Raw genomic sequence first — 115343 nt, forward strand, 5'->3', positions numbered from 1 at the left:
CGACAGGACGAGCAACACCGGATAGCGTGTGTCGTCGTCATGGATGCTTTGACCGTCGAGCCAGGCGCGGACCAGGCTCCGGCAGACCGGCACCGCCCGCTTCACCGCCGGCAGACGAAATACCACGCAGTGCACGGAACGCCAGCAGTCGGCGGGAATCAAGGCGCCCCTTTCCCGGGGCCAGTTCGCGATATGCCGGGCGGTCACCATAACTTCGGCCGCATGCGTTGTGGTGGGTAACATGACTACCCCTTTCGTACGTGCCTCATGGACCCCGATGCCGCTTTCGCCTCATGAAACACGGCCAGCGCCATCGCCTCGATCTGCCCTGGCGGCGGCCTTCGCAGTGCGCCGCGTCGCCTCCGGTGCGTACCGGGCCGCTTTCTGACCTCGCTCTTTCCTGATAATTCAAGCATTCGGAAGTCCACCCGGGAAGGCGCGCGGCGCGGCATCGGGAGCGGGGCGGGGATATGGCGACGCGAAATAATATCACCATAAAAAAACGGTTGCGCATTACCGGTAATGGAATTTCCGGTAATGCGCCGAGGGGTGCCGGAGTCCGGGCGCCAAGAATCTACCAGAAATCACGGCGGTTCGGAATTGCGGCATCCGTTTGCGTGAAATGAGGAAAGCGGGGAGAGAGGTGAGGTGGGGAGGGAGGTGAGTGATTTCGGGGTTACGTGGTTGCGCGGCTTCGTGGCTTGTCAGCTTCGTGGCTTGTCGGCTTCGTGGCTTGTTGGCTTCGTGGCTTCGTGGGTTTTCTTGTACGGCCCGGGGTGTGGGTGGAGACAGGAGCGGACGCCCCGGCCCCAGCCCCGGACGCCCCGGCCCCGGCCGGCCCCAGCCCCCAGCCCCCGGCCGCCCACACACCGACGCCCGGCAGGCCGTCATGCGGCCCGCCGGGCGTCGGCGGTCTCCGATGGCCCACGGGGCCCGGGCTAGTTCGCCGTCAGTTCCAGGCCCAGATGCCCGGCGATACCGGCGGCGAGGGCGGCGAGGGTCGGGTGTTCCCAGACGAAGTTTCTCGGCAGGGAGAGGCCGAAGGAGCGGTCGATGCGTACGCGCAGCTCCATGGCCAGGAGGGAGTCGAATCCCAGCGATTTCAGCGGGGTCTGCGGGTCGAGGGAACTCTCCCCCAGCCGCAGCACGTCCCGGACGTGGCCCGCCAGATGCTCCTCCAGCGCGGCTCTCCTGGCCAGGCCGGGAGGCAGGGCGGCAAGCCGGGTCCGCATGTCCTCGGTCTCCTCGGGCGGCGGGGTCAGGCCCGCCGGTTCCTGGCCTGACACCCCGCTGAAGAACGGGAGATGGCGGCCGGCGGGCGGAACCCAGGTGTCCGGCGGGCCGGGGATCACCCCGGTCTGCACCCAGCGGCGGGCCAGCAGCGTCTGCAGGGCCGCCAGGCCGTGGTCCGTGGGAATGGTGCGGTAGCCGCGGCGGCTGAAGTCGGTGGCGACACCGATCTCGCCCCACGGGCCCCAGTTGACCGCCACGGTGGGCAGCCCCTGTGCGGAGCGCCAGGCCGCGAACCCGTCGAGCCAGGAGTTGGCCGCCGCGTAGGAGCCCTGGCCGGGGTTGCCCAGCAGGGAGGCCATCGAGGAGAACGCCGCGAACCAGTCCAACGGGTGGTCCCGGGTCGCGTGGTGGAGATGCCAGGCGCCGACGACCTTCGGCATCCAGACCCGTTCCAGCTGGTCGTCGGCCACGTTGGTGATCACCGCGTCGTCCAGCACCATGGCGCAGTGCACCACCCCGCGCAGCCGGAACCCCTCGGTCACGGCCGTGGCGACCAGCCGCCGGGCGACATCCGGATCGGCGATGTCGCCCAGGACCACCGATACCTTGGCGGTCCTGCCGATCGCCGTGGCGAGCGTCTGCGCGACCTCGGGCTCGGGGGCGCTGCGGCCGTTGAGCACCACATGCCCGGCGCCGTGCGCGGCCAGCCATTTCGCCGTGGCCAGGCCCAGGCCGCGCAGTCCGCCGGTGACGATGTAGGCGCCGCCCTCCTCCACGGGCAGGTCCCGTTCGGGCAGCACCGCGGGGGCGTCGCCCTCGCCGGGCACGGTCAGCACCAGCTTGCCGATGTGGTCGGCGGCCGCCATGGTGCGGAAGGCCGTGGTGGCCTCCGCGAGCGGATACTCCGTGCAGTGCAGGGGCTTGAGCCGCCCCTCCTCGAACGCGCCGAGCACGTCCTTCCACACCGTGGCGAAGGTGTCGGGGCGGTTGCGGTGCAGCTCGATCAGGTCGACGGTGCTCAGGGTGACGTTGTGCCGCAGCGGCAGCATGCCGAGCGGCGCGTCCGCCATGATGTCGCGCACCCCCAGCTCCACGAACCGGCCGAAGGGGCGCAGCGTCTCCAGGCCGGTGCGGATGGCCGCTCCGGACAGTGAGTTGAGGACGACGTCGACGCCTTCCCCGCCCGTCGCCTCGCGGGTGCGTTCGCCGAACTCCAGCGTGCGGGAGTCCATGACATGGCGGATGCCCATGCTCCGCAGATAGCGGCGCTTGTCCTCGCTGCCGGCCGTGGCCAGCACCTCCGCGCCCAGCAGCCGGGCCACCGCGATCGCCGCGAGGCCGGTGCCGCCGGTGGCGGAGTGGATCAGCACCCGCTCCCCGGCGGCCAGCCGGCCGACGTTGCGCAGCGCGTACCAGGCGGTCAGGAAGGCGATCGGCAGCCCGGCCGCGGCCACCGGTTCGATGCCGAACGGGATGGGGGCGACCGCGTCGGCGGGAAGGGTGAGGAAGGAGCCGAAGGCACCGCCGCGCAGATCGACGGCGATCACCTCGTCCCCGACCTGGGGGCGCTCCACCCCGGCGCCGACCGCGCTCACCACACCGGAGCATTCGAATCCGATCCGGTAGCGGACGTCCAGGTCGCCGGGGAGCAGGCCCATGGCCGTGAGCACATCCCGGAAGTTCAGGCCGGCGGCGGTGACCCGCACCTCGACCTCGCCGGGCGCCGGTGCGCGGCGGCCGGTGGCGGCGTACTCCAGACTCGACAGATCGCCCAGCCGGCCCGCACGCAGCCGGAAGCCGTCCTCGCCGTACCGCACCGTGCACGGGGTGGCGGCCTGGTCCTGCCCGCCGGTCGGCGCGGCGTGTTCCAGGCGGGCGACGTGCCGGCGGCCCGCACGCAGCGCGACCTCGTCGTCGTCCGCGTCCGCCAGCAGCTCCAGGGCCACGTCCTCGGGATCGGCGTCGTACGGGTCGGCGTCCACCAGCACCGGCCGGATCTCGGGGTGTTCCAACGCGCCGACCCGCAGCAGTCCGCGCAGCGCGCTCTGCCCGAGGTCGACCTCGTCGTCGGGCAGTACGCTGCGGGCGCCCCGCGTGACGACGTACAGGCGCGGTGCCGAGGAGGTGGCGGTGATCGCCTGCAGGGCGCCGAGCAGCCGGCGGGTGCGCCACAGGGACTGCACGGTCGGCTCCCCGCCCTCGGCGCGTCCGCACACCAGCACCACCCCGCGCGGGGTTTCGAGGGTGGCGGACAGGCGGCCGGTGAGGGCGTCGCGGAACGCGGCGAGCGAGGTGTCGTCCAGCGGACGGTCCCAGACCACCGTGCGGGCGCAGCGGGAGCGCAGCGCGGCGGCCAGCGCCTGGGCCGAGCCGTCCGCCTCGCCCACGACGACCCAGCTCCCCGGGGCGTGACCGCCGTCCGGCGCCGCCCGGGGCGCCGACCGCCAGCCGATGCCGAGCAGCCAGTCGTCGACCGCCGGGGTCTCGCGGACGGCCCGCCGGGCGAAGCGCAGGCCGTTGACGACGAGGACCACGGCGCCGCTGTCGTCCAGGAGCCGGACGTTGGCCACGATGGCCTGGGCGGTGATCTCGCTGACGTGGGCGTGGCAGTACAGGGCGGTCGTGGGATCGCCGAGGATGCGTACCGCCTGCATGCTCACCGGCAGGACCAGTGACGGGTCGTCCTCGTTGATCAGGGGCGCCACGGCGAGCTGGGCGCAGACGTCGAGGAGGACGGGGTGGACCGGCAGGCCGGGGGCGGTGGCGGCGGCCTCGGGCGGCACCCCGACCCTGGCCCAGAAACTGTCGTTGTGGCGGCCGGTGTGCAGTTCGAGGATCCCGGTGAACGCCGGGCCGTGCTCCAGGCCGCGCCGCCGCAGGCTCTCGTAGAGGGCGGCCGGTTCCAGGGGCACCGGGTGGCGCAGGCTCATCGCGTCGACGGATCTGGGCCGCAGCTCGGGCCGTACGGTCAGCCGGTGCAGCACCGCGTCGGCCTGCACCTCCCAGTCGCCGTTCTCGTTCCGGGCGAGGATCTCGCAGTGGGCCCGGTCAGGGGCGGTCAGGGTGACGGCGGTGGAGACCTCGGTGGCCTCGCCCAGCCGCAGCAACTCGGTGAAGTGGACGTCGGTGACCTCCACTTCGTGCGGTGCCGCGCCGAAGACCTCGCAGGCGGCCGCGAGCGCCAGCCCGCAGTGCGCCGCCCCGGGGAGGACCGCGTTGCCGTGCACCCGGTGGTCCCCGAGCCAGGGCAGCGCCCCGGTGCCGGCGTCGGCGCGCCAGCAGTGCCGTACGGGGTCGCCGGGGAATTCGGTGTGGTGGCCGGGCAGTTGAGCCCCGGGGGCTTCGGCGGCCTCCGGGGGCGGGGCGGTGGAGACAGCGGTGTCTGCCCAGTGGTGGCGGCGGTCGAAGGTGACGGTGGGGGCGTCGACGAGGCTGCCGTCGTCGTAGAGGCGCCGCCAGTCCACCGGCACCGCGGCGCAGTGCAGCGCGGCGAGCTGGGTGCGGAAGGTGGCCTGCTCGTCCTCCTCGCGGCGCAGGGTGGGCAGCACGACGGGGTCGGTGACGAGACCGGCCAGGCTGCGCTCGATGGAGTGGGTGACCACGGGGTGCGGCGAGATCTCGGTGTAGACCAGGTGCCGGTCGGCCGCCGCGGCCGCCACCGCCTCGGCGAAGCGCACCGGGCGGCGCAGGTTGTCGCACCAGTAGTCCGCGTCGAAGGCCGGCGTGCGGCCGGCGTCGACGACCGTGGAGTAGAACGGCACCTTGGGCGACCGGGGGTCGAGATCCGCCAGGGCCGACCGCAGGGCCGGCAGCACCGGGTCCACCAGCGGGCAGTGCGAGGCGACGTCCACGGCGATCGGGAACACCGGGATCTTGCGGGCCTCCCAGGCGGCGGCCAGCCGGCTCACCTCCGTGGTCCTTCCGGCCACGACGGTGGAGTCGGGCGCGGACAGGACGGCGACCGACACGGTGCCGGCCGCGCTGTCGGCGAGTTCGGCCCGTACCGTGTCGGCGTCCAGGCCGACGCTCAGCATGCTGCCGGAGCCCGCGATGTCGCTCAGCAGCCCGGAGCGCCGGCAGATCACCCGGACCCCGTCGGCCAGGGTCAGCGCCCCGGCCACCACCGCCGCCGCGACCTCGCCCATGGAGTGCCCGATCACCGCGGCGGGTTCGACGCCGTACGAGCGCCAGGTCGCGGCGAGGGCGACCTGCAGGGCGAACAGGACCGGCTGCACCGTGCCGCAGCCGTGGACGGGCCGGCCGCCTTGCACCACCTCGAGGACGGCGACCTCGCTCTGCGCCCTGATGAGCTCGTCGACCTCGGTCAGCGCGTCGAGGAAGGCCGGTTCGGTCTTCAGCAGCCGGCGGCCCATGCCGGGCCACTGGGAGCCCTGGCCGGAGAACACCCACACCGGCTGCCGCGCCACGGCGGCGCCCACGGCACCGGTCACGACCGCCGGGTGCCGCTGCCCGGCCGCGAAGGACCGCAGGGCCGTGAGGAGTTCCCGGCGCCCGGAGGCCACCACGCCCAGCCGGCCGTGGCCCGCGCAGCGCCGCAGGGCCAGGGTGTGCGCGAGGTCGCGCAGCGGGACGTTCGCGCCGTCGCCCTCCATCCAGTCCGCGAGCCGGGTGGCCGCGGCCGGCAGGACGTCGGGAGAGCCGGCCGGCACCAGGAAGACGTCGGAGGCACCCTTCGACGGCCGCCCGGAGTCCTGCTGCCGGGCGGAAGAACGTTCCGGCGCCTGTTCCAGCAGGACGTGGGCGTTGGTGCCCGAGAAGCCGAAGGAGGACACGGCGGCCAGCCGGGTGGGCGTCCGCAGGGGCCAGGCGGACAGCTCGGTAGGAACGAAGAAGCGGGTGCCCGCCGCGGAGATGGCCGGGTTCCAGCGCTGGAAGTGCAGGTTCGCGGGGATGGTGCCGCGTTGCAGGCACAGCACGCTTTTGATCAGTCCGGTGATGCCGGCGGCCGGTTCCAGATGCCCCACGTTGGTCTTCACCGACGTCAGGGCGCAGCGGCCGGGCCCGTTGCCGTAGACCTCGGCGAGGCTGGCGAACTCGATCGGGTCGCCCACCGGGGTGCCCGTGCCGTGCGCCTCCACCATGCCCACGTCCCGCGGGTCGACGCCGGCCTGTCGCAGGGCCTCCTGGTAGAGGGCCGTCTGGGCGGTCACCGACGGGGCGGCCAGCCCTTCGGAGGAACCGTCCTGGTTGGTGGCCGAGCCGCGCAGCACCGCCAGGACCCGGTCACCGTCCCGTACGGCGTCGGAGAGACGTTTCAGCACCACGACACCGCAGCCCTCGCCCCGTACGAACCCGTCGGCGCCGGCGTCGAACGTCCGGCAGCGCCCGCCCTCCGACAGCATGCCCATCCTGGCGAAGGACCGGGTGATGCGCGGCTGGAAGCTCAGGGTGACGCCGCCGGCGAGCGCCAGGTCGCACTCACCGGCCATCAGCGCCCGGCGTGCCATGTGCACGGCCACCAGCGAGGAGGAACAGGCGGTGTCCAGTGCCACGCACGGCCCCTGCAGACCGAGCAGATAGGAGATCCGGCCGGCCGCCACGCAGTGGCCGTTGGTCAGGATCGACCCCTCCAGTTCCTGGGGCTGTCCCGCCAGCCGGTCCATGTAGTCGCTGTAGCTGATGCCGGCGAAGACGGCCGTGGGTGTGCCGTTCATCCGGTCCGGTGGCAGGCCGGCGTGTTCCAGGGCCTCCCAGGTGACTTCCAGCAGCAGGCGGTGCTGGGGGTCCAGGACGTCGGCCTCCCGGCCCGCGACGCCGAAGAAGGCGGCGTCGAAGCCCGTCACCTCGCGCAGGTAGCCGCCCTGGCGGGGCGCCGGTGCCTTGCTCCCCGGGCCCGGGGAGTCCTCCGGGACGAGGCGCCGGCGCTCGGCGGGCAGTTCGCCCACCGCGTCCCGCTCCTCGACCAGCAGCCGCCACAGGGCGGCGGGCGAGTCGGTGTCGCCGGGGAGCCGGCAGCCCATGCCGATCACGGCGATCCGGTCTGTCTCGTGGGTGGGGCGCGTCTCGGCGCCCGGGCCGTGCATGTCGTTGCTCATCGGGTCTCCGTACGTGGGAGGTGATCTGCCCGTGGTCACACGGCTTCCGGACTGCCGAGGAGAATGGCGTTCTTCACGCCGCCGACCTGGTAGTTGAAGCTCAGCGCGTAGTCGAAGTCGAGCGGCCGCGGCCGCACTCCGGGGACCGGGTCGAAGGGCAGTCCGTCGGCCGGCTGCTCGCAGTTGGCGGTGGGGCAGACCTGCCCTCGCTCCATCATCATCAGCGTCATGGCGACGCCCAGGCAGCCGGCCGGTGCGCCGTTGTGGCCGAAGCAGCCTTCCTGGGACGTCATCAGGACGTCGTTGTCGGCTCCGTACAGCTCCTTGATGGCGTTCGCCTCGAAGGCGGTGACGACGACGTTGCCGTCGCTGCCGCCGTGGACGTACGGCACATCGCGCAGCTGCCACCGGTCGCCGAGGCAGCGGCGGACGGCGGTGACGAGTTCCGCGCCGGTCTCGTCGCACGCCAGGGGGTTGGCCAGCCCGTCGCGGGTCATGGCGGTGGCCAGCACCTGGCCGTAGATGTGTGCCCCGCGCCGTTCGGCGTGTTCCCGGCTCTCCATGATCACGGTGGCTGCGCCCTCGCCGTGGTTGATGCAGTCCGCCCGGCGGTCGTAGGGCCGCATGAGGGAGGTGAAGGACGGCAGCAGCTCCGGCATGTCGGTCGTGCGGAGGGCGTCGTAGGTCTGCTGGGCCCCGCTCAGCAGCCGCTGGATGTTCTGGATGAGGTGGACGTTGAAGACGTCGACCCCGGTCACCACCGCGACATCGACCTCGCCCTGGGCGATCATCCGCCGGGCGTTGCCGATCTGCACAGCGGACGAGGCGCAGCCGCACGAGACGGTGTAGCAGGGGCCGTTGGACTGCGTCAGCGCCGCTTGCACGAGGGCGACATCGGAGGGGGTCACGGCTTGCTGGGCCGCGACGAACAATTCCATGGCGTCCGGTGCGGAGGTCTTTCCGGGGTCGGCACTCAGCACCGAAAGGTAGCTTTCGACATTGGAGTCCACGCCTCCGCGGCCGACCAGAATGGCGGCCTCACTCAGCGCGCCGCCGCAGAAAGCCAGACCGGCATCGGTGGTGGCTTCCGCCATCGACACCAGCCCGAACCGGTGCGCCGGGGTGTAATGCTGGGAGAAGAACGGCGGAACGTCCGGGAGGCGTTCGTCGAACATCGCCTGGGTGAGCTCGACCGAGCCGTAATACACCTCGTCACGCTTGAGGCAGGACCGGCCGTTGGAGACGACGTCCCACATGTCGTCGGCGGTGAAAACCGGCTCCGTACGGCCGGGCAGACAGAACCCGACGCCGGTCACCACGACATTCCGTCCGTCACCTGAGCTTGCGTCTTTACCGGATTCTCGGTTCATGACAGGGCTCCGTCTCTCACGAGGTTCAACATGGTCGTTCTCCTCTGCACATCGCTTGCTTCCCGTGGACGCACAGCGCCTATTCGGCGATTCTTGTGCGGTAACACCAGCGGTACACGGGGACCGGCTCTCCGCCCAAGTCCGCGTATTCGCCGTAGAATTCGAAGCGCTCGTACCCGTTGCCGCGCAGGATCCTTATCGGATCGCCCGCATTGTCGCGCGCGTGCTGCGGCAGGCCATTTCCCTCGGGCCCGTCGACCAGGATCACCATTCTTCTTTGCGCCATGCTGTCCTCCGGTGTGCTGTCGGAGTGGGTGTGTGGGGGCAGGCTTCGGATGGGCGGTCGGGGGAGCCGGATACGGCTCACTGCGGGGCGGCGGCCGGGGCGTCCGGGGCCGGGCGGCTGCGGGAAGGGGGCCGGGGTGCCCCGGGGCACGGCCGAGGGGCGGCCGGCCGGTCTCAGAGGGCCGGCTGCACCTGGGGGAGGAAGCCGGAAAGGGGGGCGCCGACCGGGCCGGCGGCGGGGTGCGGGGCGCCGCACCGGACCATCGCGTCCACGGGGACGGCCGGACGGGCGCTGGTGCGGAGGTCTCCCACAGGGCCGGCGGCGCAGCCGGTGACGCCGCTCGCGGCCGTCGGTACGGCGCTGCTCGCGGGCGTCGGTACGGTGCTGCTCGCGGGCGTCGGTACGGTGCCGTTTCCGGTGGTGGGGAGGGTGCCGCAGGCCGGGGAACTCCCCTTGCGCACGAGGAGGCCGAGGGACCTCGCACGGTCATGAGGGGCGGGGGCGGCGTGCTTGCCGCCGGGAGCGGGGGTCGTGCGGGTCGTGCCGGACCGGGCAGGTACCGGTGCTGTCACGGTGAGGCCCGGGGTCATGGCGCGTAGGCCGTTGACCCAGCGAAGGAAAAAAATGGTTCGCATGAAGCCCCCTGACCGAATGTGGGGGGCCGATCAGCCGGTGCCGACGTATCGGCACCGGCTGACGGATCCAAAACCCTCTACCGGGGACGCCCATACGGCATCTCGGTCTGACCGCAACCAGGCGCTGGGCCGGGCCAACGGATAGGCCAGGTGCCGCTCCCCGGAGAGGATGGGCGGCCCACCGGTTGGATGCGACTAGTTATCCATGCGGCTCGCCGGGCTACAACAGTCAACCGATAAGGCCACCCGTTCGGAGCAGCGCGAAAAGAACAAACCCGTACCAACTTGCGCAATGGCCCGAGGAGATGCCTTTATTCCACTCATGACTGATGAAGCGTTTGATTGCTCACTGCTCCCGCTCGGTGGTGCAGTAGAACCGTGCGCAGCAGCAAGCTCGTCGCTTGTCATTCTTACAGGGGAGCGCAGCGACAACTGACGTGCCGCCATAGGCAGCGGAGACGGCCGACGATGACGGGAGGAGCCGGAAGTCGCCGCGGCCCCGGCACACACTCATCCGCACACACAACTCCCTTACTCCCTTACCCAGTTGGAGAAAACGTTCACCATTCTCCCGTAGCGGTGACGGAGTCCGGGCGATCGTCTTACGGGCCGTCCGCACCGGCGAGTTCGGCCCCTTTCCTGCCATGGCCGGCTGTTGTTCCCTCCACCGCGGCGGACCGCACGCCAAAGCGCTCTGCGCCAGGGGCAGCAGTTCGCCGCACCGCCCGCCGGCATGAAGTCAGCACGATTCCCCGGGAGTCGCATTCACGCTCAAGAGAGCATCCTGCCATCACCGGACGGCCGAATAACTCCCCAGCAGACAAGGGTGATTCGATAATGAACAATAACGCCGGGTGCCGGTTTCCCTGGGAGGCCGACACCCACACGATGTCGCTCGCCGACTACGGGGAACGGAGGTGGCCGGCCGCGATGCACGGCCTGGAGGCCCTGACCATGTCCCCCTACCAGGCCGGATGGCGGCTGCGTGTCGTTCCCAGCATCGGGCACGTCCTGATCCGGAAAGTCACCCGCCGCGTCGTCAACCGCGCCCTGCACTGCTGGATCGCCGACGAATGCGGCCTGTCGACGGTGAAGAACAGCCTTGCCGTGCTCGTGCGGGTCCTGGAACAGGCCGTGCGGGACGGGATGCTCGACGCCAATCCGGCCCGGGTGGCCGGCTGGCAGCAGGAGTTCCAGCGTGCGCAGAGCGAACGCACCACTCCCCGGGCGCTGGCCCTGCCGGACGTGCAGACGCTGGAGCGGCTGGCGACCGCTCTCGTCCAGCGCTCCCCGGACGGCTACCAGGGGTGGGGCGACATCGTCAGGTTCGCCGCCTGGACCGGCACCCGCTTCAGCGAGGTGTCCGCCCTGCAGGCCCAGGACATCGATATGAGCACCTGGACCTGGGAGGTCCAGCGCTTCACCGTCTCCGAGCCGGAGGGCCTGGACGACCGCGCCTGCCGGGGCAGGCACCGCCGGGTGGTGCCGCTGCGCCCCGCCGCGCGGGAACTGGCCGCCGGCCGGCTGGAGGCGGCGCGGCACGCGCCCGCGGCCCGGCTGTTCACCGGTCCGCACCGGCGCCGGTTCACCGCCGCGGTGCTGCGGGACACGACCCGCTGGGACGATGTGGTGGCCGAACTCGGTCATGAATACCTCCGGCGCCAGGATCTGCGCCACACCGGGCTGACGTGGATGGCGGACGCGGGGCTTCCGTTGCCCTTGCTGTGCGGCGCCGCCGGGCGCCCTCCGCACGACGCCCGGCGCTATCTGCCCCCCGACGGGCCGGTGCGGTCCGGGGAGAGCCATGGGGAGCCACCGGCGAGTTCGGCCCCCGCCCGTACGACGGGCGGGGGCCGAACCGCTTTGCGGCGTCCCCCCGCGGGGTGACGGCGCCGGGGTGCCCGGACGGGTCCGGGCGGGCCGGGTGCGGCCCGGGGGACCCGTCCGGACGCCGGGCCGTCATCCGGTGGGCCGGGCCGTCACAGGTAGGTGAACGAACCGGCGTTGGCGCTGCCGGCCGCGGTCTGGACGGTCACCTGCACGGTCGAGCCGACCGTGCCCGGCGGGACGGTCCCGGTCAGGGACGTGCCGCCGGCGTTGACCACCACGCCGGCGGCCGGGACGGCCCCGAAGAGCACGGTCGCCCCGAGGAGACCGGTACCGACGATGGTGAAGGTGGCGCCCGCCGCCGCCGAGGACGGCGACACCGTTCCGGTGACCGTCGGAGGCGCCGCCAGGTAGGTGTAGCCGCCGGGGACGGTCGTGGTGCCGCCCGGGGTCGTCACCACGACCGGGACGTTGCCTCCTGCGGGGGGTCCCGCGGGGGTGACGCCGAACAGGACGCTGCCGGTGAGGTCGGTGCCCACGACGGTCGCGGCATTGCCCCCGATGGTGACGGTGGCGCCCTGCAGGCCGGTTCCGGCGATGACGAACGCGGTGCCGCCCGCGACCGGCCCCGAGTTGGGGGTGATGACCGCGGCCGTCGGCGGGACGGGCGCCAGGTACACGTACGAGGCCGGGTTGCTGGTACCGCCACTGGTGGTGACGGTGACCTGCACAGCACCCGCGGCGTGCGCCGGGGCCAGGACCGTCACGGTCAGCCCCAGCGGGTCCTGCCCGACGATCGTCGCCGTCGACGGCCCGAAGAGGACACTGGTGGCGCCGCCGAGGCCGAGCCCGACGAGCTGCACGGTGTTGCCGCCCGTGGTCGGCCCCGAGTTCGGCACCACGCCGAGCAGCACGGGTCCGATGGGCAGCGCCGGCAGAGCCGGCTGGATGGTGGGTGTGGACATGGAGTCCTCCTGCAGTGTGAGCGCGCTGCCGGGCCCGTTCGTGACGGACATGGCTCACGAGCCGGGACCCGAGCACTGGCAGCGGCCGGCCGTACAGGAGGACGGCACACACGGCGCACGGTGGCCGGGTCGCCCCGTGCGGGGCGACGGGGCCGTCGTGCTGCCGGCCGTCCTTCGGGCCCCACAGCGAAGAGGGCTGGAGGGTGGGCCGACCGCGGAAGCCCGAGGGGGATGGACGGCCCACCGACCAGGCAGCACCAGTAACCCAGAAGAGGGGGCGCCGGACAATCGCGTTGACGCCGGAGCACCCGTTCGGCTCAGCGTGAAGCCGGGAAGTTCACCACCGGGCGCGGACCGCGGCGGCGACCAGCGCGGGGTAGTCGGCCGGTGTGAGGGCCGCGGAGATGTCGTGGCCCTGTTGCAGCATGGCGGCGACGGCGGCCGGGGAGTTCAGGGCGGCGTTACGGGCGTCGAGGGCTTCCCGGGTGGCCGGGGCCAGGAACTCCCCGGCGCCGCGGCCGCCTTGCTGGCACCGGGTCACATAGGGGCGCAGGGCGCGTTCGTAGCGGGCGAAGGCCGTGTGGTGGTCGCCCCCGGCGAGGGCGAGTTCCCCGGCGAGGACGTAGGCGCCGATGATCGCGGAGCCGGTGCCCATGCCGCCGACCGTGGCGCCGTGGGCGGCGTCCCCGAGGAGCGCGATGCGGCCCGTGGACCATCTCGGTACATCGGCACGGCTGATGGAGTCGAAGTAGACGTCATCGGCCTGCCCGAGTGTGGCGATGAGTTCCGGCGTCCGCCAGCCGGCGCCTTCGTAGGCCCGGGCTATCGCCTGCTTCCGGGCACGGGCGTCGCGCCGGTCGGGTACCAGCTCCTCCTCGGAGGCGAAGACACAGAAGGCTTCGCCCGCGTAGCCCCGTTCCCCGCTGCGGCGGGGTGTGCGGCCGACCGTTGCCAGGCGCCCGGGTTCGCCGTAGCCGACCGGGCGGGCGGCGAGGTCTCCGGCGCCTTCGGGCAGGTCCCAGGCGGCGACGTAGTAGCCGAGGTGCCGGACGAAGTCCCTTTCGGGGCCGAAGGCGAGCCGGCGCACGGTGGAGTGCAGACCGTCGGCGCCGATCACCAGGTCGAAGGTGCGCGGCGCGCCCCGTTCGAAGGTGGCGTGGACGCCGTCGGCGGTCTGGGTGAGGGAGGAAAGGGAGTCGCCGAAGAGGTATTCGGGGGTGACCGGGCCCTCGGGCGGGCTTCCGGGAGTGTGGTGGGTGCCGGCGGCCCGTTGGGTGTCGGGAGCAGGGTGCGTGCCGGGCTGGGTCAGGCTGTGCCGGTGAAGGATGCGGGACAGTTCCGAGCGGAGTATCTCGACCTCGCCGCCGCTGAATTCGGGAGGCATCGCGGCCAGCGGACGCCCCTGCCCGTCGATGAAGGTGAGGGGGTCACCGCCGCCCGTGCTGTGGGCCCTGATGTCGTCCAGGACGCCCATCCGCTCCAGGACCGTCAGCTGCGCCGCCCCGCGGAAGTCGACCGCGAAGCCGCCGCCGCGCAGGGCGGGAGCCAGCTCGATCACGGTGGTCCGGAAGCCGTAGCGGCCGAGCCAGTAGGCCAGGGCCGGGCCCGCCACGCTGGCGCCGGAGATCAGAACGGAGCGCCCCGGCGGCGCCGTTCGCCATTCCCGCACCCGGTGGTCCGTCCGGGCCGCCCCCTCGCGCCCCGCTGTCGCTTCGTACGTCTTCTCGTACGTCGTCTCGCACGCCTCCGCGCACGTTGCCTCGTACGCCCTCTCATACGTCATCGCATACTCCCCCGTCGATCCGATCCGTCTGATCCTTCGTACCGATAAAAGAAACTGTATCCGCCGGACACTGTTCTGTATACCCCGGACACAGTTCTAGGATGCGGGGATGGCGGGAGACGACGGCAAGCGCAGCGTGTTCGGGGATCAGGCGGGCAGCGTCGAGCTGCTGTGGGGCGGGCGGGAGCGGCCCAGCCGGGGCCCCAAGCCGGCGCTGAGCCTGGAGCGGATCACGCGTACGGCGATGGACCTCGCCGACGCCGGCGGGCTCGGGGCGGTCTCCATGCAACGGGTCGCGGCCGAACTGGACTTCACCAAGATGTCCTTGTACCGCTATGTGCCGGGAAAGAGCGAACTGGTCGCCCTGATGATCGATACGGCGATGGGGGAGCCGCCGGCCGCGGCTGCGCCCGCCGGCCCCGGCCGGGACGACCGCGCGGGGTGGCGGGTGGCGCTGCGCGCCTGGGCGGAGGCGCTTGCGGCGGTCTACCACCGGCACCCCTGGCTACTGGGCGCGGCCCTCGGGCCCCGGGTCATGGGCCCCCACGAACTCGGCTGGACCGAGCGCGCCCTGGCCGCGCTCACGGACACCGGCCTGACCGGCGGCGAACAGCTCGACGCCGTGGTCGTGGTGCACGGCCACATCCGGACCATCGCCCAGGTGTCGGCCTCGATGGGGCTGGACAGCGCGCGGGCCAAGGGGCCGGAGGAGCTCATGAGCGCCGCGCTGAACGAACTCCTGGCCGGCCGCGCCGACCGCTTTCCCGCGCTCGCCGCGGCCGTCGCCGACACCGGCAGCGGCAGCGGCAGCACGTCGTCCCGCGACCAGGCATGGGAGTTCGGCCTGGAGCGGATCCTGGACGGCCTGGAGGCCTATATGAGCAGGCCGCGGGGCGGCGCTTAGGAAGCCGGCCGCGCGGCGGGCTTCGCCGGCAGGGATCCCAGCCAGTCGAGGAGGATGTGGTTGACCTCCTCGGCGCGTTCCTGCTGGACCCAGTGACCGCAGCCTTCCAGGATGTGGGAGGCGGACAGGCCGGGGAGGGTCTGCGGGAAGGCCTTGATGGCGTCGGCCATCCAGTTGGTGGTGGCGTCGCGCTCCCCGCCGATGAAGAGGGACGGCTGCCGCAGCGGCGCCCCGTCCCAGGCGGCAAGGTCCTCCCAGTCCCGGTCGACGTTGCGGTAGCGGTTGAGCCCGCCGGTCAGGCCGGTGCGCTCGAACTCGCCCGCGTAGAAGTCGAGATCGGCGTCGGTGAGCCAGGGCAGGGGCAGGGGGTTGTCGGCGGGGAAGCGGTCGGACAGTTTGCCGCCCGGCCGGACCGAGAACCCTGCGACGTGGTCCCCGCCGGACGGCGGCTCGGCATCGCCCGAGGCCACCGCGTAGAACCCGGCGAGCCAGCCGCGGACATCGGGTTCGATCTCCGACTCCGCCCGGCCCGGCTCCTGGAAGTAGCTGACGTAGAACTCCCCGGGGCCGCCGACCCGCGCGAAGCCCTCGGTGGGCCGCATCCCGCCGCGGGGCGTGTACGGCACGCTCAGCAGCGCCACCGAGGTGAAGAGGTCGGGCCGCAGCAGCGCCGTGTTGGCGGCGATGGGCGAGCCCCAGTCGTGGCCCACGATGGTCGCGGTCTCCTCGCCCAGGGCGCGCACCACCGCGACGTTGTCGGCGACATGGGCGAGCATCCGGTAGGCGGCCACGTCACGGGGTTTCGAGGAACGCCCGTAGCCCCGCACGTCGATGGCGACCGCGCGGTAGCCCGCCGCGGCGAGCGCGGGGAGCTGGTGGCGCCAGGAGTACCACGACTCGGGGAAGCCGTGGACCATGAGGACGAGGGGACCGCTGCCCTGCTCCACGAGGTGGATGCGGCCGCCGGGGACCTCCACCGAGCGGTGGGTCGCCTCCGGCAGTCCGGCGGCCGGCTGCGGGGCCGGAGCGCCCGGGGAAGCGGGCGGCGTGGACGGGGTCTTGGCGGACTGCGGCATACATCCTCCTTGAGGAGTTCGGCGGCGCCGGTGGTGGCGGTGGCCTGCGGGCGGCGGCACAGGGCGCGGGGCCGCGGACCGGCGCGCCCCGCGGTCCCCGCGACCGCTCTGCCACGATCATGGCGGTGCCCGCACCGCGCCCGCGAGGAATCTTGCCGGTTCGGCAAACCGTCCTGACGCGGGCCGGCGCCCTCTGCCGCTGCCTACAACCGCACCGTCCGCCGCGGTTGTTCCTTGGCGCCCGTCAACACGCCGTGCAGGGAGGCGAATTCGTCGACGCACTTCGCGGTGCCGTTGACCACGCAGTCCAGGGGCTGGTCGGCGACCGTCACGGGGACGCCCATCTCGTCGCGCAGCCGCTGGTCCAGGCCGCGGAGCAGGGCGCCGCCGCCGGTCAGGGCGATGCCGCGCTCGACGATGTCGCCGGACAGCTCCGGGGGGCACTCGTCGAGGGTGCGGTGGACGGCGCGGACGATCGCCTCGACCGGTTCGGCCAGCGCGTCGCGGATCTCCTCCTCGCTGATCTCCTGGGTCCGGGGCAGGCCGCTGATGTGGTCGCGGCCGCGGACCGTGTAGGAGAAGGGGCGGTCGGGTGCGCCGTCCTCGTCGATGTCGACCGGGGTCCAGACCGCCGAGCCGATCGCGATCTTGATGTCCTCTGCGGTGCGCTCGCCGATGGCCAGGGAGTGCTGCTTCTTGACGTGGGCGGTGACGGCGGCATCCAGGGCGTCGCCGGCGACCCGTACGGACTGGGCGGTGACCAGCCCGCCCATGGAGATGACGGCGACCTCGGTCGTCCCGCCGCCGATGTCCACCACCATGCAGCCGACCGGCTCGTCCACGGGAAGGCCGGCGCCGATCGCGGCGGCCATCGGCTCCTCGATGAGGTGCACTTCGCGGGCGCCGGCCCCCCGGGCGGAGTCGATGACCGCACGCCGTTCGACGCCGGTGACGCCGGAGGGGACGCAGATGACCACCCGCGGCCGGGAGAAGCGGCGGCTGGGCAGGGCCTTCTTCATCAGGGCGCGCAGCATCCGCTCGGCGGCGTCGAAGTCGGCGATGACACCGTCCCGCAGGGGGCGCATCGCGGTGATCCCGGAGGGCGTACGGCCGATGGTCCGCTTGGCGTCCGCGCCCACGGCGATCACCTCGCCGGCGGCGTTGACCGCGACGACGGACGGTTCGTTCAGCACCACGCCCTTGCCGCGGGCGTACACCAGAGTGTTGGCCGTGCCGAGATCGATGCCTATGTCGTACGTTCCGGACGAAGTGCTGGACGCCATGGGGGGTTCGTGTGCTCTCTCGCGACGGAGTGGGGGTCCTGGGGCATTGCGCCGCAGACAACCCCATGGGCGAGCAATGGCGTTCATTGCGGGCAATCAATAAGACTACCGGGGGCCCGGAATGGTTCCCCCACGCCGGTTCCGCGCCGCCCCGCCGGCGCCCTTCCTCACCTCGCCCCGCTCCGCTTGCCGCTTCGCTTCCGCACCTCGCCCCACCGCCGGCCGCTTCCCCTGCTCCCGCCCGCCCTCACCGGCTGCCGCCGTCCCGGGCGTCCTGGTCCGCCCCGTCCTCCGTACGCGGCTCCCGCGACAGCGCCTCCGCGAGGTCGTCGAGGGCGTCGAGCTGCAGGTCCGCGACGCGCAGGGCGACACCACGGCTCTCGTCCTCCGCGTCCCACCTCTCCCATACGGCCCGCAGCTCGCTCCAGTTCAATTCGCCCCGCTCCCGCACCGCGAGGGTGGCGTCCTCCAGGCAGGCGCGCAGTTCGAAGGCGAAGGCGGTGGCACCGGGTGAGGCCGCGGCATCGCGTTCGGGGAGGTGGACCTCCAGGATCATGGTGACCCGGCCCATCGTGGCGAGCGCGGCGCCGGCCGCCTTCGCCGAGGCGCGGGACAGCCCGCGGTGGCGCACGGGTTCCTTCTCGGCGCGTGCCTCGCTCTCCTCCCAGGCCGCGCGGGCCGCACGGGAGTCCAGCAGGGCGTCGCGGATCTGCCGGGGGCGGCGTTCGGCGGGCGTGGCGTAGAGGTCGAACACGGCCAGGGCGTAGCGCCCGTTGGCCTCCAGCCACGCGGCGAGCCGGTCGCGGAGCTTGGGGGTCTCCCAGGCGGGGAACAGCGCGTACGACAGCATCGCGAGCAGTCCGCCCAGGAGGGTGAGCACCACGCGTTCCTGGACGGTCTGCTCCCAGCCCGCCCCGGCGAGGCCGAGCAGGAAGACGACGTACGCGGCCCCGCACGCCGAGGTCACCGAGACGCCGGTGCGCATCAGCAGGTACATCAGCCCCACGCTGACCACGGCGAGCCCGGCGCTGACATAGCTGCCCGGATGCGCCAGGGCCATCAGCCCGCCCGCGACGGTGACACCGGCGAGGGTGCCGATGAAACGGGCGATACCGCGGGAGTAGGTCTGGGCGAAGTCGGGGCGCATCACCATGACGGAGGCCAGCGGCGCCCAGTAGCCGTGGCCGAACGGGAGCACGGTGCCCAGCAGATAGCCGGCGGAGGCGACCGCGGAGACCCGCAGGGCGTGCCGGAGGATGTGCGAGGACCAGCGGCCCTCGCGGTGCAGCGAGCGCAGTGCGCCGGGCACCAGCCGGGGGACGCTGGGGCGCAGCAGATGGCCGCGTTCGGCCTCGGTGGTGGGGCGGGTGGAGCGGACCGGCTCGTCGGTGAGCTCGACGGCGTCGGCGAGCAGTGAGATCAGGCGGTACGCGGAGCGCCGGGCGGCCCCGTGGAGCATCGGGCCGGTGGCGGGCACTTCGAGGACGGCCATCGCCTCCGGGGGCAGTCGGACGGGTCTGGCGTGCCGTACCGCGTGGGCGACGGCGTCCAGGACGGTGGCCGCGGCCCCCAGCAGATCACGGGCCCGGTCGCGTTCGGGCCCTTCCAGAGGGGCGCCGACGACCGGGTCGGCGAGGGAGGCGAGGACCGGCCGGACGCGTTCGGCGAGTCCCCGGGGACCGTGCAGCTGTACGGGGCGGCGCCTGGCCTGACGGGGGGTGAGGGCGGAGGCGAGCCGGGCGTCCATCAGGGGCGACGGGTCGAACGGGGCGACCGGGTCGTGCCGCAGCCGCCGGGCGTAGTCCGCCTCGTCGGCCAGCGCGTCGGCGAGCGCGTCGCGCTGGACGCCCCAGGGCCGGACCGGGAGGACCACGATGAGGGTGGCCTGGACGAGGCCGCCGAAGAACATCAGGGCGGCGTGTTCCAGCGCGCCGAGGACGGACGTCGGCAGGGTGACGGTGACCAGCATGATCGCCACGGTCTGGGTGCCGATCAGCCCGGCGACCGGCCCGATCGCCCAGGCCATCCCGGCCAGCAGGGTCCAGCCGGCCAGGAGCAGGACGAAGGAGACGAGACGCGCTGCGGCCAGGTAGCCGAGGAAGGTGGAGAGGGCCAGCGCGCCGGCGACCGCGAGCGCCAGCACCGGACGCGGCCGCATGCTGCGCTGGAAGGTGACGATCCCGGAGGCGTACGCGCCGAAGGCGGAGGAGACCGCGAGGGTCGGGTCGCCGCGCCACAGGCACAGGCCGATGACCAGGGCGACGCCGGCCGCGCCGCGGAGGGCGATCAGCGGGGTGAGTTTGGCCCGCTCGATGCTCAGCCCCGAACGAGCCGCTTCCTTGAGCGCACGCGACCAGGTCATAGCGAGAGGATACGGGCCGGACACGGACGTTCCGGGCCACGGGAAACAGGCGCGGTTCCGCGCGTCCCGCTGCCCCGCCACCGGGAAAATCCCGGTAAACCAACCTCCCTGCCTGCGTAAAACGTCCCAGGTCACAAAGGGGATGCCCGGATTCCGCAGGGCAGTGCGAGCAAACCGACACCCCGGAAGGGAAACCCGGGCCCGCACCGCCCCCTCTTGCTGGCCAGCCGGGGACAGCTCCCGGATGCCGGCAAGGAGAAGGCCCCGTGCGCAAAGCCCTGTTCCCCGTGGTGATCACGCTGATCACCCTGACCGTCCTCGTCGGTACGTCCGGCTGCGGCAGCGGCGCCGGCCAGGCCTCTCCCCTGCGGTTCGGCGGCTCCCGGGCGGGCGCCGCGCTGCATGCCACGCCCCAGGGAAAGCGGTCGCTGGTGCAGTGGCCGACGCATCCGATCAGCTTCGAGGAGGAGAGCCGGGTCGGCGGGGCCGGCGAGAACACCCCGATAGGCGTGACCACCCTGCACGGCCCCAAGTCCGGCTTCACCGGGAAGGTGTGGGTATGGGCGCCGCCGGAGTACTACGAGAAGCGGAACGCGAACAAGGGCTTCCCGGTGATGGAGGCGCTGCCCGGCGCGTACGGCTTCCCCAACAACTACTGGATCGGCTCCGACCTCAAACTCCAGGAGAGCCTTGCCCAGTGGTCCAAGAACGGCAGCAGCCTGCCCTTCATCGTCGTCATGCCGGTGCTCAACCCCAATGACAAGCAGTACTACGACGGCAGCGACATACCGGGCCGGCCGAAGATCGGCACCTGGCTCAGCCAGGACGTGCCCGATCTCGTCCGCCAGAACTTCCGCACCCTCAAGACCCGCGACGCCTGGGCCATCATGGGCTCCTCCTCCGGCGGGTTCGCGGCCCTGAAGAACGTGCTCCAGCACCCGGACACCTTCAAGGTGGCGATACCCAACGGGCCGGATATCGTGCCCGACTCGCCGCTGTGGAACGGCCACGCCGAGGCGGAGCGGGAGAACAACCCGGAGGTGCTGGCCCGCCGCCTGATGGCGCGCGGCGGACCGCCGGTCTACCTCGCCTTCCAGGACGGCTCCCAGGAGCACACGGTGCTGCCGAAGGTGCGGAAGTTCATCGCGCGCTACGGGCACGGGCCGGTGCACACCCGACTGCAGATCGTGCCGGGCGGCACGCACAGCGCCGAGACGTATGTGCAGGGCCTGGGCGAGGGCACGATGCGCTGGGTCAGTGCCCGGATGCAGGGGCCGACCGCCTGACGAGGGCCCCCACGGGCGGTGAGGGAGCCGCGCCCCACCGCCTGCCCCTCGTCACACCGTCCCCCGGCGGCCGTGCCCCCTCACGCCATCGTCACGACACCACGTCCTTGCGCGCGAACCCCCGGACTCACGCCGTCGTCACGACACCACGTCCTTGCGCGCGAACCCCCGGAACGCCAGCGCGCACAGCACCAGCGCATACGCCACCGAGACCGCCGAGCCCTGGATCATCCCGGACCACTCCATCCCGGGCTGCAGCGCGTCCGCCCAGGAGTACTGCCAGTGGGCGGGCAGCACCTGGCGCCAGGTGCCCAGGGCGGTGACCTGGTCGAGGACATTGCCGACGATGGTCAGCCCGACGGCGCCGCCGACCGCGCCCAGCGGCGCGTCGGTCACCGTCGACAGCCAGAACGCCAGGGCCGCGGTGACCAGCTGGCTGACGAAGAGGTAGCCGACCACGACCGCCAGCCGCGGCAGCGCCTCCTGCGCCGGCAGCGCGCCGCCGGCGGGCAGTTGCAGCGGGCCCCAGCCGTACGCCGCGGTGCCCACGCCCAGCGCCACCAGCGGCAGCAGCAGCATCGCGGCGGCGCTGAACAGCAGCCCGACGGTGAGCTTGCTCAGCAGCAGCCGGGCCCGTGGGACCGGCGCGGCCAGCAGATAGCGCAGCGAGGACCAGCTCGCCTCGGACGCGACCGTGTCACCGCAGAACAGGGCCACCGGGACCACCAGCACAAAACCCGCGGAGACGAACAGGGCGGTGGCGGCGAAGTTGGCGCCGGAGGCGGTGGCGCTGTCGATCAGGGTGATCCGGCCGTTGCTGCGGCCGTGCGGGTCGCCGCCGATCGCGAACGCCGCCGCCAGCACGAACGGCAGCAGCGTCAGGACGGCGGCGATCACCAGGGTGCGGCGCCGCCGCAGCTGGCGGCGTGCCTCCACGCGCAGCGGGAGGGTGCGGCGCGGACGGTAACCCGGCGCCCGTGCCGTGGCGTGCGCGGTCATCGGTCACCTCCGATCAGGGTGAGGAAGGCGTCCTCCAGGCGGCGGTGCGGTCCGATGCGGTCCACGGCGACCTCCAGCCGGAGCAGTTCGGTGAGCAGCCCGGTGATGGTGAGGCCGCCGCCCAGCTGCACGAGCAGGCCCCCTTCGGCGCGCACGGCCGAGACCACACCCGGCAGTGCGGCCACCTTCTCCACCACGGCGTCGCCGACCGGTTCCGCGGCACCGACCAGCACGGTGTCACCGGAGCCGGTGATCTCGGCGACCGGACCGGACCGCACCAGCCGCCCGCGGTCCATCACGACCAGATGCGTACAGCTCTGTTCGACCTCGGACAGCAGATGGCTGGAGACGATGACGGTGCGTCCGGCGGCGGCGTAGCGGATCAGCACCTCGCGCATCGCACGGATCTGCGGCGGGTCGAGGCCGTTGGTCGGCTCGTCGAGGATCAGCAGATCCGGCAGCCCGAGCATGGCCTGGGCGATCGCGAGCCGCTGCCGCATGCCCTGGGAGTAGGTGCGTACGGCGCGCTGCAGGGCGTCGCCGAGGCCGGCGATGTCCAATGCCTCGTCGAGGTGCGCATCGGCGGCGGGCCGGCCGGTGGCCTGCCAGTACAGCTCCAGGTTGGCGCGGCCGGACAGATGCGGCAGGAAACCCGCGCCCTCGACGAACGCCCCGACCCGGGACAGCACCTCGGCGCCCGGCCGGACGGCCTGCCCGAAGACCCTGATCTCCCCCTCGTCGGGCCGGATCAGCCCCATCAGCATGCGCAGGGTGGTGGTCTTGCCGGCACCGTTGGGCCCCAGCAGACCGAGCACCTGCCCCTTCTCGACCCGGAAGGTGAGGTCCTGGACGGCATACCGGTCGGCGGACTTGGCGTAGCGCTTGCTCAGGCCGCTGATCTGCAGCGGGACCTCGGCGAGCGCCGGATCGGGGGCGGGCGCCGCGGCCCTGCGGCGGGTGGTGAGCAGCAGCAGCGCGGCCACCACGGCGGCCGCGGCGGGCAGCTGCCAGGTCCAGGCGGGCAGCGGGGCGGCCGCGCTGCGCACCTGCGGCGCGGTGGGCACGCTCAGGGCGCCGCCCTGCAGCGAGACGTGGTAGGTGGCGGGTCCGGACGGCGAGGCATAGCCGAGGTCGGTGGCGGAGAGCACCAGCCGCAGCCGGTGGCCGGCCGCGAGCTCGTGGTCGACGGCGGGCAGGTGCAGCCGCACGGTCCTGCCGTCGCGGGCGTCCTTGACCCGGTAGGGCGTCACGAGCTGGGACGGCAGGACCTGGCGGCGGCCGTCCGGGGCGACGTCGTAGACCTTGGCGAAGAACACCGCGTCCCGGGAGCTGGACCGCACGTGCACGGTGGCGGTGGGGCTGCCGGTGAGGTGGAGGGGGGTGCGCAGCGGCGCCGAGGCGAAGGCCGCGTACTGGCCCGGGAAATCCACGGACAGGCCGCCGGCGCCCAGCGAGGAGAGGTTGCCGAGCGCGCCGACGCCGGGCACCGCGGAGATCGCGGGCGGTCCGGCACCGGCCGGGTTGCTGAAGTCCTGGGGGCGGCCCGCGAGGCGCACCCGCCGGGGATCGTTGTCCAGGCCGGGGTAGCTGCCCCCGCTCGCGCCGCGCAGCCGCACCGCGCCGTCGGTGGAGTCCACTCCCCCGGCGCGGCTGATCCGGAACGCGGGCCCGGTCGCGGCGTGCTTGTCGCCCTTCAGATAGCGGTCGAACCAGTCCTTCGTACGGGCTTCGAGACGGCCGAGCTCCCGGTCCCCGCCGTCGTGCCCGCCGGCGATCCAGTCGACCTCGGACGGCGCGCCGTTCTTGCGGATCGCCCGGTGCATGGCGTCGGCCTGGTCGAGCGGGAACAGCGAATCGGTCTGGCCCTGCATGATCAGGGTCGGCACCTTGATGCGGTCGCCGACCGCGGAGGGGCTGCGGGACTCCAGGAGCCGGCGGGCAGCCTCGTCCGGTCTGCCCTTCTCGGCGACCCGCTCGTACGTCCGGCACACCTCCGGCTCGAACCGGACGCAGCCGCCGGGCGCCGAGGGGGCGGCGGCCGGCGAGCCGGAGGTGCCCGCGGGGCCGGTGGTGAAGAAGATCCCCGCCCACAGCTTCTTGAAGACCCCGTGGGGGAAGAGGGCGTCGGCGAGGTTCCAGTAGGTGATCTGGGGGGCGATGGCGTCGACGCGCCGGTCGTAGCCGGCCGCCAGCAGCGAGATCGCGCCGCCGTAGGAGCCGCCGGCGACGCCCACCCGGGGATCGCCGGCCTTGTCGAGCCGCACTTCGGGGCGCTTGGCCAGCCAGTCGATCAGCCGGCGGACGTCGGCGACCTCGCCGTGCGGGTCGTTGAGCCCGATCTTGCCGGTGGACCTGCCGAAGCCGCGGGCCGACCAGGTCAGTACGGCGTACCCGTCCCGGGCCAGCTTCTCGGCCTGCGGGCGGAGGGTGTCCTTGGTGGCGCCGAAGCCGTGGGCGAGCAGGACGGCGGGCCGCCGCCGTGCGGCGGGCCCCGCCGTGAAGAAGGAGGTGTCGATCCGCACCTGCTCCTTGCTGCCGGGACGGTCGGGCATCGTCATCACCCGGTCCGCGCGGTGGACGGCGGGCGCGGCGTCCGAGGAGGCGGCCGCCCAGGTGCCGCCTCCTATGAGGACGGCCAGCGCACCCGCGGCGGCGCACCAGCGCCGGCCGCGCAGTCTGAGACCTCGGAGATCCATACCGTGAATCCTAGGTACGGACCGCGGCGGGCGGCCGGTACCCCGGGCTGACCCCCGCGGCCTCCCCGGGGAGTAGGGTTCGCGCTTTTGTACCGCGCCTGCGGTACGGCAACGGCGGAGCCGCTGCTCCGCGGGCCCGGGGCTTTGCCGGACCGGCCTGCTCCACCGGCCGGCCGGTCCGGGAGCGCCGCCCGCCCGTCAGTACTGCGGCGGCCCGAACCCGCCCTGCGGGGGCGGCGGGGTGCCCGGCGGCATCGGCGGGGCACCGGGCGGCGGCATCGGCGGGCCGCTGACCGGGGGCACCGGGCCGGCGGGCGGCTGCCAGGACGGCGGGGCCAGCGGGCCGGGCGGCGGGGCCAGCGGCCCCCCGGTCGGCGCCGCAAAACCCGGCGCGGCGAACTGCGGGCCCGGCACCGGCGCGAACCAGGCGGGGGCGACCGGCTCACCGCGGCCCATGAGGACGAGCAGCGCCGCCGAGCCGAACAGGTCGAGCAGCAGCCCGATGTCCCCGATGATGCTCAGGCCCGGCATGGAGTCGCTCATCTCGAAGAGGGTGCCGTTGCCGGCCAGCGCGATCACCGTCACCAGGGCGCCGGGCAGCGACTGGATCGCCAGCCCGAAGGCCAGGCCCCGGGCCGCCGCGCCGCGCATCAGGCTGCTCAGCGCGGCCACCGCGGTCAGCACGAGGAAGACCAGGGCGGACCAGCCGGGAGCCATGCGCAGCAGCTCGCCGAGGATGCCCTTGCCGAGGTAGTACACGGGGAGGGATGCGGTGTCGCTCTGCACCACGATGTAGCCCTGCCAGACCAGGTTCCACAGCACATTCACGCCGAGCAGCAGACCGGCCGCCAGGCCGGGCTTCCGGGCCGGGCGCTTCGGCGGGTCCGTGGGGGTACGGCGCGGCCAGGAGCGCATTCCGGCGAGCAGCACGACGCCGGCGACGAAGGACAGCAGGAGCAGCCACACACTGCTGAGGAAGACGCCTTCGAAGGTCGTGGTGTCGACGTCGGCGTGCAGGTACCAGCGGTTGTCGCTGGTGTGGAGGCCGGTGCCGATGACGGCCTGCAGGGCGGTGGCGAAGGTGATGGTGGTGGCGACGGCCAGCAGTCCACCGGCCACCCGCCGGCCGGCGAAGGCCGCGAACACCGCCGCCAACTGGACCACGGCGAGGCCGACATGGAACGGGGCGGTGGCCTGGTTCGTGCGTGCGCGTTGACGGGCCCAGGCCTCCCAGAGGCCGTCGAGGCCGAACTCGCTGACGTCCACTGCCAGCCAGTAGGCCGTGAACAGGAAGAACAACAGGCAGAAAACTCCGCCGGTGATACGGGCGCCCTTGGCGAGCGCCATGGATTGCGGCATTTCGTCCCCCGGTTACGTCGATGCTCGGCGAGGGAGCACCGTAGCAACGCGCAGGCCGGCGCTCTCCCCCCGGACCTGCGCCCTCCACCGGCCCCGGGCAGCCGCGGCCCGGACATGACGGACCCCCCGCCGGAGAGCACCGGCAGGGGGTTCGTCGGAGAGCCCGTCAGCGGGACGTCAGCGGGACGTCAGAACATCCCTCAGTGGTTGCTGGGGAAGCCCAGGTTGATCCCGCCGTCGGACGGGTCCGGCCAGCGGGTGGTGACGACCTTGCCGCGGGTGTAGAAGTGCACCCCGTCGTTGCCGTAGATGTGGTGGTCGCCGAAGAGCGAGTCCTTCCAGCCGCCGAAGGAGTGGTAGCCCACCGGCACCGGGATCGGCACGTTCACGCCGACCATGCCGGCCTCGACCTCCATCTGGAAGCGGCGGGCCGCGCCGCCGTCCCGGGTGAAGATCGCGGTGCCGTTGCCCCACGGCGAGTTGTTCATCAGCGCGATGGCCTCGTCGTAGGTCTCGACGCGGACCACGGCGAGCACCGGGCCGAAGATCTCGTCACGGTAGGCGTCCATCTCGGGCGTGACGTGGTCCAGGAGGGACACCCCGATCCAGTGGCCGTCCTCGTAGCCCTCGACGGTGTAGCCGGTGCCGTCGATGACGACATCCGCGCCCTGGGCCGCGGCGCCGGAGACGTACGAGGCGACCTTGTCGCGGTGGACCTTGGTGATCAGCGGGCCCATCTCGGAGGCCGGGGCGTCGCCGGGGCCGATCCGCAGCCGGTCGGCGCGCTCCTTGATCTTGCCGATCAGCGGGTCGGCGGTCTCGCCGACGGCCACCACTACGGAGATCGCCATGCAGCGCTCGCCCGCCGAGCCGTACGCCGCGTTGATCGCGGAGTCGGCGGCCAGGTCGAGGTCGGCATCCGGCAGGACCAGCATGTGGTTCTTGGCGCCGCCCAGCGCCTGGACGCGCTTGCCGTTGGCGGTGCCGGTGGTGTGGATGTAGCGGGCGATGGGCGTGGAACCGACGAAGGAGACCGCGGCGATGTCCGGGTGCTCCAGGATGGCGTCGACGGCCACCTTGTCGCCGTTGACGACATTCAGCACCCCGTCGGGCAGCCCCGCCTCGGCGGCCAGCTCGGCGAGCTTGAACGCGGCGCTGGGCACCTTCTCGCTCGGCTTGAGGACGAAGGTGTTACCGCAGGCGATGGCGATCGGGAACATCCACATCGGCACCATCGCCGGGAAGTTGAACGGCGTGATGCCGGCGACCACGCCGAGCGACTGGCGGATCGAGGAGACATCGACCCGGGTGGAGACCTGGGTGGACAGCTCGCCCTTGAGCTTCTCGGGGATGCCGCAGGCCAGCTCGACGATCTCCAGACCGCGGGCGACCTCGCCGAGCGCGTCGGAGTGCACCTTGCCGTGCTCGGCGGTGATCAGCCGGGCGATCTCCTCGCGGTGCGCGTCGAGCAGTTCGCGGTACTTGAACAGCACCGAGGTGCGCTTGGCCAGGGAGCTGGTGCCCCAGGTCCTGAAGGCTTCCCTGGCCGCGCCGACGGCGGCGTCGACCTCGTCGGCCGAGGCGAAGGCGACCTGCTTCTCCTGGGCGCCGGTGGCCGGGTTGTAGACCGGGCCGAAGTTGCCGGAGACGCCCTCGACGGGCTTACCGCCGATCCAGTGGCTGAGGGTCTTCATGCGGAGGGCCTTTCTGGGTGACGACTTCGAGCGGGAGTCAGAGGTGGCGGCGGCGCCCGGCGGTGTGCCGGTCGTACGCCTCCCGGGCAGCCACCGCCGCCGGACGTGTCGCGGTCTCGGCAACAGGAACATCCCACCAGGCCTGGGCCTCGGGCGCGCCCGGCACAGTGTCAGCCGTTTCGGTCTCGACATAGACACATGTGGGCCGGTTCGCGCCACGCGCCTCGGCGAGCGCGGCACGCAGCTCACCGACGGTGGACGCACGCAGCACCTGCATGCCCAGCGACGCGGCGTTGGCCGCGAGATCGACCGGCAGCGGCGCACCGGTGTACGTGCCGTCCGCGGCGCGGAAGCGGTAGTCGGTGCCGAAGCGCTCACCGCCGGTGGCCTGGGACAGCCCGCCGATCGAGGCATAGCCGTGGTTCTGGACGAGGACGACGTTGATGTGGATGCCCTCCTGGACCGCGGTGACCAGTTCGGTGGGGTTCATCAGATACGTACCGTCGCCGACCAGCGCCCACACCGGCCGGTCGGGGGCGGCGAGCCTGACACCGATCGCGGCGGGGATCTCGTAGCCCATGCAGGAGTAGCCGTACTCCAGGTGGTACTGCCTGCGGGACCGGGCGCGCCAGAGTTTGTGCAGGTCACCGGGGAGGGAACCGGCCGCGTTGATGATCACGTCGGTGTCGTCGACGACGGCGTCCAGCGCGCCGAGCACCTGGGTCTGCGAGGGCCGTACGGACGGGTCCTCGGCGCCGTACGCGGCGTCCACCCGGCGCTCCCAGCCGGCCTTCGCCTCCCGGTAGGCGGCCTCGTACTCCGCGTCGACCCGCTCACCGGACAGCGCCTCGGTCAGCGCCTCCAGACCGGCGCGGGCGTCGGCGACCAGGGAGAGCCCGCCGAGCTTGTGGGCGTCGAAGGACGCGATGTTGAGGTTGACGAAGCGGACACCGGGCGCGGCGAACAGGGTCGACGAGGCGGTGGTGAAGTCGGTGTAGCGGGTGCCGACGCCGAGGACCACGTCGGCCTCGCGGGCGAGGGCGTCGGCGGTGGCGGTGCCGGTGTGGCCGATGCCGCCCACGTCGGCGGGGTGGTCGTGGCGCAGCGAACCCTTGCCGGCCTGGGTGGACGCGACCGGGATGCCGGTGGCGTCGGCGAACGCGCACAGCGCGTCCTCGGCCTCGCTGTGGTGGACCCCGCCGCCCGCGACGACCAGGGGCCGGCGGGCGCCGCGCAGGGCCCGTACCGCCTCGGCGAGGGCATCGGCGTCGGGGGCGGGCCGGGGAACGCGCCAGACCCGGTCGGCGAAGAACTCCTCCGGCCAGTCGTACGCCTCCGCCTGCACGTCCTGCGGCAGCGCGAGGGTGACGGCGCCGGTGTCGACGGGGTCGGCGAGCACCCGCATGGCCTGCAGGGCCGCGGGGATCAGCGCCTCGGGCCGGGTGACCCGGTCGAAGTAGCGGGAGACCGGGCGCAGCGCGTCGTTGACGGAGACATCGCCGGCGAAGGGCACTTCGAGCTGCTGGAGGACGGGGTCGGCGGGCCGGGTGGCGAAGATGTCGCCGGGCAGCAGCAGGACCGGGAGGCGGTTGACGGTGGCGAGCGCGGCACCGGTGACGAGGTTGGTGGCGCCCGGGCCGATGGAGGTGGTGACGGCCTGCGCGCCGAGCCGGTCGCGCTGCCGGGCGTAGCCGACGGCGGCATGCACCATGGCCTGCTCGTTGCGGCCCTGGAGGTACGGCAGCACCGGGGGTCCGGGGGTTGTCCCCTGGTAGGACGCAGCGCCGGACTCCAGCAGCGCCTGGCCGAGGCCGGCGACATTGCCGTGGCCGAAAATGCCCCAGCAGGCATTGATCAGGCGGTGCCGGCGGCCGTCCCGCTCGGTGTACTGGTGGGCCAGGAACTCGACCAGGGCCTGCGCGACCGTCAGCCGGCGGGTCGTCGGAGCATTCATCGGGCGTCTCCTGCGGGCGCTTCGTAGAGGGGGAGGCGGGGGTCGACGGGCTGACCGGGCCAGGTGGAGCGGATCCAGCCGTGGTCGGGGTGATCGCAGATCAGCCACTCACGGGCCTCGCCGGGCCCGGCCATCACATTGAGGTAGTACAGGGCGTGGCCGGGCGCCGCGATCGACGGACCGTGCCAGCCGTCGGGGATCAGCACCGCGTCGCCGCTGCGGACCTCGGCCAGCACGTCGGTGCCGCGGCCGCGCCCCGAGGGGGTGACGCGCTGGTAGCCGACGCCTTCCGTGCCGTGCGCGGACTCGACCTCGAAGTAGTAGATCTCCTCCAGCTCGGACTCCTCGCCGGGGCGGCACTCGTCGTGCTTGTGCGGCGGGTAGGAGGACCAGTTGCCGCCGGGGGTGAGCACTTCCACCGCGATCAGCCGGTCGCACTCGAAGGTGCCCGCGGCGCCGAAGTTGTTGACCTGGCGGGAGCAGTTGCCGGTGCCGCGCAGCTCCACGGGGACGTCGGAGGCGGCGCCGTAGCGGGCGGGCAGACGGCGCTCGCAGCGGGCGCCGGTGAGCGCGAAACGGCCGCCGGCCCCGCTCGCGATCTGCACATGGGCGTCCCGCGGCACGTACGCGAAGTCGCTGACCCCGCTGAACACGCTTTCCCGGCCGGTCAGTTCGAACATCTCGCCGGTCTTACCGGACTCACCGGTCTTGCTGGCCTCACCCGCCTCGCCGGCCTCACCGGTCTCGCCGCTGTCGGTCAGCACCGTGCAGCCGCCGGACAGCGGCAGCACGATCCATTCGCTGTCGCCGGTGGCGAAGGAGTGGTGGCCACCGGGCGGCAGGTCGAGGACGCGCAGCGAGGAGTAGCCCCAGCCCGCCCGCTTCGGATCGATGTCCAGCGCATACGGGCCGTCGGCCGCCGCTGTGGCCTTCAGGTGGAATTCAGTGCTCATATATCGAGTCTCCTGCGGAAATCGCGGTGTTCACAGCAGGCCTTCGGTGATGTTCAGGGTGTTCGGGGCCGGCCTACGGCGGGGCGCTTCCGGCCGACGACGGTGTTCAGGGTCGGGCCATGGCGGTGGTCACAGCAGGCCCACGGCGGTGTCCACGGCCGCCGCGACATCGCCGTCGGCCGGGTAGAGCAGGGAGCGGCCGACGACCAGGCCCTGCACCGTCGGCAGCCGCAGCGCCTTGCGCCACTTCTCGTAAGCGGCTTCCTGGTCCTGGACGGTGCTGCCGATGTCGCCGCCGAGCAGCACGGTCGGCAGCGTGGTGGTCTCGCAGACCCGGGCCATGGCGTCGGGGTCGTCGGTGACCGGCAGCTTCAGCCAGGTGTAGGCGGAGGTGCCGCCGAGTCCTGAGGCGATGGCCACCGAGCGGGTGACGGCCTCGGCGCTGAGGTCGTTGCGGACCGCGCCTTCTATCCGGGAGGAGAGGAACGGCTCCACGAAGACGGGCAGTTGCCGCTCGGCCATCGCGTCGATGGCACGGGCGGTGGCCTCCAGGGTGGTCAGCGAGCCGGGGTCGCTGTAGTCGATGCGCAGCAGCAGTTTGCCGGCGTCGAAGCGGAGCCGGGCGAGGTCCTGGGGGCGGTGTCCGGTGAACCGGTCGTCCATCTCGAAGGCGGCACCGGCGATACCGCCGCGGTTCATGGAGCCCATCACGACCTTCCCCTCGAGGGCCCCGATCAGCAGCAGGTCCTCCAGGATGTCGGCGGTGGCGAGCACTCCGTCCACACCGGGCCGGGACAGCGCGAGGACCAGACGCTCCAGCAGATCGAGGCGGTTGGCCATGGCGAGCTGCCGGTCTCCGACGGCGAGCGCGCCGCGGGCCGGGTGGTCGGCCGCGACGATCATCAGCCGGCCGCTGTCGCCGATGAGCGGACGACGGGTGCGGCGGGCGGCGGCCTCCGCGACGGCTTCGGGGTGCCGGGCCCGCAGCGTCGCGAGGTCACTGATCCGAGGGTTCAAGGCTCAACTCACCTTCTTGAGTGCACAGGTGGGGCGGGGACGGCTGTGAGGGCGACGGGGACGGGCGCGGCCACAGAGACGACTGACATGACAGACGTGACAGACGTGACAGACGTGACAGGCATGACAGGCATGACAGGCATGACAGGCATGACAGGCACGGTTGCGGCCACGGCGGTCACCGCCCCGCGAGGAACGCGTCGACCTCGTCGGCCGTGGGCATCGCGGACGAGCAGGCGAGACGGGAGGCGACGATCGCGCCGGCGGCGTTGGCGTAACGCATCATCGGCTCCAGGTCCCACCCGGCCAGGAGGCCGTGGCAGAGCGAGCCGCCGAAGGAGTCGCCGGCACCCAGGCCGTTGACGACCTCGACGGGGGTCGGCGGGACCTCGGCGGTACGGCCGTCGCGGTGCACGGCGAGCACGCCCTTGGGGCCCTGCTTGATGACGGCGAGTTCGACACCCATGTCCAGCAGCGCCTGGGCGCAGGCCTTGGGATCGCGCAGTCCGGTGGCGACCTCGGCCTCGTCGACATTGCCGACCGCCACCGTGGCGTGCCGCAGGGCGGCTTCGTAATACGGACGGGCGGTGGCCATCGCCGCGGCCCCGCTCGCGCCGCCGTCCCCGGAGGCGCCTCCCTCACCGCCCCAGAACATCGGCCGCCAGTCGAGGTCGAAGACGGTCGTCCCCGTCCTGGCGCGCGCCGCGAGCGCGGCAAGGGTGGCACTGCGGCTGGGCTCCTCGCACAGCCCCGTGCCGGTGACCCAGAAGATCCGGGCGCCCACGATGGCGTCCTGGTCCAGTTCCTCGGGGCGGATGACCAGGTCAGGGGCCTTGGGGCGGCGGTAGAAGTAGAGCGGGAAGTCGTCCGGCGGGAAGATCTCACAGAAGGTGACCGGCGTCGGATAGGCGTCGACGGGAGTCACCCAGCGGTCGTCCACACCGAACTCGCGCAGCGCCTGGTGGACATAGTCACCGAACGGGTCGCTTCCGGTGCGGCTGATGACCGCACTCCGCCGGCCGAGGCGGGCCGCGGCGACCGCCACATTGGTGGCCGAGCCACCGAGGAACTTCCCGAACGTCTCCACCTGCGCCAGCGGCACACCGGTCTGCAACGGGTAGATGTCGACTCCGATGCGGCCCATGGTGATCAGGTCGTACGGCTCGGTCATGTGCGCCCCTTCGGGTCGGCCGGCGCGGCGATTCGGCATGTGCGGCTCTGAGGAAAGGTCTAACGGGGAGACTCAGACCCTGTCAATACTTTGTCCTTACATACTGACGTCGAAGGGGGCGCGAGGACCGGAAGGGCACAGGTGTGCCGCGCCTCGTGCGCCGCACACGAGGTGCGGCGCACGAGGTACAAGCGCGCGAGGCGCGGCGCACCCTGAACGCACCCCCGCAACAATCCGGAAGCCCACCCCCGCGGCGATCCGGAAACACGCCCCCCGGCATTCCGGAGCGCCACGAAACACCAAAGTCCTTAAGTCCTAATGTCAGGACGAAGTCTTGACACTCCCCGGGGCGACAGAGAGGCTGTGCCCCACGACCCAGCCCAGCGCCTCCCGGTCACCGCCGACCGGCGAGAGGAGAGCCGCAGCATGTCCGTTCCCCATGCCGCCCCGCCCGTCCTGGACCGCCTCCGCGTCGGTTCCGCACCCGACTCATGGGGAGTCTGGTTCCCCGACGACGACCAGCAGGTGCCCTGGCAGCGCTTCCTGGACGAGGTCAGCGAAGCCGGCTACGAGTGGATCGAACTCGGCCCGTACGGCTACCTACCCACCGACCCCGCCGTCCTGCGCGACGAGATCACCCGCCGCAGCCTGCAGGTCTCGGCCGGCACGATCTTCACCTCGCTGCACCACGGCCCGTCCGTATGGGACAAGACCTGGGCGCACGTCTCCGAGGTCGCCACGCTCACCCAGGCGATGGGCGCGGGGCACCTCGTCGTCATCCCGTCCTTCTGGCGGGACGACAAGACCGCCGAGGAGATCGAGCCGCGCGAGCTGACCGTGGAGCAGTGGAAGCACCTGACCACCGGCATGGAGCGGCTGGGCAAGCGCGTACGGGACGAGTTCGGGCTGGACATCGTCGTCCACCCGCACGCCGACACCCATATCGACACCGAGGAACACGTCGAGCGGTTCCTGCACGCCACCGACTCCGCCCTGGTCAACCTCTGCCTGGACACCGGCCATTACGCCTACTGCGGCGGCGACAGCGTCAAGCTGATCCGCACCTACGGCGAGCGGATCGGCTACCTCCACCTCAAGCAGGTCGACCCGGACATCCTCGGCGAGGTCGTCGCCAAGGGCACCCCGTTCGGCCCGGCCGTCAAGCAGGGGGTGATGTGCGAACCGCCGCTCGGCGTGCCCGCACTGCCGCCCGTCCTGCAGGCCGCCCAGGAGCTGGACGTCGACCTCTTCGCGATCGTCGAGCAGGACATGTACCCCTGCCCGCCCGACCAGCCGTTCCCCATCGCCGAGCGCACCCGCCGCTTCCTTCGCTCCTGCGGCGCCTGAGCTCGCTCCGCCGCCGCGAGACCGTGCGCATTGCGTACGGGGCCGTGGACCATGGGGCCGCACACCTCGAGGCCGTGCGCAGCCTCAAGACTGGGTGCCGCCCCGAGGCTGGGTGCCGCCCCGAGGCTGGGCGCCACCCCGAGGCTGGGCGCCGCCTCAAGTCCGCACCCGCCCCAAGGCGGCGCGCCGCCTCCAGGTCGGGCGGCTTGAGATCGGGCAGCTTGCGGTCGGGCAGCTTGAGGCGTGCGCCCTCTGCAGGTATGTCTCGCATGCGTATGCCTCACGACGCCTCCTCACACTCCGGCAACGATTACGGAGAGTAATTAGTTCCCAGAGTACATCACGCTCTGTAGCACGCAGGGAAACGTAAGGACTTGAGGACGACATGACTTCGCACGAAACGCTCGGCGTGGCGGTCATCGGCACCGGCCGGATGGGCGCCGACCACGTACGCCGGATCAATGAGGTGATCAGCGGCGCCCGGGTGGCGGCCGTGGTCGACATCGATGCGGACCGCATCAAGCACCTCGCCGACGGCATCGACGGCTGCACCCCCTACACCGACCCGGCCGCCGCCATGGACGACCCCGCGGTGGACGCCGTACTGATCGCCTCGCCGGGACCCGCGCACGAGGCGGCGCTGCTGGATGCCTTCGCGCGTGATCTGCCCGTGCTGTGCGAGAAGCCGCTGACGCCGGACGCGGCCTCCGCCCTGCGCGTCCTGGAGGCCGAGCAGGCGCTGGGGCACCGCCGTGTCCAGGTCGGTTTCATGCGCCGTTACGACGCCGACTACCGCACCCTCAAGTCCCTTCTAGGACAGGGAACTTACGGCCGTCCGCTGATGCTGCACAACAAGCACCGCAACGCCGACACCCCGCCCGGCTTCACCAACGCGATGATGATCAATGACTCGGTGGTGCACGAGATCGATGTGACCCGCTGGCTCCTGGAGGAGGAGATCACCGCGGTCCGGGTGCTGCGCCCGGCCCCCACCGGCAACGCACCGGAAGGCCTGAGCGACCCGCAGCTGGTCCTCTTCGAGACCGCGGGCGGCCAGGTCGTGGACACCGAGATCTTCGTCAACTGCGGCTTCGGCTACCAGGTCAGCTGCGAGGCGGTCTGCGAGGGCGGCACCGCCAGGATCGGCGACGACCACGGCGTGTTCAGCAACACCCCGGGCCGCTGGGGTGGCGCCATCCCTCCCGGCTTCGTGGAGCGCTTCGAGGAGGCCTACGACCGGCAGGTGCAGCGCTGGGTGAACGCCACCCGGCGCGGCGAGGTCGAGGGCCCCAGCTGCTGGGACGGTTACGCCGCGGCCGCGGTGTGCGAGGCGGGCGTACGAGCCCAGGCCACCGGCGACCGGGTGCCCGTCGACCTGATCGAGCGGCCGTCGCTGTACCGCTAGCGGCCGTCGTGGCACCGCTCACGGTCGGCACTGCGCCACCGCCGGCCGGCACTGCACCGCTCACGGCCAACGCCGCGCCGCCACCGGCCGTCGCTGTACCGCTGACGTGTCCCGCCGAAAGGCGCTCCGCCGAAAGGCCGCCCCACCAAAAAGGCCCGTTCCACGGAAAGGCCCGCCGCACCCGAAAGGCCCCGCTCCACCGAAAGGCCCCGCACCATGTACGTCGCTCCTGACGCCGACCCGCTCCGCACCGGCCTCATACCCCTGCGCCCCTCACCGGCCCGCCCCTCTCCGGCCCGGCCGACACCGACCCCGGCCCTGACCCCGGCCCCGGCCCCCGGCTGGGCCGGCGCGGCGTACCGGAGCTGAGGATGGCCGCTCCGACCAGCCAGGTGGCGCCCGACGGCCCGCGCGAGAACGTGCGGGCCCGCAGCGCCAAGCGCTTCATCGTCGGCATCGCTGCCATTGCCGCCCTCGGCGGCGCCCTGTTCGGCTACGACACCGGAGTGATCTCCGGCGCCCTCCCCTTCATGGAGACCCATTTCGGCCTCACCTCTCTGGGCGAGGGCATCATCACCAGCGCGCTGCTGATCGGCGCGGCCTTCGGTTCGCTGATCGGCGGCCGGATGGCCGACACGCTGGGCAGGCGCAACTCCCTGCTGTGGGCGGGCTCCGTGTTCATCGGCGGCGCGCTGGCCGTCGCGTTCTCGCCGAGCGTTCCCTTCATGACCGTGGCGCGCTTCGTCCTCGGGCTCGCCGTCGGCAGCGCCTCCGTCATCACCCCGCTGTACCTGTCGGAGATCGCGCCCCCGCACATCCGCGGCCGACTGGTCTCCTTCAATTCGCTGATGATCGTCAGCGGTCAGCTGCTCGCCTACCTCATCAATGCCGTTCTGGCGCACTGGGCGGCCTGGCGCTGGATGCTGGGCCTTGCGGCGCTGCCCGCCGTGGCACTGTTCGTCGGGCTGTTCTTCCTGCCCGACACGCCACGCTGGTACATCAGCAAGGGCCGGCCGGACGAGGCGGGCCGGGTGCTGCACCGTACGCTGCCCGCCGAGGACGTACCCGCCGAGCTGGCCCGTATCGACCAGGCCCGCGCCCTGGAGGCCGGCGCCCGGCGCGGCGCCTGGCAGCAGCTGCGCACCCCGTGGGTGCGGCGATTGCTGCTGGTCGGCATCGGTCTGGCAGCCGTCCAGCAGATCACCGGGGTCAACGCCGTGGTCTACTTCGCGCCCAAGATCCTCGCGTCGACCGGCCTGGGCACCGGCGCCTCGATCACCGCCACCATCGCGATCGGCGCGATCTCCGTCCTGGCCACGGCGATCGGGATGTCCCTGATCGACCGGGTCGGCCGGCGGCCCATGCTGCTTTCGGGTCTGGCCGGTATGGCCGTCTCGCTCGCCCTGCTCGGTGCCGCCTTCCGCCTGCCGCACTCCACCGCCGTCAGCGCCCTCGTGCTCGGTCTGATGGTGCTCTACATGGCGTTCATGCAGGCCACCCTCAACACTGGTGTCTGGCTGCTGCTCGCCGAGATGTTCCCGCTCAAGGTGCGCGGACTGGCCATGGGCGCCGCGGTGTTCATGATGTGGATGGTCAACTTCGGGGTCGCGCTCGCCTTCCCGCTGCTGCTCGACGCGGTCGGCGCGGGCACCACGTTCTGGTTCTTCGGCGTGATGTGTGTGCTGTCCCTGGTCTTCTGCAAGCGGTACGCACCGGAGACGAAGGGGCTGGCCCTGGAGGATCTGGAGCACGAGCTGCGCAAGGCGGTCACGAACGGGAGTCCGAACGGGAGCCCGGGCCGGAGTCCGGACGGGAGCCCGGGCCGGAGCTGACGGCGGTGCACGCCAAGCGCTGAGGCCTCGCAGGAGAAGTGCTGAGGCGTTGCCGGAACCGCGAACCGCTCCCCCGGCGTCAGAACGGGTGGAATCACATCCAACGGGGGAAACGGGGGAATTCGTGAATGCCCATACTCTCAGCCGAGCCGTCAAGCGCACGGCCGTCCTGACCGCGACCGCGGGGCTGCTGACCGCCGGACTGCTCACCGGTCCGGCGTCCGCCGACAGTCCGGCCGGCGGCCGGCCCGGCACACTGGCCGCCTGCGCGTACTACAACGGAACCGCTCTCACCGTCTACGGTCAGCGCGGCGACCGCGTCTCGCAGGTGCAGTGCCTGCTGGCGAACCGCCGCTATCTCCCGTGGGGAGATGTGACCGGGTACTTCGGTCCCAAGACCCTGGCCGCGGTGAAGAAGTTCCAGTCCCGGCATCATCTGACCGCCAACGGCAAGGTCGACAAGAAGACCTGGCGGGCGCTCTACGCCTGATCCGCTGAGCTCGGGCCGGACGGACGACCGCCGGCCGGGCTGCCGGTCGTCCGTCCGGCAGGGCCGCTGGTGTACGTGTGGCGGGCCGGTTTCCCAGCTGGGGAACCGGCCCGCCACACGGCTGTTTCCGCCCCGCCCCTCGGCCGTTCGACCCGCCCCGTACAGGACCGACGCGACCTGTCCCGTACCGCCGCCGTTCCGGACCGGCCCGCCGGCATTCCGGGCCGCCCCGCGTCTTTCCCGATCGGCCCCGCCCCGCCCCTGACCGTCCCGTCCCTGACCGTCCCGCCCCCGTCACAGCCATCCGGCTCGCGTCACGGCTGTCACCGTTACGCGGGGTTTCCGTCACAGCCGATCAACAGCCCCTCCCCCATGGTTACTCGGTGTCGTTGTCCAGGCACAGGGTGAGTGATCACCAGGCCGTACGCAGCCCCCTGCCGGCCCCACCGGGCCGACCCTGCGTACGGCGCTCAGGAGGTGGCAGAGATGACCGACCGCAAGCTCTGGTCGTACAAGGAGATCGCCGCGCACATCCAGGTGCAGCCGGACACCGTCCGCTCCTACCGCAAGCACGGGCTGCTGCCCGAACCGGATCTGGTGGAGGGCGGGAAACCGTACTGGTTCGCCGACACGGTCAGAGCGTGGGTGGCGCAGCGGCCGGGCCAACGCGGCCGGCGCTGAGAGCCACCGGTACGGCCCCGGGCCCCCGTTCCCGGGCGACGCCGGGGCCCGGGCTCACCCACCCGTCAGGCTTCTGCGGATCTACGATCGAGGTATGCCCCGGACCTCCCCAGCAGCGGCACCCGCCCGGATCGCGGTGATCGGCGGCGGCGCGATCGGTGGCTACACCGCCGCCCTGGCGCGGTGGGCCGGGCTCGACGTCACGCTGTGCGTACGCAGCCCGCTGGACGGTCTGAGCATCGAGAGCGGCGGCACCGTCCGACCCGCGGCGGTGCGTATCGTCACCGATCCGGCGCAGGTGGGACCGGTCGACTGGGTACTGCTGACCACCAAGGCACAGGACACCGCGGGCGCCGAGGGCTGGCTGCGGCGGCTGTGCGGCCGGGGCACCGCGGTCGCGGTGCTGCAGAACGGCATCGGCCTGGCGGAGCGCGTCGCTCCGCTCGTTCCCCAGGGGACCCGCATCCTCCCCACCGTGGTCTACATCTCGGCGGAGCGCACCGCGCCCGGCCGGATCCTGCATCATGTCGCCAGTGAACTGCATGTGCCCGAGGGCCCGTTGGCGGACCGGTTCGCCGCCCTGCTGGACGGCAGCGAGCTGCGGGTGCATCGCGTGCCCGACTTCACCACGGCGGCCTGGCGCAAGCTGTTCACCAATCTCGCGGCCAATCCGATCACCGCTCTCCTCCAGCAGCGGACGGGGATCTTCGCCGACCCGGAGATGGCCGCGCTCACCCGTGACCTGCTGCGCGAGGCGGCCGTGGTCGCGCGCGCCGAGGGGGCGGACATCGGCGAAGCGGACATCTCCCGGACGCTTGAGCTGTACGCCACCGCTCCCCGGGACGGCGGCTCCTCGATGCTCTACGACCGCCTCGCGGGCCGCCCGCTGGAGCATGAGTTCATCACCGGCGCGGTGGTCAGGGCCGGCGAACGGCACGGCATCGCCACTCCGTTGAACAGGATGCTGCTGACCCTGCTACGGGCGGTGGACCGCGAACTGCGGGGCGCGAAGGCGTAGGGGGGCGGGCCGGACGGGCTGGGACGGGCCGGGGCGGGAAAGAGCCGGGTGCGCCGGGTGGGCGCGGGGCGGACGGGCCCGGGCAAGCTCGCACGGACGCCGACCGGACGGGCGCCGGGCAAGGACGCCCCGGGCGTGGGTCAGACAGCCCGTGGGTCAGACAGTCCGTGGGTCAAGCAGTCCGTGGTGGTGCCGTTGAGCCCCTGATCTCCAGTTCCGGGGGCACGAGTTGCTGTCCGGCCGGGGCATCCGGGCGCTCCATACGGTCCAGGAGGCAGCGCGCCGCCCGCCGTCCGACCTCGTGGCTGGCGTTGTTCACCGAGTTGAGCCAGAGGTGGCGGATGCGGGCGAGATAGGTGTTGTCGTAGCCGACGAGGGAGAGATCGGCGGGAACGTCCAGTCCCAGCTCCTGGGCGGCGGACAGCGCGCCGACACCGGAGATGTCGTTGAACGCGAAGACAGCGGTGGGACGTTCGGCGGTGACACGTCCGGCTGCGGGGTCCATAGCGGTGAGAGGTTCGGCAGCGGGATCTCCAGGGCCAAGGCGTCCGGTGGTACGCGAGGGGTGGAGCAGCCGGACGGCCGCACGGTAGCCGCCCTCCTCGGTTCCGTCGCCGCTCTCCACGACGGCGCCGGCCGACAGGCCGTGGGAGCGTATGGCGGCCTCGAAGCCGCGGCGGCGCAGCTCGCCGACCTGGCCCTGCCCGGCGATATGGGCGATGCGCCGGTGGCCGAGGCCGATGAGGTGTTCGGTGGCGAGCCGGGCGCCGCGCTCATCGTCGTTGGCGACGAGGTCGACACGCGGCAGCCGCGGTTCGTGGTTGCCCGCGATGACGGTCGGCAGCCGCTCCGCCACCTCGGCGAGGCCTTCGGTGTCCGGGAGCGTGCCGACGATGACGATGCCGTCGACCCGCAGTTCCTGGAAGGTACGGGCGAAGTCCTGGCCGGCCCGCCGGTCCAGCCGGGCGTCGATCATCAGCATCCGCAGACCGTGCGCCTGCAGCAGAGAGTTCAGACCGTCGAGCACTTCGACGAACCAGGGGTTGCGCATATCGTGCAGCAGCACGCCGACCGTGTGGGTACGGCGTGCGGCCAGGCTGCGGGCCGCGGCGTTCGGCCGGTAGCCCAGTTCCTCGATCGCCGCCAGCACGGCCTGCCGCCTGGCCTCGCTGACCCGCGGTGAGCCCTGCAGCACGAGCGAGACCAGCGACTTGGAAACACCCGCACGCTCGGCGACCCCGCGGATCGTCGGATGCCGGTCCGCGCCCGGCCGCAACCCGGACAGCTCGCCGGGCCGCTCGCCGAGCTCTGCTCCGTCCCGTCCTCCATCCCGCTCTCCGGGCCGTTCTCCGTCCCGTCCTCCATCCCGCTCTCCGGGCCGTTCTCCGTCCCGCTCTCCGGATCGCCCGTCGGCGCGCTGATTGGACCGTTCCATGGACCGAGCCTCCCATCGGGCCAGATCGGCGTCAATGCACCACCATGCGCCCCTGCAGAACGGTTGACATGCGGACATCAGGACATGCAGGGTGCCCGTGACGGCGACGATTGGACCGTTCCAAAGACACGCCCCGTGACGGACACGCCGCCTCCCCCACCTGACCCATCCCCCTCGGCCCCGTCGGCCCCCTCGGCCTCCTCGGCCTGCTCCCCCACCCCCTCCACCCCCCTCCGCCCCTCCTCATCCGCCCCCTCTCCCCCCTCCGGAAAGGAACCGAGGCATGAAGATCGGTCTGATCGGCACCGGGCGCATCGGCGCGTTCCATGCCCGCACTCTGCTGAGCGTCCCGGGCGTCACCGGCATCACCGTCGCGGATGTGGACACCGCACGCGCCGCGTCGCTGGCCGAGGCCCTGGGCGTACGGTCCGCCGCAAGCATCGAGGAGATGTACGCGGACGGCCTCGACGGCGTAGTGATCACCGCCGCGACCAGCGCACACGCCGCACTGATCCACCAGGCCCTGGACGCCGGGGTGCCGGTGTTCTGCGAGAAGCCGGTCGCGCTGGACGTACCGGGCACCGTCGGTGTGGTGGAGCGGGCGCAGGCCGGCTCCGTGCCGGTACAGATCGGTTTCCAGCGCCGCTTCGACGCGGGTTACCGCGCCGCCCGCGACGCACTGCACTCCGGTGAGCTGGGCTGGCTGCACACCCTGCGGGCTTGCACGAGTGACCGGACGCCGCCGCCGGCCGGCTATATCCCCACCTCCGGCGGGCTGTTCCGGGACTGCAGCATCCATGACTTCGACATCCTGCGCTGGCTCACCGGCCGTGAGGTGGTCTCGGTCTACGCCCAAGGCGCCAACCGCGGCGCGTCCTTCTTCGCCGACGGCGATGACGTGGACACCTGCGCGGCGCTGCTGCGCTTCGACGACGACACCCTGGCCACCGTCACGGCGACCCGCTACAACGGCGCGGGCCATGACGTCCGGCTGGAGGTCTGCGGCTCCGAGGGCGCCCGCTTCGTCGGCCTCGACGACCGTGCGCCGCTGCCGTCCGCCGAGCCGAAGCTGTCGTGGCAGCGGGCGGCCGATCCGTACGCCACGTTCATGGAGCGCTTTCACGACGCCTACGTCACCGAGCTGGGCGTCTTCGCCGAGGTCGCGGCGGGGCATGCACCGAGCCCGTGCTCACCGGCGGAGGCCTTGGAGGCGCTGTATATCGCCGAAGGGTGTGAGCGTTCGCGGCGCACCGGCGAGCCGGTCGCCCTGGCGGATGTCCGGGCCACCGCCGGTGGTGCGGCTGCGCGCGGCTGAGCCTCCGGGACCCAGGGCAGTTGTCCCGTTTCACCGGCGTCCGTTTCCCCGGCCGCCGGCCGAGGCCTCCGCGCGCACCCGCGCCCGTATGCGCGTCCGCACTCGCACCTGCCCCCACACCCGCGCCCCCGGCGGAGCAGGCAACTGCCCCGGCAGATAAGTCGCTTGAGTCGCTCCGCAAGCCACCCAACAAGTCACTCTGCGTAATCAACCTCATGTCTGCACTGTAGGCCCGCCCACTGACAATCGCGCCGACACCATGGACGAGGCCCGGCCGCCCCGCCCCTCGCCCCGGCCGCCGTCACCCCCTTCGGAGGTCCCGCCGCCCTCGCTCTCGCCACTCTCCTCCGGCGGGTCGCGGAGGGCGCGGCGGCGGGCGGCCCACTGGATCGCGGCGCCGGCCGCGGCGACCGCGCAGGAGACGCCGAAGCCGACGCCGACGGCGTAGAGCGGGCGGCCGGTGGTGGCGGTGCCCACGTAGCCGAGGCCGACCGAGTACGTCGCCCAGGTCGCCTCGGCGACGGCGGCGCCGAGCGCGTATTTGCGCAGCGGGTAGCGCAGGACTCCGGATGCCAGAGCGCCGACGATCCGGCCGCTGGGCAGGAACCGTACGGCGATCACGAACGGCAGGCCGTAGCGCTGGATGCGGCCGGAGGTCCATTCCAGCAGTGCCCGGCGTCGGGGGTTGCGACGCATCCAGGTCCGTACGGGCTCGCCGAAGCGCCGTGCGGCGGCGTACATGAGGAGGTCCCCGAGCAGTGCGCTGCCCCCGACGGTCAGCAGGACGAGGGGGAGGAAGACCTCGCCCCGGGAGGCGAGTACTCCGGTCGTGACAAGGAGCGCCGAGTTGGGGATCAGTGGTGGCAGCGTGGTGAGCACCAGCAGGCCGTAGAGGGCGAGTACGTCCATACGGCCGCCTCCTCGGATCCACCCCGAGCCCGTATATCCCAAGGCTGACGCGTGGCGGGGCGTGCGGCAACGTGGTGGGGCGCGGGGGCAACGTGGCGGGCACGCCCGCAAGCTGGATTGATACCCCCTAGGGGTATAAAGTGCCGAGCGTCAGGAGGCACCGGGGCCGGGAGGCGTCGGCAGTAGCCGGAGTCAGCTACTCGCGATGCGCCGCACCTCCCCGGCACGTGGCACCACACGGAACACCACGACCTGGCACCGCACACAACACACAGCACCGCACGGACACACCAGCCCCACACTGAACACATCGGCACCACAAGGAGAATCCCCCATGGCCGAGAACAGCTCCTGCTGCACCCCCGAAGGCTCCTGCCACTCCGGCGGCACCGACGTCCAGGTCGGCGAGGTGACCACCACGTACCGGGTCACCGGCATGACCTGCGGCCACTGCGAGGGGGCGGTGTCGTCCGAGATCGGCGAGCTCGCCGGGGTGAGTGCGGTGCAGGCGGTCGCGGCCACCGGCCTGGTGACCGTCACCTCCAAGGCCCCGCTGGACGAGGACGCGGTGCGCGCGGCCGTCGACGAGGCCGGCTACGAGCTCGTGGGGCAGGCGGCCTGACGCGCCACCCCCAGCCTCCGCGCCACGCCCAGCCCCCGCGGCTGCCGGCGACCCCGCATCCGGGAAACTTCACACGGCCCTTACAACCGGCACAACACCCATACCCAAGGGCCTCGATCTCCAGATGGATCCCCTTGACCGCATTCACCCCCATATGGCAAGAGACCCAGATCACACTCATCCGAACGTAACCATTGAGGGGGGTCGTGAGTCTAACCGGGCAAGTGCAGGCACCCCGGCGGGGCTTGCACTGCAACAGCCGTGCTGATCTTGGGGGATCGTGCACGGCTACGCGTGGCCGGGGCGACGTGCCCGGGGAGCTTTGAGCGGCCCTCCCGAATGTGCGCGTCCCGGCAGATCGCGGTGCAACCCTGAACGCCCGGACGGATCCCGTGGGGGGAATCCAACCGGGACAAGGGAAGCGCCCCGCGCTCTGGACCCGTGGGGGGATCCGGAGGCGGGGCGCTTCTTTTTTGCGTGCGGGGAGCCGGCCTCGGAGGGGTCAGCGCTCCTGGACCGGCACGAAGTCGCGCTCGACGACACCGGTGTAGATCTGCCGCGGGCGGCCGATGCGGGAACCGGGCTCCTTGATCATCTCGTGCCACTGGGCGATCCAGCCGGGCAGCCGGCCGAGCGCGAAGAGCACGGTGAACATCTCGGTCGGGAAGCCCATGGCCCGGTAGATCAGGCCGGTGTAGAAGTCGACGTTCGGGTAGAGCTTGCGCTCGACGAAGTAGTCGTCGGAGAGCGCGTGCTCCTCCAGCTTGAGGGCGATGTCCAGCAGCTCGTCGGACTTGCCGAGCGCGGAGAGGACGTCGTGCGCAGCCGCCTTGATGATCTTCGCGCGCGGGTCGAAGTTCTTGTAGACGCGGTGCCCGAAGCCCATGAGCTTCACGCCGTCTTCCTTGTTCTTCACCTTGCGGATGAAGGAGTCGACGTCGCCGCCGCTGGCCTGGATGCCCTCCAGCATCTCCAGCACGGACTGGTTGGCGCCGCCGTGGAGGGGGCCCCACAGGGCGTTGATGCCGGCCGAGATCGAGGCGAAGAGGTTCGCCTGCGAGGAGCCGACCAGGCGGACCGTGGAGGTGGAGCAGTTCTGCTCGTGGTCGGCGTGCAGGATCAGCAGCTTGTCGAGGGCGCTGACCACCACCGGGTCGAGGTCGTAGTCCGCGGCGGGCACCGAGAAGGTCATACGCAGGAAGTTCTCGACGTACCCGAGGTCGTTGCTCGGGTAGACGACCGGGTGGCCGACCGACTTCTTGAACGCGTAGGCCGCGATCGTCGGGAGCTTGGCCAGCAGCCGGATCGTGGAGATGTGGCGCTGCTGCTCGTCGAACGGGTTGTGGCTGTCCTGGTAGAAGGTGGACAGCGCGCTGACGACCGAGGACAGCATCGCCATCGGGTGGGCGTCCCGGGGGAAGCCGTCGTAGAAGCGCTTGACGTCCTCGTGGAGCAGGGTGTGGTAGGTGATGTCCTGCTTGAAGTTCGCCAGCTCATCGACGGTGGGCAGCTCACCGTGGATGAGGAGGTACGCGGTCTCGACGAACGTGCTGCGCTCTGCGAGCTGCTCGATCGGGTAGCCGCGGTAACGAAGAATCCCGTTCTCACCGTCGAGATAGGTGATCGCGGATTTATACGCCGCGGTGTTGCCGTAACCGGAATCCAGGGTCACCAGACCGGTCTGGGCGCGAAGCTTCGAGATATCGAAGCCCTTGTCGCCAACGGTGCTGTCGACGACCGGGTAGCTGTATTCGCCGTCCCCGTAACGCAGTACTACAGAGTTGTCGCTCACGTCATCCCTCACCGACGTTGTGCCTCTTCTTCGAGGTGCCCTGACTGCCTATACCTTCCCCCATTTGGGCCTTGGTTGTGCACTCGGGGTCGGCTATAGGGCCTGTCTGCGGCACTCAGTGCCGTCTGAGTGCCCATCCTGCCCCCCTTCGCCCCGAATGGGAAAGAGGGGGGACCTCTCATATCGCACCGGCGAGCCGGTGATCGAGCGCCGTACACCGCCGACCGGCGGATACCGTGCGGACGGCCTGACCCAGGGCCTTGCGGGAGCCGACGAGCACCACCAAGCGCTTTGCCCGGGTCACGGCGGTATACAGCAAATTGCGCTGCAGCATCATCCAGGCACTGGTGGTGACCGGAATCACCACCGCTGGATACTCACTACCCTGCGAGCGGTGGATCGTCACGGCATAGGCGTGGGCGAGTTCGTCGAGTTCGTCGAAGTCGTAGGGCACCTCTTCGTCCTCGTCGGTGCGTACGGTCAGCCGCTGCTCGTCGGAGTCCAGAGCGGTGACCACGCCGACCGTGCCGTTGAAGACGCCGTTCTGGCCCTTTTCGTAGTTGTTCCTGATCTGGGTGACCTTGTCGCCGACGCGGAAGACCCGGCCGCCGAAACGGCGCTCGGGCAGGTCGGGGCGGGCGGGGGTGACAGCCTGCTGGAGCAGGCCGTTCAGGGCGCCCGCGCCGGCCGGGCCGCGGTGCATCGGGGTGAGCACCTGGATGTCCCGGCGCGGGTCGAGGCCGAACTTCGCCGGGATCCGGCGGGCCACGACATCCACCGCGAGCCGTCCGGCCTCCTCCGCGTCTTCCTCGGCGAACAGGAAGAAGTCCGTGAGTCCGGTGGTCAGGGGCGGGACGCCGGAGTTGATGCGGTGGGCGTTGGTGACCACCCCGGACTGCTGGGCCTGGCGGAAGATCCGGGTCAGACGGACGGCGGGCACCGGCCCGGCCTGGTCGAGAAGATCGCGCAGCACCTCGCCCGCGCCCACCGACGGCAGCTGGTCGACATCCCCGACCAGCAGCAGATGGGCGCCCGGCGGCACCGCCTTGACCAGCTTGTTCGCGAGCAGCAGATCCAGCATCGAGGCCTCGTCGACCACCACCAGATCGGCGTCCAGCGGACGGTCCGCGTCATAGGCGGCGTCCCCGCCGGGCTTGAGCTCCAGGAGCCGGTGGACCGTGGAGGCCTCGGCGCCGGTCAGCTCCGAGAGCCGCTTGGCCGCCCGGCCCGTGGGCGCCGCCAGCACGACCTTGGCCTTCTTGGCGCGGGCCAGCTCGACGACGGAACGGACCGTGAAGGACTTGCCGCAGCCCGGCCCGCCCGTGAGCACCGCCACCTTCCGGGTCAGCGCCAGCTGCACCGCCTGCTGCTGCTCGGGGGCCAGCTCGGCGCCCGTCCGCCGCGTCAGCCAGGCCAGTGCCTTGTCCCAGTCGACGTCCCGGAACGCCGGCATCCGGTCCTCGTCCGTGCGCAGCAGCCGGGCCAGCCGGCCGGCCAGGGAGATCTCGGCGCGGTGGAAGGGCACCAGGTAGACGGCGATGACCGGCGGCGCGTCGTCCCCGTCGCCCGGCACCTGCTCGCGGACCACGCCCTCCGGGTCCGCGGCCAGCTCGCCCAGGCAGTCGATGACCAGGCCCGTGTCCACCTGGAGCAACTTCACCGCGTCGGCGATCAGTTGTTCCTCGGGCAGGAAGCAGTGGCCCTGGTCCGTGGACTGCGACAGCGCATACTGCAGGCCCGCCTTGACGCGGTCCGGGCTGTCGTGCGGAATGCCCACCGACTGGGCGATGCGGTCGGCGGTCAGGAAGCCGATGCCCCAGACGTCGGCGGCCAGGCGGTAGGGCTGGTTGCGGACGACCGAGATCGAGGCGTCGCCGTACTTCTTGTAGATCCGCACCGCGATGGAGGTGGAGACGCCGACGCCCTGGAGGAAGACCATGACCTCCTTGATGGCCTTCTGCTCCTCCCAGGCGGCGCCGATCATCTTGGTGCGCTTGGGGCCCAGGCCCGGTACTTCCACCAGGCGTGCGGGGGTGGTCTCGATGACGTCGAGGGTGTCCGTGCCGAAGTGCTCGACGATGCGGTCGGCGATCCGCGGGCCGATGCCCTTGATCAGGCCGGAGCCCAGATAGCGGCGGATGCCCTGGATGGTGGCGGGCAGGACGGTGGTGTAATTCTCGACGGTGAACTGTTTGCCGAATTGGGGGTGGGAGCCCCAGCGGCCCTCCATGCGCAGCGATTCGCCCGGCTGCGCCCCGAGCAGCGCACCGACGACGGTCAGCAGATCGCCCGCGCCACGGCCGGTGTCGACCCGCGCGACGGTATAGCCGTTCTCCTCGTTGGCGTAGGTGATCCGCTCCAGGACCCCTTCGATCACGGCTGCGTTGACCATGGACCGACCGTACCGCCGGGGTCTGACATCGCGCCGGGCCGCGGGACACGCGGATCGGGCCGGGAGGCGGGACGCCCGGATCGGGCCGGGTCCGCTCCGGACCGCCGGATCCTATCGAGGGGCCCGTCCGATGGTCGGGCCCCTCGATTCCCCCTCCACGCCGGTCCCGGGTCCCCCCCGGGCCCCTCCCCTTCGGGACCGGCGTCAGCTATGACCTTTGTGGACGGCCAACGGTTGCGCGCATCCGCTGAGTTATTTCTCCGGCACCCGCTGTGCGCTTTGCCTCGTCAACCGGCGTGGGCGGAGGGGGCTCGTCGCCCGGCGTGCGCGAGGGACTTGTGGTCCGGCGTGCGCGAGGGACTTGTGGTCCGGCGTGCGCAAGGGGCTTGTGATCCGGCATCCGTGGGGGCCCGTCATCCGGCATGCGTGGGGAACTCGTCGTCCGGCATCCGTGGGGGCTCGTCATCCGGGTGCGTGCGGAACACGTCAACCGACGTGCGTGCGGAAGCGGTCCACGATCTCCGCCAGCACCTCCGTGCCGTCGCGCGCCCACAGCGCCGGGCTGAAGATCTCCACCTCGACCGGTCCGCGGTAGCCGGCCGCGTCGACCCGCTCCCGGAACCACCGCAGATCCACCGCGCCGTCCCCGAGTTGCCCGCGCCCCAGCAGGGCGCCCTCGGGCAGCGGGGTGACCCAGTCGGCGAGCTGGAAGGCGGCGATCCGGGAGGCGGCCCCCTCGCCGGTGCCGCCCGCGCGGGCGATCTGTGCGCCGACGGTGTCGTCCCACCACAGGTGGTAGGTGTCCACGACCACGCCCACCTGACCGGCGGGGAACCGCTCGGCGAGGTCCAGCGCCTGGGCGAGCGTGGAGACCACGCAGCGGTCCGCCGCGTACATGGGATGCAGGGGTTCGAGGGCCAGCCGGACGCCCCGCTGTGCGGCGTACGGGCCCAACTCGCCCAGTGCGTCGGCGACCCGCTCCCGGGCGCCGGGCAGGTCCCGGCTGCCGGGCGGCAGCCCGCCGGAGACGAGGACCAGGGTGTCCGTCCCGAGGGCGGCCGCCTCGTCGACGGCCGCCCGGTTGTCGTCCAGGGCGGCCGCGCGCTCACCCGGGTCCGGCGCGGTGAGGAAACCGCCCCGGCACAGGCTGGTGACCCGCAGCCCGGCGTCCCGTACGAGCCGGGCGGCCGCGGCCACCCCGTACTCCTGCACCGGGGCGCGCCACAGCCCCACGCCCCGTACACCGGCCCGTGCACAGCCGTCGGCCAGTTCGGGCAGCGACCACTGCCGGATAGTCTCCTGGTTGAGGCTGAGACGGTCGAGGAGGCAGAGGGAACGGAGACGGTCGCTCATGCGTCCTCCGCCTCCGCCCCGTATACCGCGAGGAGTTGCCGCATCCGGTGAGCGGCGAGCTCCGGATCGGGGAACAGGCCGAGCCCGTCGGCCAGTTGGTGGGCGCGCCGCAGGTGGGGCAGGGAGCGGGCCGACTGCAGACCGCCGAGCATCGTGAAGTGGGACTGGTGGCCCGCCAGCCAGGCCAGCAGGACGATGCCGGTCTTGTAGTGGCGGGTGGGTGCCTGGAAGAGGTGCCGGGCGAGCGCGACGGTGGGGTCCAGAGCGGCCCGGAACCCCGCGGTGTCCCCGCCGTCCAGGAGGCGTACGGCTGCGGCGGCGGGCGCGGCGAGCGGGTCGAAGATGCCCAGCAGGGCGTGGCTGAAGCCGTGGTCGTCGCCCGCGATCAGCTCCGGGTAGTGGAAGTCGTCGCCGGTGTAGCAGCGCACCGCCGGTGGCAGCCGGCGGCGCAGTGCCACCTCCCGGGCGGCGTCCAGCAGGGAGATCTTGACGCCGTCCACCTTGGCGGGGTGGTCGCGGAGGAGCGCGAGGAACGTCTCGGTGGCCGCGTCGAGGTCCGCGCTGCCCCAGTAGCCCGCCAGCGCCGGGTCGAACATCGGGCCGAGCCAGTGCAGGATCACCGGCCGGGTGGTCTGGCGCAGGAGGTGGCCGTAGAGCTCGCGGTAGTCGTCCGGGCCGGTGGCGGCCCCGGCAAGCTGCCGTGAGGCCATCAGGACCGGGCGGCCGCCGGCGTCTCGTACGCGCGCCGGATGTCCGCCAAGGAGGCAGAGTGCGGGGGCAGTTGGTCGGTGCCGACGCCGCAGGCGAGAAGGCCGCCGACCGCCGCAGCCTCGGCGGCGGTGCGCCGGATCAGCTCGGCGGCGGCGCTCCAGTCCAGGCCCGCACCGCGCTGTGCGGTGTCCATGGCCTCGGCCACGCCCAGGCCGTGCGACCACAGGTGGTGCCGGAAGGCGAGGGTAGCGTCCCAGTCGACGGCGGCCGGGCCGTCCGGGGCGGTGTCGGCGCGGGGATCAGCGACCACATGGGCGGCGGCGAAGACCGTACGGGGGCGGAGCGGGGGCCGCGGGGAGGACGGGCGGGTGGCGGAGCACGGCCCGTGTGGATGAGGGGCGGAGTCCTTCCCGGGCGGGCGCGTGTCCGCGTCCTTCCCGGGCGGGCGGGTGCCGGAGTCCTTCCCGGGCGGGCGGGTGCCGGAGTCCTTCCCGGGTGGCCGGGTGGCGGAGTCCTTCCCGGGCAGGGGCTGTTCCTCGGGCGTGCTCACCGGCCCGGCTCCGGGACGTCCAGGCGGCGGCCCTCCGCCGAGGACCGCAGCGCCAGTTCGGCGAGCTGGACGCCGCGGGCGCCCGCCGCCAGGTCCCAGCGCCAGGGCCCGTCGCGGACGACATGCCGCAGGAACAGCTCCCACTGCGCCTTGAACGCGTTGTCGAAGACGGCGTTGTCGGGGACCTCGTGCCACTGGGCGCGGAACGGCTCGGCTGCCGGAAGGTCGGGGTTCCAGACCGGCTTGAGGGTGTGGGCGCGGTGCTGGACGCGGCAGTGGCGGAGCCCCGCGACGGCCGACCCTTCGGTGCCGTCGACCTGGAACTCGACCAGCTCGTCACGGTGTACCCGGACCGCCCAGGAGGAGTTGATCTGGGCGACGATGCCACCGGACAGTTCGAAGATGCCGTAGGCGGCGTCGTCGGCGGTGGCCTCGTACGGGGTGCCCGATTCGTCCCAGCGGCGCGGGAGGTGGGTGGCCAGCTGCGCCTGCACGGTTCTGACCGGCCCGAACAGCTCACGCAGGACGTACTCCCAGTGCGGGAACATATCGGCCGCGATCCCGCCGCCGTCCTCGGCGCGGTAGTTCCAGGAGGGGCGCTGCGCCTGCTGCCAGTCGCCTTCGAAGACCCAGTAGCCGAACTCGCCCCGCACGGACAGGATGCGGCCGAAGAAGCCGCCCTCGACGAGGCGGCGGAGCTTGCGCAGGCCGGGCAGGAAGAGCTTGTCCTGGACGACGCCGTTCTTGACGCCCGCCTCCTGCGCAAGCCGGGCGAGTTCCAGCGCGCCCGCATGGCTGCTCGCGGTGGGCTTTTCGACGTAGAGGTGTTTTCCGGCGGCGATCGCCTTCTTCACGGCCTCCTCGCGGGCGGCGGTGATCTGGGCGTCGAAGTAGATGCCGATGGAGTCGTCGCCCAGTACGGCGTCGAGGTCGCAGCTCCAGTGCTCCAGACCGTGCCGCTCGGCCAGGGCCCGCAGCTTGGGCGCGCTGCGGCCGACAAGTACCGGTTCGGGCCAGATCACCGTGCCGTCGGCCAGTTCAAGGCCGCCCTGTTCCCGCAGGGCGAGGAGGGAGCGCACCAGGTGCTGGCGCTGACCCATGCGCCCGGTCACGCCGTTCATGGCGATGCGTACGGTCGTGCGAGTCACGGCCCGGCCCCTCTCGCGTACAGCAGGTGGCAGTCCCGCTCCAGTAAGCGCCTTCCCGGACGGCGAGCGCCAGACCGCGTGGCAGGACACGAACAAAGACGCGGGCGCCTGCGCAGAAGGCGGAGGAGGCGGGGGAGGCACGAAGGCGTGGGCGAAGCGGCGAAGCGGCGAAGCGGCGAACGAATGACACGAAAGAGGGATGTGCGGAGCGGCCCCGGCGGCTTACTCTTGACTCAGTCAAAGGTGAGGGGGCCGCACATGATCGCCAGGACGCCATCCGATGCACCATCCGACACGCCAACCGACGCACCGCCCGACGCACCGTGCGGGGCACGGCCCGATGCCGCGGCCGACGTCCGCGAGCTGCGCAGATTCAACCGCTTCTATACGAATCTGATCGGTGCGCTCGACTACGGGCGGCATCTGTACACCCCGTTCACTCTCACCGAGGCGCGGGTGCTCTACGAGGTCGCCAACCATCCGCGGGTGGACGCCGCGGATCTGCGCGCCTCGCTGTCGCTGGACGCCGGCTATCTCAGCCGGCTGCTCGGCAAGTTCGAGGACCGCGAGCTGATCACCCGCGGCCGGTCCGAGCAGGATTCCCGGCGGCAGCGCATCACGCTGACCGAGGACGGCCGGGAGGCGGCCGGCCTGTTGGAGGAGCGCTCCCAGGACGCCGCGGGAACGCTGCTGCGGCAGCTGACGGCCGCGGACCGCGCCCGCCTGGTGGAGGCGATGCGCACCGTCCGCGCCCTGCTGGACGAGGGCGCGGAACAGCCCGGCGAAGGGACGGAACTGCCTGACCAGGGCACAGAACGGCCCGGCCAGGGGGCGGAACAGGTCGGTCAGGAGGCGGCACGAGCCGGCGAGGGGGCGGATCAGCCCGGCGAGAGGGATCGGCAGCCGCGCGGGGACGGCGTATCCGGGGTCACGCTGCGTACCTCCCGCCCCGGGGACCTCGGCTGGATGGTGGAGCGCAACGCCGCCCTCTACTCCGCCGAGTACGGCTTCGACCTGAGCTACGAGGCGCTGGTGGCCCGGATCATCGCGGAGTACGCCGAGGACTTCGACCCGCGGTGGGACCGCACCTGGATAGCGGAGCTGGGCGGGGAGCGCGTGGGCGCGGTGATGTGTGTACGGGACGGCAGACCAGGGGTCGCTCGGCTGCGGCTGCTGCTCGTGGAACCGGCCGCCCGGGGGCACGGGGCAGGGCGGCAACTCGTCGACTCCTGCATCGAGTTCGCGCGGGAGGCCGGGTACGGCGAGATGGTGCTGTGGACCAACTCCGTCCTCGGCGCGGCCCGCACCCTCTACCAGCGGGCCGGATTCGAGCTGGTCACCGAGTCGCCGCACCACAGCTTCGGACAGGACCTGGTCGGCCAGGACTGGCGACTGACGCTGTGAGATCACGGCTGGCGCTGTGAGCCCACGAGTGACGCCACGAGTCCACGGCGGACGAGGGGCTCTGTGACACCACGGGTGACGCCGTAAGACCACGGGGGACGGGAGCGCTGTGACACCACAGGTGACGCCGTGAGCGCACAGGTGACGCTGTGAATCCACGAGTCCATGGGTGACGCCGTGAGTCCACGGGTGACGGAGCGGGCAGGCGGGCGATGAAGGCGGGGAGGGGGGAAGGACGGGAAGGACAGCGAGGACGGCGTGAGCGACACGAAGGAGCGCAGGCATGGCCCCCACGAATCGCACTGACGGCAAGAGCGCGGACGACAGGCACACGAGCGGCGGACCCACGGGCGACAGGCCCACGGACGACACGCACACGGACGGCGGACCCACGATCGACAGGCCCGCGGACGGCGGGCGCACGGGCGGCGGACCCACGATCGACAGGCCCACGGACGGCGGGCCGACGGAGGTCAGGCCCGCGGAGAGCGGCAGGCGTACGGACGGCAGGGTGCCTGCGATGCGCTATGCGTTTTCGACCCTCGGTGTGCCGGGGATGCCGGTGGCCGAGGTGCTGCGGCTGGCCGCCGATGCCGGGTATCAGGGGGTCGAGCTGCGGGCCCATCCGGAGGAGCCGGTGCATCCGCTGATCGGGGAGCAGGAACGGGCCGCGGTGCGGGGGCAGTTCGCGGACGCCGGTGTGGAGATCCTGGCCGTTGCCGGATACGCCCGGGTCGCCGCCGCCCGCGATACGGCGGGCGAGGAGGAGCTGGCACACGAGCTGGCCGAGCTGGTCCGCCTCGCCGCCGATCTGGGGGCGCCGTACGTCCGCGTCTTTCCCGGCGGTGGCGACCGCCCGGCGGCCGAGGCGGACGCGGATGCCGCCCGCCGGCTCGCCGCGGTGGCGCCGCTCGCGGCCGAACGGGGCGTCCGGGTCCTGCTGGAGACCCATGACTCGCACCGGACCGGCGCGGCCGCCGCCCGTGTGCTGGGCCTTGTGGGGCATCGCCGGATCGGGGCGCTGTGGGATGTGCAGCACAGCTGGCTCGCCGGCGAGGAGCCCGTCGACACCCATGCCGCGCTCGCCCCGCATCTGGGCTATGTGCAGGTCAAGGATGTCGCCTCGGCCGGGGAAGGCACCCCCCTCCCGCTCGGCGCCGGCGCCATCCCGCTGGCGGCCGCCCTGCGCACCCTCGCCCGCGAGCCCGAAGGCGCCCACGGTCCCGTACCGGCTCCCGAGGGCACCTACGACCAGGGCTCGGGAGGCTGGCTCTGCTGGGAGTACGAGAAGCGCTGGTATCCGGAAGCGCCCGACCTCCCCGCCCTGCTGGCACCGGGCCGCGCGTACCTCCAACGGCTCCTCAGCGAAGGCACCCCCTCCTGACCTGCCCGCCGGCCCACCTGCCCGTCGATCCCACCCGCCCCCCGACGTCCCATCACATATCCATGCCCGCCCCGCAATACCTGGGCGCCATCACGAATCGAGTCATTGACCGACAATAGTTTTCCGGCTATCCGTGTCTCCTTGGAAGTTTCCTTCAACGATTCGAGGAAGCCCTCCGGAAGGAGCGCACATGCACTCCAGACGTACCGTCCTGACCACCGCGGCAGCGGCGGCCGCCGCTGCCGCGGGCGGCGCGACGCCCTCCATCGGACAGCAGCCCCCCTCCCCCGTGTCCGCCGCCGTATCCGCCCCCGCCCCTTCCGACGCCACCCGGGCCCGGCTGCGCCGTCTCATCTCCCGTATGTCACCGGAGGAGAAGGCCGGCCAGCTCTTCGTCATGCGGGTCTACGGGCACTCCGCCACCGACGCCGACCCGGCCGATGCCGCCGCGAACCAGCAGGAGATCGGGGTCGCCAACGCCGCCGAGCTGATCGCCAAGTACCACGTCGGCGGCATCATCTACTTCGGCTGGGCGCACAACACCCGTGAGCCGCACCAGATCGCCGACCTGTCCAACGGCATCCAGAAGGCCGCCGCCGCCCAGCGCGTCCCCGTCCCGCTGCTGATCTCCACGGACCAGGAACACGGCATAGTGGCCCGTGTCGGCGCGCCCGCGACGCTCTTCCCCGGCGCGATGGCGCTCGGCGCGGGCGGCTCCCGCGACGATGCGCACACGGCGGCCAGGATCGCCGGCGAGGAGCTGTACGCCATGGGCATCCGGCAGGACTACGCACCGGACGCCGATGTCAACATCAACCCCGCCAATCCGGTGATCGGCGTGCGGTCCTTCGGCGCGGACCCGCAGGCCGTGGCCCGTATGGTCGCCGCCGAGGTGAAGGGTTATCAGGGCGCCGGGATCGCCTCCTGCGCCAAGCACTTCCCCGGGCACGGCGACACCGACACCGACAGCCATATCGGGCTGCCCTACATCCACCACACCGCCGAGGAGTGGGAGCGGCTGGACGCGCCGCCCTTCAAGGCCGCGATCGCCGCCGGCATCGATTCGATCATGACGGCGCATATCGTCGTGCCCGCCTTCGACCCGAGCGAGGACCCGGCCACCCTCTCCCGTCCGATCCTCACCGGCATCCTGCGCGAACGCCTCGGCTACGACGGTGTGGTGGTGACGGACTCGCTCGGCATGGAGGGCGTACGGAAGAAGTACGGCGACGCCCGGGTGCCGGTGCTCGCCCTCAAGGCCGGTGTCGACCAGCTGCTGAACCCTCCGGACCTCGCCGTCGCCCATGCCGCCGTCCTCAAGGCGCTCCAGGAGGGCGAGCTGACCGAGCGGGAGCTCGACGCCAAGCTGATGCGCATCCTGCTGCTCAAGGAGCGGCGCGGACTGTTCAAGGACCCGTACACCACCCACCGGGCGGTGGACCGGGTGGTGGGCACCCGCAGCCATCTGGCCGCCGCCGACCGGATCGCGGACCGCACCACCACGCTGCTGCGCAACGATGCCGGAATCCTGCCGCTCTCCCGGCGGCGCGAGCGGCGGGTACTGGTGGCGGGTGTCGACGCGGCCGCGCCGTCCGGCACCGGCGGGCCGCCCACCACGGTCCTGGCGAAGGCCCTGACCGAGCTGGGCTTCACCGCCACCGCGCTCTCCACGGGCACGGCGCCGACCCAGCGGCAGATCGACGAGGCGGTGGCGGCGCTCGGGGAGCGGGACGCGGTGGTGGTGGCGACGTACAACGTGACCGCGGACTCCCGTCAGCGGAAGCTGGTGGCCGCGCTGCTGGCCACGGGCAAGCCGGTGGTGCAGCTGGCGGTCCGCAATCCTTATGACATCGCCCAGTTGGACGGCGTCCGGGCGGCTCTGGCGAGCTACTCCTGGACGGATGTGGAGCTCCGGGCGGCGGCCCGGGTGATCGCCGGCCGGCGGGACCCGGCCGGCCGACTGCCCGTCGCGATAATGCGTGCCGACGCCCCGGCCCAGGAGCTCTACCGGATCGGCCACGGCCTGACGTACTGACCGGGGGACGGACACGGCGCGCTCCCCCTGTCCCCGGGGAACGCGCCGTTCCGGTCATCGCACCGCGACCGCCGGGCGCTCCGGCGCGGCGGCGTGCAGCGCGGCGGCGTCCGACGTCCGACGTCCGGCCTAACGACCTCAGGGCCTCAGGGCCTCAGGGCCACACGGTCAGACAGCCGCACAGACGGCCTCACCGCCTCACGGCCTCACGGCCTCACGGCCTCAGCATCGGCATCCGCCGGACCTCCTGCTTGTCCAGCTGCTTGTCGTACGGCGCCAGCGGTGTGGCCCGGCCGGCCGGGGCCTGGACGCCGGCCCAGTCGAGCAGTTCGGCGGTGGCCTTGGTGCGGTCGGCTTCCGCCAGCTTCTCGATGTTCGATCCGTGGTTGCCGCCGGGCACGGTGAAGACGTACGAGTCCCTGGACCCCTTGCCGACCTCGAAGTGTTCCGAACTCCACGGGTCGTACTGCCCGTTGACGAACATCATCCGGTTGGCTTGGTGCCGCACCCAGTGGTCGACGTCGGGCATCGCGCGCTTGTCGAAGCGCATCGGGATGTCCTTCGGCACGAACGACCGGGAGTTGTTGATCCCGGGGTACTTCAGCAGGTCGGCCAGCTGCGGATAGCGGTAGCCGGGCTCACCGAGCTGGGTGCCCGCCTGGTAGTAGTACGGCGTGTACGGCTCCATGCCCTGGTCGGTGTAGCTGTCGAAGCCGCCGACCTTGTCCATCCACTTCCACAGGTCGTCCGTGGAGACGGTCGGCTTGGGCACCTCGGCACAGGCGGTCTCGGCCGGCTGGTACTGCCAGAACCCGAACACCAGGTCCGTGACCATGACTTCATAGGCCCGGTCGGCGCTGCCGACGGTGTTGAAGGTCTGCTTCTCCTTCTCGGCCCAGGTCTGGAACCGGGCGACCATCTCCTTGCGGCGTACCAGGGCCTCGCGCTCGATGGCGGCGAGGTCGCTGCGGCACTGCGCGGTGCCGACGGTCTTGAAGAACCGGTCGTACGCCGAGTCCTCGTCGTTGCGTACGTCGTTGGGCGCGACGTAGGCGACGGTGCCGTTCATGTCGTGCGGGAAGAAGCGGCGGTAGTACGTCGCCGTCATGCCGCCCTTGCTGCCGCCGGTGTCGATCCAGTTCTTGCCGTAGATCCGGTGCAGCGCCTGGAAGATGCGGTGCTGGTCGTCGGCGGCCTGCCGGATGTCCAGCTTCTTCCAGTCGGTGGGCGAGGGCCGCGACGGGGTGAAGTAGCGGTATTCCAGGGAGACCTGGTTACCGTCGATGATCTTGGCGGGCTCGCTGCGGGACGGCGTGGTGCTGACGCTGTAGCCAGAGGTGAAGAACACCGTCGGCCGGTCCACCGACTTGTGCAGCAGCGTCAGCCGCTGCTGGAAGGTCCCCTTGGAGGGGTGCCGGTGGTCAACCGGCTGGGTGTAATTCAGTACGAAGTAGCGGTAGCCGTCGACCGGCTTCTCCTCGATGAAGCTCATTCCCGGGATCGCGAGGATCCGGTCCTTGATGTCCCCGGTCTTCGGCTCGGCGGCGGTGGCCGCTCCTGCCGATGCACTGCCGGCTCCCGCCGTGCCTATGAGCACCGCGAGCGACAGCAGCCATCTGGTGGCCTTGCGCATGCACCCTCCCCTTGGGATAGCAAAGGTCGGGCTGAACCTATCGGCGCGACGGGGGTGCCACCAGCCCCTGGCGCCGTTCAGCGGATCATCCGAACGGCACACTGCCGGTATCGCCGAAGCCGCCGGTACCTCCGGACGACCCCTCGCCTGCCCTCGGACGGCGTATCCCCTGCCTCCGGACGGCGCCTCCGACACCTCCGGAGGCCATGCCGTCAGGGCCCTCCGGACCTCAGGCTCCGGGCCTCAGGCGTCAGGCCCTCACGGCCTCAGGCCCTCACGGCCTCAGCGCCTCAGGCAGCCAATTCCTCCTCCTCGCCCGTGAACGTGCGCCACAGCTCCGCGTAGCGGCCGTCGCGGGCCAGCAGTTGGGCATGGCTGCCGTCCTCGGCGATCCGTCCGCGGTCGAGGAGCACCACGCGGTCCGCGCGGGCCGCGGTGGTCAGGCGGTGGGCGACGATCAGGGTGGTGCGGCGGCGGACGGACGGGGCCTGGTCCGTCCGGGGGGAGCCGAGAGCCCGGGGGCTGCCGGTGGCCTGGTTGACGACGGCTTCGGTGGCCAGGTCCAGGGCGGCGGTGGCCTCGTCCAGCAACAGCACGTCCGGGTCGACGAGTTCGGCGCGGGCCAGCGCCAGCAGCTGGCGCTGGCCGGCCGAGAGGTTACGGCCGCGCTCGGCGATCTCGTGGAGGTAGCCGCCGTCGAGGGTCGCGACCATCGCATGGGCGCCGACGGCCCGCGCGGCGGCCTCCACCTCGGCGTCGGTGGCCTCCGGGCGGCCGTAGGCGATGGCGTCGCGGACGGTGCCGGCGAAGAGGTAGGACTCCTGGGGGACCACCCCCAGACGGCGGCGGTAGCCGGTCAGATCCAGCTCGCGCAGGTCGGTGCCGTCGATACGGACGGCACCCGCTGACGGGTCGTAGAACCGCGCGACCAGCTTGACCAGGGTGGACTTGCCGGCGCCGGTCTCACCGACGAAGGCCACGGTCTGGCCGGCCGGAATGGTCAGATCGATGCCGGCCAGGGCCGGCTCGTCGCCCTTGCCGTAGTGGAAGTGCACTGCGTCGAAGGCGATGTCGCCCCGCAGCGCGGGCACCTCGCGGGGCCGTTCGGGGGCCGGGGTGGTGGTCGGCTCGCGCAGCAGCTCCTGTATTCGTCCGAGGGAGACGGACGCCTGCTGGTAGCCGTCGAAGACCTGGGAGAGCTGCTGGACGGGGGCGAAGAACAGGTCGATGTAGAGCAGGTAGGCGACCAGCGCGCCGGTGGTGAGGGTGTGGGAGCCGACCCGGTCGGCGCCGACGATCAGCACCAGCGCCGCCGCCACGGACGACAGCAGCTGGACGAACGGGAAGTAGACGGATATCAGGAACTGGCCGCGGACCCGCGCCCGGCGGTAGGCGTCGCTGCGGGCGGCGAACCGCTGTGCGCCGCGCTCCTCGCGCCGGAACGCCTGGACGATCCGCAGTCCGGCCACGCTCTCCTGGAGGTCGCCGTTGACGACGCTGATCCGCTCGCGGGCCAGCTCGTACGCCTTCACGCTCTGCTTGCGGAAGAAGTACGTGCCGATGATCAGCGGGGGCAGGGTGGCGAAGACGACCAGGGCCAGCTGGAGGTCGATGGCCAGCAGCGCGACGAGTATGCCGAAGAAGGTGAGCATCGAGACCAGGGCGGTGACCAGGCCGGTCTGCAGGAACGTCGACAGCGCGTCCACGTCCGTGGTCATCCTGGTCATGATCTTGCCGGACAGTTCGCGCTCGTAGTAGTCCAGCCCGAGGCGCTGGAGCTGCGCGAAGATCTTGAGGCGAAGGGAGTAGAGGACCCGCTCACCGATCCGTCCGGTCATGCGGTTGCCGCCGATCTGCGCGGCCCATTGCGCCAGGACGACGAGCAGGGCGATCCCGGCGGCGGTCCAGACGCCGACCAGCGCCCCGCGCCGGACGCCCTCGTCGATGCCCTGCCGGATCAGGACCGGCAGCAGCAGCCCGGCCAGTGCGTCCAGGGCGACCAGCCCCAGCGCGAAGGCCAGCGGCCCGCCGAAGCCGTGCAGCAGCCGGCGCAGGCCGTAGGCGCGCTCGGGGCGCACGGCCTGCTCCTCGTCGACGTCCGGGGTCTCCGTGGCGGGCGGCAGGGCGGCGACCTGGGCGAGGAGTTCGGGGGTGGCAGGGAGTCCGGCCATCGCGGCGCCGATACCGGGCCCGGCCGCGGCGGCCGCGCGGGCCGCCATCCCGGCCCCGCCCGCCTCGGCCTCCTGCTCACGGCGCACCCACAGCTCGGGGGTGATGCTGCCGGCCGCCCCGGGCCGGTCTGCCGCACCGTCGCCCTCGGTCGCGGGCTCGGGCTCCGTCTCCGTCCCGGCCTCGGCCGCCGTCTCCCTCCCTGCCTCGATGCCGGCCTCGATCTCGATCCGGGCCGCGGGCTCGGTGGCGTCCGCTGACCGCTCCTGGGCCGGCAGCCGGCCGTCGGCGAACTCGCCGTCGAAGATCCCGGACGCCTCATCCGCCGGGTCCCAGCCGGTGCCGCCCAGCTCCTCCGGGTCGGCCAGCAGCCTGCGGTAGAGCGGGCAGCGGTCTTCCAGCTCCTCGGTGGTGCCGATGTCGATGAGCCGTCCGTCGTCCAGGACGGCGACGCGGTCCGCCAGCGCCAGGGTGGAGGCACGATGGGCGATGAGCAGCGTGGTCCGGCCCGCCATGACGCCGCGCAGCGCCTCGTGGATCTCGTGCTCGACCCGGGCGTCGACCGCCGAGGTCGCATCGTCCAGCACCAGCAGCCGGGGGTCGGTGAGGATGGCGCGGGCCAGGGCGACGCGCTGCCGCTGGCCGCCGGACAGGGTCAGCCCCTGCTCGCCGACCTTGGTGTCATAGCCCTGGGGCAGCTCCGATATGAAGCCGTCGGCCTGGGCGGCGCGGGCCGCGGTGCGCACCTGCTCGTCGGTGGCGTCCGGGTGCCCGTAGGCGATGTTGTCGCGTACGGAGTCGGAGAACAGGAAGCTGCTCTCGGGCACCAGGCCGATGGCGGCCCGCAGGGACGCCAGGGTCAGGTCGCGCACATCGTGGCCGCCCACCAGGACCCGGCCCGCCGAGACGTCGTAGAAGCGGGGCAGCAGCAGCGAGAGGGTGGATTTGCCGCTGCCGGACGTGCCGACCACGGCGACCGTCTCCCCCGCCTCGATGCGCAGCGAGAAGTCGTCGAGAACGGGTCGGAGGGGGCGGTCGGGACGGTCGTGGTGGTCGGAACGGTCGGAGCCAGGGCGGTCACCGGCGGCCGGGGTGTCCTCCGCGGGCCCGCCGCGGTGACCGTCGCCTCCGTCCTCTCCCTCGCTCACACCGTCGCCGCCGTGCGGCCGCGCGTAGCCGAAGGTCACCCCGTCGAAGACGACCGTGGCCGGGGCGTCGGCGGGCAGCTCGTGCGCATCGGGCCGCTCCTTGAGCGACGGCTCGGTGTCGATCAGTTCGTAGACCCGCTCCACACCGGCCCGCGCCTGCTGGCCGACGGTCAGCATCATCGCCAGCATCCGGACCGGTCCGACCAGCTGGGCGAGGTAGGTGGAGAAGGCGACGAAGGTGCCCAGGGTGACCTGGCCCTGGGTGGCCATCCAGCCGCCGAGGGCCAGCATCGCGACCTGGCCGAGCGCCGGTACGGCCTGCAGGGCGGGGGTGTAGCGGGCGTTGAGCCGGACCGTGCGCAGGCGCCCGGCGAACAGCCGGCGGCTGACCTCGCGCAGCTTGCCGGTCTCCTGCTCCTCCTGCCCGAAGCCCTTGACGACCCGCACGCCGGAGACCGCCCCGTCCACGACCCCGGCCACGGCAGCGGCCTGCCCCTGGGCGTACCAGGTGGCGGGGAAGAGGCGGGTGCGGCTGCGCTGGGCGATGAACCACAGGGCGGGGGCGACGGCCAGCGCGATGACGGTGAGCAGCGGCGAGAGCACCGCCATCACGACCAGCGAGATCAGGAAGAGCAGGACGTTCCCGATCATCATCGGGAGCATGAACAGCAGGCCCTGGATCAGCTGGAGGTCGCTGGTGGCGCGGCCGACGACCTGGCCGGTGCTCAGCTCGTCCTGCCGACGGCCGTCGAGCCGGGAGATCGCGCCGAACATCCGGGTCCGCAGGTCGTGCTGGGCGTCCAGGGCGAGCCGGCCGCCGTAGAAGCGGCGGATGTAGGTGAGGACGTAGACCGCGACCGCGGCGACGACCAGCAGGGCGGCCCAGGGGCCGAGGGCACGCTCGTGCTTGACGATGACATCGTCGATGATCAGCTTCGGGACGAGCGGGACCAGGGCCAGCACGGCCATCCCGGCGAGCGAGGAGCCGAGGGCGAGCAGCACGTCCTTTTTGTACTGCCAGCAGTCGCGGATCAGCCGCCGCGCCCAGCTCGCTCGTTGAGAATCCGTCCCCGCCACCCGATGCCTCCCGCGCCTCGACTCCTGACGCCTGACACCAACAATGCGGGGGGCGGATTTCATCCCGCCGCAACAATTCTCCGGGCCGGGCGGGGCATCCCGTACGCCTGCGCACGCGGGACGGCCCCCTCCCGGGGGGGGCCGGACACTGTTCCCACAGCGTCCGGGTGGTCCGGGAGGGGGCCGTCTCCAGCGCGGGGCCGTCTCCAGCGGAGACGTCTCCAGCAGGCCCGGCAACCGCCGAGCGGGCTACTTCACCCGCTGCACCGTGAGCTCCGAGATCCCCGGATGCGGCTTAGGCTTGCCGTCCTTCCCCTTGGCCTGGTCACCGTGCACCACGACCCGTACGTACCGGGCCGGCGTCTTTCCCGCGTATCCGGTCCCTGACCAGTGCTTCCCGTCCCGGGAGACCTGGACGTTGTAGGACGTGGGCCGGGTGGTGTTCCAGTGCGGGGTGATCTGCCCGACGCGGGTGGTGCGGCCGAGGTCGACGGTGAGGGTGCCGTCCGCGGAGTTGGGCACCCAGGCGGTGGTGCCGTTGCCGTCCACCGCGGCGGCCGCGTACAGACCGGGCTCCTCGGAGGTCGCCTTGGCGGACGTGCAGCGGGCCGCGTTCGAGGTCGCCGCCAGATCCGGGCGGCGGGTCTTCAGGACGGCCGGCACCCCCCGGCTGACGATCTTGTCGCCCTCCGGCGTCTCGATCCGCATCGGCGCACCGGCGGTCAGCCGCACGGTGGTCTGGTGGGCGCCGATCGCGATGTCATAGGTACGCCCCTGCCAGTGCAGGCCGCGCAGGGTGACGCCCTGGGACAGCTGGGGCGGCAGCATCGGGTCGAGGTGTACCGCGTTCTCCCGCAGGCGCAGCCCCGTCAGCCCGTGGGTGAAGGTCTGCAGGAAGCCGCCCTTGCCGGTGAGGAAGTCCTGTGCGGGCTTGCCGGCGTGCGGGTCCGAAGCTCCGGCCTTGTCGCCGCGTGCCTCGGAGAACTGGTTGAAGGGCCCGCGGACGAACGGCTGGATGGACCGCCTCAGGTAGGTGTACGTCGAGCAGCCGGGTTCACCGATCCCGGCCGCGTCGATGGCGTGCACCGAGTCCGTCATGGCCGGGCCGTCCGGGTCGGTGTGCCCGGCGTAGAAGTCCAGGGTGCGGGCCGCCTTGGCCTGCGACATCGGCCATTCCAGCGGGTACATCAGCAGCACGGTGTCGGCCTGCTTGATGGTCGTGCCCTTGTACCCGGCGTACTGCTCGAAGATCTTCTTCTTGCTGTCGTAGGGGATGCGCAGCTTATCGGCGATGGTGTTCCAGGAGGCCGGTGCCTTTTCACCGAGGATCGCGGCGACGCGGGTGGCGTGGCGCAGCGCGGTGGCGGCGCCGGCGTTGGTGAACACCCCGTCGTTGACGCCGTTGCTGTACTCGTCCGGTCCGGCGACGTTCTTGACGGAGTAGCTGCCGTCGGCGTTGTGGGTGGCCCGCGAGGCCCAGAATTCGGCGATGCCCTTGAGGACCGGCCAGCCACGGGACTTCAGCCAGGCGGTGTCCTTGGTGGCGAGGTAGTACTGCCAGGTGGCGAGGGAGATGTCGCCCATGAGGTGGTTCTGGGTCTTGCAGTGCGGCGGGTCCCAGCTGTGGCACTCGTTCCACAGATCGCCCTTGCTGCCGCTGGTCCAGGGGTAGAACAGCCCCTTGTAGCCCAGCTTCTCGGCGTTGGCGCGGGCCCCGGCCCGGGTCTTGTAGCGGTAGTCGACGATCGACTTGGCGAGTTCGGGGTGGGCGGCGAGCAGGCCCGGGTACATCCAGGTCTCGGCGTCCCAGAAGACCTCACCGGCGTAGTTGTCGCTGGTCAGGCCGGTGGGACCGATGCTGTTGTCACTGCCGGCGCGGGTGGAGGACAGCAGTCCGTACTGCGCCGAGCGCACCCAGGACTGCAGATCGCGCTTGCCCCGCACCTCGATGTCGCTGCGCCACAGCCGCTTCCAGGCGGCGGCGTGCCGGGCGAAGAGGGCGTCCCAGCCGCGGCCGGCGGCCCGGCGCGAGGCCGCGTCGGCGGCGGCGCGCGGGGAGCGGGAGGTGAGTGCGGTGTCCACGCCGACGTACTTGGTCAGCTCGTACGAGCGGCCGCTGCGGACCGGGAAGGAGACCCGCTGCCGGTTGCTGAGCTTGTCCGCCCGCGGCGCCGGTCCGGGGCGGCCCGCGCGCACCCCGGGGCCGGTGCGCAGGGTCGAGGCCACTGCGCCCTCGGTCTTCGTCCCGTCCGTGCGGAACCCGACGTCCATGGTGCGGCCGGACTCCTGGCCGCCGCCGGATTCCTTGCCGCCGGATTCCTTACCGACAGTGCCCTGGCCGCCGGATTCCTTGCCACCGGTGTCCTTGCCGGCAGTGCCCTGGCCGCCGCCGGACCCGGTGCCGGACGCCGTCATCCGGCGGGCGCCACGGCCGTCGAGGCGGTCGGTGACGGCGGCGTCGCCGCTCCAGTGGGGCGTCATCCGCAGGCGTACGGCGCCGGTGTGGGCGTCGTTGCGGTCGGTGAGCACGTCGTAGACCAGGTCGGTGACACGGCCGTCGGCGGCCGTCCAGGTCAGCGAGGTGCGGACGAATCCGCAGCGCAGCGAGAGCGTCTGGCGGTAGTGCGAGATCCGGCCGGGTGCGGTGGCGGAGGAGAAGGTGTCGGGGTGCGCGCCGCCGGCGCTGACATCGAGGGTGGTCCAGGTGGGGAGGGCGGCGATGGCCTGCCGGCCCTTCACGCTCTTGGGTCCCTCGGCGTACAGGCCGGAGACGAAGGAACCGTCGTACTCCGGCGTCTTCAGCGGCCAGCCGGTCGTGCCGCCGGGCGCGGCGTAGCCGGTGCCGTTGGGCGGCACCCGCTGTCCGAGGTAGCCGTTGCCGACGAAGGCGTGATGGCTGTCCTTGGGGTCGATCTTGCTGCTGGTGGCGGTCCAGCCGTCGCTGCCGTCGCCCTTCATGCAGGGGCCCTGGGCGCCGCCGGCCCGCTGTGGTGCGGGCGCCGGTGCGGAGGCGGAGGCCGAGACGGGCGCGAGGATCGCGACCAGGGCCGTGGCGAGCAGTGGGGCGACCAGCCTGCGGGAGCGGGGCGCCACCGGCCGGGATGGTTGCCCGGCCGCGGGAGAGTGCTCCGCCGGGGGCTGCGGGGGCGGGTCCACGGGGTGCTGTGCCGAATGTTCCATGGTTCTCCGTCGTATGTGCGCGCCCGTGCCGCATTACCGCGGCACGGACATCACCTTGAACATCATCAGGCCCCCGCCTGCACGGCACCCTAGGCCGGTTCCCCCGTTCGGGTCACGGCCTTCCGGCCACGAAATTGTCCGGACGCCCCCGTAGCACCACCCCCATGGATCACGCGGACCCTGACTGCGGCTACACTTTTAGACTGACCAGTCAGATCAAAAGGGGAGGGGTGTTTGTGAACACCACCCGCCAGGGGGCGGCGGTCGACGCCAGGGGGATCGGAGTGGAGGGCCCGAGAGGGTGGGCCTTCCAGGGCATCGACATCTCCGCACAACCGGGCACCCTGATCGCGGTCGAGGGCTCGTCGGGCTCCGGCCGCACCTGTCTGCTGCTGGCCCTCACCGGCCGGATGCGGATCACCGAGGGCACGGCGACGGTCGCCGGGCTCCCGCTGCCCCAGCGGATGGGTACGGTGCGCAGCCGTAGCGCCATCGCCCACGTACCGGGCGTCGTCGACCTCGAACCGGCCCTCACGGTCGGCGAACACCTCAGGGAGCAGGCCCTGCTGGGCCACCGCTTCCAGGGCCTCGGTGCCTCGCTCCCTTGGGGCAAGCGCCACAAGGAGGCCACCCGGGCCCGGGTCGACGCCGCCCTCGCTGCCGTCCGGCTCGACCCCGCCACCCTGCCCAAGGGGCTGCGGACGGCCGTACGCGATCTGGAGCGGATCGAGGCGCTGCGGCTCTCCGTCGCGCTCGGGATCATGCACGGCCCGCAGTTGCTGGCCGTCGACGATGTGGACCTCAAGCTCTCCGAGGCCGAACGCGCCCAGGCCTGGCAGATGTTGCGGGACCTCGCGCTGGAGGGCACCACCGTCGTGGCGGCCGGCAGCGACGCACCGGCGGACACCCTGACCGTCCGCACCACGCGGGCCAAGCCCGCAGCCGCCACCCCCGCCCCCGTCAAGGACGAGCCCTCCAGCCCCGTCGAGGACGAACCCTCCGCCCCCGTCAAGGACGCACCCCGCACCGCCGAGCAGGACGAGCACCGGGCTCCCGTCCAGGACGCGCCCCACACCACCGAGGAGGAAGCAGCGCATGCGTTCGCCGAGACTGGCCGCGCTTGAGCTCAAGCGGTTCGGCAGGGGAAAGCTTCCCCGCCTGGGCCTGGTCGCCCTGATGCTGATCCCGCTGCTCTACGGGGCCCTGTACCTGTGCTCCTTCTGGGACCCCTACAGCCGCCTGGACAAGATCCCGGTGGCCCTCGTCAACGAGGACCAGGGCGCCACCACCGGCGGCAAGAAGATCACCGCGGGCGACGACCTGTCCGAGAACCTCAAGGACAGCAAGAAGTTCCACTGGGAGGACGTCAGCTCCGCGGACGCCGCCAAGGGCGTCGAGAACGGCACGTACTACCTCTCGCTGACCGTCCCCGGGGACTTCAGCAAGCGGATCGTCTCCAGCTCCGGTGACACCCCGCAGACCGGCGCGCTCAAGGTCCGTACGAACGACGCCAACAACTACGTCGTCGGCTCGATCTCCAAGACGGTCTTCTCCGAGGTCCGCGCGAAGACCTCGGCCACCTCGGCGCGGGCCATGCTCGACAAGATCTTCATCTCGTTCTCCGATCTGCACGACAAGACCGCCGAGGCGGCGGACGGGGCCGGGAAGGTGGACAAGGGGGTCGGCTCGGCCAAGAAGGGCTCCGGTGACCTCGCGAACGGCCTCGGCAAGCTCAACGACGGCGCCGGCAAGGTCAGTCAGGGCGCCGGTGACCTGAGCAAGGGCGCCGCGACGGCCGTCGCCAAGGCCCGGCAGCTCAGCGCGGGCGCGGGCCAGGTCGCCGACGGCACCCAGCAGCTCGCCGAGAAGGTCCACGGCCTGGCCAAGAAGGACCTGCCCTACCTGCGCGAACACGGCAAGGAGATCGGTGCGGGCGCGGCTTTCGTCGCCCACGCCACCGAGACCCTCGACGACGTCCTCGACACCCTGCCGGGCGACTCCGCCAAGGCCGCCACCCAGGCCCGCAAGAACGCCGACAACGCCGCGGAGATCTACCAGGAGCGCTGTGGCGCGCTGCTGGACACCGACCCCGACTGCACCAAATTGAAGGCGCTCGCGGACGGCAGCAAGGTGGCCGCCGACGCGGCGGAGAAGGTCAACGACGCCGTCGCCGGGGCGGACTTCGGGCCGATCCGCAGCAAGCTGCACGAGGTGCACCAGGGCGCGGAGATGGTCGCCGAGCAGGCACCGGGTATCGGGCAGCGCGCGGACACCGCGATCCGTCAGATCAACCAGCTCAACGCCGGTGCCCACAAGGTCTCCCAGGGCGCGGGCCTGTTCGCCGACGGCATCGGCACCCTCGCCGACGGCGCGGGCAAGGTCGCCGACGGCGCCGGCAAGGTCCACACCGGCGTCGGCGACGCCAAGGACGGCGCGGTCAAGCTCACCGGCGGCCTCTTCAAGCTCAAGGACGGCACCAACCAGCTGGCCGACGGGCTGCACGACGGCGTCGCCAAGATCCCGGACTACAACAAGAAGGACCGCGACGCCCGCACCGAGGTGATGTCCGACCCGGTCGAGCTGGCCGCCAAGTCGATGCACAAGGCGCCCAACTACGGCACCGGCCTGGCGCCGTACTTCATCCCGCTCTCCCTCTGGGTCGGCGCGATGGTCGCGTTCATGCTGCTCCAGCCGCTGGGCAAACGCGCACTGGCCGCGGGCGCCCCGGGCTGGCGGATCGCCCTCGGCTCCTGGCTGCCGGCCTACGCCATCGGCGTGGTGCAGGTACTGGCCCTGATGGCCGTCCTGCACTGGGGCCTCGGCCTGGAGATGGCCCGCTCGGCCGGCACCGTCGGCTTCCTGCTGCTGGCCACGGCCTGCTTCACGGCCATCATCCAGCTGCTGGGCGCGTTCTTCGGCCCGGCCGGCCGGGTGCTGACCCTGGTCGTGCTGATGCTCCAGCTGACCTCGGCGGGCGGCACCTACCCGGTGCAGACCAGCCCCGGGTTCTTCGCCGCCATCCACCCGTTCCTGCCGATGAGTTACGTGGTCGACGGTCTGCGCCGGCTGATCACCGGTGGTGACCTCGCCATCGTCCAGCAGGGCTGTGTGGTCCTGGTGGTCTTCACCGTCGGCGCGCTGGCGCTCACCGCCCTCGCGGCGCGCAGCCGGCAGGTCGTACGGATGAAGGACCTGCACCCGGAACTCAGCCTGTGAGCGTGCTCCCGGGGCCCCGGGGCGGTGCCGTCGACGGCACCGCCCCGGGGGCTTCCCCCGTCACCCGCCGCACCTCGACGCGCCGCCGGCTCTTCGACGCCGCCGTGACCCTCATCGCGGAACAGGGCTTCTCCGCCACCACCGTCGACGAGATCGCCGACCGGGCCGGCGTCGCCAAGGGCACCGTCTACTACAACTTCGCCAGCAAGAACGTCCTCTACGAGGAGCTGCTGCGGGACGGCATCGACCTGCTCGCCGACTCGCTGCGCCGGGCCGCCGACACCACGGCCGCCCGCGGCGGCACCCGGGTCGACGCCCTGGACGCCATGATCCGCGCGGGCCTGGACTTCATCGCCTGCTCCCCCGCCCTCATCCAGCTCTACGTCGCCGAACTGTGGCGCACCAACCGCACCTGGCGCGACACCCTCACCTCGGTACGCGGCCGCGCCCAGTCCGTCGTCGAGTCCGTCCTGCGCGACGCCGTGGAGACCGGCGAACTCTCCGACGAGCTCGACATCCCCCTCACCGCCTCCGCGCTCCTGGGCATGGTCCTGGTGGCCGCCCTGGACTGGCAGTCCTTCCAGCCGGACCGCTCCGTAGAGGACGTGCATGCGGCGCTGTCGCGGCTGCTGCAGGGGCGGGTGGGGGCCGGCGCGCGGTAGGGCGCTCCCGCCCCGCGGCACGGCTGCCGCACGAAGGCCGGCCCGGTCGTGGACAGGTGTCCACGACCGGGCCGGCCTCACGCATACCGCTCTCACACATAGCGGCTCAGCCGGCCGGTGACCGGGCGGGGGGTCAGGGTTCGACGACTCCCGCGTGCGCGCTGGACGGCGACAGGATGGCTGTCGGGGTGGTCGCTCCGGCGAAGGAGGCGTCGTAGCCACCGTTGGCGAGGATGTACACCAGGATGACCGTCTCGTTGAACCGGGCGACGCCCTGGGCGTCGGTGACCGCGGTGCCCATGAGGTTGCCGCCGACGCTGAACACGATGGTCTGGCCGGGCACGGGCAGACCGGTGGCCTGGTCGGTCAGCGTGGCGGTCAGGAACGGGAAGTACACGTGCGGCGGGAACAGCTTCGACAGCGCCGGGGTCGCGGTCAGCGTGGTGGCGTGGACGGGGAGCAGGTAGGTGAAGCCACCCACCAGCGTGGCGCTGCCACCGGGCGTGGTGACGGTGACGTCCGCGGGACCGGCCGCGCCGGGCGGGGTGACGAAGGTGAGCTGGGTGCCGGTTGCGTTGACGGTCACCCCGGTGGCGGGGTTGCCGCCGACGTCGACACTCGCCCCGGTCAGGTTGGTGCCGGTGATCGTCACCATCGTGCCGCCCGCGATGGGCCCTTGGTTGGGGACGATGCTGGTCAGTGTCGGGTCGAATTGGATGACGCTGACGTTGTTCCCGTTGATGTTGCTGACGTAGACCTTGTTGTTGGGGGCGACCGTCACGGCGATCGGTCCGGCGCCGACGGGGATCGGGGCGCCGACGACGGTGTTGGTGGCGGTGTCGAACACCGTCACGTTGTTCGCCGCCCGGTTGGAGGTGTAGGCCATCCCGTCGGCGCCGACCGCGATTCCCCACGGCTGGTTGCCGACGGCGATCGGGGCGCCGACGACGGTGTTGCTGATGGTGTTGATCACCGTCACGGTGTTCGACCCGATGTTGGCGACGTAGGCGTTGCCGTTGGGGGCGATCGCCACGAAGTTCGGCTGGGCGCCGACGGGGATCGGGGCGCCGATGACGGTGTTGGTGGCGGTGTTGATCACCGTCACGGTGTTCGATCCCCGGTTGGTGACGTAGGCGTTGCCGTTGGGGGCGACCGCGATCCCGACCGGCTGGGCGCCGACGGCGATCGGGGCCCCGACGACGGTGTTGGTGGTGGTGTCGATCACCGTCACGGTGTTCGCGGCGAAGTTGGTGACGTAGACGCGTCCGCCGGGGACGGCCGCCACCACGGCCGGCTGGTTGCCGACGGCGATCGGGGCGCCGATGACGGTGTTGGTGGTGGTGTCGATCACGGACACCGTGTTCGACCCGCTGTTGGGGACGTAGGCGTTGCCGTTGGGGGCGACCGTCAGCCAGACCGGCGTACCGCCGACGCCGATCGGGCCGCCGATGACGGTGTCCGTGGTGGTGTTGATCGCCGACACGTTGGCCGACCCGGAGTTGGCGACGTAGAGGTCGCTGCTGGGGGCGATCGCCAGCCCGACCGGGTTGTTGCCGACGGGGATCGACGTGACGGCAAGGAAGAGGTGCGCCGGGGCTGCCGCCCGGCTCATCTCTCCCGCCCCGGCGGCCGACGGCACCTGGCCGGGGAGGAGAGCTGTCGCCAGCAGTTCCTGCAGCGGTGACTGAACGCTAGTACTCATGTGGACCCCTTCGATGGGGGCCACCCCGGACCTGGCACCCCCGGGCGGGGAGCGGCACACGTCCGTCGGTCCCTGTCCGGGGCACCACAACCACCACGACAGACCGCAGGTTCACCACAACACGGCGGGCTGCGCACCCCGAGGAGGGATGGGCAGCCCGTTTGGTTCGGTAGGGGCTGCATGCCCACCCGGCAAGGCGGCGAAACCTCCAGGGGCTCAGTGGAGATGTCAGGGCCCGGTGGAGACTTCAGAGTCCGGCGGAGACTTCAGGAGTCCAGGTGCGTCGGCGCGAACATCCGCAGGTGGGCCGGGAGGACGACGACCGAGGGGCCGGGGGCGGCGAGCGCCGCCGCCAGGTCCGTACGGAGCCGGTCCGGGGCCGTACGGACCGCGGGGACGCCGAATGACTCGGCCAGCGCCACGAAGTCCGGCCGGGTGAGTTCGGTGGCGGTGGGCGCGCCGAAGGCGTCGGTCATGTATTCGCGCAGGATGCCGTATCCGCCGTCGTCCACGATGAGCCAGGTCACCGGCAGGTCGTACTGCCGGGCGGTCGCCAGCTCGGCGATCGAGTACATCGCGCCGCCGTCGCCGGACACCGCCAGGACCGGCCGCGCCGGGTCGGCGACGGCCGCGCCCAGCGCCGCCGGGAAGCCGTAGCCCAGTCCGCCCGCGCCCTGGGCGGAATGCAGCGCGTTGGTGTGCCGGGGGTCGAAGGCGGACCAGGCCCAGTAGGCGAGGATCGTCATGTCCCAGCAGCTGACCGCGCCGTCGGGAAGCGCGGCCCGCACCGAGGCCAGTACCTGCTGCTCCAGGTCGAGATGCTGACCGGCGATCCGGTCGCGGACGCGGGCCAGGAGGGCGGACACGGCGGCCTCGGGGGAGGGCGCATGGCCGGACCCGGGAGAGGGCGGACGGCCGGCCCCGGGGGCTGCCCCGGCTTCCCCGGCGGTGGACGCTTCGTCGTCCTCGGTGCGGCCGGCCTCCCCGGTCTCCCGCTCCCCCACCTCCTTGACCAGCGCGGCCAGCGCCGCCCGCGCGTCCGCGTGGATGCCCAGCGCGGCGTGGTTCGACTCCAGCTTGCCGAGGTCCGCCTCGATCTGGACGACCCGGCCGAGCGGCCGGAACGTGTGGTAGTTCGAGGAGAGTTCGCCCAGCCCCGAGCCGACGACCAGGAGGGTGTCCGCGTCCTCCAGGAAGGCCGTGGTGTAGCGGTCCTCCAGCCAGGACTGGAGGGAGAGGGGGTGCTCCCAGGGGAAGGCGCCCTTGCCGCCGAAGGTGGTGGCCACCGGTGCCCGCAACTGCTCGGCGAGCGCCAGCAGTTCCGCCTCGGCCCCGGCCCGTACGACTCCGCCGCCGGCCAGGATCACCGGCCGCCGGGCCCGGGTCAGCCGGGTCGCCGCCTCTGTGATCAGCTCGGGCCGCGGCAGCAACTCCTTCGGCCTGGCGCGGAGTCCGGCCACCGGCGGCACATCGGCCTCCGCCAGCAGCACATCCTGCGGGATCTCCAGCCACACCGGTCCGTGCGGGGTGCTCAGCGCCGACTCCCAGGCGGCGGCCACCGCCGAGGGGATCTGCGAGGCCGTACGCGCCGTGTGGACGGACTTGACCACGCCGCGGAACGAAGCGCTCTGATCGGTGAGTTCATGGAGGTAGCCATGGCGTCCGCCGCCGATCCCGGCCAGCGGCACCTGACTGCCGATGGCCAGTACGGCGGCGGAACCGGCCGCCGCCTCCTGCAGCGCGGCCAGCGTCATCAGCGCGCCCGGGCCGGTGGAGACCAGCAGCGGAGCGACCCCGTGCGTGGTCCTGGCGTACGCATCGGCGGCGAAGCCCGCGTTGTTCTCCACCCGCAGCCCCACGTAGCGCAGCGCGGAGCGGCGCAGCGCGTCGAACACCCCGAGCGCATGCTGCCCCGGCAGCCCGAAGACGGTGTCGGCGCCGAGTGCGGCCAGCGACTCGACGACCAGGTCACCGCCGTTGCGCCGGTGCTGCGCGGGCGGGGGCATGGGGGTGGGGGTGCTCATGGGGATGCGTGCTGCCTTCCTTGGCGGGGGATCTGCGGGAGCTGCGGGAGCTGCGAAGGGGCGTGCGGGCGGGCCGGTGTGCGGGTCAGGCTCGCCGGGTGGCAGGGAAGGGGGCCAGTACCCGGGCCACCGCCACGGACGTGTCGCCGGCCGCGTCCTCCTCCGGATCGTCGCCCTCCGGATCGTCCCCGTCCACGGCACCGTCCGGCCGGCCGGCCAGCCGCGCCCGCCAGGCCGTCAGCACCTGTGGGTCCGTCGGCTCGGTGGCCAGGCTGACCGCCACATACGCCACGAGCGAGGCGATCAGCCCGTAGTAGATCGGCTCGTTGGCGAGGACGCCGAGCGAGACCATCAGGCCGATGACGGTCAGTCCGCCGACCGCGACCGAGGCGAGCGCGCCGGCGGCATTGCCCCGCTTCCACAGCAGTCCGCCGAGGATGGGCACCAGCAGGCCGCCGACGAGGACGTTGTAGGCGAGGGTGAGCGCTTCGACGACGTTGTTCAGCGCGATCGCGATGACGATGACCGCGAGGCCCATGAGGAGGATGAAGACGCGGTTGCCCCGCACCTCGTCGTGCGCCCCGTCGTGCGCCTCGGTCCCGCTCCCGTCCCCGGTGTGCTCCGCTCCGGGCGCCCGGCCGGCGTCGGCGGACTCCCCCGGGGCCGGCCGGCTCCGCACCGCGGCAACGCGCTTCACCCGCGCCCAGATGTCGTTGTTGGCGACCGTGGCGCAGGCGATCAGCGCGCCCGAGGACGTGGACATCACCGCGGACAGCGCTGCCGCCAGCACCAGCCCGCGCACCCCCACCGGCAGCGCGTCCTTGACGATCGTCGCGAAAGCGTCATCCGGGCTGCCCAGATGGGGGTAGAGCACCTTGGCCGCGGTGCCGATGACCGCGCCGGCCAGCGCGTAGGCCAGACAGTACGTACCGGCCGCGGTGCCGCCGAGGCGCGCCACCTTGTCGCCGCGCGCGGTGAACACCCGCTGCCAGATGTCCTGGCCGATCAGCATGCCGAAGGAGTAGATCAGGACGTAGGTGAAGACCGTCTGGCCGCCGATGCCGAGCGGGGCGAAGTAGTCGTCCGGCAGCTGCGCCTTCATCGCCGCGAAGCCGCCCGCCTTGATGACGGCGATGGGCAGCAGGAGCAGCAGCACACCGATCGTCTTGACGACGAACTGGACCATGTCGGTGAGGGTGATCGACCACATGCCGCCGAGCGTCGAGTAGGCGACGACGATGGCCCCGCCGAGGATGATCGACAGCGTGCGGTCCATGCCGAAGAGCACGTCGAAGATGGTCGCGTAGGCGATGGTCGAGGTCACCGCCAGCATCAGCGTGTAGGCCCACATCACGACGCCGGAGATGATCCCGGCGGAGCCGCCGTAGCGCAGATCCAGCATCTCGGAGACCGTGTAGACCTTCAGCCGGGCGATCCGGGCCGAGAAGAAGACGCTCAGCGCGAGCAGCCCCAGGCCGATGGTGAAGACCATCCAGGCGCCGGACAGGCCGTACCGGTAGCCGAGCCCCACGCCGCCGATGGTGGAGGCGCCGCCGAGGACGATCGCCGCCATGGTTCCCGAATACATCACGGGGCCGAGGCGGCGGCCCGCGACCAGGAAGTCGCTCTTGGATGTGGCGCGCCGCATCCCCCACCAGCCCATGGCGAGCATTCCGGCCAAATAGAGCACGATCACCGCATAGTCGACAGCCATGGGCCATCCCTTCCAACTGCGCCGGGGGGAGAGGGGTGTGGGGAGGTGAGGATGCGGGGGGTGGCGTCGAGGCGGCGGGCGCTCGGCGAGCGGGGGTCTCGTCCAAGTGCCTCGCCTCGGGGGTTGACCCTAGGAGGCGCGAAGGCAACGCTGAAGTGTAGTTTTCCTCCATTCACCACCCTCCGATGTGGATGGTTCGCACATGCCGCCGCACCGCCTCCCGCCGCCGTCCACCCCACCGGTGCCGCTGGCGGATCTCCTTGCCCGTACGGATCTGGGCCTGCGCCAGATCGCCGGCCCGCGCGAGGGCGTCGCGATCCACTGGGTGCACACCTCCGAGATGGCCGACCCGGTGCCGTACCTCCTGGGCGGTGAGATGCTGCTGACGGCGGGCATGCATCTGGCCGAGGTGACGAGGGGCACGGGCGAGGAGTCCGCCGCCGCCCTCGACGCGTACCTCGACGGTTATGCCGCCCGGACCGTCGCGGCCGGTGCCGCCGCCCTCGGCTTCGGGATCGCGCCGGTGCACGACACCGTCCCCCGCACCCTGGTGGCGGCCTGCGACCGGCACGGCCTGCCGCTCGTCGAGGTCCCGGCGGGCACCCCGTTTACCGCCGTCGAGAGCGCCGTGTGGCAGGCGGTGACACAGGCCCGGCACCGCGAGCTGACCCGGCTCAGCGAGGCACAGCGCGCGCTGGCCGCGGCCGCCGCCCGCCCCGATCCGGCAAGCGCCGTGCTGCGCGCACTGGCCCGCCATGTGCACGGCTGGACCGCGCTGTTCGCCCCGGACGGCACGGAAGGCGGCTCCGCCGGCCCCCGCCCCACCGCCTCGGTCCGCGCCGCGGCCGGCCGTCTCGCGCAGGTCGTCGGCGCGGGCGGCCCGTCCTCGGCGACCGACACCGTCCCCGGCAGCTCACTGTCCGCCTACGCCCTGACGGGACGCGCCCGGGGCAGCCGGGCGCTCGCGCTGGTGGTCGCCGCGGATCCGCACGACCCGCCCGCGCACACCATCGCGGGCGTCGCCGCCGTGCTCCTCTCACTGATCACCGGCCCGCCCGCCGACCCCGCGCCGGCCGCCGCGGGGCGCGCGGCGGCCCTGGTCCGACTGCTCCTCGGCGCCCGTCCGGCCGAGGTCGCCCCGCTCCTCGGCTCTCCCCTCTGGACCGTCGTCCACGCCGAACGCCGCCGTGACACCAGGGAGTCGGCGGCCTCGCTGGCCGCCGCTCTGGGCACCCCGCTCGTCGCCCCGGGCTCCGGAAGCGGGCCGGCCACGGCCCCGGAAGCACACCCCGGCACCGGCCCCACGGCGGCGGCCGCGCCCGGCACCGGCCCCGAGGCGAAGGCCGCGGCTGTCACCGCCCCCGCCCTGCGCGCCCTGGTCCCCGCCGACCAGGAGATCACCGCGCACCCCGGCTGGACGCTCGGCGTCAGCGAACCCGTCCCGGTCGCGGAGCTGCCGGCCGCCGACCGGCATGCCGCCTCCGCCCTGCGCCGTGCCCGCGCGGGCCGCGCCGCTCTGGTGCGTCATCGCGCCCCTGGCCCCCACAGCATCACCTCGCTCGTGGCCCCCACGGAGGCCCAGCAGCACGCCCAAGCCCTGCTCGCCCCGCTGGCCGGCTCCCCCGCCCTCCTCTCCACCCTCCACAACTGGCTCTCCCTGCACGGAAGTTGGGACCGCACCGCGACCGCCCTCGACATCCACCGCAACACCGTCCGCCAGCGCATCACCCGTATCGCCGGCCTCCTCGACACCGATCTGGACGACCCCGACGTCCGTATGGAGCTGTGGTTCGCCCTGCGTTCGCTCGACCGGGGCGCGGCACCGGCCTGACCGCCGGCCTCACCTCACCGGGCGGAGACCTTGTGGACGGTGGTGTCGTCCGGATCCAGCCGCCGCCCGTCCGCGGACAGCACTTCCAGCGCGCGGAGTTGATGCCCCTCCCGGCGGTCGACCAACCGGGAGTGTGCCTCGCCGGGGGCGAAGAAGTTCTCTTCGCCCCACTGCCGCAGCGCCACGATGACGGGGAAGAGCGCCTTACCCTTCGGCGTCAGTACGTACTCGCGGTAGGCGCTGCCGTCCGAGGCGGGGACGGATGCGAGGACACCACCGGCGACCAGGGTGCGCAGGCGCGCGGTGAGGATGTTCTTCGCCACGCCGAGGCTGCGCTGGAACTCCCCGAAGCGCCGGCTTCCGTCGAAGGCGTCCCGCACGATCAGCAGGGACCACCAGTCGCCGATCGCGTCCACCGACCGGGCGACGGGGCATTCACTGTCGTCGAAACGCGTCCTGGTCACCATGGCGCCCCTCACCCTCTCCTCCCCCCGCACAACGGTTGCAACATGCTACCAAAAGGGCCTACCGTCTCCCCATCGTCATTGGTGGCAAGATGAAACCAGATTTACGGAGGGGTGCCGATGCCCGGCAACCGAACCGGCAACCGAACCGGCCATGGTCCTGGCAACGGCGAGGCGGTGACACGGCGCCGGCACCGACGCCGCCTTCCCCGCCCCGGGCCCCGGACCGGGGAGGGCTCCGAGTCGGGTCCGTCCGTCCTCTCCCGTGGCGTCGTCACCCTGTTCGCCGTCGCCTGCGGGGCCGCGGTGGCCAACGTGTACTTCTCCCAGCCGCTCCTGGTGACCATGGGCCAGGACCTCGCCATGAGCCCGGCACTCGTCGGCAGCGTGGTCACCCTCACGCATATCGGATACGGGCTGGGACTCTTCTTCCTCGTGCCGCTCGGCGACGTGACCGACCGCAGACGGCTCATCGTGGCCCAGTTACTGCTCCTGGTGGCGGCGCTGGCCGTGGTGGCCGCCGCCCGCACGGCGGCGGTCCTGCTCGCGGGCATGGCCGCGACGGGGCTTCTCGCGGTCGTCACGCAGACGCTGGTGGCCTTCGCGGCCTCACTGGCCCCTCCCACCGGGCGCGGACGGGTCGTCGGTCTGGTCACCAGCGGCGTGGTCATCGGAATCCTGCTCGCCCGCACCGTATCCGGCCTCATGGCCGATCTCGCGGGCTGGCGCTCCGTCTACCTCGCCTCGGCGTCGCTCACCGCTCTGCTCGCGCTGGTCCTGTACCGGGTGCTGCCGCGCCACCGTGCCGCTGCGCCGGCACCCCTGCGCTACGGACAGCTGCTGCGCTCCACGATCACCCTGTTCGCACGGGAACGACTGCTGCGGCTCCGGGCCCTGTTCGGTCTGCTGATCTTCGCCGCCTTCAGCACCCTGTGGAGCAGCGTCGCGCTACCGCTCAGCGAGGCCCCGTACTTCCTGCCCCACAGCGCGATCGGAGCGCTGGGGCTGATCGGTGTCGCCGGTGCCCTGGCCGCGACCGCGGCGGGGCGCCTGAACGACCGCGGACTCTCCCGGCGGACCACCGGCATCGCCCTGGCACTGCTCGCCGCCTCGTGGCTGCCCCTGGCCTTCACCCGCAGCTCGCTCTGGGCCCTGGTCGCCGGGGTGATCCTGCTCGACCTCGCCGTGCAGGCGGTCCATGTCACCAACCAGACCCTGATCTACGCGCTGCACCCGGAAGCGGGCAGCCGGCTGATCGGCGGGTACATGGTCTTCTACTCGACCGGCAGCGCCACCGGCGCCCTCGCCGCGACCTCCCTCTACACGGTGGCCGGCTGGGGCGCCGTCTGCGCACTGGGTGCCGCGTTCAGCTGCCTCGGGCTCGTGCTGTGGGCGTGCACGGCGCCACTGCACTCAAGAACATGACAGGAGCAGCAGCGTCCGGCCCGCCACGGTGTCCGCGGCGGGCCGGGCGTCGTCGGCCGATGCCGCGACGGCGGGGCCGGGCAGCGCCTACTCCCCCTGCCGCCCCGCCGCGATCTGCCGCGACATGATCGTCGTCAGCTCGTACGCCGTGTGGGAGGCGGCCACGCAGGTGATCTCCGCGTGGTCGTACGCCGGGGCGACCTCGACGACGTCCGCCGAGACCAGGTTGCAGGAGGACAGTCCGCGCACGATCTCCAGCAGCTCGCGGGAGGTGAGGCCGCCGGCCTCGGGGGTGCCGGTGCCGGGGGCGTGGGCCGGGTCGAGCACGTCGATGTCGATGGAGATGTACAGCGGGCGGTCACCGATGCGCTGCCGCAGCTGGTCGGCGACCTCGTCCACACCCCGCCGCATGACGTCCGCGGAGGTGACGATGCCGAAGCCCATCTTCTCGTCCTCGTCGAGGTCCTTCTTGCCGTAGAGCGGACCGCGGGTGCCGACGTGGGAGAGCGCGGAGGTGTCGAGGATGCCCTCCTCGACGGCGCGGCGGAACGGGGTGCCGTGGGTGTACTCGGCGCCGAAGTAGGTGTCCCAGGTGTCCAGATGGGCGTCGAAGTGCAGCAGCGCGACCGGCCCGTGCTTCTTGGCGACCGACCGGAGGAGCGGCAGGGCGATGGTGTGGTCACCGCCGAGGGTCATCATGCGGGCGCCGGAGGCGAGCAGGTCGTCGGCCGCGGCCTCGACCGTCTCCACGGCCTCGTTGATGTTGAACGGGTTCGCGGCGATGTCACCGGCGTCGGCGACCTGCGCGAGCGCGAAGGGGGACGCGTCCTGGGCCGGGTTGTAGGGGCGCAGGAGGCGGGAGGCCTCGCGGATGGCGTTGCCGCCGAAGCGGGCGCCGGGGCGGTAGGAGACACCGGTGTCGAAGGGGACACCGACGACGGCCACATCGGCCCGGCCGCCGACCTCGTCGAGGCGGGGCAGCCGGGCGAAGGTCGCGGGCCCGGCGTAACGCGGAATACGGGAGGAGTCGACGGGGCCCACGGGCCCGTTGGATGCGCTGGCTGCGGTGGTCATGAGGTGAGAGTAGGGAGGACCGGGCGCGGGGCCCATGGACATTTGCGGAGACGAGGACAGACCCATTGGACATTTTGGCCATCCGGCCCCGCCCCCCGGGTCCGGGCCGCGGCGCCCACGTCCCCCGTGCCCTGCCGTGCCCTCCCACTCCCCCCGTTCCTCCCATCCCCCGTTCCTCCCATCCCCCGCTCCTCCCATTCCTCCTGCGCCTCCCGTCCCCTGCCCGTCCCCCTGGTTTCTTCCGCTCCCCGGTTCCTCCCGCGCCTCCCATGCCCCGGTGTCCGGGCTGCGGAACTCCAACGCCCCGGAACAGGTGTACGGGCACAATGGGCGCTATGCCGATAGCCTCCGCAGCCGCCGCCCCTTCCCGCACCGAACTCGTCGACCACCTCGTACGGACCCGGATCGCCGGTGAGGTCGCCACTCCCCGCGAGAACAACCTCTCCCACTACCGCAGACTCGCCAACGGCGAGCGCCACTACTGGTTCGGCCTGGAGTTCGGCGACCGCTGGACGGACGAGCAGGATGTGCTGGCCGTGATGGCGGAGCGCTGCGGAGTGATCGACGACCCGCACCACCGGCAGGGCCAGGACACCATCGACCCCGAGCTGACGGTGGACGCCCTGGACCGGGCGGCCGCGGTGCTGCGCAAGGCGGCGGCCGACGGACAGCGGGTGCTGTTCGCGACCGGCCACCCGGGCGGACTGCTCGATGTGCACCGGGCAACGGCCGAGGCCCTGCGCGCGGCGGGCTGCGAAATCATGGTCATCCCGGACGGGCTGCGGGCGGACGACGGCATGGTCTTCCAGTTCGGCGACGTCGCGATGCTGGAGCGCGGCGCGACCCTGTGGCACACCCACTCCCCCGAGCCGATGGCCGCGATCCTCGACGGCCTGGAGCGGGAGGGCCGGCCGCTGCCGGACCTGGTGATGGCCGACCACGGCTGGGCGGGCTGCGCCGGCCAGCGCGGCATCGACGCAGTGGGCTTCGCGGACTGCAACGACCCGGCCCTCTTCCTCGCCGAGTCCGAAGGCACCCTCCAGGTCACCATCCCCCTGGACGACCATGTCCTGAGCCCGCGCCATTACGACCCGCTGACGGCCTATCTGCTGGATGCGGCGGGGCTGGTCTGAGCAAGCCGCGCCGGGGGCGGTGCGGCCCCGTGTCCTACGCCGCGCCGGGACCGCCGTCGAGGAATCCGAGCAGCACGGCGGCCTCCGCACGGAGCCGCTCGGCTCGCTCGGCGTACGCGGGCGCGGTCAACTGCGCGGCAGCCGCCAGCCGTTCGGCGGCCTCGGCGCGTACGACCTCCACCACACCGCGCTCGCTTAGCTCGTGCCGCACCGCTTCGGTGACGCCGACACCGACCGGCGCCTGCTCAAGGGGCACGGACGGATTCGCCGGCCCCCGCGGCACGGAGGTCAGCACACGGGCGGGACGCCGGTTCCCTTCATCGCACGGCCCAGGAGTCGACCGGGTCATCCAGCCACACCCGCTGCCCCTCCGCGGTGACGGTGAGACCGAACCGGGTGAGGTCCGGCTCGCCCCGGCCGGCCCACCATCGGTAGGCCGCCTCCACTTCGTCCCACAAACGACGGGGCCCCGACTGGTACACCGTCGCATCCGGTTCGCCACTGCGGAACACGACGGCGGCCCATGACCGGCTCGTCAGGTCGAAGAACCACGCCTTCGCCGTCCCCCCGTCCGACCTGTTGATGACATGGGCACAGTCGGGCACACAAAACCCCATGACGAACCGTGCTGTCTCATAGCGGTCCCCCAGGTCCGTCAGGGCGACCGCCGTCCCGGACACCTCGGCGTCACCGGGGAAAACCGGAACATGCTCCCTGAACCGGTTCCAGTCCAAGCGCTGATCCCGCAGCTTCATGAACTCGACCATGCGCAGGAACGGGCCCGACGCGGAGCCGTCCTCCCGCACGGTCAACCGGACGAGTGCGTCCTGGTCGCTGTAGTGGGTGCCCCAGGGGGCAAGGATGACCCCGCCCGGCCGCGACTGCTCCAACCAGCGCGGCGAAACGGCTCGCACCCCTGCCGTGACGATCACCCGGTCGTACGGCACCCCGTCCGGCCACCCGCCGCCACCGTCCCCGTGGACCGTCTCGGGGTGGAGTCCGGCGCGCAGCAACGCGCCTCGGGCTTGATGGATCACCGCCTCGTCGATCTCGACGCTGACCACGTTCCCGCTGCCCAGCCGGTGAGCGAGGAGCCCGGCGTTCCACCCCGTGCCGGTGCCGACCTCAAGCACCCGCATACCGTCACTCACGTCCAGGTCGCGCAGCATCGCGGCCACGACTGACGGCATGCTCGCCGAACTGGTCGGCACGGTTCCGGGCTCGCAGCCCGTGTGCGCTCCGTCGTCCCACTGGGTGACGAGCGGGACGTTCGCGTACGCGGCCAGCTCCCACCCTGCGGAATCACTGCTCCGGGAGACGGGCACACTTCGGCCGGTCGCCATGTCGTGCGCCCAGACGAGATCCGGCAGGAACAGCGCTCGCGGAACGGCGCGGAACGTCTCCATCCAATCGGGCGCCAGGGCACCCGCTTCGAGGAGGGACCGCACCAGCTCGTCACTGGCACGGTGCCCCTGCTGAGGGTTGAGCGCGCTAGCGTCAGACTCAGCCAACGGACCTGACCATCGCCGCCAGGACCGGTGAGGCAGCTGACGGCTGGCTCTGGCCGATGTCTTCGTATCCCCAGGACTCGTAGAGACGGTGCACCTTTCCGTCTCCGGCGAGCGGGTTGACCATGAGAGTGACGTACGGCTCGTTGCGGTCGGCAAGGAGGGCGTCATGAATGCGTCGGGCGATGCCCGTGCCTCGCCAGGGGACACGAACGCCGATTTCCTTGAGGGCTGCGGCGTGCCGGTCGGTGTATTGAGCCGACGGAGAGGGCGTGACGCGTTTCCACCAACGGTCGCCAGAAGCAATGGTGTTGGCATACGCATAGCCGATGGGCTTTCCCTGCGCATAGGCGAGGATCGCCTCCCAGCCCCGTTCCTGAGAATGGCGGTCAAGTCGCTCAGCGAAGGCGCTGACCGCGTAGTTCGGAAGGTGCAAGAGGTCCGCGCGGACATCGGCGTACACATCCAGGAGGTCTTGCCGGGCCGGTCCGAGCGAGTGGAACGTGCGCAGCTCGACGGTAGGCGTCATACCGATTCCTTCCAGGTGGTGTGTGCGTACTGATTCCACATGTGAGTGGTAGGGCTGTTCGGCGCCAAGGTGTGAATCTCGGTGTGAAAGCTGCGGAGCATCCGGGCGACCCGCGGGTGATGTGCAGCAGCATCGACGGGGACCGTCATGGCGGTCGCGACGGCAGGTCCCACATCCCCTTGGCCGAGTTGAGCGCACGCCAGCCGAGTGGTGGCGATGGCCTTCGACCGTTGCATGTGTGGCCGGAGGGCCGCCAAGCATCGGTGCGCGTGCGCTTCCGCCGTCTCGTAGTCGCCGAGTGCGAGGTATCCGGTGAGCGCGAGGGAATCCAACTCCGCCTGGTCGTAGAACGAGGTCATCCACACAGGCCGGTTGGCGCCCGGATCGGCGCGGTCCATCGCTTCCTGGGCCTGGGCGAAGCTGCGTCGAGCGGCCGTGACATTTCCGGCAACACCATGAATGGCGGCTTGTCTGGCAAGACCGAGGGATGCGAACAGCGGATCGCGGCGTGTGAGGGAGAGACTTCGGGCAACGTCATTCGCAGCCGTTGCTTCAACCGGGCGCCCCATGTGCCGGTACAGCGTCCCGGCGTGCGACCAAATTCGGAATTTGATGGCCGGATCGGCTGCCAATTCGGCGAGTGCTTGTGCCTCCCGCATATGGACCACTGCGTCTTCGTAACGCCGCCCGTCGATTGAAGCCCACATCGCCGAAGACCGGAATGCCGCCGCGCATGCGTACACATAGGCACGCACTCGCTGACTGGCACTCCCGGAGTTCTGCAAGGCCAGGGCCTCGTCGGCGAGCGCTGCTGCTTTCTGCTCGATACCCAACCGACCACCATGCCGGTGGTCACTCGCGACGATCTCCGCGAAGCGTTGTTGGAGTCGGACAACGTCGCTCGTCCCGACGCGGCGGCTGGAGCCGGAAGCAGGTGCGGCCGCGACAGCGGCCAAGGCCGTCCCGGCGGTGAGGAAACGACGGCGTTCCACGGGGTCCTCCGGCGGTGTGGCGGGGGCGGACGACGGGGCACGGCCCCGCGGTACGAACCCTAAGGCGGTAGCGGGCAGCCCGGTCACTTTCTCCAGCGCGACCCGGGTCGCCGACTTCGGCCACCGCACCCGGCCGGCTTTCCAGTCCCGCACCGACGAACCGTCCAGTCCTCCGACTCTCCCGGTGAGATCCCCGACTGCCGAATTCACCGCCTCGGCAAGCAAATTGGAGCTGTAACCGTGCTCCCTCATCCATGCTTCGAGCGTCGTATTCCGCAAGGTGGCCATGTACGGAAGGTAGCCCCGCTCCCGTCACATCGTCAGCCAAAGGGATAGCCAAATCGCCCTAGGTGCTGCGGAAAAGAGATCAGCTGATCTCCCTAATCGCCTTGCCCTGGCACCGCGTTAGCTGGTCATGAGCCGACTGCGAAGCTCCGGTGCCTGAGGTGGCCGTGGTACGCGCCTCTCGGGTTCCCGGGACCACGCGGCGGTTCTGCGGGCCCCCGCACTCCGGTCGTGCACAGCCCGCCTCCGCAGCGAACTGGAGGACCACCAAGATGCCGACTGCATCAATCACTCGCCATCCCCCCGCCGATGCCGCTCCACGCTCCCGCTCGGCCCGCTCCGTACAGGCCGGCACGAAGCGCCTGCCGCCCGAAGCTCACGCCTTCCGGCGTCGGCACGGCGACCCCGTCGGCTGGGATTCCGGCGAATGGGCCGCCTACCTCGGTCTCGGGGGCGCGTCATGACCGCGGGGTGGGATGCAGTTCCCGCCTCGACGACATGGACGGTCCACGAGATCACGGGCCAGGCGTGCCCGTGCTGCCACTCCATCTACAGCCTGGCACGGGAGAAGGTCACCGGTCCGGACGACCGTCACACATGCCGACCCTGCACCGTCCTGATCGGCGTCTCCACGGAAGCGGAGGCCGCGCGGTGACCCAGAAGCTGCCGCAGGTCGGAGATGAGGTCGAGTACGCCCCCGGGCGGCTGGCTGTCGTCACGGACATCCGCAAGGGCGTCCCCTACCTGCGGAGGTCGGGGATCGGGGAATGGCCGGTGCGGGACCCGGCAGGTCTGACGGTGAAGCGGACACGGGCCCAGCGGATCGCGGACGGTGATCCGTGGTGAGCCGCGCCTACGCCCCGGCCCGGAACGCCGATGTGCCGCTCGCCCGGCCCGGGGCGACCTGCCGAACCACAAGCACGCGACCAAGGAGCACCTCATGGCCGTTCCTCTCCCGAAAGCCGATGTGGACTGGACTGCGCTGCGGAACTTCGCGGCACTGCGCGGACAGCTCAGGGTCTCTCTCACCCCCATCTGCAACGTGAAGTGCTGGTTCTGCCACAACGAAGGCGACGTACCGCCGCCGTTCACCCACCTGCATCGCGACGCTCGACCACGCGCCCGCGAACTGGCCGCCGCCGACTACGTGGACGTGCTGCGCGAGCTGATCGGCGCCGGTTTGAGGCGGGTGTACTTCACTGGCGGTGAGCCGCTGGCGTCGAAGCTCGCGCGGCCGGTCCTCACTCAGCTCCCCGTCAGGGGCCCGGATGTGTCCTATGCGCTGATCACGAACGGGCTTCTGGTGCGCACGCATCAGGACTGGCTCGCCACGACCGGTCTGGACAAGGTGAAGGTCTCCCTGCACTACTTCTCCGACGACTCCTTCCGGGCCATCGCCCAGACCCGGTCCAGCGTTGCGACCGTCCTGGACGGGATCGAGGCCGCGCGGGAGATGTGCGAGCGGGTGGAGCTGAACACGCTCATCCAGCGCGAGAACGAGCACGAGCTGCAAGACATCCTCGCCTTCGCTCTCGACCGCAGGATGCCGGTGCAGTTCATCGAGCTGGTCGACACCGACTTCCACATCGGCCGGAAGGCCTCAGCTGTCGGTGCGCAGGGAATCATCGACCACCTGCGCACCCTGACCAGCGACGAGGAGGTAGAGGTCTCCGGTGTCGGCCAGGGCCGGAGGATTTTCCGCATCGACGGCATCGAGATCGACGTCATCCACCGTGAACTGGGCCGCCACCACGTCGGTCAGTGCGGAACCTGTCCCGTGCGGGCCAAGTGCGTCGAGGGTTTCTGGGCTTTGCGCATGGACCACGCCGGCGGTATCCAGCCCTGCCTGCTGCGGGAGGACTTGCGCAGGGACATCCGGCCGCTGCTGGCCGATCCGGAGACCATTCCCCTGGCAGTGGCCCAGCACGTGGCCGCCTTCACCGAGGGCACCCTGTGAGCCCCCTGCGCGCCCCGTACACACCCGGGGCGCAAGAAGGCCGCAGAGGGCCGTTCGTGGTACTGGAAGGCGTCTCTGGTGTCGGAAAGTCCACACTCACCCGCCTCCTGGCCAAACGGCTCGGCGCAACGGCCATCCACACCCTTCCCGAGCCGCACACCGGCCTGTCCTCTGCGATCAACGCACAGCTTCGGCCGCTGCCGCAGTTCGCCTTCTACCTCTCCGGCCTCCTGCACGCCTCCGACGTCGTACGCGAGGCGCTGACGGCGGGGCCGGTGATCGCAGACCGGTATGCCTCCTCGGTCATGGCCTGCCACACCGCCGTCAACGGGGTCGGCCTGGAGCAGGTGAAGAAGCTGATCGCCCCCTTCACGCCGTACCTGCTGGCACCGGACGTCACGTTCTACCTCGCCGGCTCCGATCGTTCGCTGAAGAAGCGGTTGGGGACCAAGGCGGACGTGAAGCAGGACGACACCGAGCTGTTCGGCGTCCCCGGCCGCCTGGCCACACTGCGGGCGAACTTTGATGCCGTGGCCGAAGAGGACCCGAGCGCGGTCACGCTCCCCACGGACGGGCAGCGCCCGGACGACCTGGCCGACATCATCATCAAGCACCTGGAGGCGAGGCGTGCTCAACCCGATCGACACCGCAGCCGTCATCCGTGACGGCCGTGTCGCCGGCACATTCCCGGGCGAGATCCACAAGGGCGTGGCCTGGTGGGTCGCCGCGTGCTTCGTCGTGGTGAGCCGGACGTCCCGGATCGCGGTGGCCCACGACGGCCACCCCACCACCGGAGACTTTCACCGGAGATTCTGCCGCGGGGCCATCAACGCCCAGCACTTCAGTTGCCAGCTGGCGGACCTCGGCGAAGCCAATGAGGATCAGCTTGTGCACGCCATGCAGGCGCTCGGAAACATCCCCGGTGCCCTGCTGTCCACGACCGGCGACGGCGGCCGGCAGACCGTCACCATCCGACTCTACGACGCGGAGGGCCGGCCGCTCACCGAGGACACCGGCCTGGCGAAAGTGCGCGAGATGATCGCCGCAGACCGGGTGCCGATCCCCGTCAACGACCAGGCCAAAGGCCGGATTACGCTGCGACGAGACCTGGTGGAGACGAAGTGATCGACGTGTCAGAGGTCATTCAGAGTGGCACCAGCGTCCTCTTCGTTACCCTCGACTCGCTGCGCTACGACGTAGCGCGCGCCGCCCTGCACGCCGGCCAGACCCCGCGCCTGGCGACGATGCTCCCAGGCGGTCAATGGGAGGAACGCCGAACCCCTGGCACCTTCACTCTCCCTGCGCACATGGCGTTCTTCTCCGGCTTCCTGCCCAAGCTCCCACGACCCACCCAGCCACCGCGTCTGTGGGAGTGCCGCCCTCCCGCCTTCAAGGCCGTCGATCCCGGCACGTTCGTCTTCGACGCACCGAATCTCCTCACCGGGCTGGCCCTGCACGGATACCGCACCGTGTGCATCGGCGGCGTGACGTACTTCTCGCGGGAAACCCCACTCGGGTCGGTCCTTCCGGACATGTTCCACGAGGACCACTGGCGGCCGGAGTTCTGCTCACCGGAGCCCGACTCCACGCGCCACCAGGCCGATCATGCTCTGGCCATCGCCGACAAGCACGCCGGCCGGCCGCTGTTCCTCTTCGTCAACGTCTCGGCGGCCCACGTCCCCCACGGCCACTACGTCGGAGACAGCACTGACTCCTGGCACTCCCAGGCCGCCGCGCTCGCCTACGCAGACGAACACCTCGGCCGCCTGGTGGACGGGCTTACCAGCGCCAAGAGGTGGCTGGTCATCATGTGTGCCGACCACGGCGACGCCTTCGGCGAGGACGGCTACCACGGCCGCGGGATCACACACCCCACGGTTCTGAACGTGCCGTTCGCCGCCTGGCTGACTCCGTCGGCGCCTCAGGCGGATACGCTCTCGGGCCATGACCGACGCACCCGCCCGGGAGGCGGCGACGCGTGACGCCTCCGTCATCGTGGCCCGTGACCCAAACGGCATGGTCGCCGTCCTGACCACCGAATTCCCCTCGCATGGAGGGGACTACCTGTTCCTTCCCGGAGGGCGCCGGGAGCCCGGCGAAACACCGGAACAATGCGCGCAACGCGAGCTGCGTGAGGAAGCCGGCGTCACCGCCAAGACCTGGCGCCCCCTCGGCTCCTACGCCATGACCCTGCACTCGACCGCCCGCATTTACCTCTACCTGGCCGAAGGTCTCACCCGCGGCCCGCAGCAACTCACGCCGAATGAAGAGAACTTCACACTCATGTGGTGGCCGATGTCCGACGCGATCCAGGCCGCGGCAGAAGGCCGCTTCCTGCTTCAAGGCGGCCCGCTCGCACTGCTGCTCGTCCAGCACGTCACGCAGCCTGACGAGAGCTGAACGCGGCTGGTGTCCGACGGGCGGGTGGGTGGCGGGGATGCCCTGCCCGCCGGCAGGCCCCCGGGACCGACAGAACGCAATGCCGCGGCGAAACGCGCCCCGTGCGTCGCCCCTCCTACACCCGCGGCACCCGGATAACCCCCTCCTGGATCACCGAAGCCGCCAGTTGTCCGTCCGCCGTGAAGATCCGGCCCTTGCCCAGGCCCCGGCCGCTCTGGGCCGTGGGGGATTCCTGGTCGTAGAGGAGCCATTCGTCGGCGCGCAGGGGGCGGTGGAACCACATGGCGTGGTCCAGGCTGGCGCCGACCACGTCGCCGACCGCCCAGCCGCCGCGGCCGTGGGCGAGCAGGATCGAGTCCAGCAGGGTCATGTCGGAGACGTAGGTGACCAGGCAGATGTCCAGCAGGGGGCGGGGGATCTCGCCGTCGTCGTCGAGTTTGCCCTGGGTGCGGAACCAGACCTGGGAGCGGGGCTCGCGGGGCTCGCCGACGGTGGCGTAGGGCGGCTCGTCGACGTAGCGCAGGTCGATCGCGGCCCGCGCCTCCAGCAGCCGCTCGGCGACGGCCGGGGTGAGGAACCGTCCGGCGTGCCGGGGCAGCATCTCGGCGGCGGTGGGCAGCTCCAGCGGGTCCGGGGCCGGCGGCATCGGCTCCTGGTGTTCCAGGCCCTCCTCGTGGACCTGGAAGGAGGCCGAGAGGTGGAAGATCGGCTGGCCGTGCTGGACGGCGACGACCCGGCGGGTGGTGAAGGACCGGCCGTCGCGGATGCGGTCGACGGTGTAGACGATGGGGGCGCCGGGGTCCCCGGGGCGCAGGAAGTACGCGTGCAGGGAGTGCGGCGGACGGTCGGCGGGGGCCGTGCGCCCGGCCGCGACCAGGGCCTGGGCGGCGACCTGGCCGCCGAAGACCCGGGGCACGACCGAGGCGCGGCTCTCGCCCCGGAAGATGTCCTGCTCGATCCGCTCCAGCGCGAGCAGATCGAGCAGGGACCGGAGTGCGTCGTTCACGTGCGCGGTGCCCTTACGGCCTAGAGACCCATGGACTTGGCGATGATGGACTTCATGACCTCGCTGGTGCCGCCGTAGATGCGGTTGACGCGGTTGTCGGCGTAGAGGCGGGCGATCGGGTACTCGTTCATGTAGCCGTACCCGCCGTGCAGCTGGAGGCAGCGGTCGATCACGCGGTGCGCGACCTCGGTGCAGAACAGCTTGGCGCTGGCGGCCTCGGCCGGGGACAGCTCGCCCGCGTCCAGGGCCTCCAGGGTGCGGTCGGCGACGGCCTGCGCGGCGTCCACCTCGGCCTGGCAGGCGGCCAGCTCGAACTTGGTGTTCTGGAAGGAGGCGACGGTCTTGCCGAAGATGGTGCGGTCCTGCACGTACTCCTTGGCGAACCGGACGGCCGCCGCGGCCTGCGCGTAGGCACCGAAGGCGATGCCCCAGCGCTCCGAGGCGAGGTTCAGGCCCAGGTAGGAGAAGCCCTTGTTCTCCTCGCCCAGCAGGTCCTCGACCGGGACCTTGACGTCGACGAAGGCCAGCTCGGCGGTGTCGGAGGTCTTCAGGCCGAGCTTGTCCAGCTTGCGGCCGACGGAGTAGCCCTCGGCCTTGGTGTCGACGGCGAAGAGGGAGATGCCGAAGCGGCGGTCGTCCTCCTTCGGCGCGGCGGTACGGGCGCACACGATCACGCGGTCGGCGTGCACGCCGCCGGTGATGAAGGTCTTGGCGCCGTTGAGGACGTAGTGCGTGCCGTCCTCGGAGAGCTTCGCGGTGGTCTTCATGCCCGCGAGGTCGGAGCCGGTGCCCGGCTCGGTCATCGCGAGGGCCCACATCTCCTCGCCGGAGACGAACTTCGGCAGGAAGCGCTTCTTCTGCTCGTCGGTGGCGAGCATCTTGAGGTACGGCAGGCCGAGCAGCACATGCACGCCGGAGCCGCCGAAGGTGACGCCCGCGCGGGCGGTCTCCTCGTACATCACGGCCTCGAACTTGTACGAGTCGATGCCCGCGCCGCCGAACTCCTCGTCCACGCGGATGCCGAATATGCCCAGCTCGGCGAGCTTGTAGTAGAAGTCGCGCGGCGCCTGGCCGGCGGCGAACCACTCGTCGTACACAGGTACGACCTCGGCCTCGATGAAGGCCCGCAGGGTCTCCCGGAACGCCTCGTGATCCTCGTTGAACACCGTACGGCGCATGCCATGGCCTCCTTAGACCGCCGCGTCTGGCTAAGCGCTTGCTCAGCTTCTCTCCGAAGCGAAAGCTACCGGCCAGTCACTAAAGCTGTCCAGAGGAGAGCGGGGCGCGGTGGGCGACGCCACACCCGGCCCCGTACACGCCGCGCCCCGCCCCGCACGCGCTACGCCCCCCGCACGCCCACCGCGACCGACTCCCCCGCCACCGATTCCCCACTCTGCGGTTCCCCGCCCTCCGCTTCCCCGTCCTCCGGCTCCCCGGCCACCGCACCGAACGCCCCCAGCGCCAGCCGGTGCAGCAGCTCCGCCATCTCCGTACGGCCCGGGAGGGCGCCCGGCCGGCCGAGGTGCGGGGTGGAGTTGAGCAGGCCGAAGACGGCGTGCACCGCGGCGCGGGCCCGGGACTCGGAGGGGAGGGCGTGAACCCGGCGGACGACCTCCACCCACAGCTCCACGTACTCCCGCTGGAGCCGGCGGACCCGCTTGCGGTCGGCCTCCCGCAGCCGGTCCAGCTCACGGTCGTGCAGGGTGATCAGCGGCCGGTCGTCCAGCGCGAAGTCGATATGGCCCTCGATCAGCGCGTCCAGCACCGCTTCCGGGCTCTCGCCGCCCTCGGCCACCCGCATCCGGCCGCCCTCCAGCAGCCGCTCGCTGATGCCGACCAGCAGCTCGGCGAGCATCGCGTCCTTGCCGGCGAAGTGCCGGTAGAGGCCGGGGCCCGAGATGCCCACGGCCGCCCCTATCTCGTCCACGCCGACGCCGTGGAAGCCGCGCTCCGCGAAGAGCCGGGCCGCCTCCTTGAGGATCTGCTCGCGGCGGCTGGTCGGGGCGGCGGACTGCGCATTACTCATGCCGTCGATTGTAGACAGCCGGGTTAGTGCTCGTTAACCTGACAGCAGATGTGGTTAACGCCCATTAACCCGGATGGCCCGGCGGCTGCGGACCGCGGCACCGGGACATTCGACCGAGCAAGGGGGCTCGTACTGATGGAGCAGGCACCGGTGCTGGGGAGTACCGCCGATCCGGCGTCCGACTCCTGGCGGGCCAACGAGGCCGCGCACCGCGAGCTGGCCGCCGAGCTGCGCGAAAAGCTCGCGGCGGCCAGGCTGGGCGGCGGCGAGAAGGCCAGGGCGCGGCACACCGCGCGCGGCAAGCTGCTGCCCCGCGACCGGGTGGACGCCCTGCTGGACCCCGGCTCGCCGTTCCTGGAGCTGGCGCCGCTGGCCGCGGAGGGGATGTACGGCGGGGCCGCGCCGGCCGCGGGCGTGATCGCCGGCATCGGCCGGGTCTCCGGCCGGGAGACGGTGATCGTCGCCAATGACGCCACGGTCAAGGGCGGCACCTACTACCCGATGACGGTCAAGAAGCATCTGCGGGCGCAGGAGATCGCCCTGGAGAACCGCCTGCCCTGTCTCTACCTCGTGGACTCCGGCGGCGCCTTCCTGCCGATGCAGGACGAGGTCTTCCCCGACCGGGAGCACTTCGGGCGGATCTTCTACAACCAGGCCCGGATGTCGGGGGCCGGTATTCCGCAGATCGCGGCCGTTCTCGGTTCCTGCACAGCCGGCGGCGCGTACGTCCCGGCCATGAGCGACGAGGCCGTGATCGTCCGCAACCAGGGCACGATCTTCCTGGGCGGTCCGCCGCTGGTGAAGGCCGCCACCGGCGAGGTGGTCACCGCCGAGGAGCTGGGCGGCGGCGAGGTGCACGCCAAGACCTCCGGGGTCACCGACCATCTCGCCGAGGACGACGCCCATGCGCTGCGCCTGGTGCGCAGCATCGTCGGCACCCTCGGCGAGCGCGCACCGCTCCCGTGGACCGTGCGGACGGTCGAGGAGCCCAAGGCCGATCCGGCCGGGCTGTACGGCGCGGTGCCCGCGGACTCCCGTACGCCCTATGACGTCCGGGAGGTGATCGCCCGGCTGGTGGACGGCTCGCGCTTCGCCGAGTTCAAGGCGGAGTACGGCACGACGCTGGTCACCGGCTTCGCCCATCTCCACGGCCACCCGGTCGGCATCGTCGCCAACAACGGCATCCTGTTCTCCGAATCCGCCCAGAAGGGCGCCCACTTCATCGAGCTGTGCGACCAGCGCGGCATCCCGCTGCTGTTCCTGCAGAACATCTCCGGCTTCATGGTGGGGCGTTCGTACGAGGCCGGCGGCATCGCCAAGCACGGCGCGAAGATGGTGACGGCGGTGGCCTGCACCCGCGTGCCCAAGCTGACGGTCGTCATCGGCGGCTCCTACGGGGCGGGCAACTACTCCATGTGCGGCCGGGCCTACTCCCCCCGCTTCCTGTGGATGTGGCCGAACGCCAAGATCTCGGTGATGGGCGGCGAGCAGGCCGCCTCCGTCCTCGCCACCGTCAAGCGCGACCAGCTGGAGGCGCACGGCGAGGAGTGGAGCGCCGAGGAGGAGGCCGCCTTCAAGGCGCCGGTCCGCGAGCAGTACGAGACCCAGGGCAGCGCCTATTACGCGACCGCGCGGCTGTGGGACGACGGCGTGATCGACCCGCTGGAGACCCGGCAGGTGCTGGGCCTGGCGCTGACCGCCTGCGCCAACGCCCCGCTGCCCGAGAAGGACCGCACCGCGCCCGGCTACGGCGTCTTCCGGATGTGAGAGGGATGTCCCCAGCAATGGCCACCAATTTCGACACCGTGCTGATCGCCAACCGCGGCGAGATCGCGGTCCGTGTCATCCGTACGCTGCGCGCCCTCGGCATCCGCTCGGTCGCGGTCTACAGCGACGCGGACGCCGACGCCCGCCATGTCCGCGAGGCCGACACCGCCGTGCGCATCGGCCCGGCCCCGGCCGCCGAGAGCTATCTGTCCGTGGAACGGCTGCTGGACGCGGCGGCCAGGACCGGCGCCCAGGCGGTCCACCCGGGCTACGGATTCCTCGCCGAGAACGCCGCCTTCGCCCGTGCCTGCGCGGACGCCGGGCTGGTCTTCATCGGCCCGTCCGCCGACGCCATCGAGCTGATGGGCGACAAGATCCGTGCCAAGGAGACGGTGCGGGAGGCCGGCGTCCCGGTCGTCCCCGGCTCCTCCGGCAGCGGGCTGGACGACGGCCAACTGGCCGCGGCGGCACGGGAGATCGGCATGCCGGTGCTGCTCAAGCCGTCCGCGGGCGGCGGCGGCAAGGGCATGCGGCTGGTGCGCGAGGAAGCGCTGCTGGCCGACGAGATCGCCTCCGCCCGCCGCGAGGCCCGCTCCTCCTTCGGCGACGACACCCTCCTCGTCGAGCGCTGGATCGACCGGCCCCGGCACATCGAGATCCAGGTGCTGGCGGACGGCCACGGCAACGTCATCCACCTCGGCGAGCGCGAGTGCTCCCTCCAGCGCCGCCACCAGAAGGTCATCGAGGAGGCCCCCTCGGTCCTGCTGGACGAGGCGACCCGCGCCGCGATGGGCGAGGCGGCCGTGCAGGCGGCCCGCTCCTGCGGCTACCGCGGCGCCGGCACCGTCGAGTTCATCGTCCCGGGCAAGGACCCGGCCTCGTACTACTTCATGGAGATGAACACCCGCCTCCAGGTCGAGCACCCGGTCACCGAGCTGGTCACCGGCCTCGACCTGGTCGAGTGGCAGCTGCGGGTCGCGGCCGGCGAACACCTGCGCCACGCCCAGGAGGACATCACCCTCACCGGGCACGCCATCGAGGCCCGGATCTGCGCCGAGGACCCGGCCCGCGACTTCCTGCCGACCGGCGGCACGGTGCTGGCGCTGCACGAGGTGCAGGGCGACGGGCTGCGCACGGACTCCGGCCTGTCCCGCGGCGTGGAGGTCGGCAGCCGCTACGACCCGATGCTCTCCAAGGTCATCGCCCACGGCCCGGACCGGGCGAGTGCGCTGCGCCGGCTGCGGGCCGCGCTGGCCGGGACGGTCACCCTCGGGGTGACCACCAACGCCGGTTTCCTGCGGCGGCTGCTGGCCCATCCGGACGTGGTCTCCGGCGAGCTGGACACCGGGCTGGTGGAGCGCGAGGCGGCCGGGCTGGTCGACGGCGGGGTGCCGGACGAGGTGTACACGGCGGCCGCGGCGGTGCGGCAGGCCGCCCTGGAGCCGGCGGTGGACGGGGGCGGCTGGCGCGACCCGTTCGCCGCGCCCAGCGGCTTCCGCCTCGGCGGCGAGCCCGCGCCCGTCCGCCACTGGCTGCGCGTCCCCGGCCACGACCCCGTCGCCCACGACGTACGGCCGGGCGCGGAGGCGTCCTGGCAGGTCACGCCGGACCGGGTACGGGTCACCGCCGACGGGGTGCTGCACACCTTCCACCGCAGCGGCGACTGGCTCGGCCGGGACGGCGACTCCTGGCAGGTGACCTCGTACGACCCGGTGGCCGCCGCGCTGCGCGGCGCCGCCGGGGCCCATGGCGCGGACACCCTGGCCGCCCCGATGCCGGGCACCGTCACCGTCGTCAAGGTCGCCGTCGGCGACGAGGTGGCCGCGGGCCAGGGCCTGCTGGTGGTCGAGGCGATGAAGATGGAGCACGTCATCTCCGCGCCGCACGCCGGCACCGTCACCGAACTGGACGTCACCGCGGGCAGCACCGTCGCCATGGACCAGATCCTGGCCGTGATCACCCCGCACGAGGACCCCGACGAGGCCGCCGCGACCGCGACCGAGCCCGGGGCCGAGGAGGGGAGCACCCGATGACCGCGGCCGGACTGCCGATGGAGGTCACCGCGGAGGGGCTGCCCACCCGCGTACGGATCCATGAGGTCGGCGCGCGCGACGGCCTGCAGAACGAGCAGACCGTGGTGCCCACCGAGATCAAGGCGGAGTTCATCCGCCGGCTCGCCGACGCCGGCCTGCCGACCGTCGAGGCCACCAGCTTCGTCCACCCCAAGTGGGTGCCCCAGCTCGCCGACGCGGAGCAGCTGTTCCCGCAGCTGGACGGCATCGATCCGCACCGGCTCCCGGTGCTGGTGCCCAACGAACGCGGTCTGGACCGTGCGCTCGCCCTGGGCGCCCGCCGGATCGCGGTGTTCGGCAGCGCCACCGAGTCCTTCGCCAAGGCCAACCTCAACCGCACGGTCGACGAGGCGCTGGCGATGTTCGCCCCGGTCGTCGCGCGGGCCAAGGACGCCAAGGTGCAGGTCCGCGGCTACCTCTCGATGTGCTTCGGCGACCCCTGGGAGGGGCCGGTGCCCGTCGCGCAGACCGTCCGGGTCTGCCGGGCGCTGCTCGACCTGGGCTGCGACGAGCTGAGCCTGGGCGACACCATCGGCGTGGCCACCCCCGGTCATGTGCAGACCCTGCTGGCCTCCCTCAACGAGGCCGGCGTGGCCACCTCCCGGATCGGCGTGCACTTCCACGACACCTACGGGCAGGCCCTCGCCAACACCTTCGCCGCGCTGCAGCACGGCGTCACCACCGTCGACGCCTCGGCGGGCGGCCTCGGCGGCTGCCCCTACGCCAAGAGCGCCACCGGCAACCTCGCCACCGAAGACCTGGTGTGGATGCTGCACGGTCTCGGCATCGGGACCGGGGTCGACCTGGACCGGCTGGCCGCCACCAGCGTGTGGATGGCGGACGTCCTGGGCCGGCCGAGCCCCTCCCGCACCCTTCGCGCCCTCTCCCCCAAGGAGTGACCCTCATGTCACTGGACCACCGTCTGCCCGCCGAGCTGGAAGAACTCCGGCGCACCGTCGAGGCGTTCGCGCACGACGTCGTCGCCCCGAAGATCGGCGAGTACTACGAGCAGCATGCGTTCCCGTACGAGATCGTGCAGGAGATGGGCCGGATGGGCCTGTTCGGCCTGCCGTTCCCCGAGGAGTACGGCGGGATGGGCGGCGACTACCTCGCGCTCGGCATCGCCCTGGAGGAGCTGGCCCGGGTCGACTCCTCGGTGGCCATCACCCTGGAGGCCGGCGTCTCGCTGGGCGCCATGCCGATTTACCACTTCGGCACGGAGGAGCAGAAGCGCGAGTGGCTGCCCAAGCTGTGCAGCGGTGAGGTGCTGGGCGCGTTCGGCCTCACCGAGCCGGACGGCGGCTCGGACGCCGGCGCCACCCGTACCACCGCCGTACGCGACGGCGGGGACTGGGTGATCAACGGCAGCAAGTGCTTCATCACCAACTCCGGTACGGACATCACCGGCCTGGTCACGGTCACTGCCGTCACCGGCCGCAAGGACAATGGCGCCCCGCTGATCTCCTCGATCATCGTGCCGTCCGGCACGCCGGGCTTCACGGTCGGCGCCCCGTACTCCAAGGTCGGCTGGAGCGCTTCGGACACCCGCGAGCTGTCCTTCTCCGACGTCCGCGTCCCGGCCGCCAACCTGGTGGGCGAGGAGGGCCGCGGCTACGCCCAGTTCCTGCGGATCCTCGACGAGGGCAGGATCGCGATCGCGGCCCTGGCCACCGGCCTGGCCCAGGGCTGTGTGGACGAGTCGGTGCGCTACGCCAAGGAGCGGCAGGCCTTCGGCCGTGCGATCGGCACCAACCAGGCGATCCAGTTCAAGCTCGCCGACATGGAGATGCGCGCCCACACCTCCCGGCTGGCCTGGCGTGATGCCGCGTCCCGGCTGGTGCACGGCGAGCCCTTCAAGAAGGAGGCCGCGCTCGCCAAGCTCTACTCCTCCGAGATCGCGGTGGACAACGCCCGTGAGGCCACCCAGATCCACGGCGGGTACGGCTTCATGAACGAGTACCCGGTCGCCCGGATGTGGCGGGACGCCAAGATCCTGGAGATCGGCGAGGGCACCAGCGAGGTCCAGCGGATGCTGATCGCCAGGGAGCTGGGCCTGGGCGCCTGACCGGATGCACTGCGCCGGTCCTGCGGCCGGCCCCGCGCGACGGGGCCGGCCGCGGAGCGGCCGACGGCGATGTCTCTCACCCGCTCACTTCGCGGGCCACGGCACCTCCGGCGAGCGGTAATAGCCGATGCCCAGCGCGTCCCAGCGGGGCCCCTGGGCGGCGAGCCGCACCTTGTAGTCGTCCCAGTCGTGCGTGGACGCCGGCGACCAGCCCAGCTCGGCGATGCCCGGCAGCCGGGGGAAGGCCATGTAATCGAGGTGCGCGGAGGTGGACAGGGTCTCGGACCACAGGGGCGCCTCGACGCCCAGGACGGAGTCCGCGGGGGCACCGTCGAGGTAGCTGCCCGGGTCCCAGTCGTAGGACCGCTCGACGCCGACGTAGCCGGCCCAGTTCAGGCCCAGCGGCGTGTTCTTGTCGTACTTCATGTCGAGGTAGGCGCGGTCGGCGGGCGAGAGGATCAGCCGGGTGCCGTTGTTGGCGGCGTCGGCGACCTGCCGGCGCTCGGCCGCGCCCGTCTTGTCGTAGCCCCAGTACTGGGCCACGGCGCCCTTCGCCGGGTGTGCTCCGGTCAGCTGGTGCCAGCCGATCGCGGTCTTGCCGTACTTGGCGACCACCGGCTGCACCTTGTCCATGAAGGTCACGTAGTCCGCATGGCTGGTGGAGTGCGCCTCGTCCCCGCCGATGTGGAGATAGCGGCCGGGTGTCATGGCCGCGAGCTCGCGGAGGACGTCGTCCACGAAGTCGTACGTCTCCTTCTTGGGGACGCACAGGGAGCTGAAGCCGACCTGGGTGCCGGTGTAGAGCGGCGGCGCCTGGCCGTTGCAGTTGAGCGGGGCGTAGGAGGCCAGCGCGGCGTTGGTGTGGCCCGGCATGTCGATCTCGGGGACGACGGTCAGATAGCGGGCCGCGGCATAGCGGATGATCTCGCGGTAGTCGTCCTTGGTGTAGTAGCCGCCGCGGCCGCCGCCGACCTGGGTGGAGCCGCCGTAGGTCGCCAGCCGCGGCCAGGACTTGATGGCGATCCGCCAGCCCTGGTCGTCGGAGAGGTGCAGATGCAGCTTGTTGATCTTGTACATGGCGAGCTGGTCGATATACCGCTTGACCTGCGCGACGGTGAAGAAGTGCCGGGAGACGTCGAGCATCGCGCCGCGATAGGCGTAGCGCGGTGAGTCGGCGATGGTGCCCCCGGCGATCCGCCAGGTGCCGCGCCGGGCGTCCGCCCGCTCCGCGTCGGCCGGGAGCAGCTGCCGGAGCGTCTGGACGCCGTGGAAGAGGCCGGCCGGGCGGGCGGCGCTGATCGTGACCGCACGGGCGCCCGAGGTGAGCCGGTAGCCCTCGGCCCCCAGGTCCTTGGTGCCGCTGCCGCCGAGCCGGAGGACGATGCCGTCCCGGCCGTCCTTGGTGGTCACCGGGAGTCCGAAGCCGGTGGCGGGCCGCAGCAGCCCCGCCAGATAGCCGGCCACCCGCTCGGCCTCGCCGGAGCCGCCGGGCACACGGATCCGGGTGCGGTCGCCGAGGGTGTACGCGTCCCCGGTGCTGTGCACGGACGCGGGGGCGGGGATCACCTGGTCCAGTGGTGTGGCGGCCGGGGCGGCGGCGTGCGCGGCGCCCGGTGGCGGTACGGCGGCGGTTCCCAGCCCCGCCGCCGCGACCAGCAGCAGCGAGAACAGCAGTCTGCGTCGTCTCATCGACGGTCCCTTCGGCGAACCTTGTGCATGACGTCGTGCATGGCATGGAGCGACCGAACGGTGACCATGCGTACCGTGAGCCTCGATTCCGGTCAAGGTGTAGACCACTTTCCGGCCGCCGATTCAGTGACGTGCCCGATATCGGGCAGATTTCTTGCGTATCCGTGCGGCGACCCGCAATATCGACGGGTGCTCGAACGCCGTAACCGCAGCGCTGAGGCGCCGCACGATGACCTGGTGGACCACCTCGTGCGCAGCACACCGCTGCAGCGCGGTGAGGCCGCCCGGGTGGTGCTCGATGTGCTGGCGTACTTCGACGAGACGACGGAGGAATTCGTCCGCCGGCGCCATCGGGAGCTGCAGTCCCAGGGGCTGCGCAACGACGAGATCTTCGAACGGATCCGCCACGAGATGCCGCACCGCGCCGTGGCCCCGCCCGATCTCTCGGCCCGCCAGCTGCGCCGCGTCGTCTACGGCTGACGGCCACGCCCGGGGCGCCGGGCGGCACGAACCATTGCCACAACGTTCTTCTCGGAGGGTCACTGTATGTGCGGGATCGTCGGCTATATCGGCAAACGTGATGTTGCTCCGCTGCTCCTCGAGGGCCTGCAGCGCCTGGAGTACCGCGGCTACGACTCGGCGGGCATCGCCATCCACGCCAAGGGCACCGGCAAGGCCGCGGGCGGCCTCAAGACCGCCAAGGCCAAGGGCCGGGTCCGGGAGCTGGAGTCACGGGTGCCGAAGCGGTTCGCCGGCACCACGGGCATCGCGCACACCCGCTGGGCCACCCATGGCGCGCCCACCGACGAGAACGCCCACCCGCACCTCGACACCGAGGGCAAGGTCGCCGTCGTCCACAACGGCATCATCGACAACGCCGCCGACCTGCGCACCCGGCTGACCGCCGAGGGCGTCGTCTTCGCCTCCGAGACCGACACCGAGGTGCTGTCCCACCTGATCGGCCGCTCCACGGCCGAGAAGCTGGAGGAGCGGGTCCGCGAGGCGCTGCGGCACATCGAGGGCACCTACGGCATCGCCGTGCTGCACGCCGACTTCCCCGACCGGATCGTCGTCGCCCGCAACGGCTCCCCGGTCGTCCTGGGCATCGGCGAGCACGAGATGTTCGTCTCCTCGGACGTCGCCGCGCTGGTCTCGCACACCCGCCAGGTCGTCACCCTCGACGACGGCGAGATGGCCACCCTCAAGGCCGACGACTACCGCACGTACACCACCGAGGGCTCCCGCACCTCGGCCGAGCCGACCACCGTGGAGTGGGAGGCCGAGTCGTACGACATGGGCGGCCACGACACGTACATGCACAAGGAGATCTCCGAGCAGGCGGCCGCGGTGGACCGCGCGCTGCGCGGGCGGATCGACGACCGCTTCTCCACCGTGCACCTCGGCGGCCTGAACCTCGACGCCCGCGAGGCGCGCGGGGTGCGCCGGGTGAAGATCCTGGGCTGCGGCACCTCGTACCACGCGGGCCAGATCGGCGCGCAGATGATCGAGGAGCTGGCCCGCATCCCCTCGGACGCCGAGCCGGCCTCCGAGTTCCGCTACCGCAACCCGGTCGTGGACCCCGACACGCTATACGTGGCGGTCTCCCAGTCCGGTGAGACCTACGACGTGCTGGCAGCCGTCCAGGAGCTCAAGCGCAAGGGCGCGCGGGTCCTGGGCCTGGTGAATGTGGTGGGCTCCGCGATCGCCCGGGAGACCGACGGCGGCATCTACGTGCACGCGGGCCCCGAGGTCTGTGTGGTCTCCACCAAGTGCTTCACCAACATGGTGGTCTCCTTCGCGCTGCTCGCCCTGCACCTCGGCCGGATCCGTGACCTGTCCGTCGCGGACGGCAAGCGGATCATCGAGGGCCTGCGCAAGCTGCCCGGCCAGATCGACGAGATCCTCAAGGGCGAGGAAGAGATCAAGGAGCTGTCGGCCGCCTACTCGGACGCCAAGTCGATGATGTTCATCGGCCGGGTGCGCGGCTACCCGGTGGCCCGCGAGGCCTCCCTGAAGCTCAAGGAGATCTCCTACATCCACGCCGAGGCCTACCCGGCCTCGGAGCTCAAGCACGGCCCGCTCGCCCTCATCGAGCCCGCGATGCCGACCGTGGCGATCGTCCCCGACGACGACCTGCTGGAGAAGAACCGCGCCGCGCTGGAGGAGATCAAGGCCCGCAGCGGCCGCATCCTGGCCGTCGCGCACCAGGAGCAGGAGAAGGCCGACCACACCATCATCGTGCCGAAGAACGAGCCCGAGCTGGACCCGATCCTGATGGGCATCCCGCTGCAACTGCTCGCCTACCACACGGCATTGGCCCTGGGCCGCGACATCGACAAGCCCCGCAACCTCGCCAAGTCCGTCACGGTGGAGTAGAACCCCGCACCGACGGTGGGGCGGAACCTCCCGAGCCACGGTGAAACATCCGCCCCACCGAAGCGACAATTGAGCAACCCCCACGGCGGGCCCCCACCTCCGCGAAAGCGGCGCCGGCTCAGGCGCAAAAGGGGCGCCACCGCCCCGGGAAACCGTCACCTCCCGGCCGGCAGCACGAAGTTGCCGTGCGCGCGGCCGCCGGGCCCGTGATGCGGCGCGCCCACGTGACCGTTTTCTACCCTTCGCCGGGGCACAATTCACCTGCGCGGGCCGGTGGAAATGCGGCTGCACACCGCCCTCATGACGCCCCCTCACCTGTGCACAGTCCGCGGAGAGCCGGCCGTCCGGTGTGAAGGTGACGCGCGGTAGGGGGAGTTGGGGGCGGTGGCGCGGAGGGGTCAGGGGATCACGATCACCGGGCGCTGCGCCCGGCGGGCGAGCCGGCCGGCCACCGAGCCGAAGATCCGGCCGACGATGCCGTGGGTCGAGCCGACCACGATCGCGTCGGCCTCGTACTCCCGGCCGACCTCCTCCAGCTCGTGGCAGATGTCGCCGCCGCGCTCGACGAGGACCCAGGGGACCTCGGTGAGGTGATCGGCGCAGGCCAGCTCCAGACCGAGCACTTCGGTGCGGTGATCCGGCACGTCCACGAAGACCGGGGGCTCGCAGCCCGCCCAGACGGTCGTCGGCAGCCGGTTGGCCACATGGACGATGATCAACCCGGAGCCGAGGCGCCGGGCCATACCGATTGCATACGCCAATGCGCGCTCGCTCGACATGGAGCCGTCGAAGCCGACCACGACGCCGTGCCGGAACGCGGGGTCGCAGGAATGGCGCGTCTTTTCCGCCGCTTCGAGGTCCGCCATCGGATCGGCGACCTGCTTGCGGTCCGCGGGTTCGGGGATTTCGTGACCGGCCATTGGTGTCTCGGCGAGGACATCCTCTTGCGGAGGGGCGAACGGGGAACGGCGATTGACTTGATCCGGCAGTTGACTGAGCTGGCTCGATCGAGGTGCGGGAGCCATAGTTCAAAGAGGAACGATACGACTGGGAATCATCTTCCCAACCCGATACCCCAAGAGTACGGCGCCACTCCCCCGCTGCCCAGAGCCCGCTGCGGACGCGGAGCGCCCGCGCGAGGTGGGGTGGGGCCTCGAACGTTCCCCGGAGCATGCCGGAGCGTGGCCCGGATGGCAATGCCCCGGCCTGCCCCCGTACGTACCCCTCACGGTGACCCATGATCGCCGCCGGCGTTGTAGTAGCAGCCCGTCCGAGGGGAGCACACGGTGCCGTTGCCGTCCGACAGATCACCCGACCCAGTGAGCGACGTCATGCGCTGGGGCGCCTTCAGTTGCGCCCTGGTGCCCTTCGTACTGATCATCAGCGGCGCTTCCTGGACCGGCGCGGCCGGTACCGCCGCCGGTCTGGCCGCGGTGACCTGTGCGTGCCGCGCCCTGCTGCGGCAATCCGAACGGACCGCCGCGCGCATCCGCGTGCGCGAGACCGGAAGACACCGGGACGGAAGGGCATATTTGGGGTCGACGGCGCAGGGCGGCGGTCGGCACTCCGAAGGGCGTACGCCGGTCGATTGAGGCGCTTGCAAGTCTGCGCGCGACCGTTTTCAGCCAACTTCCGGCCGAGGTCCACACCTTGCCCCGAGCCCCCCTCAACCCTGGTGTGAGCAGGGAGGAAAGGACCGCTGGGCATGGTTGTGCCCTACTTCGAACGGGCAGAGCCGAGACGCGTACTTCCCATGTAGGCCCGACGAGTGGAACGCTTCGTGATCGAATGCTTCGCGCCAAGTTGCCATATCGACATACCAGCGGGTGGTGAACTTGGCACTCCATCCTCACGGAACACAGTAGATTCGATCTTGGTAGTAACAGCGGGGGAACTGTGCAGGACCGAGAGGGCGAGACGACCGAGGGGGGCTTAAGTGCCATGAGCCAGGACTCCGCTGCCGTACCAGATGCCGCACGCAAGCTCGCCGCCCGACGACGCCGCGAAATAGTCGCGGTGCTCCTCTTCAGCGGCGGCCCCATTTTCGAGAGCTCCATTCCGCTCTCGGTCTTCGGCATCGACCGACAGGACGCAGGCGTTCCGCGGTACCGGCTGCTTGTGTGCGCGGGCGAAGATGCGCCTTTGCGCACGACCGGGGGGCTCGAACTGTCCGCCCCCTATGGGCTGGAGGCGATCTCCCGTGCCGGGACGGTCGTCGTGCCGGCCTGGCGCTCCATCACCCAGGCGCCGCCGCCCGCGGCGCTCGACGCGCTGCGCCGCGCGCATGAAGAAGGGGCCAGAATCGTCGGGTTGTGCACGGGGGCGTTCGTCCTCGCCGCGGCCGGACTGCTGGACGGCCGTCCGGCAACGACCCACTGGATGTACGCGCCGACGCTCGCCAAGCGTTATCCGTCCGTCCATGTGGATCCCCGTGAGCTCTTCGTCGACGACGGCGATGTGCTCACGTCCGCGGGAACGGCGGCCGGCATCGACCTGTGTCTGCACATCGTGCGCACCGACCACGGCGCGGACGCCGCGAACGCGCTGGCCCGCCGGCTCGTCGTGCCGCCCCGCCGCACCGCGTCCGATATGGGGCACCAGCGCTACCTCGACAGGTCATTACCTGAAGAGATCGGCGCCGACCCGCTGGCCGAGGTCGTCGCCTGGGCGCTGGAACACCTCCACGAGCAGTTCGACGTGGAGACGCTGGCCGCGCGCGCGTACATGAGCCGCCGCACCTTCGACCGGCGCTTCAGGTCCCTGACGGGGAGCGCTCCGCTGCAGTGGCTGATCACTCAGCGGGTACTGCAGGCCCAGCGGCTGCTGGAGACCTCCGACTATTCGGTGGACGAGGTCGCCGGGCGCTGCGGCTTCCGCTCGCCGGTCGCCCTGCGCGGCCACTTCCGCAGGCAGCTGGGCGCCTCGCCCGCCGCCTACCGGGCGGCCTACCGCGCACGGCGGCCGCAGAACGGGGCGGCCGAGCCCGCGCTCAGACCGGAGCGGGCCGAGCGCGCCGAGCGGCCGGAGCGTGAGCGGGCGGCCCTGGGGGCGGGCGCGGAGCGGTTCTCCGCCGCCGCGCTGGCCGGCCACGGCCTGGGCTCCGCCGAAGCGGGCGAAGCGGGCAAACCGCAGTCGGATGTGTACGCCTCCCGGCTGCCGGAAACCGCGGTGGGGAGGGGAACCGTCCGCCCCGTGCTGCCCGGACAGCGCGAGCGCCCCGTAGGGTGAGATGTATGAACGATCGCATGGTGTGGATCGACTGCGAGATGACCGGCCTCTCGCTGGCGAATGACGCGCTCATCGAGGTGGCCGCTCTGGTCACCGACTCGGAGCTGAATGTGCTGGGCGACGGGGTGGATGTGGTGATCCGCCCCCCGGCCGAAGCACTCGGCACCATGCCGGAGGTGGTGCGCCAGATGCACACCACCTCCGGGCTGCTGGAGGAACTGGACGGCGGCACGACGCTGGAGGCGGCCGAGGCACAGGTGCTTGCGTACATCAAGCAGCATGTGCCGGAGCCGCGGAAGGCGCCGCTGTGCGGTAACTCCGTCGGCACCGACCGCGGCTTCCTGCTGCGGGACATGCCGACGCTGGAGGACTACCTCCACTACCGGATCGTCGATGTCTCGTCCGTGAAGGAGCTGGCCCGGCGCTGGTATCCGCGGGCCTACTTCAACAGCCCGGACAAGAGCGGCAACCACCGGGCGCTGGCGGACATCCGTGAATCCATCGCGGAACTCCGCTACTACCGGGAGGCGGTCTTCGTGCCGCAGCCCGGCCCCGACTCGGACACCGCGAAGGCCATTGCCGCCAAGCACGTCCTTCCTGCCGAGCCGCAGTCCACGCCGTAGTCACACGCAGGGCGCGTGTCGTGCGGGCCCCGGCGGGTCCGCCGTGACCCGCACGACACGCCCTCCGCCCCAGGACACGAAACCTGGGCGCGAGCACCCCTTCGGACCCTGTACACTTTTTCTCAGCCGGTGGGGAAAAAGAACCACACAGCACCGGTCATGGTGGGTATAGCTCAGCTGGTAGAGCACCTGGTTGTGGTCCAGGATGTCGCGGGTTCAAGTCCCGTTACTCACCCCACATCAAGGCCCCCGACCTCAGGTCGGGGGCCTTGGCGTTTTGGCGGGCGTGGAGAGCGGGGACCGGCTGCGGCCGGGCGACGGGCCGGGCGCCACTGTAGAGGTGCCGCTGCAGAGGTGCCGCTATAGAGGAGTCGCTGCGGAGGGGCTGCGGATCAGTAGGCGACGGTGAAGCGCTTGCCGATGTGGCGGGGCTGCTCTATTTCGTCGACGACGGCGACGGCGTAGTCCTCGGCGGTGATCCGGCTGGTGCCCTCGGCGTCGGTGATCAGGTCGTCGAGGGCGGTGCGGTAGCTGCCGGTGCGTTCGCCGGGCTCGATGGTGGCGGCCGGGCTGAGGCTGGTCCAGCGCACATCGACGACGGAGCGGTAGAAGTCCAGGGCGTCGCCGTGGGCGTGCATGATCTCCAGCAGGAAGGCGGGAAGGCCTTCCGCGTCCCAGACCCGCGCGCCGTCCGGCGTGCGCAGCGAGCCGGCGCCGCCGACGGAGATCAGCCGGGGCGCCGTGTCGCCGAGGGTGCGCAGCCCGGCGACAAGGGACTCGGCGGCGGGCCTGATCGTGGCGGTGTGCCCCGGTCCGTCGCCGCCGCCGACCGCGCTGACCAGGACGTCCCGGCCCCGGGCCGCGGCGGCGACGGAGGCCGGGTCAAGGGCGTCGCCGGTGGTCACGGTCAGGTCAGGGTGGGTGGTGGTGATCTTCGCGGGGTCGCGGACGACCGCGGTGACCCGGTGGCCGCGCCGCAGGGCCTCGTGGAGGATGCGGCTTCCGATGGTGCCGTTGGCCCCGAAGAGCGCGATCGTGGACATGGTGGTCTCCCAGCTGTTGCGTACGTCCGGCGAGGACTTCCGTTTTCCGTCATCCGTCGGGCTGACGTCTTCTACGCTAGAGGGACCAGCAGGGCATTTCGGGGTGCCGAGAGGACCGGTGATGGTCAAAAAGCGACAGGACGGCCGGGAGCCGTCGCCGGAGATCCCGGAGGTGGCGTTCTCCGCGCCGGCCGGGCGGCCGACGGGGGTGGAGGTGCTGACGCTCGCGGAGCTGAGGGCGCGCGCGGACGCCTGCCGGCTGTCCGCCCCGCACCGGCCCGGCTTCCACCATCTGCTGGTCCTGGACGGCGGCCGGCTGGTGCACAGCGTCGACTTCCGGGAGCACGTCCTCGCGCCGGGCGACCTGCTGTGGTCGCGCCCCGGGCAGGTCCAGCACTTCGGTGATCTGACGGGCGCGGAGGGGCGGCTGGTGCTCTTCGAGGCCGGCTTCCTGGATCCGGCGACCGCGGCCGCGGCCCGGGTCGAGGACTGGTACGGGCCGCCCGTACGGCACCCCGAGGGCGCCGCGGCCCGGGGAGTGGACGAGGCGATGCGGCAGCTGCACGGGGAGTTCGGGTCGCCGGTCGGGCTGCCGCTGGAGGTCCATCTCGATGTGCTGCGGCATCTGCTGGCCGTACTGGTGCTGCGGGCCGCGCATCCGGGCGGGGAGGCGGACGGGGCCGGGGACGGAACCTGTGCGGCGAGCGCGGCCTATCTGCGCTTCCGGGACGCGGTGGAGCGGGACTTCACCCGCAGCCGGCGGGTCGCCGACTACGCCCGCGCGCTGGGCTATGCGCCGCGCACCCTCTCCCGGGCCACCGAGGCCGTTGCCGGGGTGGGGGCCAAGGAGTTCATCGACCGGCGGGTGGCGCTGGAGGCCAAGCGGCTGCTGGCGCACGGCGACCGTTCCGCGGCCCGGATCGCGGACCGGCTGGGCTTCGCCGACGCCACCAACTTCAGCAAGTTCTTCCAGCGGCAGACGGGCAGCACCCCGATCGCCTTCCGCACGGCGGTACGCAGCGGTGCGGCCTGAGTGCGCGGGCCGCGTACGGGAGTTGGGGCACCCGGGCCGCGGGCCGCGGGCGGCGGGCCGCGGGCGGCGGGCCGCGGGCGGCGGGCCGCGGGCGGCGGGCCGCGGGCGGCGGAGCGCACGGGCGGTAGGGAGACGGGCGCGGCAGGTGCCGGGGCATGCGGGCGGCGGGGCACGCAGGCAGCCGGCGGCGGGGCGCAGCGGTGGGGGGTTTCCGCTGCGCCCCGTCTCTCGGGCGAGCGGTCCGGTTGGGGGGGCCGGGCCGCCGGTGGGGGTCAGCCGGTGTACGCGGCGAAGGCCTTGGTGAAGTCCAGCGGCTTCTGCTGGACGGAGCTGCAGGTGGGCTGCGCCGAGGTGCCGGCGCCGCCCGGGCAGGCCTGGTCGCGGGTGGCGGACCACATCGACAGCCAGGCCAGGTGCTTCCGCTGGGCGAACTTCACCAGCTGGGTGGCGTCGTCGGCCTTGAAGACCTCGTTCTGGACGTCGTTGACGCCGATCATCGGGGTCACGGCCACGGTCTTCCAGGCGGCCGCCTCGCTCAGGCCGAGCGCCTTCTTGAGCTGGCCCTGGGTGGCGGTGGCGGCCTGGATGGCGTAGGTGCCCATGTCGCCGCTGTAGGAGGCGCCGTAGTCCATCGCCATGATGTTGACCGCGGAGATCTTGACGCCGTTCTTCTTGGCGTCGGCGACCAGGTTCACCCCGTCCTGGGTCAGGCCCTCGGGCATGACCGGCAGCGTGAAGGAGACGTCGAGACCGGGGTGCTTCTTCTGGAGCTGGGTGAGGGCTTGGGCACGGCGGGTGTTGGCGGCGGTGTCGGGCAGCGCGCCGCCCTCGATGTCGAAGTCGGCCTTGGTGAGCTTGAACCGGTCGATGACCTTGCCGTAGGCGGCGGCCAGTTCGTCCGCGGAGCCGCAGGCCGCCCCCAGCTCGGTGCCGGTGGCGCCGCCGAAGGAGACCCGGACGTCGCCGCCGGCCTTGCGCAGGGCGGGTATCTGCCGGGCCACCTGGTCGTCGCCGAGCTCGCCGGAGCCGCCCCACTTGGGGGTGCAGCCGCCGCCGGAGGTGACGAACGCCAGGTTGAAGTTCTTCACCCCGGTCTTCCGGGCGGTGCCGGCCAGGTCGTAGGCGGGGGCGAGCGAGGTGTCGGCGTACGGGGCGAAGCCGGCGGCGGCCTTCGGGGCCTGCGCGCCGGTGGTGGTCCGCGGTGCCTTGGCTGCCAGGGCGGATCCGGCGACGGCGAAGGCGCCGCCGGCCGCGACCAGGGCGGCCGCGCCGCTCACGATCAGCTTGGTGGTGCGGCTCTTGCGCCGGCGGTGTGCCGAAGAACTCATCTCGTGCCTGCCTGTCGTCACATGGGGGGCGGGGGTGCACCGCGGTGCGTGGGTGGGGTGCACCGTGGTGCGTCCCGCACGCTAGCGACAGGGAAACGGACAAATGCCGGTAATGGTGCGGAGGTTGGGGGATTTAGGGGCGCCTTAAGGAAGCGGAAGGGGGTGGTTAAGAACCAGGGTCAGCTGCCCGTCGGGCGGACGTTCAGGAGCCGGTGCGCGCGGTCCGCCGGCGCCGGATGCCGAGCGTGCGGCGCAGCCGGTGGCCGCGGCGGGTGCCGGGACGGGCGCGCCGGTCGTCCAGGGCCAGCCAGACCCGGACCTCGGTGCCGCCGAGGACGGAGCGGCCGAGGCGCACATCGCCGCCGGTGGACTCGGCCAGCCGCCGCACGATGTCCAGGCCGAGGCCGGTGGAGCCGGCCCCGCCACCGCCGTGCCCGCGGCGCAGCGCCGCGTCCGGGTCGTCGATGCCGCCGCCGGCGTCCGAGACCAGCACGATCACCGCGTCCTCGGCGTTGTGGACATCGACCGCGAAGGCGGTGCCCTCGGGGGTGTGGCGGAAGACGTTGCCGAGCATCGCGTCCAGGGCGGCGCCGAGTTCGGGGCGGGCGACGGGGACGCGTACGGGGCGGTCCGCGCCGGCGATGCGGACGGCGCGGCCCTCGTCCTCGGCGAGCGCCGACCAGAAGTCCATCCGCTCGCGGATCACCTCGGCGGCGTCACAGCCGGCCGCGGCGGCGGCCTGCCGGGTCTGGGCCTTCTGCTCACGGGCGGTGCGGATGATCTGGTCGACCTCGCGCTCCAGCTGTTCGACGGCGGCCCGGGTCTGCTCGGCGGCCGAGGTGTCACCGAGCGAGGCGGCGTTGAGCCGCAGGACGGTCAGCGGGGTGCGCAGCCGGTGCGAGAGGTCGGCGGCCAGTTCGCGCTCGTTGGCGAGCAGTTGGACGACCTGGTCGGCCATCGCGTTGAAGGCGCTGGCCGCGGACCGCAGTTCCTTGGGGCCGTCCTCCGGAACGCGGACGCCGAGCTTGCCCGTGCCGAGGTCGTGCGCCGCGCCGGCCAGCCGCTCCGCCGGCCGCACCATGCGGGTGCCGAGCCGGTCCGCGACGGCGACCGAGCCGATGACCAGCGCGAGGCCGACCCCGGCGAGCACCACCCAGGAGGTGGCGACGCCCTTGGTGAGCGCCGCGTCGGGCACGAAGACCTCGACGACGGCGATACCCGAGGCGACGGCGGTCGGCTGGAGGAGCGAGGAGCCGCCGGGGACCGGGGAGATGGACGCCCGGCCGAGCTTGGCGGCGGCCGCCACATCCTTCTCCGCCGCACGCCGGGCACCGATCTCGGCGGGCTTGCCGTTCCGGCCGCTCGCCGGGACATGGACGCCGATCCGGCCGCCGGGTCCGGTCTCGGCGCTGGCGACGGCGCGTTCGAGCTGGGTGCGGTCGGTGGTGATGGCGAGGACCGGGCCGATGGTGGCGGCCTGCCGTTCGGCATTGGAGTAGGCGCGGTCGCGGGCCAGCTCCTTGACGACCAGTCCGAGGGGGACGGCGAACGCGACCACGACCATGGCGGTGACCGCCAGCGCCACCTTGACCAGGGCCCATCTCACTGCGTCTCATCCTTCGCTTCTCCGCCCGCAAGGCGCAGAGGTGCGGCTTTCGCGGTTGTCTGCGGTCCGGCTGCCTCGCGCGCTCCCCCAGCTACCGCTGGGAGGTACCCCCAGCTCACCGCGGTGGCTCCAGCTTCACGCCCACGCCCCGCAGCGTGTGCAGGTACCGGGGCCGCGCCGCGGTTTCGCCCAGCTTGCGGCGCAGCCAGGACAGATGGACGTCGATGGTCTGGTCGTCGCCGTAGGACTGCTGCCAGACCTCGGCGAGGAGTTCCTTGCGGGGGACGACGACGCCGGGGCGCCCGGCGAGGAAGGCCAGCAGGTCGAACTCCCTGCGGGTCAGATCGAGGGAGGCGCCGTCGAGTTCGGCCTGCCGGCGCAGCGGGTCGATGGACAGGCCGCCGACCCGGATCACCCGGGAGGGCGCATCCGCGCCGGCCGCGGCGGCCCGCGAGCGGCGCAGTACGGCCGTCATCCGGGCCGACAGGTGCTCGACGGAGAACGGCTTGGTGAGGTAGTCGTCGGCACCGTCGTTCAGCAGCCGGACGATCTCGGCCTCGTCGTCGCGGGCGGTGGCGATGATCACAGGGACATCGGTGATGCCGCGGAGCATCTTCAGCGCCTCGCCACCGTCGAGATCGGGCAGGCCGAGGTCGAGGATGACGACGTCGAAGCCGACGTGCGCCACCTCGCGAAGCGCCTCCAGAGCGGTACCGACGCTGCGTACCGAGTGGGCGGCCTCGGTCAGATGCCGGATCAGGGCCGAGCGTACGAACTGGTCGTCCTCGACGACGAGCACACGTGCCATGGGCGGCACCGTACGCCATTCGGGCGGTGTCCCCTGCCCGAGGTTGACAGCGGGCAGCGCACTGGGACGTGCGGGACGGGCTGCAACAGGGCGGTCGGGTGGGGCAGTATGAGCCGGATGCAACGAGGACTGGTTCATGCGGCGGCCTGGACGCTGGCGACCGGTGCCGCGGTCACCCTGTCATGGTTCGGCGTGCACACCGTGCTGTCCGCCACCGCGTACGACGCACCGCGCGCGCTGCCGATCTCCGACCAGGTGGCCTCGCAGGCGGGGAAGGACGCCGCCGCACCGCGCGTCTCCTCCACCCACCGCCCCAGGCCGTCCCGTTCACCCGACCGCGCCCCGGCGCCCGACGACGGCACACCGTCCCGCCCGTCCGCCCCGTCCCCCAGCGCCACCCCCCGGCCGGGGTACCCGGACGCCACCTCGGGCAGCTCCGTACCGGCCACCGACGGCCGGGTCAGGAGTTACTCCACGGCGGGCGGGCGGGTGGTCTTCGACATGGGCGGCCGGGCGGCCGAGCTGGTGTCGGCGACGCCGAACTCGGGCTGGGAGATGCAGGTGTGGAAGCAGGACGGATGGATCCGGGTCGACTTCTCCGGCGGCACCACCCATACGTCCGTGTTCTGCACCTGGAACGGCCATCCGCCGACGGTGCAGACCACCGGGCCGACGGCGTAGCGCCCCACGGCCGGCCCGCCACGGCCGACTTGGCGCCCCCATGGCCGACTTGGCGCCGCACGGCCCGGCACCGCCGCACGGCGCGGCCAGGGGCGGGCGGCGAGCGCCCGGGGCCGTGCGGCGAGCCGCGCCCTGCCTCAGTCGAAGGTTGCGGCCGGCGGGGCGGGTGAGGCGAGAGCCGTGGCGTCGGTGACCGGTGCCGCGCCGCCGGTGAAGTCCAGCAGCGCCCGGCCGTGTTCGACCCGGCCGGCCTGCGGATCGGTGGCCGCCCGCCGGGTCAGTTCGGCGACCGGCAGCGGCCCGTCCGCGGCCAGCAGGACCGCGTTGCCGAAGCGTTTGCCGCGCAGTACGGCCGGGTCGGCGGTCAGGCACAGCTCGGGGAAGACCGTATGGGCCGTGGCGATCTGGCCGCGCAGGAACCGCAACGGCGGCCCGTCCGCGAGGTTCGCCGCGTAGAACCCGCCGGGCCGCAGCGCCCGGTGGATCTCCGTCAGGAATTCGGTGCTGGTCAGGTGCGCGGGCGTGCGCGCACCGCCGAAGACATCGGCGATGATCAGGTCCGCCCAGCCGTCCGGGATCTTCGCCAGACCGGCCCGGGCGTCACCGCCGCGCACCCGTATCCGCCAGCCGCTGTCCCACGGCAGCTGCCGGCGCACGAGGCCGACGAGCGGCGCGTCGATCTCCACCACCTGCTGGGTGGACCGCGGGCGGGTGGCCGCGACATAGCGGGCCAGGGTCAGGGCGCCGCCGCCGAGATGGACGGCGCGCAGCGGTTTGCCCGCGGGTCCGGCCAGGTCGGCGACGTGCCCGAGCCGCCGCTGATAGGAGAAGTCCAGATATGCCGGGTCGTCGAGGTCCACATGCGACTGCGGGGCACCGTCGATCAGCAGCGTCCAGCCGCGCGTCCGGTCCCGGTCGGGCCGTAGCTCGGCAAGCCCGCCGTCCACCGATTCGGTGACGGGCTCCGGCCCGCCGCGCCCGCGTCTGCTCTTCGCCATGCCCTCCAGTATGGCCCCTGCCCCACAGGCCGTATCCGCTGGTCAGCGAGGTGATGTCGACCGGTACGGCGGGGCGCCCGGCCGCATCGGGCAGAGTGGCGGACCACCCGCGACCGAGGCCGGGGTGATCCGCCAACTGCACATCACGACCCGTGCCGGCCCGATATCCCTCCGGACCGGCGCCGGGTCACCGGTTCAGGCAGACGTTCCCGAAGGCCGGGTTCAGCAACGCGGCAACGCTGAGGCTGTTGCCGCAGATGTTGATCGGAATGTTGATCGGAACCTGGACATTGTTGCCACTGAGGATGCCCGGGGAGCCTGCGGCAAAGCCCGCCGCGTTGGCGCCGGAGCGGTGGTTGTAGAGGGCACGGTGGTCACTGCGGAAGTGGTTGTGACCACGACCGCCGTGGTGACCGTCTCCGCTGGCTGAGGCAATGCCTGCGCCACTCAGCACTACGGCGCAGCTGGCCGCACTCACCGCGGCGGCCTTGACAAAGCGCTTCATCCCATTCTCCTTTCAGTTCGTGAATGGGGCAACCGGTCACAACGAACGAAAAGAGTCAGGGGTACGGGCGTTCCCCCGTCCGGGACGATATTAGCTCTTATGGCAGTAACTATTAGCCCGTCCGGTGGTAAGGCGCCCCTCGGCGAAGTCCGGTATTCCGTTCATCGGAATCGCCGAGGGGGGTCCGGCGTGCCTGCCACGGATTCCAGCATGATTTCTGTCAGAGTGCTCTCCAGTTTGACTGATTGAAGTCGGAGAGGAAGACATGCGGAAATCGATGGACCGCACCATGCGCGACGTCGTATGCGCACCGGTCTCCGACGCGAGGAACCCGGCGGTCGCCGTGAAACCGGCGGTCATCATGAATCCGGCGGTCACCGAATTCGGCCGGCAGCCGCGGCGGCTGCCCGCCGGCCGCAGCACTCCCGGATGTCATTCCGGAGAATTCGGCGGCAGGCCGGCACCGCGGTCCGGCGGCGATCGGCTCGCTTTCCGCTTCACCACCCGCAATCGGGGATATCTGCTCGGCGCGCTCTTCCTCCGGACCGGTTCCAGGCGCTGAGCGGCGCGCCCCGGCAATTCCCGCAGAGAGTTCTGTCAGCTCGGTCATCAGGGGAGCAGTGCGTGCTGCCGCAAGACCTGCAGTGCCCAGAGCGGCCAACGGTTCTCCATGTCTCCCGCCCCGTCGACGGCGGGGTCGCCCGGGTCGTCACCGACCTGGTGCGGTCCCAGGTGGCGGCGGGGCTGCGGGCCGTGGTCGCCGCGCCGCCCGGTGGGGTGCTCCACCGGGACGCCGCCGCGGCGGGCGCCGAGGTGGTGCCGTGGCCGGCCCGCCGCGCCCCGGGCCCGGCACTCGCCGGGGAGAGGGGACGGCTGGCCCGGCTGATCCGGCGGCTCGGCCCGCACCTCGTCCATACGCACGGCGCCAAGGCCGGGCTCGCGGCCCGTCTGGCCGTCCGGGGCCGGATCCCGACGGTCCATCAGCCGTACACCTGGTCCTTCGAGTCGGCCGACGGGACGGCGTCGCGGCCGGCGCTCGGCTGTGAGCGGTACGCCGCGCGCTGGGCGGACCGGGTGCTGTGCGTGAGCGAGGCGGAGCGGCTGCGGGGCGCCGAAGCGGGGGTGCCGGCCCGGTGGGCGGTGATCCGCAACGGGGTGGACCTGGACCGTTGCGCGCCCGCCTACCGTGAGGACGCGGTGCGGCGTGCGCTGCGCCGGGACCTGCCCGCACTCGGCGATCTGCCGCCGGACGCGCCCCTGGTGGTGTGCGTGGGGCGGCTGTGTCCGCGAAAGGGCCAGCTGTCGCTGTTGCGGGCCTGGCCCGCGGTCCGCGCGGTCGTCCCGGACGCCCGGCTGGTGCTGGTCGGCGACGGCCCGGACCGGGAGCTGCTGCATGCCGCCGCACCACCCGGTGTGCGGTTCGCGGGCGCGGCGCGGGACGCCGTCCCCTGGTACCGGGCGGCGGATCTGGTCGTCCTCCCGTCCCACCGGGAAAGCATGGCGCTGGCCCCTCTGGAGGCGATGGCCTGCGGCCGCCCCGTGGTGGTCACCGATGTCGGCGGGGCCCGGGAGAGCCTGCCGCCCGGGGCCGCACCGCACTGCCTGGTGCCGCCCGCGGACCCGGCCGCCCTGGC

At 71.9% G+C, this 115343-nt stretch carries 86 protein-coding genes, 1 tRNA gene and 1 pseudogene (2 of these 88 only partly in view); 39 read left to right on the forward strand and 49 right to left on the reverse strand.

Features of this window, described 5'->3' with window-relative positions; translation table 11 throughout:
- The 5 genes from ABR737_RS16995 to ABR737_RS17015 form a co-directional block, all read right to left on the reverse strand.
- Nucleotides 1–243: the start of an ATP-binding protein gene (locus ABR737_RS16995; protein ID WP_350251012.1), read on the reverse strand. Its footprint begins 282 nt before the window's first position; the window shows 243 of its 525 coding nt (coding positions 1–243); it begins with the start codon at nucleotides 241–243; the stop codon falls past the left edge of the window.
- 695 nt (nucleotides 244–938) lie between these two features.
- Nucleotides 939–7289, reverse strand: coding sequence for an SDR family NAD(P)-dependent oxidoreductase (locus ABR737_RS17000; protein WP_350251013.1), 6351 nt, complete (start codon nucleotides 7287–7289; stop codon nucleotides 939–941).
- Nucleotides 7290–7324: 35 nt separating this feature from the next.
- Entirely contained in the window at nucleotides 7325–8659 is a 1335-nt protein-coding gene (locus ABR737_RS17005) for a beta-ketoacyl synthase N-terminal-like domain-containing protein (protein ID WP_350251014.1), read from the reverse strand.
- Between the two features lie 79 nt (nucleotides 8660–8738).
- Nucleotides 8739–8945 carry a DUF5988 family protein gene (locus ABR737_RS17010; RefSeq protein ID WP_328687669.1) on the reverse strand — a complete coding sequence of 69 codons (207 nt, stop codon included), beginning with the start codon at nucleotides 8943–8945 and terminating at the stop codon, nucleotides 8739–8741.
- Nucleotides 8946–9118: 173 nt separating this feature from the next.
- The gene (locus ABR737_RS17015; RefSeq protein WP_350251015.1) at nucleotides 9119–9580 is read right to left on the reverse strand and encodes a hypothetical protein; all 462 of its coding nucleotides are present in this window, start codon (nucleotides 9578–9580) and stop codon (nucleotides 9119–9121) included.
- 837 nt (nucleotides 9581–10417) lie between these two features.
- Between ABR737_RS17015 and ABR737_RS17020 the strand changes: the two genes are divergently transcribed.
- A complete protein-coding gene (locus ABR737_RS17020) occupies nucleotides 10418–11467 on the forward strand; it encodes a tyrosine-type recombinase/integrase (RefSeq protein ID WP_350251016.1) in 1050 nt (349 codons plus the stop codon).
- Between the two features lie 92 nt (nucleotides 11468–11559).
- On the opposite strand, the gene ABR737_RS17025 is transcribed toward ABR737_RS17020, so the two are convergent.
- On the reverse strand, nucleotides 11560–12372 hold the full coding sequence (locus tag ABR737_RS17025) for an IPT/TIG domain-containing protein (RefSeq protein WP_350251017.1): 813 nt from the start codon (nucleotides 12370–12372) through the stop codon (nucleotides 11560–11562).
- Between the two features lie 337 nt (nucleotides 12373–12709).
- Entirely contained in the window at nucleotides 12710–14155 is a 1446-nt protein-coding gene (locus tag ABR737_RS17030) for an FAD-dependent monooxygenase (RefSeq protein ID WP_350251018.1), read from the reverse strand.
- 109 nt (nucleotides 14156–14264) lie between these two features.
- Here ABR737_RS17030 and ABR737_RS17035 point away from each other — a divergent pair, with 109 nt between their 5' ends.
- Nucleotides 14265–15059 carry a TetR/AcrR family transcriptional regulator gene (locus tag ABR737_RS17035; protein WP_350251019.1) on the forward strand — a complete coding sequence of 265 codons (795 nt, stop codon included), beginning with the start codon at nucleotides 14265–14267 and terminating at the stop codon, nucleotides 15057–15059.
- Here the strand turns inward: ABR737_RS17035 and ABR737_RS17040 are convergent.
- The 3 genes from ABR737_RS17040 to ABR737_RS17050 form a co-directional block, all read right to left on the reverse strand.
- On the reverse strand, nucleotides 15056–16135 hold the full coding sequence (locus ABR737_RS17040; protein WP_350251020.1) for an alpha/beta fold hydrolase: 1080 nt from the start codon (nucleotides 16133–16135) through the stop codon (nucleotides 15056–15058). The two genes, ABR737_RS17035 and ABR737_RS17040, sit on opposite strands and share 4 nt — an antisense overlap.
- A gap of 203 nt (nucleotides 16136–16338) precedes the next feature.
- Complete coding sequence (locus tag ABR737_RS17045) at nucleotides 16339–17418, reverse strand: rod shape-determining protein (protein WP_350251021.1); 1080 nt, start codon at nucleotides 17416–17418, stop codon at nucleotides 16339–16341.
- 247 nt (nucleotides 17419–17665) lie between these two features.
- A complete protein-coding gene (locus ABR737_RS17050; protein ID WP_350251022.1) occupies nucleotides 17666–19780 on the reverse strand; it encodes an FUSC family protein in 2115 nt (704 codons plus the stop codon).
- A gap of 266 nt (nucleotides 19781–20046) precedes the next feature.
- Between ABR737_RS17050 and ABR737_RS17055 the strand changes: the two genes are divergently transcribed.
- Nucleotides 20047–21066, forward strand: coding sequence for an alpha/beta hydrolase (locus ABR737_RS17055; protein WP_350251023.1), 1020 nt, complete (start codon nucleotides 20047–20049; stop codon nucleotides 21064–21066).
- 138 nt (nucleotides 21067–21204) lie between these two features.
- Here the strand turns inward: ABR737_RS17055 and ABR737_RS17060 are convergent, their stop codons facing one another.
- The 8 genes from ABR737_RS17060 to iolC all read right to left on the reverse strand — a co-directional run bounded on the left by ABR737_RS17060 (nucleotide 21205) and on the right by iolC (nucleotide 32909).
- Nucleotides 21205–22065: an ABC transporter permease gene (locus tag ABR737_RS17060; RefSeq protein ID WP_350251024.1), complete on the reverse strand. Its 861-nt coding sequence runs from the start codon at nucleotides 22063–22065 to the stop codon at nucleotides 21205–21207.
- Complete coding sequence (locus tag ABR737_RS17065; RefSeq protein WP_350251025.1) at nucleotides 22062–24761, reverse strand: alpha/beta fold hydrolase; 2700 nt, start codon at nucleotides 24759–24761, stop codon at nucleotides 22062–22064. Before ABR737_RS17065 ends, ABR737_RS17060 begins: the two co-directional genes overlap by 4 nt.
- Nucleotides 24762–24959: 198 nt before the next feature.
- Entirely contained in the window at nucleotides 24960–26120 is a 1161-nt protein-coding gene (locus ABR737_RS17070; protein ID WP_350251026.1) for a hypothetical protein, read from the reverse strand.
- A gap of 200 nt (nucleotides 26121–26320) precedes the next feature.
- Nucleotides 26321–27814: a CoA-acylating methylmalonate-semialdehyde dehydrogenase gene (locus ABR737_RS17075; protein WP_350251027.1), complete on the reverse strand. Its 1494-nt coding sequence runs from the start codon at nucleotides 27812–27814 to the stop codon at nucleotides 26321–26323.
- 37 nt (nucleotides 27815–27851) lie between these two features.
- Nucleotides 27852–29768, reverse strand: a complete 1917-nt coding sequence (gene iolD, locus ABR737_RS17080) for a 3D-(3,5/4)-trihydroxycyclohexane-1,2-dione acylhydrolase (decyclizing) (RefSeq protein WP_350251028.1) — start codon at nucleotides 29766–29768, stop codon at nucleotides 27852–27854.
- Nucleotides 29765–30721 carry a 5-deoxy-glucuronate isomerase gene (iolB, locus tag ABR737_RS17085; protein WP_350251029.1) on the reverse strand — a complete coding sequence of 319 codons (957 nt, stop codon included), beginning with the start codon at nucleotides 30719–30721 and terminating at the stop codon, nucleotides 29765–29767. Before iolB ends, iolD begins: the two co-directional genes overlap by 4 nt.
- Before the next feature lie 129 nt (nucleotides 30722–30850).
- Nucleotides 30851–31738 carry a Cgl0159 family (beta/alpha)8-fold protein gene (locus ABR737_RS17090; RefSeq protein WP_350251030.1) on the reverse strand — a complete coding sequence of 296 codons (888 nt, stop codon included), beginning with the start codon at nucleotides 31736–31738 and terminating at the stop codon, nucleotides 30851–30853.
- 178 nt (nucleotides 31739–31916) lie between these two features.
- The gene (iolC, locus tag ABR737_RS17095; protein ID WP_350251031.1) at nucleotides 31917–32909 is read right to left on the reverse strand and encodes a 5-dehydro-2-deoxygluconokinase; all 993 of its coding nucleotides are present in this window, start codon (nucleotides 32907–32909) and stop codon (nucleotides 31917–31919) included.
- Nucleotides 32910–33335: 426 nt separating this feature from the next.
- On the opposite strand from iolC, the gene ABR737_RS17100 reads away from it, so the two are divergent.
- From ABR737_RS17100 to ABR737_RS17125, 6 genes are all read left to right on the forward strand, one after another.
- Nucleotides 33336–34256, forward strand: coding sequence for a sugar phosphate isomerase/epimerase family protein (locus ABR737_RS17100; protein WP_350251032.1), 921 nt, complete (start codon nucleotides 33336–33338; stop codon nucleotides 34254–34256).
- Nucleotides 34257–34641: 385 nt separating this feature from the next.
- Nucleotides 34642–35661, forward strand: coding sequence for a Gfo/Idh/MocA family protein (locus ABR737_RS17105; RefSeq protein WP_350251033.1), 1020 nt, complete (start codon nucleotides 34642–34644; stop codon nucleotides 35659–35661).
- 371 nt (nucleotides 35662–36032) lie between these two features.
- A complete protein-coding gene (locus ABR737_RS17110) occupies nucleotides 36033–37493 on the forward strand; it encodes a sugar porter family MFS transporter (protein WP_350251034.1) in 1461 nt (486 codons plus the stop codon).
- A gap of 124 nt (nucleotides 37494–37617) precedes the next feature.
- Nucleotides 37618–37983 carry a peptidoglycan-binding domain-containing protein gene (locus tag ABR737_RS17115; protein WP_350251035.1) on the forward strand — a complete coding sequence of 122 codons (366 nt, stop codon included), beginning with the start codon at nucleotides 37618–37620 and terminating at the stop codon, nucleotides 37981–37983.
- Between the two features lie 486 nt (nucleotides 37984–38469).
- A complete protein-coding gene (locus ABR737_RS17120) occupies nucleotides 38470–38664 on the forward strand; it encodes a helix-turn-helix transcriptional regulator (RefSeq protein ID WP_086721239.1) in 195 nt (64 codons plus the stop codon).
- Nucleotides 38665–38758: 94 nt separating this feature from the next.
- Nucleotides 38759–39682, forward strand: a complete 924-nt coding sequence (locus ABR737_RS17125) for a 2-dehydropantoate 2-reductase (RefSeq protein WP_350251036.1) — start codon at nucleotides 38759–38761, stop codon at nucleotides 39680–39682.
- A gap of 172 nt (nucleotides 39683–39854) precedes the next feature.
- Here the strand turns inward: ABR737_RS17125 and ABR737_RS17130 are convergent, their stop codons facing one another.
- A complete protein-coding gene (locus ABR737_RS17130; protein WP_350251037.1) occupies nucleotides 39855–41117 on the reverse strand; it encodes a LacI family DNA-binding transcriptional regulator in 1263 nt (420 codons plus the stop codon).
- A gap of 283 nt (nucleotides 41118–41400) precedes the next feature.
- On the opposite strand from ABR737_RS17130, the gene ABR737_RS17135 reads away from it, so the two are divergent.
- Nucleotides 41401–42432 carry a Gfo/Idh/MocA family protein gene (locus ABR737_RS17135; RefSeq protein WP_350251038.1) on the forward strand — a complete coding sequence of 344 codons (1032 nt, stop codon included), beginning with the start codon at nucleotides 41401–41403 and terminating at the stop codon, nucleotides 42430–42432.
- 213 nt (nucleotides 42433–42645) lie between these two features.
- Here the strand turns inward: ABR737_RS17135 and ABR737_RS17140 are convergent, their stop codons facing one another.
- Nucleotides 42646–43341 carry a DedA family protein gene (locus ABR737_RS17140; protein ID WP_350251039.1) on the reverse strand — a complete coding sequence of 232 codons (696 nt, stop codon included), beginning with the start codon at nucleotides 43339–43341 and terminating at the stop codon, nucleotides 42646–42648.
- A gap of 334 nt (nucleotides 43342–43675) precedes the next feature.
- On the opposite strand from ABR737_RS17140, the gene ABR737_RS17145 reads away from it, so the two are divergent.
- Nucleotides 43676–43963: a heavy-metal-associated domain-containing protein gene (locus ABR737_RS17145; protein ID WP_350251040.1), complete on the forward strand. Its 288-nt coding sequence runs from the start codon at nucleotides 43676–43678 to the stop codon at nucleotides 43961–43963.
- A 502-nt stretch (nucleotides 43964–44465) separates the two neighbouring features.
- On the opposite strand, the gene ABR737_RS17150 is transcribed toward ABR737_RS17145, so the two are convergent.
- The 5 genes and pseudogenes from ABR737_RS17150 to ABR737_RS17170 all read right to left on the reverse strand — a co-directional run bounded on the left by ABR737_RS17150 (nucleotide 44466) and on the right by ABR737_RS17170 (nucleotide 51909).
- The gene (locus ABR737_RS17150) at nucleotides 44466–45755 is read right to left on the reverse strand and encodes a citrate synthase (protein ID WP_311628064.1); all 1290 of its coding nucleotides are present in this window, start codon (nucleotides 45753–45755) and stop codon (nucleotides 44466–44468) included.
- 178 nt (nucleotides 45756–45933) lie between these two features.
- On the reverse strand, nucleotides 45934–48147 hold the full coding sequence (recD2, locus tag ABR737_RS17155; protein WP_350251041.1) for an SF1B family DNA helicase RecD2: 2214 nt from the start codon (nucleotides 48145–48147) through the stop codon (nucleotides 45934–45936).
- Between the two features lie 486 nt (nucleotides 48148–48633).
- Nucleotides 48634–49500 (reverse strand): sugar phosphate isomerase/epimerase family protein, encoded by an 867-nt coding sequence (locus tag ABR737_RS17160; RefSeq protein ID WP_350251042.1) that lies wholly within the window; start codon nucleotides 49498–49500, stop codon nucleotides 48634–48636.
- Nucleotides 49497–50521 (reverse strand): annotated as a pseudogene (locus ABR737_RS17165) (dihydrodipicolinate synthase family protein). The gene ABR737_RS17160 and the pseudogene ABR737_RS17165 overlap by 4 nt, the downstream one beginning before the upstream one ends.
- Nucleotides 50522–50757: 236 nt before the next feature.
- On the reverse strand, nucleotides 50758–51909 hold the full coding sequence (locus ABR737_RS17170) for a Gfo/Idh/MocA family protein (RefSeq protein WP_350251043.1): 1152 nt from the start codon (nucleotides 51907–51909) through the stop codon (nucleotides 50758–50760).
- A 258-nt stretch (nucleotides 51910–52167) separates the two neighbouring features.
- Here ABR737_RS17170 and ABR737_RS17175 point away from each other — a divergent pair, with 258 nt between their 5' ends.
- The 3 genes from ABR737_RS17175 (at nucleotide 52168) to ABR737_RS17185 (ending at nucleotide 56732) form a co-directional block, all read left to right on the forward strand.
- Nucleotides 52168–53313, forward strand: a complete 1146-nt coding sequence (locus ABR737_RS17175) for a bifunctional helix-turn-helix transcriptional regulator/GNAT family N-acetyltransferase (protein WP_350251044.1) — start codon at nucleotides 52168–52170, stop codon at nucleotides 53311–53313.
- 520 nt (nucleotides 53314–53833) lie between these two features.
- Complete coding sequence (locus ABR737_RS17180) at nucleotides 53834–54697, forward strand: sugar phosphate isomerase/epimerase family protein (RefSeq protein WP_350256814.1); 864 nt, start codon at nucleotides 53834–53836, stop codon at nucleotides 54695–54697.
- A 190-nt stretch (nucleotides 54698–54887) separates the two neighbouring features.
- On the forward strand, nucleotides 54888–56732 hold the full coding sequence (locus ABR737_RS17185; RefSeq protein ID WP_350251045.1) for a glycoside hydrolase family 3 protein: 1845 nt from the start codon (nucleotides 54888–54890) through the stop codon (nucleotides 56730–56732).
- A 214-nt stretch (nucleotides 56733–56946) separates the two neighbouring features.
- Here the strand turns inward: ABR737_RS17185 and ABR737_RS17190 are convergent, their stop codons facing one another.
- The 3 genes from ABR737_RS17190 to ABR737_RS17200 all read right to left on the reverse strand — a co-directional run bounded on the left by ABR737_RS17190 (nucleotide 56947) and on the right by ABR737_RS17200 (nucleotide 65939).
- A complete protein-coding gene (locus tag ABR737_RS17190; RefSeq protein WP_350251046.1) occupies nucleotides 56947–58365 on the reverse strand; it encodes a S28 family serine protease in 1419 nt (472 codons plus the stop codon).
- Nucleotides 58366–58655: 290 nt separating this feature from the next.
- Entirely contained in the window at nucleotides 58656–62759 is a 4104-nt protein-coding gene (locus tag ABR737_RS17195; protein WP_350251047.1) for an ABC transporter ATP-binding protein, read from the reverse strand.
- A 249-nt stretch (nucleotides 62760–63008) separates the two neighbouring features.
- Nucleotides 63009–65939 carry a discoidin domain-containing protein gene (locus ABR737_RS17200; protein ID WP_350251048.1) on the reverse strand — a complete coding sequence of 977 codons (2931 nt, stop codon included), beginning with the start codon at nucleotides 65937–65939 and terminating at the stop codon, nucleotides 63009–63011.
- 236 nt (nucleotides 65940–66175) lie between these two features.
- On the opposite strand from ABR737_RS17200, the gene ABR737_RS17205 reads away from it, so the two are divergent.
- From ABR737_RS17205 to ABR737_RS17215, 3 genes are read left to right on the forward strand one after another with little or no spacing between them, the layout of a single operon-like run.
- Nucleotides 66176–67063, forward strand: coding sequence for an ATP-binding cassette domain-containing protein (locus ABR737_RS17205; RefSeq protein ID WP_350251049.1), 888 nt, complete (start codon nucleotides 66176–66178; stop codon nucleotides 67061–67063).
- Nucleotides 67035–69155 (forward strand): YhgE/Pip family protein, encoded by a 2121-nt coding sequence (locus ABR737_RS17210; protein ID WP_350251050.1) that lies wholly within the window; start codon nucleotides 67035–67037, stop codon nucleotides 69153–69155. The genes ABR737_RS17205 and ABR737_RS17210 overlap by 29 nt, the downstream gene beginning before the upstream one ends.
- A gap of 2 nt (nucleotides 69156–69157) precedes the next feature.
- A complete protein-coding gene (locus ABR737_RS17215; RefSeq protein ID WP_328386710.1) occupies nucleotides 69158–69817 on the forward strand; it encodes a TetR/AcrR family transcriptional regulator in 660 nt (219 codons plus the stop codon).
- Nucleotides 69818–69950: 133 nt separating this feature from the next.
- Here the strand turns inward: ABR737_RS17215 and ABR737_RS17220 are convergent, their stop codons facing one another.
- The 3 genes from ABR737_RS17220 to ABR737_RS17230 all read right to left on the reverse strand — a co-directional run bounded on the left by ABR737_RS17220 (nucleotide 69951) and on the right by ABR737_RS17230 (nucleotide 75257).
- Complete coding sequence (locus tag ABR737_RS17220; RefSeq protein WP_350251051.1) at nucleotides 69951–71519, reverse strand: IPT/TIG domain-containing protein; 1569 nt, start codon at nucleotides 71517–71519, stop codon at nucleotides 69951–69953.
- A gap of 266 nt (nucleotides 71520–71785) precedes the next feature.
- On the reverse strand, nucleotides 71786–73543 hold the full coding sequence (locus ABR737_RS17225) for a thiamine pyrophosphate-binding protein (protein WP_350251052.1): 1758 nt from the start codon (nucleotides 73541–73543) through the stop codon (nucleotides 71786–71788).
- Between the two features lie 85 nt (nucleotides 73544–73628).
- Complete coding sequence (locus ABR737_RS17230) at nucleotides 73629–75257, reverse strand: sodium:solute symporter family protein (protein WP_328386706.1); 1629 nt, start codon at nucleotides 75255–75257, stop codon at nucleotides 73629–73631.
- Between the two features lie 202 nt (nucleotides 75258–75459).
- Between ABR737_RS17230 and ABR737_RS17235 the strand changes: the two genes are divergently transcribed.
- Nucleotides 75460–77088, forward strand: coding sequence for a PucR family transcriptional regulator (locus tag ABR737_RS17235; protein WP_350251053.1), 1629 nt, complete (start codon nucleotides 75460–75462; stop codon nucleotides 77086–77088).
- A 14-nt stretch (nucleotides 77089–77102) separates the two neighbouring features.
- Here the strand turns inward: ABR737_RS17235 and ABR737_RS17240 are convergent, their stop codons facing one another.
- Nucleotides 77103–77555, reverse strand: a complete 453-nt coding sequence (locus ABR737_RS17240; protein ID WP_328386704.1) for a winged helix-turn-helix transcriptional regulator — start codon at nucleotides 77553–77555, stop codon at nucleotides 77103–77105.
- Nucleotides 77556–77672: 117 nt separating this feature from the next.
- Here ABR737_RS17240 and ABR737_RS17245 point away from each other — a divergent pair, with 117 nt between their 5' ends.
- A complete protein-coding gene (locus tag ABR737_RS17245; RefSeq protein WP_350251054.1) occupies nucleotides 77673–78977 on the forward strand; it encodes an MFS transporter in 1305 nt (434 codons plus the stop codon).
- An 87-nt stretch (nucleotides 78978–79064) separates the two neighbouring features.
- Here the strand turns inward: ABR737_RS17245 and speB are convergent, their stop codons facing one another.
- Nucleotides 79065–80051 (reverse strand): agmatinase, encoded by a 987-nt coding sequence (gene speB / locus ABR737_RS17250; protein WP_350251055.1) that lies wholly within the window; start codon nucleotides 80049–80051, stop codon nucleotides 79065–79067.
- Between the two features lie 335 nt (nucleotides 80052–80386).
- Between speB and ABR737_RS17255 the strand changes: the two genes are divergently transcribed.
- Nucleotides 80387–81184, forward strand: a complete 798-nt coding sequence (locus tag ABR737_RS17255) for a phosphatase (RefSeq protein WP_350251056.1) — start codon at nucleotides 80387–80389, stop codon at nucleotides 81182–81184.
- Nucleotides 81185–81218: 34 nt separating this feature from the next.
- Here the strand turns inward: ABR737_RS17255 and ABR737_RS17260 are convergent, their stop codons facing one another.
- The 4 genes from ABR737_RS17260 to ABR737_RS17275 are packed head-to-tail and all read right to left on the reverse strand — an operon-like array spanning nucleotide 81219 to nucleotide 84501.
- The gene (locus tag ABR737_RS17260) at nucleotides 81219–81533 is read right to left on the reverse strand and encodes a hypothetical protein (RefSeq protein ID WP_502964330.1); all 315 of its coding nucleotides are present in this window, start codon (nucleotides 81531–81533) and stop codon (nucleotides 81219–81221) included.
- Entirely contained in the window at nucleotides 81502–82695 is a 1194-nt protein-coding gene (locus tag ABR737_RS17265) for a methyltransferase domain-containing protein (protein WP_350251057.1), read from the reverse strand. Before ABR737_RS17265 ends, ABR737_RS17260 begins: the two co-directional genes overlap by 32 nt.
- Complete coding sequence (locus tag ABR737_RS17270; protein ID WP_502964331.1) at nucleotides 82688–83221, reverse strand: GNAT family N-acetyltransferase; 534 nt, start codon at nucleotides 83219–83221, stop codon at nucleotides 82688–82690. The genes ABR737_RS17265 and ABR737_RS17270 overlap by 8 nt, the downstream gene beginning before the upstream one ends.
- Complete coding sequence (locus ABR737_RS17275; protein ID WP_350251058.1) at nucleotides 83218–84501, reverse strand: NsdA family TPR-like regulatory protein; 1284 nt, start codon at nucleotides 84499–84501, stop codon at nucleotides 83218–83220. The genes ABR737_RS17270 and ABR737_RS17275 overlap by 4 nt, the downstream gene beginning before the upstream one ends.
- Nucleotides 84502–85149: 648 nt before the next feature.
- On the opposite strand from ABR737_RS17275, the gene ABR737_RS17280 reads away from it, so the two are divergent.
- From ABR737_RS17280 to ABR737_RS17305, 6 genes are all read left to right on the forward strand, one after another.
- Nucleotides 85150–85344, forward strand: coding sequence for a hypothetical protein (locus ABR737_RS17280; RefSeq protein ID WP_350251059.1), 195 nt, complete (start codon nucleotides 85150–85152; stop codon nucleotides 85342–85344).
- A gap of 94 nt (nucleotides 85345–85438) precedes the next feature.
- Nucleotides 85439–86455 (forward strand): radical SAM protein, encoded by a 1017-nt coding sequence (locus ABR737_RS17285; protein ID WP_350251060.1) that lies wholly within the window; start codon nucleotides 85439–85441, stop codon nucleotides 86453–86455.
- The gene (locus ABR737_RS17290) at nucleotides 86452–87120 is read left to right on the forward strand and encodes a dTMP kinase (protein WP_350251061.1); all 669 of its coding nucleotides are present in this window, start codon (nucleotides 86452–86454) and stop codon (nucleotides 87118–87120) included. Before ABR737_RS17285 ends, ABR737_RS17290 begins: the two co-directional genes overlap by 4 nt.
- Nucleotides 87083–87580, forward strand: a complete 498-nt coding sequence (locus ABR737_RS17295) for a phosphohexomutase domain-containing protein (RefSeq protein WP_350251062.1) — start codon at nucleotides 87083–87085, stop codon at nucleotides 87578–87580. Before ABR737_RS17290 ends, ABR737_RS17295 begins: the two co-directional genes overlap by 38 nt.
- Nucleotides 87577–88437 (forward strand): STM4013/SEN3800 family hydrolase, encoded by an 861-nt coding sequence (locus ABR737_RS17300; RefSeq protein WP_350251063.1) that lies wholly within the window; start codon nucleotides 87577–87579, stop codon nucleotides 88435–88437. The genes ABR737_RS17295 and ABR737_RS17300 overlap by 4 nt, the downstream gene beginning before the upstream one ends.
- Entirely contained in the window at nucleotides 88400–88855 is a 456-nt protein-coding gene (locus ABR737_RS17305) for an NUDIX hydrolase (protein WP_350251064.1), read from the forward strand. Before ABR737_RS17300 ends, ABR737_RS17305 begins: the two co-directional genes overlap by 38 nt.
- 115 nt (nucleotides 88856–88970) lie before the next feature.
- On the opposite strand, the gene ABR737_RS17310 is transcribed toward ABR737_RS17305, so the two are convergent.
- The 3 genes from ABR737_RS17310 to ABR737_RS17320 all read right to left on the reverse strand — a co-directional run bounded on the left by ABR737_RS17310 (nucleotide 88971) and on the right by ABR737_RS17320 (nucleotide 91887).
- Nucleotides 88971–89861, reverse strand: coding sequence for an acyl-CoA thioesterase (locus ABR737_RS17310; RefSeq protein WP_350251065.1), 891 nt, complete (start codon nucleotides 89859–89861; stop codon nucleotides 88971–88973).
- Nucleotides 89862–89881: 20 nt separating this feature from the next.
- The gene (locus ABR737_RS17315; protein WP_350251066.1) at nucleotides 89882–91039 is read right to left on the reverse strand and encodes an acyl-CoA dehydrogenase family protein; all 1158 of its coding nucleotides are present in this window, start codon (nucleotides 91037–91039) and stop codon (nucleotides 89882–89884) included.
- 161 nt (nucleotides 91040–91200) lie between these two features.
- A complete protein-coding gene (locus ABR737_RS17320) occupies nucleotides 91201–91887 on the reverse strand; it encodes an SACE_7040 family transcriptional regulator (RefSeq protein WP_350251067.1) in 687 nt (228 codons plus the stop codon).
- 135 nt (nucleotides 91888–92022) lie between these two features.
- On the opposite strand from ABR737_RS17320, the gene ABR737_RS17325 reads away from it, so the two are divergent.
- The 4 genes from ABR737_RS17325 to ABR737_RS17340 are packed head-to-tail and all read left to right on the forward strand — an operon-like array spanning nucleotide 92023 to nucleotide 97791.
- Nucleotides 92023–93654: a carboxyl transferase domain-containing protein gene (locus tag ABR737_RS17325; protein WP_350251068.1), complete on the forward strand. Its 1632-nt coding sequence runs from the start codon at nucleotides 92023–92025 to the stop codon at nucleotides 93652–93654.
- A 17-nt stretch (nucleotides 93655–93671) separates the two neighbouring features.
- Nucleotides 93672–95687 carry an acetyl/propionyl/methylcrotonyl-CoA carboxylase subunit alpha gene (locus ABR737_RS17330; protein WP_350251069.1) on the forward strand — a complete coding sequence of 672 codons (2016 nt, stop codon included), beginning with the start codon at nucleotides 93672–93674 and terminating at the stop codon, nucleotides 95685–95687.
- Nucleotides 95684–96625, forward strand: a complete 942-nt coding sequence (locus ABR737_RS17335; protein WP_350251070.1) for a hydroxymethylglutaryl-CoA lyase — start codon at nucleotides 95684–95686, stop codon at nucleotides 96623–96625. Before ABR737_RS17330 ends, ABR737_RS17335 begins: the two co-directional genes overlap by 4 nt.
- Nucleotides 96626–96630: 5 nt before the next feature.
- Complete coding sequence (locus tag ABR737_RS17340; RefSeq protein WP_350251071.1) at nucleotides 96631–97791, forward strand: acyl-CoA dehydrogenase family protein; 1161 nt, start codon at nucleotides 96631–96633, stop codon at nucleotides 97789–97791.
- An 84-nt stretch (nucleotides 97792–97875) separates the two neighbouring features.
- Here ABR737_RS17340 and ABR737_RS17345 read toward each other — a convergent pair whose 3' ends face one another.
- Nucleotides 97876–99480, reverse strand: a complete 1605-nt coding sequence (locus ABR737_RS17345; protein ID WP_350251072.1) for a beta-N-acetylhexosaminidase — start codon at nucleotides 99478–99480, stop codon at nucleotides 97876–97878.
- 189 nt (nucleotides 99481–99669) lie between these two features.
- Here ABR737_RS17345 and ABR737_RS17350 point away from each other — a divergent pair, with 189 nt between their 5' ends.
- Nucleotides 99670–99960: a hypothetical protein gene (locus ABR737_RS17350; protein WP_350251073.1), complete on the forward strand. Its 291-nt coding sequence runs from the start codon at nucleotides 99670–99672 to the stop codon at nucleotides 99958–99960.
- A gap of 66 nt (nucleotides 99961–100026) precedes the next feature.
- Nucleotides 100027–101856: a glutamine--fructose-6-phosphate transaminase (isomerizing) gene (glmS, locus tag ABR737_RS17355; RefSeq protein WP_350251074.1), complete on the forward strand. Its 1830-nt coding sequence runs from the start codon at nucleotides 100027–100029 to the stop codon at nucleotides 101854–101856.
- 398 nt (nucleotides 101857–102254) lie between these two features.
- Here glmS and ABR737_RS17360 read toward each other — a convergent pair whose 3' ends face one another.
- Nucleotides 102255–102776, reverse strand: coding sequence for a universal stress protein (locus tag ABR737_RS17360; RefSeq protein ID WP_159480989.1), 522 nt, complete (start codon nucleotides 102774–102776; stop codon nucleotides 102255–102257).
- Nucleotides 102777–103175: 399 nt separating this feature from the next.
- On the opposite strand from ABR737_RS17360, the gene ABR737_RS17365 reads away from it, so the two are divergent.
- From ABR737_RS17365 to ABR737_RS17380, 4 genes are all read left to right on the forward strand, one after another.
- Nucleotides 103176–103448, forward strand: a complete 273-nt coding sequence (locus ABR737_RS17365) for a hypothetical protein (protein WP_350251075.1) — start codon at nucleotides 103176–103178, stop codon at nucleotides 103446–103448.
- A gap of 349 nt (nucleotides 103449–103797) precedes the next feature.
- Nucleotides 103798–105084: a helix-turn-helix domain-containing protein gene (locus ABR737_RS17370; RefSeq protein ID WP_350251076.1), complete on the forward strand. Its 1287-nt coding sequence runs from the start codon at nucleotides 103798–103800 to the stop codon at nucleotides 105082–105084.
- 5 nt (nucleotides 105085–105089) lie between these two features.
- Nucleotides 105090–105707, forward strand: a complete 618-nt coding sequence (gene orn, locus ABR737_RS17375) for an oligoribonuclease (protein ID WP_350251077.1) — start codon at nucleotides 105090–105092, stop codon at nucleotides 105705–105707.
- A 162-nt stretch (nucleotides 105708–105869) separates the two neighbouring features.
- Nucleotides 105870–105945 (forward strand) — tRNA-His (locus ABR737_RS17380).
- Nucleotides 105946–106099: 154 nt separating this feature from the next.
- On the opposite strand, the gene ABR737_RS17385 is transcribed toward ABR737_RS17380, so the two are convergent.
- Nucleotides 106100–106750, reverse strand: a complete 651-nt coding sequence (locus ABR737_RS17385; RefSeq protein ID WP_350251078.1) for an NAD(P)-dependent oxidoreductase — start codon at nucleotides 106748–106750, stop codon at nucleotides 106100–106102.
- Nucleotides 106751–106871: 121 nt separating this feature from the next.
- Here ABR737_RS17385 and ABR737_RS17390 point away from each other — a divergent pair, with 121 nt between their 5' ends.
- Nucleotides 106872–107783: a helix-turn-helix domain-containing protein gene (locus ABR737_RS17390; protein WP_350251079.1), complete on the forward strand. Its 912-nt coding sequence runs from the start codon at nucleotides 106872–106874 to the stop codon at nucleotides 107781–107783.
- Between the two features lie 272 nt (nucleotides 107784–108055).
- On the opposite strand, the gene ABR737_RS17395 is transcribed toward ABR737_RS17390, so the two are convergent.
- The 3 genes from ABR737_RS17395 to ABR737_RS17405 all read right to left on the reverse strand — a co-directional run bounded on the left by ABR737_RS17395 (nucleotide 108056) and on the right by ABR737_RS17405 (nucleotide 111525).
- Complete coding sequence (locus tag ABR737_RS17395; protein WP_502964332.1) at nucleotides 108056–109111, reverse strand: chitinase; 1056 nt, start codon at nucleotides 109109–109111, stop codon at nucleotides 108056–108058.
- A 202-nt stretch (nucleotides 109112–109313) separates the two neighbouring features.
- Nucleotides 109314–110717, reverse strand: a complete 1404-nt coding sequence (locus ABR737_RS17400) for a sensor histidine kinase (RefSeq protein ID WP_350251080.1) — start codon at nucleotides 110715–110717, stop codon at nucleotides 109314–109316.
- A 115-nt stretch (nucleotides 110718–110832) separates the two neighbouring features.
- A complete protein-coding gene (locus tag ABR737_RS17405; RefSeq protein WP_350251081.1) occupies nucleotides 110833–111525 on the reverse strand; it encodes a response regulator transcription factor in 693 nt (230 codons plus the stop codon).
- A gap of 117 nt (nucleotides 111526–111642) precedes the next feature.
- Between ABR737_RS17405 and ABR737_RS17410 the strand changes: the two genes are divergently transcribed.
- Nucleotides 111643–112206: a hypothetical protein gene (locus ABR737_RS17410; protein WP_350251082.1), complete on the forward strand. Its 564-nt coding sequence runs from the start codon at nucleotides 111643–111645 to the stop codon at nucleotides 112204–112206.
- A gap of 137 nt (nucleotides 112207–112343) precedes the next feature.
- On the opposite strand, the gene ABR737_RS17415 is transcribed toward ABR737_RS17410, so the two are convergent.
- The 3 genes from ABR737_RS17415 to ABR737_RS17425 all read right to left on the reverse strand — a co-directional run bounded on the left by ABR737_RS17415 (nucleotide 112344) and on the right by ABR737_RS17425 (nucleotide 114319).
- On the reverse strand, nucleotides 112344–113204 hold the full coding sequence (locus ABR737_RS17415) for a spermidine synthase (protein WP_350251083.1): 861 nt from the start codon (nucleotides 113202–113204) through the stop codon (nucleotides 112344–112346).
- A 187-nt stretch (nucleotides 113205–113391) separates the two neighbouring features.
- On the reverse strand, nucleotides 113392–113709 hold the full coding sequence (locus ABR737_RS17420) for a chaplin (protein ID WP_350251084.1): 318 nt from the start codon (nucleotides 113707–113709) through the stop codon (nucleotides 113392–113394).
- A gap of 220 nt (nucleotides 113710–113929) precedes the next feature.
- Nucleotides 113930–114319 carry a hypothetical protein gene (locus ABR737_RS17425; RefSeq protein ID WP_350251085.1) on the reverse strand — a complete coding sequence of 130 codons (390 nt, stop codon included), beginning with the start codon at nucleotides 114317–114319 and terminating at the stop codon, nucleotides 113930–113932.
- Between the two features lie 14 nt (nucleotides 114320–114333).
- Here ABR737_RS17425 and ABR737_RS17430 point away from each other — a divergent pair, with 14 nt between their 5' ends.
- A protein-coding gene (locus ABR737_RS17430; protein WP_350251086.1) for a glycosyltransferase family 4 protein crosses the window boundary here: on the forward strand, nucleotides 114334–115343 show its 5' portion. 178 nt of this gene lie beyond the right edge of the window; only the first 1010 of its 1188 coding nucleotides appear in the window; it begins with the start codon at nucleotides 114334–114336; its stop codon lies beyond the right edge, outside the window.

It is taken from the genome of Streptomyces sp. Edi2, assembly GCF_040253635.1.
In the GTDB taxonomy this organism is placed as follows: Bacteria; Actinomycetota; Actinomycetes; order Streptomycetales; family Streptomycetaceae; genus Streptomyces.

Bases quoted from the DNA above. Each gene is read 5' to 3' on its own strand.
- ABR737_RS17020 (WP_350251016.1), top strand. From the start codon at position 10,418: ATGAACAATAACGCCGGGTGCCGGTTTCCCTGGGAGGCCGACACCCAC.
- iolC (WP_350251031.1), bottom strand. From the start codon at position 32,909: ATGACCGAGCCGTACGACCTGATCACCATGGGCCGCATCGGAGTCGAC.
- iolB (WP_350251029.1), bottom strand. From the start codon at position 30,721: ATGAGCACTGAATTCCACCTGAAGGCCACAGCGGCGGCCGACGGCCCG.
- ABR737_RS17260 (WP_502964330.1), bottom strand. From the start codon at position 81,533: ATGACCCGGTCGACTCCTGGGCCGTGCGATGAAGGGAACCGGCGTCCC.
- ABR737_RS17210 (WP_350251050.1), top strand. From the start codon at position 67,035: ATGCGTTCGCCGAGACTGGCCGCGCTTGAGCTCAAGCGGTTCGGCAGG.
- ABR737_RS17025 (WP_350251017.1), bottom strand. From the start codon at position 12,372: ATGTCCACACCCACCATCCAGCCGGCTCTGCCGGCGCTGCCCATCGGA.
- ABR737_RS17180 (WP_350256814.1), top strand. From the start codon at position 53,834: ATGCGCTATGCGTTTTCGACCCTCGGTGTGCCGGGGATGCCGGTGGCC.
- ABR737_RS17270 (WP_502964331.1), bottom strand. From the start codon at position 83,221: ATGACGCCTACCGTCGAGCTGCGCACGTTCCACTCGCTCGGACCGGCC.
- ABR737_RS17135 (WP_350251038.1), top strand. From the start codon at position 41,401: ATGAAGATCGGTCTGATCGGCACCGGGCGCATCGGCGCGTTCCATGCC.
- ABR737_RS17120 (WP_086721239.1), top strand. From the start codon at position 38,470: ATGACCGACCGCAAGCTCTGGTCGTACAAGGAGATCGCCGCGCACATC.
- ABR737_RS17200 (WP_350251048.1), bottom strand. From the start codon at position 65,939: ATGGAACATTCGGCACAGCACCCCGTGGACCCGCCCCCGCAGCCCCCG.
- ABR737_RS17190 (WP_350251046.1), bottom strand. From the start codon at position 58,365: ATGCGCAAGGCCACCAGATGGCTGCTGTCGCTCGCGGTGCTCATAGGC.
- ABR737_RS17045 (WP_350251021.1), bottom strand. From the start codon at position 17,418: ATGGCGTCCAGCACTTCGTCCGGAACGTACGACATAGGCATCGATCTC.
- ABR737_RS17015 (WP_350251015.1), bottom strand. From the start codon at position 9,580: ATGCGAACCATTTTTTTCCTTCGCTGGGTCAACGGCCTACGCGCCATG.
- ABR737_RS17325 (WP_350251068.1), top strand. From the start codon at position 92,023: ATGGAGCAGGCACCGGTGCTGGGGAGTACCGCCGATCCGGCGTCCGAC.
- ABR737_RS17035 (WP_350251019.1), top strand. From the start codon at position 14,265: ATGGCGGGAGACGACGGCAAGCGCAGCGTGTTCGGGGATCAGGCGGGC.
- ABR737_RS17225 (WP_350251052.1), bottom strand. From the start codon at position 73,543: ATGAGCACCCCCACCCCCATGCCCCCGCCCGCGCAGCACCGGCGCAAC.
- ABR737_RS17130 (WP_350251037.1), bottom strand. From the start codon at position 41,117: ATGGAACGGTCCAATCAGCGCGCCGACGGGCGATCCGGAGAGCGGGAC.
- ABR737_RS17105 (WP_350251033.1), top strand. From the start codon at position 34,642: ATGACTTCGCACGAAACGCTCGGCGTGGCGGTCATCGGCACCGGCCGG.
- iolD (WP_350251028.1), bottom strand. From the start codon at position 29,768: ATGAATGCTCCGACGACCCGCCGGCTGACGGTCGCGCAGGCCCTGGTC.
- ABR737_RS17070 (WP_350251026.1), bottom strand. From the start codon at position 26,120: ATGCCGCAATCCATGGCGCTCGCCAAGGGCGCCCGTATCACCGGCGGA.
- ABR737_RS17040 (WP_350251020.1), bottom strand. From the start codon at position 16,135: ATGCCGCAGTCCGCCAAGACCCCGTCCACGCCGCCCGCTTCCCCGGGC.
- ABR737_RS17235 (WP_350251053.1), top strand. From the start codon at position 75,460: ATGCCGCCGCACCGCCTCCCGCCGCCGTCCACCCCACCGGTGCCGCTG.
- ABR737_RS17240 (WP_328386704.1), bottom strand. From the start codon at position 77,555: ATGGTGACCAGGACGCGTTTCGACGACAGTGAATGCCCCGTCGCCCGG.
- speB (WP_350251055.1), bottom strand. From the start codon at position 80,051: ATGACCACCGCAGCCAGCGCATCCAACGGGCCCGTGGGCCCCGTCGAC.
- ABR737_RS17395 (WP_502964332.1), bottom strand. From the start codon at position 109,111: ATGAGTTCTTCGGCACACCGCCGGCGCAAGAGCCGCACCACCAAGCTG.
- ABR737_RS17145 (WP_350251040.1), top strand. From the start codon at position 43,676: ATGGCCGAGAACAGCTCCTGCTGCACCCCCGAAGGCTCCTGCCACTCC.
- ABR737_RS17275 (WP_350251058.1), bottom strand. From the start codon at position 84,501: ATGGCCACCTTGCGGAATACGACGCTCGAAGCATGGATGAGGGAGCAC.
- ABR737_RS17005 (WP_350251014.1), bottom strand. From the start codon at position 8,659: ATGAACCGAGAATCCGGTAAAGACGCAAGCTCAGGTGACGGACGGAAT.
- ABR737_RS17345 (WP_350251072.1), bottom strand. From the start codon at position 99,480: ATGAGACGACGCAGACTGCTGTTCTCGCTGCTGCTGGTCGCGGCGGCG.
- ABR737_RS17140 (WP_350251039.1), bottom strand. From the start codon at position 43,341: ATGGACGTACTCGCCCTCTACGGCCTGCTGGTGCTCACCACGCTGCCA.
- ABR737_RS17060 (WP_350251024.1), bottom strand. From the start codon at position 22,065: ATGACCGCGCACGCCACGGCACGGGCGCCGGGTTACCGTCCGCGCCGC.
- ABR737_RS17370 (WP_350251076.1), top strand. From the start codon at position 103,798: ATGAGCCAGGACTCCGCTGCCGTACCAGATGCCGCACGCAAGCTCGCC.
- ABR737_RS17100 (WP_350251032.1), top strand. From the start codon at position 33,336: ATGTCCGTTCCCCATGCCGCCCCGCCCGTCCTGGACCGCCTCCGCGTC.
- ABR737_RS17340 (WP_350251071.1), top strand. From the start codon at position 96,631: ATGTCACTGGACCACCGTCTGCCCGCCGAGCTGGAAGAACTCCGGCGC.
- ABR737_RS17255 (WP_350251056.1), top strand. From the start codon at position 80,387: ATGCCGATAGCCTCCGCAGCCGCCGCCCCTTCCCGCACCGAACTCGTC.
- ABR737_RS17405 (WP_350251081.1), bottom strand. From the start codon at position 111,525: ATGGCACGTGTGCTCGTCGTCGAGGACGACCAGTTCGTACGCTCGGCC.
- ABR737_RS17245 (WP_350251054.1), top strand. From the start codon at position 77,673: ATGCCCGGCAACCGAACCGGCAACCGAACCGGCCATGGTCCTGGCAAC.
- ABR737_RS17330 (WP_350251069.1), top strand. From the start codon at position 93,672: ATGGCCACCAATTTCGACACCGTGCTGATCGCCAACCGCGGCGAGATC.
- ABR737_RS17230 (WP_328386706.1), bottom strand. From the start codon at position 75,257: ATGGCTGTCGACTATGCGGTGATCGTGCTCTATTTGGCCGGAATGCTC.
- orn (WP_350251077.1), top strand. From the start codon at position 105,090: ATGAACGATCGCATGGTGTGGATCGACTGCGAGATGACCGGCCTCTCG.
- ABR737_RS17410 (WP_350251082.1), top strand. From the start codon at position 111,643: ATGCAACGAGGACTGGTTCATGCGGCGGCCTGGACGCTGGCGACCGGT.
- ABR737_RS17315 (WP_350251066.1), bottom strand. From the start codon at position 91,039: ATGCGCCGTACGGTGTTCAACGAGGATCACGAGGCGTTCCGGGAGACC.
- ABR737_RS17335 (WP_350251070.1), top strand. From the start codon at position 95,684: ATGACCGCGGCCGGACTGCCGATGGAGGTCACCGCGGAGGGGCTGCCC.
- ABR737_RS17360 (WP_159480989.1), bottom strand. From the start codon at position 102,776: ATGGCCGGTCACGAAATCCCCGAACCCGCGGACCGCAAGCAGGTCGCC.
- ABR737_RS17125 (WP_350251036.1), top strand. From the start codon at position 38,759: ATGCCCCGGACCTCCCCAGCAGCGGCACCCGCCCGGATCGCGGTGATC.
- ABR737_RS17305 (WP_350251064.1), top strand. From the start codon at position 88,400: ATGACCGACGCACCCGCCCGGGAGGCGGCGACGCGTGACGCCTCCGTC.
- ABR737_RS17075 (WP_350251027.1), bottom strand. From the start codon at position 27,814: ATGAAGACCCTCAGCCACTGGATCGGCGGTAAGCCCGTCGAGGGCGTC.
- ABR737_RS17175 (WP_350251044.1), top strand. From the start codon at position 52,168: ATGATCGCCAGGACGCCATCCGATGCACCATCCGACACGCCAACCGAC.
- recD2 (WP_350251041.1), bottom strand. From the start codon at position 48,147: ATGGTCAACGCAGCCGTGATCGAAGGGGTCCTGGAGCGGATCACCTAC.
- ABR737_RS17285 (WP_350251060.1), top strand. From the start codon at position 85,439: ATGGCCGTTCCTCTCCCGAAAGCCGATGTGGACTGGACTGCGCTGCGG.
- ABR737_RS17065 (WP_350251025.1), bottom strand. From the start codon at position 24,761: ATGGATCTCCGAGGTCTCAGACTGCGCGGCCGGCGCTGGTGCGCCGCC.
- ABR737_RS17320 (WP_350251067.1), bottom strand. From the start codon at position 91,887: ATGAGTAATGCGCAGTCCGCCGCCCCGACCAGCCGCCGCGAGCAGATC.
- ABR737_RS17390 (WP_350251079.1), top strand. From the start codon at position 106,872: ATGGTCAAAAAGCGACAGGACGGCCGGGAGCCGTCGCCGGAGATCCCG.
- ABR737_RS17415 (WP_350251083.1), bottom strand. From the start codon at position 113,204: ATGGCGAAGAGCAGACGCGGGCGCGGCGGGCCGGAGCCCGTCACCGAA.
- ABR737_RS17000 (WP_350251013.1), bottom strand. From the start codon at position 7,289: ATGAGCAACGACATGCACGGCCCGGGCGCCGAGACGCGCCCCACCCAC.
- ABR737_RS17110 (WP_350251034.1), top strand. From the start codon at position 36,033: ATGGCCGCTCCGACCAGCCAGGTGGCGCCCGACGGCCCGCGCGAGAAC.
- ABR737_RS17010 (WP_328687669.1), bottom strand. From the start codon at position 8,945: ATGGCGCAAAGAAGAATGGTGATCCTGGTCGACGGGCCCGAGGGAAAT.
- ABR737_RS17160 (WP_350251042.1), bottom strand. From the start codon at position 49,500: ATGAGCGACCGTCTCCGTTCCCTCTGCCTCCTCGACCGTCTCAGCCTC.
- ABR737_RS17185 (WP_350251045.1), top strand. From the start codon at position 54,888: ATGCACTCCAGACGTACCGTCCTGACCACCGCGGCAGCGGCGGCCGCC.
- ABR737_RS17220 (WP_350251051.1), bottom strand. From the start codon at position 71,519: ATGAGTACTAGCGTTCAGTCACCGCTGCAGGAACTGCTGGCGACAGCT.
- ABR737_RS17385 (WP_350251078.1), bottom strand. From the start codon at position 106,750: ATGTCCACGATCGCGCTCTTCGGGGCCAACGGCACCATCGGAAGCCGC.
- ABR737_RS17030 (WP_350251018.1), bottom strand. From the start codon at position 14,155: ATGACGTATGAGAGGGCGTACGAGGCAACGTGCGCGGAGGCGTGCGAG.
- ABR737_RS17050 (WP_350251022.1), bottom strand. From the start codon at position 19,780: ATGACCTGGTCGCGTGCGCTCAAGGAAGCGGCTCGTTCGGGGCTGAGC.
- glmS (WP_350251074.1), top strand. From the start codon at position 100,027: ATGTGCGGGATCGTCGGCTATATCGGCAAACGTGATGTTGCTCCGCTG.
- ABR737_RS17420 (WP_350251084.1), bottom strand. From the start codon at position 113,709: ATGAAGCGCTTTGTCAAGGCCGCCGCGGTGAGTGCGGCCAGCTGCGCC.
- ABR737_RS17425 (WP_350251085.1), bottom strand. From the start codon at position 114,319: ATGACCGAGCTGACAGAACTCTCTGCGGGAATTGCCGGGGCGCGCCGC.